Source organism: Pseudomonas sp. 05N431 (assembly GCF_056397005.1).
On sequence record NZ_JBFTMN010000005.1, the window covers coordinates 114,497 to 229,162 of the forward strand.

The 114,666-nt window shown below is 59.9% G+C and carries 100 protein-coding genes, 1 pseudogene and 1 riboswitch (1 of these 102 running past the window's edge); of the genes and pseudogenes, 53 read left to right on the top strand and 48 right to left on the bottom strand.

Translation table 11 applies throughout. The features are described 5' to 3' along the window. From fdhA to glyA, 7 genes are all read right to left on the bottom strand, one after another. Positions 1–205, bottom strand: partial view of a formaldehyde dehydrogenase, glutathione-independent gene (gene fdhA / locus AC1DIG_RS11300; RefSeq protein ID WP_019580688.1) — the beginning only. The gene continues 995 nt to the left of window position 1, outside the view; only the first 205 of its 1,200 coding nucleotides appear in the window; its start codon is at positions 203–205; its stop codon lies off the left edge, out of view. Positions 206–434: 229 nt separating this feature from the next. Continuing rightward, positions 435–1,292, bottom strand: a complete 858-nt coding sequence (gene purU, locus AC1DIG_RS11305) for a formyltetrahydrofolate deformylase (protein ID WP_477767380.1) — start codon at positions 1,290–1,292, stop codon at positions 435–437. A 109-nt stretch (positions 1,293–1,401) separates the two neighbouring features. Further along, on the bottom strand, positions 1,402–2,034 hold the full coding sequence (locus AC1DIG_RS11310; RefSeq protein WP_477767381.1) for a sarcosine oxidase subunit gamma: 633 nt from the start codon (positions 2,032–2,034) through the stop codon (positions 1,402–1,404). A 166-nt stretch (positions 2,035–2,200) separates the two neighbouring features. Further along, complete coding sequence (locus AC1DIG_RS11315) at positions 2,201–5,218, bottom strand: sarcosine oxidase subunit alpha (protein WP_477767382.1); 3,018 nt, start codon at positions 5,216–5,218, stop codon at positions 2,201–2,203. Beyond that, positions 5,215–5,544: a sarcosine oxidase subunit delta gene (locus tag AC1DIG_RS11320; RefSeq protein WP_054594370.1), complete on the bottom strand. Its 330-nt coding sequence runs from the start codon at positions 5,542–5,544 to the stop codon at positions 5,215–5,217. Before AC1DIG_RS11320 ends, AC1DIG_RS11315 begins: the two co-directional genes overlap by 4 nt. Before the next feature lie 156 nt (positions 5,545–5,700). After that, complete coding sequence (locus AC1DIG_RS11325) at positions 5,701–6,951, bottom strand: sarcosine oxidase subunit beta (RefSeq protein WP_019693993.1); 1,251 nt, start codon at positions 6,949–6,951, stop codon at positions 5,701–5,703. 23 nt (positions 6,952–6,974) lie between these two features. Then, positions 6,975–8,228 carry a serine hydroxymethyltransferase gene (gene glyA / locus AC1DIG_RS11330; RefSeq protein WP_123581247.1) on the bottom strand — a complete coding sequence of 418 codons (1,254 nt, stop codon included), beginning with the start codon at positions 8,226–8,228 and terminating at the stop codon, positions 6,975–6,977. Positions 8,229–8,661: 433 nt separating this feature from the next. Between glyA and AC1DIG_RS11335 the strand changes: the two genes are divergently transcribed. Further along, positions 8,662–9,702, top strand: coding sequence for a threonine aldolase family protein (locus tag AC1DIG_RS11335; protein WP_477767383.1), 1,041 nt, complete (start codon positions 8,662–8,664; stop codon positions 9,700–9,702). A gap of 240 nt (positions 9,703–9,942) precedes the next feature. Here the strand turns inward: AC1DIG_RS11335 and gbcB are convergent, their stop codons facing one another. Then, a complete protein-coding gene (gene gbcB, locus AC1DIG_RS11340) occupies positions 9,943–11,043 on the bottom strand; it encodes a glycine-betaine demethylase subunit GbcB (protein ID WP_477767384.1) in 1,101 nt (366 codons plus the stop codon). Positions 11,044–11,326: 283 nt separating this feature from the next. Between gbcB and gbcA the strand changes: the two genes are divergently transcribed. Continuing rightward, positions 11,327–12,622 (top strand): glycine-betaine demethylase subunit GbcA, encoded by a 1,296-nt coding sequence (gene gbcA, locus AC1DIG_RS11345; protein WP_477767385.1) that lies wholly within the window; start codon positions 11,327–11,329, stop codon positions 12,620–12,622. Between the two features lie 62 nt (positions 12,623–12,684). Here gbcA and AC1DIG_RS11350 read toward each other — a convergent pair whose 3' ends face one another. From AC1DIG_RS11350 to AC1DIG_RS11390, 9 genes are all read right to left on the bottom strand, one after another. Next, the gene (locus AC1DIG_RS11350) at positions 12,685–12,963 is read right to left on the bottom strand and encodes a hypothetical protein (RefSeq protein ID WP_477767386.1); all 279 of its coding nucleotides are present in this window, start codon (positions 12,961–12,963) and stop codon (positions 12,685–12,687) included. After that, positions 12,960–13,580 (bottom strand): hypothetical protein, encoded by a 621-nt coding sequence (locus AC1DIG_RS11355; RefSeq protein ID WP_477767387.1) that lies wholly within the window; start codon positions 13,578–13,580, stop codon positions 12,960–12,962. The genes AC1DIG_RS11350 and AC1DIG_RS11355 overlap by 4 nt, the downstream gene beginning before the upstream one ends. 1,232 nt (positions 13,581–14,812) lie before the next feature. Beyond that, on the bottom strand, positions 14,813–15,379 hold the full coding sequence (locus AC1DIG_RS11360; protein ID WP_477767388.1) for an N-acetyltransferase family protein: 567 nt from the start codon (positions 15,377–15,379) through the stop codon (positions 14,813–14,815). 144 nt (positions 15,380–15,523) lie between these two features. After that, positions 15,524–16,294 carry an electron transfer flavoprotein subunit beta gene (gene etfB / locus AC1DIG_RS11365; RefSeq protein ID WP_054594377.1) on the bottom strand — a complete coding sequence of 257 codons (771 nt, stop codon included), beginning with the start codon at positions 16,292–16,294 and terminating at the stop codon, positions 15,524–15,526. A gap of 15 nt (positions 16,295–16,309) precedes the next feature. Beyond that, on the bottom strand, positions 16,310–17,530 hold the full coding sequence (gene etfA, locus AC1DIG_RS11370) for an electron transfer flavoprotein subunit alpha (RefSeq protein ID WP_477767389.1): 1,221 nt from the start codon (positions 17,528–17,530) through the stop codon (positions 16,310–16,312). Further along, positions 17,530–19,479: a dimethylglycine demethylation protein DgcB gene (dgcB, locus tag AC1DIG_RS11375; RefSeq protein WP_477767390.1), complete on the bottom strand. Its 1,950-nt coding sequence runs from the start codon at positions 19,477–19,479 to the stop codon at positions 17,530–17,532. The genes etfA and dgcB overlap by 1 nt, the downstream gene beginning before the upstream one ends. Before the next feature lie 168 nt (positions 19,480–19,647). After that, complete coding sequence (dgcA, locus tag AC1DIG_RS11380) at positions 19,648–21,708, bottom strand: dimethylglycine demethylation protein DgcA (RefSeq protein ID WP_347928196.1); 2,061 nt, start codon at positions 21,706–21,708, stop codon at positions 19,648–19,650. 152 nt (positions 21,709–21,860) lie between these two features. Further along, positions 21,861–22,394 (bottom strand): DUF5943 domain-containing protein, encoded by a 534-nt coding sequence (locus AC1DIG_RS11385; RefSeq protein WP_477767391.1) that lies wholly within the window; start codon positions 22,392–22,394, stop codon positions 21,861–21,863. 162 nt (positions 22,395–22,556) lie between these two features. Next, entirely contained in the window at positions 22,557–23,534 is a 978-nt protein-coding gene (locus AC1DIG_RS11390; protein ID WP_007907542.1) for a dipeptidase, read from the bottom strand. Between the two features lie 236 nt (positions 23,535–23,770). Between AC1DIG_RS11390 and AC1DIG_RS11395 the strand changes: the two genes are divergently transcribed. Next, complete coding sequence (locus tag AC1DIG_RS11395; protein ID WP_019694004.1) at positions 23,771–24,172, top strand: lysozyme inhibitor LprI family protein; 402 nt, start codon at positions 23,771–23,773, stop codon at positions 24,170–24,172. A 45-nt stretch (positions 24,173–24,217) separates the two neighbouring features. Further along, complete coding sequence (locus AC1DIG_RS11400) at positions 24,218–24,634, top strand: DUF3010 family protein (RefSeq protein WP_477767392.1); 417 nt, start codon at positions 24,218–24,220, stop codon at positions 24,632–24,634. A gap of 2 nt (positions 24,635–24,636) precedes the next feature. Here the strand turns inward: AC1DIG_RS11400 and AC1DIG_RS11405 are convergent, their stop codons facing one another. After that, a complete protein-coding gene (locus tag AC1DIG_RS11405) occupies positions 24,637–25,818 on the bottom strand; it encodes an ATP-binding protein (RefSeq protein ID WP_477767393.1) in 1,182 nt (393 codons plus the stop codon). 68 nt (positions 25,819–25,886) lie between these two features. After that, the gene (locus AC1DIG_RS11410; RefSeq protein WP_103322148.1) at positions 25,887–26,846 is read right to left on the bottom strand and encodes a GlxA family transcriptional regulator; all 960 of its coding nucleotides are present in this window, start codon (positions 26,844–26,846) and stop codon (positions 25,887–25,889) included. A gap of 194 nt (positions 26,847–27,040) precedes the next feature. Here AC1DIG_RS11410 and choX point away from each other — a divergent pair, with 194 nt between their 5' ends. From choX to AC1DIG_RS11440, 6 genes are all read left to right on the top strand, one after another. After that, positions 27,041–27,985 carry a choline ABC transporter substrate-binding protein gene (gene choX, locus AC1DIG_RS11415; RefSeq protein WP_123581264.1) on the top strand — a complete coding sequence of 315 codons (945 nt, stop codon included), beginning with the start codon at positions 27,041–27,043 and terminating at the stop codon, positions 27,983–27,985. 86 nt (positions 27,986–28,071) lie between these two features. Then, on the top strand, positions 28,072–28,959 hold the full coding sequence (cdhC, locus tag AC1DIG_RS11420; RefSeq protein WP_019694008.1) for a 3-dehydrocarnitine:acetyl-CoA trimethylamine transferase CdhC: 888 nt from the start codon (positions 28,072–28,074) through the stop codon (positions 28,957–28,959). 141 nt (positions 28,960–29,100) lie between these two features. After that, a complete protein-coding gene (locus AC1DIG_RS11425) occupies positions 29,101–30,066 on the top strand; it encodes an L-carnitine dehydrogenase (protein WP_103320268.1) in 966 nt (321 codons plus the stop codon). A 164-nt stretch (positions 30,067–30,230) separates the two neighbouring features. Beyond that, positions 30,231–30,707, top strand: a complete 477-nt coding sequence (locus tag AC1DIG_RS11430; protein ID WP_477767394.1) for a thioesterase family protein — start codon at positions 30,231–30,233, stop codon at positions 30,705–30,707. Between the two features lie 21 nt (positions 30,708–30,728). Beyond that, positions 30,729–31,892: a gamma-butyrobetaine dioxygenase gene (locus tag AC1DIG_RS11435; protein WP_477767395.1), complete on the top strand. Its 1,164-nt coding sequence runs from the start codon at positions 30,729–30,731 to the stop codon at positions 31,890–31,892. 395 nt (positions 31,893–32,287) lie between these two features. After that, positions 32,288–32,551 carry a hypothetical protein gene (locus AC1DIG_RS11440; RefSeq protein WP_477767396.1) on the top strand — a complete coding sequence of 88 codons (264 nt, stop codon included), beginning with the start codon at positions 32,288–32,290 and terminating at the stop codon, positions 32,549–32,551. A 97-nt stretch (positions 32,552–32,648) separates the two neighbouring features. Here the strand turns inward: AC1DIG_RS11440 and gbdR are convergent, their stop codons facing one another. Both gbdR and AC1DIG_RS11450 read right to left on the bottom strand, forming a co-directional pair. Next, entirely contained in the window at positions 32,649–33,752 is a 1,104-nt protein-coding gene (gene gbdR, locus AC1DIG_RS11445) for a choline metabolism transcriptional regulator GbdR (RefSeq protein WP_477767397.1), read from the bottom strand. A 523-nt stretch (positions 33,753–34,275) separates the two neighbouring features. After that, complete coding sequence (locus AC1DIG_RS11450; RefSeq protein ID WP_427534635.1) at positions 34,276–35,652, bottom strand: L-serine ammonia-lyase; 1,377 nt, start codon at positions 35,650–35,652, stop codon at positions 34,276–34,278. A 433-nt stretch (positions 35,653–36,085) separates the two neighbouring features. Between AC1DIG_RS11450 and AC1DIG_RS11455 the strand changes: the two genes are divergently transcribed. The 3 genes from AC1DIG_RS11455 (at position 36,086) to choV (ending at position 39,123) form a co-directional block, all read left to right on the top strand. Then, positions 36,086–37,036 (top strand): choline ABC transporter substrate-binding protein, encoded by a 951-nt coding sequence (locus tag AC1DIG_RS11455; RefSeq protein ID WP_477767398.1) that lies wholly within the window; start codon positions 36,086–36,088, stop codon positions 37,034–37,036. Between the two features lie 66 nt (positions 37,037–37,102). Continuing rightward, positions 37,103–37,948: a choline ABC transporter permease subunit gene (gene choW / locus AC1DIG_RS11460; protein ID WP_427534632.1), complete on the top strand. Its 846-nt coding sequence runs from the start codon at positions 37,103–37,105 to the stop codon at positions 37,946–37,948. Next, positions 37,945–39,123 carry a choline ABC transporter ATP-binding protein gene (gene choV / locus AC1DIG_RS11465; protein ID WP_477767399.1) on the top strand — a complete coding sequence of 393 codons (1,179 nt, stop codon included), beginning with the start codon at positions 37,945–37,947 and terminating at the stop codon, positions 39,121–39,123. Before choW ends, choV begins: the two co-directional genes overlap by 4 nt. 217 nt (positions 39,124–39,340) lie before the next feature. On the opposite strand, the gene AC1DIG_RS11470 is transcribed toward choV, so the two are convergent. Next, complete coding sequence (locus tag AC1DIG_RS11470) at positions 39,341–41,281, bottom strand: BCCT family transporter (protein WP_259740050.1); 1,941 nt, start codon at positions 41,279–41,281, stop codon at positions 39,341–39,343. Between the two features lie 482 nt (positions 41,282–41,763). On the opposite strand from AC1DIG_RS11470, the gene betI reads away from it, so the two are divergent. The 10 genes from betI to yccS all read left to right on the top strand — a co-directional run bounded on the left by betI (position 41,764) and on the right by yccS (position 56,553). Beyond that, on the top strand, positions 41,764–42,357 hold the full coding sequence (betI, locus tag AC1DIG_RS11475; protein ID WP_477767400.1) for a transcriptional regulator BetI: 594 nt from the start codon (positions 41,764–41,766) through the stop codon (positions 42,355–42,357). A gap of 107 nt (positions 42,358–42,464) precedes the next feature. Beyond that, the gene (gene betB, locus AC1DIG_RS11480) at positions 42,465–43,937 is read left to right on the top strand and encodes a betaine-aldehyde dehydrogenase (protein ID WP_477767401.1); all 1,473 of its coding nucleotides are present in this window, start codon (positions 42,465–42,467) and stop codon (positions 43,935–43,937) included. A 169-nt stretch (positions 43,938–44,106) separates the two neighbouring features. After that, positions 44,107–45,810: a choline dehydrogenase gene (gene betA / locus AC1DIG_RS11485; protein WP_477767402.1), complete on the top strand. Its 1,704-nt coding sequence runs from the start codon at positions 44,107–44,109 to the stop codon at positions 45,808–45,810. Positions 45,811–46,085: 275 nt separating this feature from the next. Beyond that, positions 46,086–46,781: an RraA family protein gene (locus AC1DIG_RS11490; RefSeq protein WP_019694022.1), complete on the top strand. Its 696-nt coding sequence runs from the start codon at positions 46,086–46,088 to the stop codon at positions 46,779–46,781. Positions 46,782–46,897: 116 nt separating this feature from the next. Continuing rightward, the gene (locus AC1DIG_RS11495) at positions 46,898–48,340 is read left to right on the top strand and encodes a TldD/PmbA family protein (RefSeq protein WP_477767403.1); all 1,443 of its coding nucleotides are present in this window, start codon (positions 46,898–46,900) and stop codon (positions 48,338–48,340) included. Beyond that, the gene (locus AC1DIG_RS11500) at positions 48,340–49,677 is read left to right on the top strand and encodes a TldD/PmbA family protein (protein ID WP_477767404.1); all 1,338 of its coding nucleotides are present in this window, start codon (positions 48,340–48,342) and stop codon (positions 49,675–49,677) included. The genes AC1DIG_RS11495 and AC1DIG_RS11500 overlap by 1 nt, the downstream gene beginning before the upstream one ends. 114 nt (positions 49,678–49,791) lie before the next feature. Continuing rightward, positions 49,792–51,219: a multidrug transporter subunit MdtD gene (mdtD, locus tag AC1DIG_RS11505; RefSeq protein WP_477767405.1), complete on the top strand. Its 1,428-nt coding sequence runs from the start codon at positions 49,792–49,794 to the stop codon at positions 51,217–51,219. A gap of 244 nt (positions 51,220–51,463) precedes the next feature. Continuing rightward, complete coding sequence (dbpA, locus tag AC1DIG_RS11510) at positions 51,464–52,801, top strand: ATP-dependent RNA helicase DbpA (RefSeq protein ID WP_427533416.1); 1,338 nt, start codon at positions 51,464–51,466, stop codon at positions 52,799–52,801. Positions 52,802–52,959: 158 nt separating this feature from the next. Continuing rightward, positions 52,960–54,138: a BaiN/RdsA family NAD(P)/FAD-dependent oxidoreductase gene (locus AC1DIG_RS11515; RefSeq protein WP_477767406.1), complete on the top strand. Its 1,179-nt coding sequence runs from the start codon at positions 52,960–52,962 to the stop codon at positions 54,136–54,138. 231 nt (positions 54,139–54,369) lie between these two features. Beyond that, positions 54,370–56,553, top strand: a complete 2,184-nt coding sequence (yccS, locus tag AC1DIG_RS11520; RefSeq protein WP_477767407.1) for a YccS family putative transporter — start codon at positions 54,370–54,372, stop codon at positions 56,551–56,553. A 133-nt stretch (positions 56,554–56,686) separates the two neighbouring features. Here yccS and AC1DIG_RS11525 read toward each other — a convergent pair whose 3' ends face one another. Next, positions 56,687–57,424, bottom strand: a complete 738-nt coding sequence (locus AC1DIG_RS11525; RefSeq protein ID WP_477767408.1) for a substrate-binding periplasmic protein — start codon at positions 57,422–57,424, stop codon at positions 56,687–56,689. A 265-nt stretch (positions 57,425–57,689) separates the two neighbouring features. On the opposite strand from AC1DIG_RS11525, the gene AC1DIG_RS11530 reads away from it, so the two are divergent. Continuing rightward, positions 57,690–58,142, top strand: a complete 453-nt coding sequence (locus AC1DIG_RS11530) for a GNAT family N-acetyltransferase (RefSeq protein ID WP_477767409.1) — start codon at positions 57,690–57,692, stop codon at positions 58,140–58,142. Positions 58,143–58,249: 107 nt separating this feature from the next. Here the strand turns inward: AC1DIG_RS11530 and AC1DIG_RS11535 are convergent, their stop codons facing one another. From AC1DIG_RS11535 to AC1DIG_RS11545, 3 genes are read right to left on the bottom strand one after another with little or no spacing between them, the layout of a single operon-like run. Further along, a complete protein-coding gene (locus tag AC1DIG_RS11535; protein ID WP_477767410.1) occupies positions 58,250–58,546 on the bottom strand; it encodes a winged helix-turn-helix domain-containing protein in 297 nt (98 codons plus the stop codon). Between the two features lie 27 nt (positions 58,547–58,573). Continuing rightward, positions 58,574–59,065, bottom strand: a complete 492-nt coding sequence (locus AC1DIG_RS11540; protein ID WP_019694032.1) for a M48 metallopeptidase family protein — start codon at positions 59,063–59,065, stop codon at positions 58,574–58,576. Positions 59,066–59,107: 42 nt separating this feature from the next. Next, positions 59,108–61,231 carry a putative bifunctional diguanylate cyclase/phosphodiesterase gene (locus AC1DIG_RS11545; protein WP_477767411.1) on the bottom strand — a complete coding sequence of 708 codons (2,124 nt, stop codon included), beginning with the start codon at positions 61,229–61,231 and terminating at the stop codon, positions 59,108–59,110. A 320-nt stretch (positions 61,232–61,551) separates the two neighbouring features. On the opposite strand from AC1DIG_RS11545, the gene AC1DIG_RS11550 reads away from it, so the two are divergent. The 3 genes from AC1DIG_RS11550 (at position 61,552) to AC1DIG_RS11560 (ending at position 64,100) form a co-directional block, all read left to right on the top strand. Continuing rightward, positions 61,552–62,223, top strand: a complete 672-nt coding sequence (locus AC1DIG_RS11550; protein WP_477767412.1) for a polysaccharide lyase family 7 protein — start codon at positions 61,552–61,554, stop codon at positions 62,221–62,223. A 512-nt stretch (positions 62,224–62,735) separates the two neighbouring features. Beyond that, entirely contained in the window at positions 62,736–63,029 is a 294-nt protein-coding gene (locus AC1DIG_RS11555; RefSeq protein ID WP_477767413.1) for a fructose-bisphosphate aldolase, read from the top strand. Between the two features lie 246 nt (positions 63,030–63,275). Then, positions 63,276–64,100, top strand: coding sequence for an aspartyl/asparaginyl beta-hydroxylase domain-containing protein (locus AC1DIG_RS11560; RefSeq protein ID WP_477767414.1), 825 nt, complete (start codon positions 63,276–63,278; stop codon positions 64,098–64,100). Positions 64,101–64,200: 100 nt separating this feature from the next. Here AC1DIG_RS11560 and AC1DIG_RS11565 read toward each other — a convergent pair. Then, positions 64,201–64,563 (bottom strand): annotated as a pseudogene (locus AC1DIG_RS11565) (class II fructose-bisphosphate aldolase); the annotation flags it as partial. 58 nt (positions 64,564–64,621) lie between these two features. Between AC1DIG_RS11565 and AC1DIG_RS11570 the strand changes: the two are divergent. Together AC1DIG_RS11570 and AC1DIG_RS11575 are read left to right on the top strand one after the other, a co-directional pair. Further along, positions 64,622–64,873: a helix-turn-helix domain-containing protein gene (locus AC1DIG_RS11570; protein ID WP_477767415.1), complete on the top strand. Its 252-nt coding sequence runs from the start codon at positions 64,622–64,624 to the stop codon at positions 64,871–64,873. Next, positions 64,870–66,069 carry a type II toxin-antitoxin system HipA family toxin gene (locus AC1DIG_RS11575; RefSeq protein WP_477767416.1) on the top strand — a complete coding sequence of 400 codons (1,200 nt, stop codon included), beginning with the start codon at positions 64,870–64,872 and terminating at the stop codon, positions 66,067–66,069. Before AC1DIG_RS11570 ends, AC1DIG_RS11575 begins: the two co-directional genes overlap by 4 nt. A gap of 81 nt (positions 66,070–66,150) precedes the next feature. Here the strand turns inward: AC1DIG_RS11575 and fba are convergent, their stop codons facing one another. The 6 genes from fba to tkt all read right to left on the bottom strand — a co-directional run bounded on the left by fba (position 66,151) and on the right by tkt (position 72,563). Next, the gene (gene fba / locus AC1DIG_RS11580; protein WP_030130215.1) at positions 66,151–67,215 is read right to left on the bottom strand and encodes a class II fructose-bisphosphate aldolase; all 1,065 of its coding nucleotides are present in this window, start codon (positions 67,213–67,215) and stop codon (positions 66,151–66,153) included. Between the two features lie 261 nt (positions 67,216–67,476). After that, a complete protein-coding gene (locus tag AC1DIG_RS11585) occupies positions 67,477–67,809 on the bottom strand; it encodes an MliC family protein (protein WP_477767417.1) in 333 nt (110 codons plus the stop codon). Between the two features lie 59 nt (positions 67,810–67,868). Further along, entirely contained in the window at positions 67,869–68,090 is a 222-nt protein-coding gene (locus tag AC1DIG_RS11590) for a hypothetical protein (RefSeq protein WP_477767418.1), read from the bottom strand. 34 nt (positions 68,091–68,124) lie between these two features. Continuing rightward, positions 68,125–69,288, bottom strand: a complete 1,164-nt coding sequence (locus tag AC1DIG_RS11595; RefSeq protein ID WP_477767419.1) for a phosphoglycerate kinase — start codon at positions 69,286–69,288, stop codon at positions 68,125–68,127. A gap of 25 nt (positions 69,289–69,313) precedes the next feature. Further along, on the bottom strand, positions 69,314–70,399 hold the full coding sequence (epd, locus tag AC1DIG_RS11600; RefSeq protein WP_477767420.1) for an erythrose-4-phosphate dehydrogenase: 1,086 nt from the start codon (positions 70,397–70,399) through the stop codon (positions 69,314–69,316). 166 nt (positions 70,400–70,565) lie between these two features. Beyond that, positions 70,566–72,563: a transketolase gene (tkt, locus tag AC1DIG_RS11605; protein WP_477767421.1), complete on the bottom strand. Its 1,998-nt coding sequence runs from the start codon at positions 72,561–72,563 to the stop codon at positions 70,566–70,568. 273 nt (positions 72,564–72,836) lie between these two features. On the opposite strand from tkt, the gene AC1DIG_RS11610 reads away from it, so the two are divergent. From AC1DIG_RS11610 to AC1DIG_RS11625, 4 genes are all read left to right on the top strand, one after another. Then, positions 72,837–73,832 (top strand): ArsR/SmtB family transcription factor, encoded by a 996-nt coding sequence (locus AC1DIG_RS11610; protein WP_477767422.1) that lies wholly within the window; start codon positions 72,837–72,839, stop codon positions 73,830–73,832. 18 nt (positions 73,833–73,850) lie between these two features. Further along, a complete protein-coding gene (gene metK / locus AC1DIG_RS11615; protein WP_103316704.1) occupies positions 73,851–75,041 on the top strand; it encodes a methionine adenosyltransferase in 1,191 nt (396 codons plus the stop codon). A gap of 158 nt (positions 75,042–75,199) precedes the next feature. After that, positions 75,200–76,882, top strand: a complete 1,683-nt coding sequence (ligB, locus tag AC1DIG_RS11620) for an NAD-dependent DNA ligase LigB (RefSeq protein WP_477767423.1) — start codon at positions 75,200–75,202, stop codon at positions 76,880–76,882. A 96-nt stretch (positions 76,883–76,978) separates the two neighbouring features. Then, positions 76,979–77,374: a DUF1090 domain-containing protein gene (locus AC1DIG_RS11625; RefSeq protein ID WP_477767424.1), complete on the top strand. Its 396-nt coding sequence runs from the start codon at positions 76,979–76,981 to the stop codon at positions 77,372–77,374. Between the two features lie 119 nt (positions 77,375–77,493). On the opposite strand, the gene AC1DIG_RS11630 is transcribed toward AC1DIG_RS11625, so the two are convergent. Next, positions 77,494–77,943, bottom strand: coding sequence for a c-type cytochrome (locus AC1DIG_RS11630; protein WP_477767425.1), 450 nt, complete (start codon positions 77,941–77,943; stop codon positions 77,494–77,496). Between the two features lie 128 nt (positions 77,944–78,071). Between AC1DIG_RS11630 and mltA the strand changes: the two genes are divergently transcribed. Beyond that, on the top strand, positions 78,072–79,250 hold the full coding sequence (gene mltA, locus AC1DIG_RS11635; protein WP_477767426.1) for a murein transglycosylase A: 1,179 nt from the start codon (positions 78,072–78,074) through the stop codon (positions 79,248–79,250). 124 nt (positions 79,251–79,374) lie between these two features. Here mltA and AC1DIG_RS11640 read toward each other — a convergent pair whose 3' ends face one another. After that, positions 79,375–79,758 (bottom strand): MAPEG family protein, encoded by a 384-nt coding sequence (locus AC1DIG_RS11640; RefSeq protein ID WP_477767427.1) that lies wholly within the window; start codon positions 79,756–79,758, stop codon positions 79,375–79,377. A gap of 34 nt (positions 79,759–79,792) precedes the next feature. Next, complete coding sequence (locus AC1DIG_RS11645) at positions 79,793–80,626, bottom strand: EamA family transporter (protein ID WP_477767428.1); 834 nt, start codon at positions 80,624–80,626, stop codon at positions 79,793–79,795. 198 nt (positions 80,627–80,824) lie between these two features. Here AC1DIG_RS11645 and AC1DIG_RS11650 point away from each other — a divergent pair, with 198 nt between their 5' ends. Then, complete coding sequence (locus AC1DIG_RS11650) at positions 80,825–81,994, top strand: MFS transporter (protein ID WP_477767429.1); 1,170 nt, start codon at positions 80,825–80,827, stop codon at positions 81,992–81,994. A gap of 52 nt (positions 81,995–82,046) precedes the next feature. Here the strand turns inward: AC1DIG_RS11650 and AC1DIG_RS11655 are convergent, their stop codons facing one another. Beyond that, positions 82,047–82,451 carry an acyl-CoA thioesterase gene (locus AC1DIG_RS11655; RefSeq protein WP_477767430.1) on the bottom strand — a complete coding sequence of 135 codons (405 nt, stop codon included), beginning with the start codon at positions 82,449–82,451 and terminating at the stop codon, positions 82,047–82,049. A gap of 198 nt (positions 82,452–82,649) precedes the next feature. Beyond that, positions 82,650–82,752, top strand: a riboswitch (S-adenosyl-L-homocysteine riboswitch). A gap of 23 nt (positions 82,753–82,775) precedes the next feature. Here AC1DIG_RS11655 and ahcY point away from each other — a divergent pair. The 4 genes from ahcY (at position 82,776) to AC1DIG_RS11675 (ending at position 88,268) form a co-directional block, all read left to right on the top strand. Next, complete coding sequence (ahcY, locus tag AC1DIG_RS11660; protein ID WP_103316727.1) at positions 82,776–84,185, top strand: adenosylhomocysteinase; 1,410 nt, start codon at positions 82,776–82,778, stop codon at positions 84,183–84,185. Between the two features lie 160 nt (positions 84,186–84,345). Then, positions 84,346–85,191 carry a methylenetetrahydrofolate reductase [NAD(P)H] gene (metF, locus tag AC1DIG_RS11665; RefSeq protein WP_477767431.1) on the top strand — a complete coding sequence of 282 codons (846 nt, stop codon included), beginning with the start codon at positions 84,346–84,348 and terminating at the stop codon, positions 85,189–85,191. Between the two features lie 184 nt (positions 85,192–85,375). Then, positions 85,376–86,191: a substrate-binding periplasmic protein gene (locus tag AC1DIG_RS11670; RefSeq protein WP_477767432.1), complete on the top strand. Its 816-nt coding sequence runs from the start codon at positions 85,376–85,378 to the stop codon at positions 86,189–86,191. A 226-nt stretch (positions 86,192–86,417) separates the two neighbouring features. Next, positions 86,418–88,268: a DEAD/DEAH box helicase gene (locus AC1DIG_RS11675; protein WP_477767433.1), complete on the top strand. Its 1,851-nt coding sequence runs from the start codon at positions 86,418–86,420 to the stop codon at positions 88,266–88,268. 204 nt (positions 88,269–88,472) lie between these two features. On the opposite strand, the gene AC1DIG_RS11680 is transcribed toward AC1DIG_RS11675, so the two are convergent. Both AC1DIG_RS11680 and AC1DIG_RS11685 read right to left on the bottom strand, forming a co-directional pair. Further along, positions 88,473–89,051, bottom strand: coding sequence for a YceI family protein (locus AC1DIG_RS11680; protein WP_477767434.1), 579 nt, complete (start codon positions 89,049–89,051; stop codon positions 88,473–88,475). A 32-nt stretch (positions 89,052–89,083) separates the two neighbouring features. Beyond that, on the bottom strand, positions 89,084–89,635 hold the full coding sequence (locus tag AC1DIG_RS11685) for a cytochrome b (RefSeq protein WP_477767435.1): 552 nt from the start codon (positions 89,633–89,635) through the stop codon (positions 89,084–89,086). Positions 89,636–89,957: 322 nt separating this feature from the next. Here AC1DIG_RS11685 and AC1DIG_RS11690 point away from each other — a divergent pair, with 322 nt between their 5' ends. Both AC1DIG_RS11690 and AC1DIG_RS11695 read left to right on the top strand, forming a co-directional pair. Then, the gene (locus AC1DIG_RS11690; protein ID WP_477767436.1) at positions 89,958–91,364 is read left to right on the top strand and encodes an adenosylmethionine--8-amino-7-oxononanoate transaminase; all 1,407 of its coding nucleotides are present in this window, start codon (positions 89,958–89,960) and stop codon (positions 91,362–91,364) included. A 144-nt stretch (positions 91,365–91,508) separates the two neighbouring features. Next, the gene (locus AC1DIG_RS11695; RefSeq protein WP_054594441.1) at positions 91,509–92,228 is read left to right on the top strand and encodes a 16S rRNA (uracil(1498)-N(3))-methyltransferase; all 720 of its coding nucleotides are present in this window, start codon (positions 91,509–91,511) and stop codon (positions 92,226–92,228) included. 98 nt (positions 92,229–92,326) lie between these two features. Here the strand turns inward: AC1DIG_RS11695 and trhA are convergent, their stop codons facing one another. The 7 genes from trhA to pilG all read right to left on the bottom strand — a co-directional run bounded on the left by trhA (position 92,327) and on the right by pilG (position 103,190). Continuing rightward, positions 92,327–92,944: a PAQR family membrane homeostasis protein TrhA gene (trhA, locus tag AC1DIG_RS11700; protein WP_477767437.1), complete on the bottom strand. Its 618-nt coding sequence runs from the start codon at positions 92,942–92,944 to the stop codon at positions 92,327–92,329. Positions 92,945–93,142: 198 nt separating this feature from the next. Then, positions 93,143–93,604, bottom strand: coding sequence for a chemotaxis protein CheW (locus tag AC1DIG_RS11705; protein ID WP_477767438.1), 462 nt, complete (start codon positions 93,602–93,604; stop codon positions 93,143–93,145). Continuing rightward, positions 93,597–99,527, bottom strand: a complete 5,931-nt coding sequence (locus tag AC1DIG_RS11710) for a hybrid sensor histidine kinase/response regulator (protein ID WP_477767439.1) — start codon at positions 99,525–99,527, stop codon at positions 93,597–93,599. The genes AC1DIG_RS11705 and AC1DIG_RS11710 overlap by 8 nt, the downstream gene beginning before the upstream one ends. Before the next feature lie 38 nt (positions 99,528–99,565). Next, positions 99,566–101,626 (bottom strand): methyl-accepting chemotaxis protein, encoded by a 2,061-nt coding sequence (locus tag AC1DIG_RS11715; RefSeq protein ID WP_054594449.1) that lies wholly within the window; start codon positions 101,624–101,626, stop codon positions 99,566–99,568. Positions 101,627–101,812: 186 nt separating this feature from the next. Continuing rightward, positions 101,813–102,352 carry a chemotaxis protein CheW gene (locus tag AC1DIG_RS11720; RefSeq protein ID WP_477767440.1) on the bottom strand — a complete coding sequence of 180 codons (540 nt, stop codon included), beginning with the start codon at positions 102,350–102,352 and terminating at the stop codon, positions 101,813–101,815. A 10-nt stretch (positions 102,353–102,362) separates the two neighbouring features. Further along, on the bottom strand, positions 102,363–102,728 hold the full coding sequence (gene pilH / locus AC1DIG_RS11725) for a twitching motility response regulator PilH (RefSeq protein WP_019694067.1): 366 nt from the start codon (positions 102,726–102,728) through the stop codon (positions 102,363–102,365). 57 nt (positions 102,729–102,785) lie between these two features. Beyond that, complete coding sequence (gene pilG, locus AC1DIG_RS11730; protein ID WP_103316754.1) at positions 102,786–103,190, bottom strand: twitching motility response regulator PilG; 405 nt, start codon at positions 103,188–103,190, stop codon at positions 102,786–102,788. Positions 103,191–103,424: 234 nt separating this feature from the next. Between pilG and gshB the strand changes: the two genes are divergently transcribed. The 7 genes from gshB (at position 103,425) to AC1DIG_RS11765 (ending at position 109,457) form a co-directional block, all read left to right on the top strand. Next, complete coding sequence (gene gshB, locus AC1DIG_RS11735) at positions 103,425–104,378, top strand: glutathione synthase (RefSeq protein WP_103316756.1); 954 nt, start codon at positions 103,425–103,427, stop codon at positions 104,376–104,378. A gap of 77 nt (positions 104,379–104,455) precedes the next feature. Beyond that, complete coding sequence (locus AC1DIG_RS11740) at positions 104,456–105,355, top strand: energy transducer TonB (RefSeq protein WP_103316759.1); 900 nt, start codon at positions 104,456–104,458, stop codon at positions 105,353–105,355. A 192-nt stretch (positions 105,356–105,547) separates the two neighbouring features. Then, positions 105,548–106,117, top strand: coding sequence for a YqgE/AlgH family protein (locus AC1DIG_RS11745; RefSeq protein ID WP_477767441.1), 570 nt, complete (start codon positions 105,548–105,550; stop codon positions 106,115–106,117). After that, a complete protein-coding gene (gene ruvX, locus AC1DIG_RS11750) occupies positions 106,117–106,554 on the top strand; it encodes a Holliday junction resolvase RuvX (RefSeq protein ID WP_054594455.1) in 438 nt (145 codons plus the stop codon). The genes AC1DIG_RS11745 and ruvX overlap by 1 nt, the downstream gene beginning before the upstream one ends. Before the next feature lie 97 nt (positions 106,555–106,651). Beyond that, entirely contained in the window at positions 106,652–107,158 is a 507-nt protein-coding gene (pyrR, locus tag AC1DIG_RS11755; RefSeq protein WP_477767442.1) for a bifunctional pyr operon transcriptional regulator/uracil phosphoribosyltransferase PyrR, read from the top strand. 26 nt (positions 107,159–107,184) lie between these two features. Then, positions 107,185–108,189: an aspartate carbamoyltransferase catalytic subunit gene (locus AC1DIG_RS11760; protein WP_019694074.1), complete on the top strand. Its 1,005-nt coding sequence runs from the start codon at positions 107,185–107,187 to the stop codon at positions 108,187–108,189. Further along, positions 108,186–109,457 carry a dihydroorotase gene (locus tag AC1DIG_RS11765; protein ID WP_477767443.1) on the top strand — a complete coding sequence of 424 codons (1,272 nt, stop codon included), beginning with the start codon at positions 108,186–108,188 and terminating at the stop codon, positions 109,455–109,457. The genes AC1DIG_RS11760 and AC1DIG_RS11765 overlap by 4 nt, the downstream gene beginning before the upstream one ends. Before the next feature lie 112 nt (positions 109,458–109,569). Here AC1DIG_RS11765 and AC1DIG_RS11770 read toward each other — a convergent pair whose 3' ends face one another. Next, complete coding sequence (locus AC1DIG_RS11770) at positions 109,570–110,001, bottom strand: NINE protein (RefSeq protein ID WP_477767444.1); 432 nt, start codon at positions 109,999–110,001, stop codon at positions 109,570–109,572. A gap of 251 nt (positions 110,002–110,252) precedes the next feature. Here AC1DIG_RS11770 and AC1DIG_RS11775 point away from each other — a divergent pair, with 251 nt between their 5' ends. Continuing rightward, positions 110,253–110,876, top strand: a complete 624-nt coding sequence (locus AC1DIG_RS11775; RefSeq protein WP_054594458.1) for a C40 family peptidase — start codon at positions 110,253–110,255, stop codon at positions 110,874–110,876. A 138-nt stretch (positions 110,877–111,014) separates the two neighbouring features. Here AC1DIG_RS11775 and AC1DIG_RS11780 read toward each other — a convergent pair whose 3' ends face one another. Beyond that, positions 111,015–112,049 (bottom strand): type IV pilus twitching motility protein PilT, encoded by a 1,035-nt coding sequence (locus AC1DIG_RS11780; protein WP_477767445.1) that lies wholly within the window; start codon positions 112,047–112,049, stop codon positions 111,015–111,017. A 56-nt stretch (positions 112,050–112,105) separates the two neighbouring features. Here AC1DIG_RS11780 and AC1DIG_RS11785 point away from each other — a divergent pair, with 56 nt between their 5' ends. From AC1DIG_RS11785 to AC1DIG_RS11800, 4 genes are read left to right on the top strand one after another with little or no spacing between them, the layout of a single operon-like run. Then, positions 112,106–112,792, top strand: a complete 687-nt coding sequence (locus tag AC1DIG_RS11785) for a YggS family pyridoxal phosphate-dependent enzyme (protein WP_477767446.1) — start codon at positions 112,106–112,108, stop codon at positions 112,790–112,792. Between the two features lie 33 nt (positions 112,793–112,825). Then, positions 112,826–113,644: a pyrroline-5-carboxylate reductase gene (proC, locus tag AC1DIG_RS11790; RefSeq protein ID WP_477767447.1), complete on the top strand. Its 819-nt coding sequence runs from the start codon at positions 112,826–112,828 to the stop codon at positions 113,642–113,644. 10 nt (positions 113,645–113,654) lie between these two features. Next, on the top strand, positions 113,655–114,245 hold the full coding sequence (locus tag AC1DIG_RS11795; protein WP_477767448.1) for a YggT family protein: 591 nt from the start codon (positions 113,655–113,657) through the stop codon (positions 114,243–114,245). A 15-nt stretch (positions 114,246–114,260) separates the two neighbouring features. Continuing rightward, complete coding sequence (locus AC1DIG_RS11800; protein WP_477767449.1) at positions 114,261–114,557, top strand: DUF167 domain-containing protein; 297 nt, start codon at positions 114,261–114,263, stop codon at positions 114,555–114,557. The last annotated feature ends 109 nt before the right edge of the window (positions 114,558–114,666 follow it).

The following is a 114,666-nucleotide window of genomic DNA, read 5'->3' on the forward strand; positions in this document are numbered from 1 at the left end:
CGTGACCCAGTACCAGACCGGTTTGGGCCGTGGTGCGACCACGCACCATGTGCTGGTCGGAACCACAGATATTGGTGGATACCACACGCAGGATGACACCGTGCTCGATCTTCCTGCCGCGCGGGTCCTGCATTTTGGGATAGTCGATTTTCTGTACTTCGACCTTGCCAGCGCCGAGATACACCACACCACGATTACCAGACATGCTTTCACCTCGCTGTTGTTTTTATGTAGCGGTCGCGTCGCCAGGAATCGGCGGCGCGTTAATTGCTCGGGTTATTGCCTGTGTGCTTTTGTGTTGTTTGGGAGGGCCTCTTCGCGAGCAAGCCCGCTCCCACAGGGGATTTGTGTCAGTACACAGATCCCGGTCACACCCCAGATCCAATGTGGGAGCGGGCTTGCTCGCGAATGGGTCGCGAAGCGGCCCCAAAAATCTAAAGAACTACTGTTCTGTTGGCGTTGAGAAACACCCGCCGTTCAATGTGATACCCAACCGCTCGGGCCAACGTCAGCCCTTCGATATCCCGCCCCTTGGCAATCAGGTCTTCGGGATAATGACTGTGATCCACCGCTTCCACGCCTTGGGCAATGATCGGGCCCTCGTCGAGGTCGTTGTTGATGTAGTGCGCCGTGGCGCCTACCAGTTTCACACCCTTGTTGTAGGCCTGGTGATACGGCTTGGCGCCTTTGAAACCGGGCAGCAACGAGTGATGGATATTGATCGCCTTACCGTCGAGCTTGCGGCACAGCTCCGGCGACAGCACTTGCATGTAGCGCGCAAGCACCACCAGCTCTGCACCGGACTCTTCGATCACCTGCCAGACTTGCCGCTCTTGTGCAGGCTTGTCGTTCGGGTCGAGCGGGAAGTGGTAATAGGGAATTCCATGCCAATCGGCCAACGGCTTGAGGTCCGGGTGGTTGGACACCACCGCGACCACATCCATCGCCAGTTGGCCGATGCGCTGGCGATAGAGCAAATCGTTGAGGCAGTGATCGGCCTTGGAGACCATGATCACCACTTTTGGCCGGTGGTGCGGCGGGGTCAGTTCGAACACCATGCCGAACGCGTCGGTCCGTCCGGCTAAACCGGTGCGGAACGCCTGTTCGTCGAAATTGTCGGGCTGACGGAATTCCACACGTATGAAGAAGCGACCCGAAAGCCGATCATCGAAGGAGTGGTGCTCGGTGACGTAGCAACCCTGCTCAAACAGAAAACGGGTCACCGCATCCACCGTGCCCAGGACGCTGGGGCAATCGGCGGTCAAAATCCATGTGTCTGGGGCGCGGCTCATTTCGTGCATCTCCTCTGATCGTTCCCACGCTCCGCGTGGGAATGCCGCCAGTGACGCTCTGCGTCACCGCCGTAGAGCTGGACGCGGAGCGTGGGAACGATCATCAGTGTCAGGCCTGAACGCTCAGGCCGTATTCCGCCGCTGCATCCTGCAACCACAGCCACCAGTAATCCGAGAAGCTGCGGCGAATCAGCAGTTCCCAGGTGTCTTCAGCGGTGTGGCGGATCACCAGTTGCGACTTGGCGAACACGGTGCCCACGGCTTTGCCCACCGGGAAGTTGTTGGGGTGCACGTCGTAGCTGGTGGACTTCATCAGCACTTCGCGGACTTTCGGGCCGCTCAGCTCAAGAAGCTGCTGGCCGCCGCTGACGTTGACGATGGCGATGTGCAGATCGCCCAGCGCTTCACGCAGTTTCTTCTCGGCGGCGAACTCTTCACCGCTCGGCACGATCAGCAGCCACTCGTCCGGGCCCATCCATTGCAGGCTGGTTTCGCCTTTGGCGACCACGGTCAGCGCGACCGGCAGCTCAAGGCTCAGGGCCTTGTGCACGCCAGCGGCGAATGCCGGATTGTGGCCATCGCCACGAATGGTCAGGTGACCCAGGAGTTTTTTCTCACGCACGGTGACACCGGCGTTTTTACGGCCCTTGCCCACCAGGCTTTGCAGGCCCGCGTGGTGCAGCGACGACTCGGCCTTTGCCCCAGTGGTTGGGCGCTGTTGGTAAACGTTGGCTGTGGTCATAAAGCACCTGTCTTGAATTCTGTTGGTTCCGGCCCTGGCGGTGGCAACTCTGCCGCCATCGCGAGCAAGCTCGCTCCCACAAGGGTTACGCGATCTCCTGTGGGAGCGAGCTTGCTCGCGATGCAGTCAACGCGGTGCAGCTGCCACCCCACAGGATTCGAGGCCACTAGATGTTCTGGCGATCGCCTTTCGGATCGAAGAACACCGAAGAAACGATTTCCGCTTCGATCACGCTGCCGTCGGCCAACGGCGCGAACACGCGCTCGCCGAGGCGCTTCAAGCCGCCTTTGACCACACCCATGGCAAACGAATAGCCGAGGGAGTTGTGGGCGTAGCTGGAAGTCACGTGACCGACCATGCTCATCGGGATCGCTTGCTTGGTGTTGAACACCAGTTGCGCACCTTCCGGCAGCCATTTGGTCGGATCGATCGGCTTGAGGCCGACCAACTGTTTGCGTTGATCACGCACACAGTCTTCACGGTTCATGCCACGCCAGCCGATCCACGAGAACGGTTTGGTGCGACCGACGCACCAGCCCATGTTCAGGTCGTCCGGGGTCATCGAGCTGTCAGTGTCCTGGCCGACGATGATGAAACCCTTCTCGGCCCGCAGGACGTGCATGGTTTCAGTGCCGTACGGCGTCAGGTTGTACTTCTTGCCAGCCTCAACGATTTTCTCCAGGACGCCCATCGCATAGTCGGCCTGTACGTTGACTTCGTACGACAGCTCACCGGTAAACGAGATCCGGAACACCCGCGCTGGCACGCCGCCTACCAAACCTTCTTTCCAGGTCATGAACGGGAAGCCGTCCCTGTCCAGATCGATGTCGGTGACTTCGCTGAGCAGCTTGCGGCTGTTCGGCCCGGACAGGGTCATGGTCGCCCAGTGGTCGGTAACCGAGGTGAAGTACACCTTCAGGTCTGGCCATTCGGTCTGGTGATAGATTTCCAGCCATTGCAGCACGCGCGCAGCGCCGCCGGTGGTGGTGGTCATCACGAAGTGGTTGTCGGCGAGGCAGGCGGTGACGCCGTCGTCGAAGACCATCCCGTCTTCTTTACACATCAGGCCGTAACGAGCCTTGCCCACGTCGAGCTTGGTCCAGGCGTTGGTGTAGACGCGGTTGAGGAACTCACGCGCATCCGGGCCTTGAATGTCGATCTTGCCGAGTGTCGAGGCATCCAGCAGGCCAACGCTTTCACGCACGGCCAGGCATTCGCGCTTCACTGCGGCATGCAGGTCTTCACCGTTTTTCGGGAAGTACCAAGGACGTTTCCACTGACCGACGTCTTCAAACTCGGCGCCGTTCTTCACGTGCCAGGCGTGCAGTGCGGTGTAACGCACTGGCTCGAAGATGTGCCCACAGTGACGACCGGCTACCGCACCGAAAGTCACCGGTGTGTAGTTCGGGCGGAACATGGTGGTGCCCATCTGCGGGATTGTCACGTTCAGCGAACGGGCGGCGATGGCCAGACCGTTGACGTTGCCAAGCTTGCCCTGGTCAGTACCGAAGCCCAGTGCGGTGTAACGTTTTACGTGCTCGACCGACTCGAAGCCCTCGCGGGTCGCCAGTTCGATGGCGGCAGCGGTGACGTCGTTCTGCAGGTCGACGAATTGCTTCGGCGCACGTGCGGTAGCCTTTTCGTGCGGCACCTGGAACAGCGCCAGAGTCGGCTCTTCGACACGGCTCAGGGCTTTCGGCAGGACGCCTTCGACCGCTTTGAAGCCGGCTTCGCTGGCTGCGCGCACGCCGCCTTCAAAACCGTCGGCCAAGGAATCGCCGAGGCTGTAGACGCCATTGATGCCGCCAACGCAGACGCGTTTTTGTGGTGCTTCGCCCGGAATGAAACCGAGGATGTCTTCACGCCAGATCGGTTTGCCGCCCAAGTGCGAGGCCAGGTGAACCACCGGGCTGTAGCCGCCGGAACTGGCAACCAGATCGCATTCAAGCCATTCGCCAGGGCTGGTGACGGTGTGCGCCTTGACGTCGATCGCGGCAACACGAGCAGCGGTGACGCGCTTGCTGCCGCGTGCTTCGATGACGGCACTGCCGGTCAGGATACGGATGCCTTTGGCGCGTGCTTCTTCTACCAGCGCACCGCGAGGATTGCTCCGCGCATCGGCGATGGCCACCACTTGCAGGCTGGCGTCGAGCCAGTCCAGCGCCACGCGGTAGGCGTGATCGTTGTTGGTCGACAGCACCAGTTTCTTGCCCGGTGCAACGCCGTAACGGCGCACGTAAGTCGAGACGGCACCGGCCAGCATGTTGCCCGGCACGTCGTTGTTGCCGTAGACCAGCGGACGCTCGTGAGCGCCGGTCGCCAGCACTACGCGCTTGGCGCGAACCCGGTGGATACGCTGACGAACCTGGCCGATCGGTGCGCGGTCGCCGAGGTGATCGGTGAGGCGCTCGTGAATGGTCAGGAAGTTGTGGTCGTGGTAACCGTTGACGGTTGCACGAGGCAACAGCAGCACGTCTGGCAAGCCTTTGAGTTCAGCGATAACGCTGGCCACCCATTCAGTCGCCGGTTTGCCGTCGAGGCTTTCACGGGAATCGAGCAGGCTGCCGCCAAACTCTTCCTGCTCATCGGCCAGAATCACTCGGGCGCCGCTGCGCGCAGCCGCCAGGGCAGCCGCCAGACCGGCCGGGCCACCGCCGACGATCAGCACGTCGCAATGCTGGTTCATGTAGTCGTAGGTGTCCGGATCGTTTTCGGTCGGCGAACGACCCAAACCTGCGGCCTTACGAATGTACTTCTCGTAGGTCATCCAGAACGATTGCGGGTACATGAAGGTTTTGTAGTAGAAACCCGGTGGCATCAGCTTGCCGCCGACCTTGCCGAGAATCCCCATCATGTCGTTGTTCACGCTCGGCCAGCCGTTGGTGCTGGTGGCGACGAGACCCTGGTACAGCGCCTGTTGAGTGGCGCGTACGTTAGGAATTTGCGTAGCTTCGGTGGCACCGATCTGCAGCACCGCGTTCGGCTCTTCAGCGCCTGCGGCGAAGATCCCGCGAGGACGCGAATACTTGAAGCTGCGACCGATGATGTCGACGCCGTTGGCCAGCAATGCAGCGGCCAGCGAGTCGCCTTCAAAGCCTTTGTAGACCTGGCCGTTGAAAGTGAAGCTCAGGACTTTGTTGCGGTCGATCCGTCCACCGTTGGACAGGCGATTGATCTGGCTCATACCTTCGCTCCCAGAGCCTGCGCGGCCGCTTTCGGACTTTCAGTCTTGTCGGTGAACTGCGGCTTGGTGCCGATCTTGTAGGTTTCGAGAATCTCGTAGGTCACGGTGTCACGGGTGACGTTGAAATACTGACGGCAACCGGCAACGTGATCCCACAGCTCGTGGTGCAACCCGCGAGGGTTATCACGGAAGAACATGTAGTCGCCCCACTGCTCGTCGGTGCAGGCGCTCGGGTCCAGTGGACGCGGGATGTGCGCCTGGCCGGATGCATGGAATTCCTCTTCGGAGCGCAGTTCGCCGCAGTGAGGACAGAAGATGTGCAACATAGGGATTTCTCCTATCAAGCGCCGTGAAAACGTAGCGAGCGAAGGCAAGACAAGGCAAAAACAGGAGAGAAAGCGGAGCTTAGTTTACTAAGTGAGCATTTCGAGCCTGCTTTTAACGCCGTATTGCCGAGCGCAGTAGTTTTCATGGGGCCTTTGTTAGTGGGCGACCGCAGCAGCGCCGTGTTCATCGATCAACGCACCGCTGTGGAAGCGGTCGATGGAGAAAGGTGCAGCCAATGGGTGCATTTCACCTTTGGCAAGGCTGGCGGCAAACACGTTGCCCGAGCCTGGAGTCGCTTTAAAACCACCGGTGCCCCAACCGCAGTTGAAGAACATGTTCGGTACCGGCGTTTTCGAGATGATCGGGCAGGCGTCCGGCGTGGTGTCGACGATGCCGCCCCACTGGCGGTTCATGCGTACGCGGGACAAGACCGGGAACATCTCGACGATGGCCTGGATGGTGTGCTCGATCACCGGGTACGAACCGCGCTGGCCGTAGCCGTTGTAACCGTCGATACCGGCACCGATTACCAGGTCGCCCTTGTCGGACTGGCTGATGTAACCGTGTACGGCGTTGGACATGATCACGCTGTCGATAATCGGCTTGATCGGCTCGGACACCAGCGCTTGCAGCGGGTGGGATTCGATCGGCAGACGGAAGCCGGCCAGTTTGGCCATGTGCCCGGAGTTACCCGCCGTGACCACACCGACGCGCTTGGCGCCGATGAAGCCCTTGTTGGTTTCAACGCCGATGCACACGCCGTTTTCCTTGCGGAAACCGATCACTTCGGTCTGCTGGATCAGGTCCACGCCCAAGGCATCGGCCGCACGGGCAAAGCCCCAGGCCACGGCATCGTGACGGGCCACGCCGCCGCGACGCTGGACGGTAGCGCCCATCACCGGGTAGCGAGTGTTTTTCGAGCAGTCGAGGTACGGAATCTCGTCAGCCACTTGCTGAGCGGTGAGCAGTTCGCCATCGACGCCGTTGAGGCGGTTGGCGCTGACCCGACGCTCGGAATCACGAATGTCCTGCAGTGTGTGGCACAGGTTGTAGACGCCACGCTGCGAGAACATCACGTTGTAGTTCAAGTCCTGGGACAGACCTTCCCAGAGTTTCATCGCGTGTTCGTACAGGTGGGCCGACTCGTCCCACAGGTAGTTGGAACGCACGATGGTGGTGTTGCGCGCGGTGTTACCGCCGCCCAGCCAGCCTTTTTCGACGACGGCCACGTTAGTGATGCCGTGTTCCTTGGCCAGGTAATAGGCGGTCGCCAGACCATGCCCGCCGCCGCCGACGATGACGACGTCGTAGACTTTTTTAGGAGTCGGCGTGCGCCACATCCGCTGCCAGTTTTCGTGGTGGCTGAGGGAGTGTTTGAAGAGGCCGAAGCCTGAGTAGCGTTGCATAGTCATTTACTCCAAAACCGCGCTCAGCGATAAACCGGGAAGTCCGCGCACACAGCTGCCACATGCTTGGCAACATTGGCCTCGACATCGGCGTCGCCGAGGTTGTCGAGGATGTCGCAGATCCAGCCGGCCAGTTCAACGCACTGGGTAACTTTAAAGCCGCGCGTGGTGACCGCCGGGGTGCCGATACGCAGGCCCGAGGTGACGAACGGCGATTGTGGATCGTTCGGTACGGCGTTCTTGTTCACGGTGATGTGGGCACGACCCAAAGCGGCGTCGGCTTCCTTACCGGTCAGGCCCTGACGGATCAGGCTCACCAGGAACAGGTGGTTATCAGTACCGCCGGACACTACATCGTAGCCACGTTTGATGAAAACGCCGGCCATTGCCTGAGCGTTATCGATCACTTGTTGCTGGTAAGCCTTGAAACCAGGCTCCAACGCTTCCTTGAAGCACACCGCCTTACCGGCGATCACGTGCATCAGCGGGCCGCCCTGGGCACCGGGGAAGACTGCCGCGTTGAGCTTTTTCTCGATTTCTTCGTTAGCCTTGGCCAGGATCAGGCCGCCACGCGGACCACGCAGGGTCTTGTGGGTGGTGGTGGTTACCACGTCGGCATACGGCAGCGGGTTCGGGTACAGGCCGGCAGCGACCAGACCGGCAACGTGCGCCATGTCGACGAACAGCAGTGCACCCACCTTGTCGGCGATCTGACGGAAACGTGGGAAGTCCAGAGTCTTGGAGTAAGCCGAGAAGCCGGCGACGATCATCTTCGGCTTGCATTCAACGGCCAGACGCTCGACTTCGTCGTAGTCGATCAGGCCGGTTTTGGTGTCGATGCCGTACTGCACGGCGTTGTACAGCTTGCCCGAGGACGACACCTTGGCGCCGTGGGTCAGGTGACCGCCATGGGCCAGGCTCATGCCGAGAATGGTGTCGCCGGCTTGCAGCAGGGCCAGGTAAACGGCGCTGTTGGCCGACGAGCCGGAGTGCGGCTGGACGTTGGCGTAATCGGCGCCGAACAGCAGCTTGGCGCGTTCGATGGCCAGCGCTTCGACCTTGTCGACATGCTCGCAGCCGCCGTAGTAGCGCTTGCCCGGATAGCCTTCGGCGTATTTGTTGGTCAGGCCACTGCCTTGCGCTTCCATGACGCGTTTGCTGGTGTAGTTCTCTGACGCGATCAGCTCGATGTGATCTTCCTGGCGCAGCTCTTCGGCATTCATCGCCGCCAGCAGTGCATCGTCGTAACCCTTGATCTGGTCTTGCTTGCTGAACATCGCGTCTCTCCCAGCGGCGGCTTTGTGCGCCTTTCGTCTCGGTGAGGCACATACCTTGCGGCAGTGCCCTTTGGAAGCGATGGTATGACCGGCGCAGACAGGTCAAATGCCTATGGACGCCACGCAAAGGTGCGTTTACGACATGGGTTCGCACGCAGGGATAATTGGTGGCTGATCGTTTACGCACGCAGGCCCTTTGTAGCAGCTGCCGAAGGCTGCGTTCGGCTGCGAAGCGGTCGCAAACCCGGTATCCACGATTTATCTGAAAGACCGCGTTTTGAGCATTTCACGACCGCTTCGCGGCCGAACGCAGCCTTCGGCAGCTGCTACAGGGGCCGCTCGCTCATCGGGGCTTTTTCCTACAGAATCAGCGGATGTGCGCTTCCTGCAATTCTGGTTAAAGTGCGCACCATCATCGACCACGGAGCCGGCCATGACCGACAAGAGCCAACAATTCGCCAGCGACAACTATTCCGGTATCTGCCCGGAAGCCTGGGCCGCCATGGAACAGGCCAATCAAGGCCACCAACGCGCTTATGGCGACGATGAGTGGACGGCACGCGCCTCGGACGATTTCCGCAAATTGTTCGAAACCGACTGCGAAGTGTTCTTCGCCTTCAACGGCACCGCCGCCAACTCCCTGGCGCTGTCGTCGCTGTGCCAGAGCTACCACAGCGTGATCTGCTCGGAAACCGCCCACGTCGAAACCGACGAATGCGGCGCGCCGGAATTCTTCTCCAACGGATCCAAGCTGCTGATCGCGCGTACTGAAAACGGCAAGCTGACCCCGGAATCGATCCGCGAAATCGCCCTCAAGCGCCAGGACATTCACTACCCGAAACCGCGCGTCGTGACCCTGACCCAGGCGACCGAAGTCGGCAGCATCTACACCCTGGAAGAAATCCGCGCCATCAGCGCCACCTGCAAGGAACTGGGCCTGAACCTGCACATGGATGGTGCGCGTTTCTCCAACGCCTGCGCATTCCTCAACTGCTCGCCCGCCGACCTGACCTGGAAAGCCGGCGTTGACGTGTTGTGCTTCGGCGGGACGAAAAACGGCATGGCGGTGGGTGAGGCGATTCTGTTCTTCAACCAGAAACTCGCTGAAGACTTCGACTACCGCTGCAAGCAGGCCGGGCAACTGGCGTCGAAAATGCGTTTTCTCTCGGCGCCGTGGGTCGGCCTGCTGGAAAACGACGCCTGGCTCAAACACGCCCGCCACGCCAACTACTGCGCACAGTTGCTGGCCGAGCTGGTGAGCGACATTCCAGGCGTTGAACTGATGTTCCCGGTGCAAGCCAACGGCGTGTTCCTGCAACTCTCGGAATCGGCCGTCGCGGCACTGACCGCCAAGAGCTGGCGTTTTTACACCTTCATCGGCAAAGGCGGCGCACGCTTCATGTGCTCGTGGGATACCGAGGTAGAGCGCGTTCGGGAATTGGCGGCGGATATTCGGGAAGTGATGAGCGCCTGACTGGACTGAGGCGCTTGATAGGGTTGTGGAGTGTCAGCTGAATCCACCCCTCACCCTAGCCCTCTCCCCAAGGGGTAGAGGGGACTGACCGGTCTGTACTTTCGAGATACTGCGACCTGAGATGTCGAGTCGAACTCAGGTTTGAAAAGCATGAAGATCTGCTCCCTTTCCCCCCTCTCCCCACTGGGGAGAGGGCTGGGGTGAGGGGTGGCTCTTGAAGTTGCCCCCGCCTAACCTCCATTAGTACTCGATCCGCACATCCCCTTTCGGAATGCTGCAGCACGACAGGATGTAACCCTCGGCTTCGTCTTCTTCGGTGATCCCGCCGTTGTGCTCCATCTCGACCTCCCCGCCCAGCTTCATCACCTTGCACGTTCCGCAGATCCCCATCCCGCAGGCTTTCGGAATCAGCAGGCCAAGCTTGGCGGCGGCGGCGTGGACAGTTTCACCCGGCGCCACGCGGATGCTTTTGCCGGAAGCGGTGAATTCAACCTGATGCAGGTCAGCGGCGTCGATTGCCGGCGCGTCGGCCGCCTGTTCGGCGTGCTCCATGGCGTCGGCGCGAGCCTCCGGCGGCGTGGCACCGAAAGACTCCTCATGGTAGCGCTTCATATCGAAGCCGGCGTTCTCCAGCAGGCGCTTGACCGCATTCATGTACGGCGTCGGGCCGCAGCAGAACACTTCACGCTCAAGGAAGTCCGGGACCATCAGTTCGAGCATCTTGTGGTTCAGGTAACCGCGATACCCGGCCCATGGCTCACCGAAACCATGTTTTTCGCAGATCAGGTGCAGGCTGAAGTTTTCGATCCGCGACGCCATGTGTTCCAGCTCGCGGTGATAGATGATGTCTTTTGGCGAGCGGGCGCTGTGGATGAACGCCATATCGACATTGCCGTTAGTGTCGAAGAACCAGCGGGCCATGGACATGACCGGGGTGATTCCCACACCACCGCTGAGGTACAGCACTTTCGGGTTCGGGAAGTCGATGGCGTTGAACAGCCCGACCGGCCCGTGCACCGCCAGCTCCTGGCCTTCGTGCAGGGTGTCGTGCAACCAGTTGGAAACCTTGCCGCCCGGTACACGCTTGATGGTCACCGAAAAGCTGTAAGGCACCGACGGCGAACTGGAAATGGTGTACGAGCGCATGATCGGCACGCCGTCGATCTCCAGCTCCAGGGTGACGAACTGCCCCGGTTTGAAGAAGAACATGATTGGCTGGTCGGCCATGAAGCAGAAGGTCCGCACGTCCCAGGTTTCCTGGATGACTTTGACGCAACGGACAATGTGCCGGCCATTGGCCCAGGTCTGGGTGGTTACCGGGTTCAGGAAACTATTGGACATGCTGATCTCCACGGCCGACTGTCGGCCTCATGTTGCCGATTCTGCGCAAGGCGTGCAGTGGCCACTTACCTATCTACGACATTCACGTACTTATCGCGACCAGCCCACAACCACCGGGGGTTGCGCGTCGGGAACAGATTGGGCCATGTCGCCCATGGATAAGGTTCTGGCCTGCGTCGGCCCCACACTCGCCTCAACAGATAAACGCTGTTTTCTGCCTTGCGTCGTAACCGTATCAGCCACTATTTCGCCGGCCACATAGATGGCCATGAGGACTTAAACGATGGACGTCACCACTACCTTGAGCTTGGGCGATCCACTGGAACCCGCACGCAAGGCCACCGCGCAGATGCTGCAAGAGCGCGAGCGTACATTTTCGCTGCCACAGCCGTTCTACTCTGATGAGCGGTTGTTTGATATCGACATGCAGGAGATCTTCCAGAAAGAGTGGCTGATCGCCGGCATGACCTGCGAAATCCCGACCAAGGGCAACTACCTGACCCTGCAGATCGGCAAGAACCCGATCATCGTGATTCGCGGCGCAGAAGGCGTGGTCCACGCGTTCCATAACGTCTGCCGCCACCGCGGTTCGCGTCTGTGCACCAGTGAAAAAGGCAAAGTCGCCAAGCTGGTCTGCCACTACCACCAATGGACCTACGAGCTTGACGGTCGCCTGCTGTTCGCCGGCTCCGAGATGGGCGACGACTTCGACATGAAGCAGTACGGCCTGAAACCGGTAAACGTGAAGACCGCTGGCGGCTACATCTTCGTCAGCCTCGCGGAAAACCCGCCAGCCATCGATGACTTCCTGTCGACACTGAACCATTACATGGAACCGTACGACATGGAAAACACCAAGGTGGCGGTGCAAACCACCCTGGTGGAACAGGCCAACTGGAAACTGGTGCTGGAAAACAACCGCGAGTGCTACCACTGCAACGCGTCGCACCCGGCACTGCTGAAAACCCTGCTGGAATGGGACGACGTCACCGACCCGCGCGCCGACCAGGCGTTCAAGGACCACGTAGCCGCTTCTGCCGCTGCCTGGGAAGCCGAGAAGATTCCTTACGCACACGCCAGCTTCGGCCTGCGTAACCGCATCGTGCGCATGCCGTTGCTCAAGGGCACCGTGTCGATGACTCTGGACGGCAAGCAAGCCTGCAAGAAACTCATGGGCCGGATCCAGAACCCGGATCTGGGCTCGATGCGCATCCTGCACCTGCCGCACTCGTGGAACCACTGCATGGGCGATCACATCATTGTGTTCACCGTGTGGCCAATCAGCGCGCAGGAAACCATGGTCACTACCAAATGGCTGGTGCACAAGGACGCTGTCGAAGGCGTGGATTACGACGTCGACCGCATGCGTGAAGTCTGGGATGCGACCAACAACGAAGACCGTCGCCTGGCCGAAGAGAACCAGCGCGGGATCAACTCCACGGCGTACCAGCCAGGCCCGTACTCCAAGACTTACGAGTTCGGCGTGGTGAACTTCGTGGATTGGTACAGCGAGCGCCTGTTGAACAACCTGGGCGCAGAACCTGCGCCTTACCTCAAGGGCGTGCCGGTACACGGCTAAATAAACCGGCCAAACAAAAAACCGCGCGCATCGTTCACGAGGCTCGCGGTTTTTTTACAGGCCTACCAATCCCAAGAATTGATAAGACTTTCAGCAGCGGCATAGATAGCGCTTATATCCGCTGCACTTGGCGCTCGTTGATAACTCGGATCGATGACTCGTTGCAAGTCATCATATAAGCCATCAATCTTTTCCTGGGTTCTATTTTTATCACGCCGGCGAAGGATATCGAGCCGGACTTTATTATCATCCAGGGCCTCAGCCTCCTCCAGCTTGATAGCACTTTCCCATTCAGCCTTATACCCATCAATAGAGGGTAGAGGTCCGAATACTTTACTCAAGAGAACCAGCCACCAATCCAACTCACGATCGAATTAAAGGTGCTGGATATCTTCTCCCAAACATTGTTAAGCCAGTTCAGAATTTGCTTGCCAATCTCAATAAAGAACCCGGTAATCTGGTCCAGAACAGCATTAAACAAATTACCGAACGTGTCCATGAAACCCACGACGGCATCGCCGCTGCCGGGAAATTTATTAACTTGCTCGAGCGCTGCGTCATACATTTTATCGATGCGTTGCTCAGCGGAGGCCTTGTCTCTGTTGCGCAGCTCTTCAAGTTTGTCTTTGTAAGACTTGGTGTCGGTCGAGCCCGAGTCTTTAAAAACCTCCGTAGCCTTGGTCAGCCCCGATTGGGACTGATTGGACTGGTCATCCCCAACTCCTCGTGCCATTGGCTCGAGATTACGCACGGCGGGGTCGTTGGAGCCTTTGCTCACATAGAGGCTGCGCAGGTGGATCTGTTGCAGGTGAGGAGAAGCCATCAACACCCCCTTCGCCTCACCTCTGGCCGTCTTTTTGGCATGAGCGCGCATTTCATTCAGAAGCTCGGTGTACGCTTCCTTGCTCGGAACAGCGGCGACGACCGGTTGGACTTTTGATTTGGCTGCGTCAGACATTTTATAACTCCTTGTAATTTAAGTTTAAACGCACGACTGTGCTCATTGGGAAGAGGGCCGACAAACTCCATCGGCACAACTCATCATTATTCCGAAGCTCACTTAATCAACTATAAAAATCGAGACTTGGACAGCGATCCGGTCGAGCCTGTAAACATTACGGACTCATACCTTAGTTCGTAACAACGAACAGGAGGGGGGAAACACACAAAGAATTTCATTGCGATCCGAACTCCTGTAACACTCCATTTTCGCTCCTTGAAAACAGGGGAAACGTTGAATAACCGAATCCATCGCATTTTGTGCTTGGAATTAAAGTCTTGGGTTTACCCCCTGTCAAACGGAAACATATATTTATAGGAACCTTAACGTATTTGAATTGGATATATGGCAAAAATGTAAATGGCTACGCCTTACTGTGCTGCCATTCCGCCCGCCGCACCAGTTCGAGGTCAATAATCAAAAAAGCACGCTGTACAAATTTCGATCTAACCCCCTCGCCCCCATACCAAACAAGGCCTGCAGCCTTCAGCGAACAAGTTATCCACACCTCCACCCACAGCTAACGGGGACAACTGTGGAAAGGCCGGGAGTTTTCTTCACAGAAACTGAAGAAAATCCGTGACTTATTCAATTGACCGGTTTTCGACAGCCATTGACTGTTTTTTGATCAAAACCCTGTAAGCCACGTTATTAAAGGCCTACAGAGGATCGCAAACACCTTATCCACAGAAGCGCCAACAGACTTTGGGGGCAACTGTGCACATTATTCAGTGTGTTGTGGAAAACCATGTCCAGGCTGCATATTTCGTGGGTTTGAGCAGTCAGTAGAGGACAAAAACCGGCATTTGGTTATTTATTGACCAGAAGCTTGAAAGCCACGATCTGTATGGCTTACAGCGGACAGCGAACATCTTATCCACAGAAGCGCCAACAGAGATTGGGGGCAAGTCGTGAACGACCGATGCCCTTATCCACTGAAAAAAGCTCGAAAAAACGCGGGGTTAGGCTGATCGTTTTTCGTACAAAGGCTTGCAGGGCTTGATCTGCATGGGGTGCAGCGAGGGGTGAACATGTTATCCACAGAAGCGTTAACAGGGATTGTGGGTAAATGCTCATAACAACTGTGGGAGCGAGCTTGCTCGCGAAGGCAGACTGACATTCAACATCGATGTCGCCTGCCCCACCGCTTTCGCGAGCAAGCTCGCTTCCACAGGGATTTGAGTGATGCCTTACGGCCGATACATCAAATAGGCTTCACCCGTGACCCGAATCATCGGGTGGGGTGTGATCTGGCAGGTATCGACGACACGGAAGCCATGTCGCTCGTAAAACCGACGGGCACCGGTGTTCGACGCATAGTCGATCAGGCTCAAGCCGTTGAGCCCCAACTGGTTGGCACGGTCGTAAGCGTAGGCGAGGAATTGTTGGCCCAGGCCCTGATTGCGCCAGCCCTCATGCAGCGCCAGGCTCGATATGTAGAGGGTGTCGGGGATTTCCAGCTTGGCATACGGCGCCAGGACCGGATCGGTGACAGGAGCGGCCAGCGGATCGTGACGCATCACGTAGCTGTGCAGCATGCCAATGACCTTCCCCTCTGCCTGCGCGATCAGGCAGTTTTGATAGGAAAAATCGACGTCTTCGCGGGCATAGCGGCTGGCACCGACATCCAGCAGGTCCTGACCGGGCTCCGCCAGCTGGCTCCAGATGTAATCTGCGGCACCTTCTGATGAAATCTGAAACAGGCGAGCAATCTCCCGCGCATCCGCGCGCAGGGCCGAACGAAATTCAACTGCCATTGTTTCCTCATAAATTCAGGTAACACGGACCCTGTGGGAGCGGGCTTGCTCGCGAAAGCGGTGTGTCAGGCAATATTGATGTCGACTGACACTACGCCTTCGCGAGCAAGCTCGCTCCCACATTGGATTTGCGGTGGCTATGCTTCAGCGAACCACGCCTTCTTCAATCAGCAACTTGAGAATCGCCTCAGCCCCGGCCTCGGCACTCAAGCCCTTGAGCACTTGCCCACCGCCACCGCTGGCCTTGGCCGTTGCGGCTTTCATCCGGTCGGCACCGCTTTTGGCCTTGATCACTTTCAAGCGTTTTGGCCGTGGCTTGGCTGGTTGCAACGTTGCAACCGCGAGCAATTCATCGTTGATAATTTCAACGTCTTCGGCGTGCAATACACCGCGTCGAGCCGGGCCAAAGGCGCTTTGCCGAGGTTTTGGCGCGGCGTTATCCACCGTGGCGAGAAACGGCAGGCGCACTTTCAAGCGTCGACGCTGGCCACGCGGCAAGGCTTGCAGTACCAGGGCCGAATTGCCGTCGATGGACTCGACCTGCGCCAGCCCGACCACCAGCGGCCAGCCCAGGCTTTCCGCCAGCAGGAACGGCAACATGCCCGAGCCTTCACCGGTTTCCGCCTGACTGCCGGTCAGCACCACCTGCGCCCCGGCATCGCGCAAATAAGCGCTCAACGCTGGCAGCGCATCGGCGCCTTGGGGCTGTTCGAGCACAAGCAGCTGTTCCAGGCCCATGCCCAGGTAAGCCCGCAGCGCAGGTTCCTCGACATCACCGGCGTGCAGCACTTGCAGGTTATCCCCAGCCAGTTGCAGACCGAGTTCAACCGCCCGCGCATCCTGCTCGGCGCGGCGTGGCCGGCCCGAAGTCGGGTGGGCGCCGATCGACACCAGGCTGATTACATGAGTACTCATAACCCTTTCCTTCCCTTAAGCCGCATCGCGCTTGGCGTCGTTGCGGTAAGCCTCTACCGCCGCGATCAAGGCCTGAAGAATTTCTGCGCTTTCACCTATCACCGACAGGTCGGCGCGTTTGATCATGTCGCAGCCAGGATCGAGGTTGATCGCCACCACCTTGTCGCAGGCACCGATGCCTTGCAGGTGCTGGATCGCCCCGGAAATCCCCACCGCCACATAGACCCGCGCCGTGACCCAGGTGCCGCTGGCGCCGACCTGACGGTCGCGGGCCATGAAACCATCGTCCACCGCGACCCGCGATGCGCCTTCGGTCGCGCCGAGGGCTGCCGCGGTCCTGTGGAAAAGTCCCCAGTCCTTGACCCCGTTACCGCCCGAGAAGATGAACTCGGCTTCGGCCATGGGAATCGCTGCCGGGTCGACCGCTACCGCGCCCAGGTCCTCGATCCGCGACAGGCTGCGCGCAACCGTTGTGGATAACTCCACCGGCAACGCTTCATGGCGGGTTTCGCTGACCGGCTCGGCACATTCCACCGCCGCCAGAATCAACCGTGCAACAGGGCGCGCCAAGTCTTGCAGACCGGCACCGGCGCGGCCGATGCACTCCTGATCCTTGACCTGCCAGACCCGCGTGGCCGGGCGCTCGCCGAGTGCCGCGGCAAAGCGCCGACCCAGCTCACCGCCACCGGTGCGGCTGTCCGGCAGCAACCAGTGACGAGGGCTGAACTGGTTATCCACAGCCCGCAGGCCCTGCACCCGCTGTTCCGGTGCATAACCCTCGAATTCTTCGCCATCAAGTACCAACAGGCGGTCGACGCCCGCGGTGGCGAAAGCGCTTTCCTTGTGTTCGCCAAAGACCACCGCCAGCACCGCACCGTCCTTGCCGGCCAGTTGATGGGCCAGGCCCAGCAGGTCGCGGTCGTGGCTGCTCAAACGGCCGCCAACCATGTCCGGCACCACGCTGATGTAGAACGCAGGTGTCGCCACCTGATGCAGCGGCAATTGCACTTCAACGGCGGCCGTACGCTTGGTCGCCCCGCCCTGCTGTGCACCACTGCGGTCAATCCGCTTGATGCCATTGGGGCCGATGAAACCAATGCCGTGAGGATTCTTGCGAATGATCCCGTTGGGGCCCATCCAGCTGTGTTCCACCGGTTGCATGGCCGCGTGCAGCGGATGCAGACGGTTGCGGGCGATCCATTCAGCACGCGGATCGCGGCGGATAATGTCGCTCATCAGTGGGCCTCCGCGGGTTGACGTTTAGTCGGTGCCGGTGACTTGCTGGGCGCCGCGTCTTCGAGCAGCGCGTCGGCCACCAGTTCGGCGATGTCCTTGATCAGCGGTCGTGGTTCGACCACGCCTTCGAGCATCGCGGTGCATTGTGGGCAACCCACGGCCACCAGTTCGGCACCGGTTTCGCGAATGTCGTCCATACGCATGTCGGGAATCCGTTGCTTGCCCGGGATGTCGGTGATCGGCGCACCGCCGCCACCGCCGCAGCAGCGCGAGCGGAAGCCGGAACGTTGCATTTCCTTGACCTCGATCCCCAGCGCACGCAGTACCTGGCGCGGCGCCTCGTATTCGCCGTTGTAGCGGCCGAGGTAGCACGGATCGTGATAAGTCACGCTGTCGCCTTTGTGCTGCCCCAGATTGAGTGCGCCAGCGTCGATGATTTCGGCCATGTAGGTGCTGTGGTGCTGCACCAGGTAGTTGCCATCGAAGGCACCGTATTCACTCTTCAGCACGTGGAAGCTATGCGGATCGCAGGTGACGATGCGGTTGAAGCTGTATTTGGCCAGGGTCTGGATGTTGCGTTTGGCCAACAGCTGGAAGGTTGCTTCGTCGCCCAGACGGCGGGCCACGTCACCGCTGTCACGTTCTTCGAGACCGAGCACCGCAAAGTCGACTTTCGCGGCTTTCAGCACTTTGACGAAGGCGCGCAAGGTGCGCTGGTTGCGCATGTCGAATGCACCGTCGCCAACCCAGAACAGCACGTCGGTGGATTTTTTCTCGCTGAGCAGCGTCAGGTTCAGGTCTGCCGCCCAGTTCATCCGCCCGCCTGGAGCGAAACCGCCAGGGTTGTCGGTGGCAATCAGGTTTTCCAGGACTTCGGCGCCCTTGTTCGGGGTCGCGCCTTTTTCCAGGGTCAGATGGCGGCGCATGTCGACGATGGCATCAACGTGCTCGATCATCATCGGGCATTCTTCAACGCAGGCACGGCAAGTGGTGCAAGACCACAGGGTTTCAGCGTCCACCAGACCGTTGACGATCGGTTGATGCGGATTACCCGCGTGTTCACCGATAGCTTTACCTGGATAAGGACTGCCAGCGAACTTGGCGTCAGTGCCGCCGGCCAGGCCGACGACCATGTCCTGAATCAGTTTTTTCGGGTTCAGCGGCTGGCCAGCGGCAAACGCCGGGCACGCCGCTTCGCATTTACCGCACTGCACGCAAGCGTCGAAGCCGAGCAGTTGGTTCCAGGTAAAATCCTTGGGCTTTTCCACGCCCAAGGGGGCTTGCGGATCGTTCAGGTCAAGCGGTTTAAGACCCGTAGAACGACCACCACCAAAACGTTCGGCGCGACGGTGCCAGGCCAGGTGCAAGGCACCGGCGAAGGCGTGCTTCATCGGCCCGCCCCAGGTCATGCCGAAGAACAACTCAGACACGCCCCACAGCACGCCGACACCGAGGATCGCCGCCAACAGCCAACCGCCGAAGTTTTCCGGAAGGATGCCCGCCACCGGGAGGGTCACCAGGAAGAACGACGCCGAGAATGCCAGCAAGCTTTTCGGCAGGCGCATCCACGGACCTTTGGATAAACGCGCCGGCGGGTTGCGCCGACGCAGGTAAACAAAGATCGCCCCGACGAACATCACTGCCGTCATCAACAACAGTGCATAACCGAGGAAACGGTTATGCAGGCCAAAACCGTGAACCAGGATCGCCAGCACGATGGACGCCACCGCGCCACCCGCCGTGGCGACGTGGGTGTTGGCGATGTATTTGTCCCGCGCCACTACGTGGTGCAGGTCGACCATGTAGCGCTTGGGCATGGCCAGCAGGCCGCCGATCAGATCGACCTTGGACGCACGGCCCCGGCGCCACATGGCCACCCGCCGCAACGCGCCCAGGACAGCCAGGCCCAGGGCAGCAAACAGCAGGATGGGAAGAAGGGTGTTTAGCATGGTGGAGCTCCCAAAGACCTCGGGGTCTTGCAGGCCTAACTACCTGGATGCCTTGCTCGATTCCTGTGGGAGCGAGCTTGCTCGCGATTCAGGCGCCGCGGTGCCTCAGGCAAACCGCGTTATCGTTCATCGCGAGCAAGCTCGCTCCCACAGAGTATCCACAAGCTCTTAGAAATCCTTGCAAAGCCGCAGTGCGTCGTAGATCGCCGCGTGCGTGTTGCGCTGGGCCACGCAGTCGCCGATGCGGAACAGCAAGTAGCCGTCACCCGCCTGGCTCAGCGAAGGCTGAGGCTTGATCGCGAACAGGGCTTCGATATCCATCTGGCCTTTGTTGCGCGAGCCTTCCTTCAGTGCGTAGTAGATTTCTTCGTCCGGCCGCACGCCGTTCTCGACCACGACCTGGTCAACCACCCGCTCCTCTTTGGCGCCGGTGTATTCGTTCTCCAGCACCGCCACCAGCTTGTCGCCTTCGCGGTAGACCTTATCGAGCATCATGTCGCCGGTCATGATCACTTCTTTCGGGTACATGCTGCGGTAGTACGTCGGGAACGACGTACCGCCGATGGCCACACCCGGCTTGATGTCGTCGGTAACGATCTCGACCTGGCTGCCCTTGTCCGCGAGGTAGTCGGCAACCGACATCCCGGTGAACTCGCAAATGGTGTCGTAGACCAGCACGTTCTTGCCCGGTGCAACCTTGCCGTCGAGCACGTCCCAACTGCTGACTACCAGGCCTTCAGCCGCGCCCCAGTGTTCGTTCTGCTCAAGGAACGGATGACCGCCGACGGCGAGCACCACGATGTCCGGACGCAGGTCGAGAATGGTCGCCGCGTCAGCGGCTACGCCCAGGCGCAGGTCGACTTTCAAACGCGCCAGTTCCAGCTGGAACCAACGGGTGATACCGGCAATCTGGTCCCGTTGCGGGGCTTTCGAGGCGGTAGTGATCTGTCCGCCGATAAATTCTTTCTTCTCGAACAGGGTCACGTCGTGGCCACGTTCGGCGGCTACACGTGCCGCTTCCATCCCCGCAGGGCCGGCACCGACCACCACGACTTTACGTTTCACACCGGTCGATTTCTCGATGATGTGCGGTACGCCCATGTATTCACGGGAGGTCGCGGCGTTCTGGATGCACAGCACGTCCAGGCCCTGGTACTGACGGTCGATGCAGTAGTTGGCACCCACGCATTGTTTGATCTGGTCGATCTGGCCCATCTTGATCTTGGCGATCAGGTGCGGGTCGGCGATGTGCGCACGGGTCATGCCGACCATGTCGACGTAACCGCCTTCCAGAATACGTGTCGCCTGGTTCGGGTCCTTGATGTTCTGCGCGTGCAGAACCGGGGCCTTGACCACTTCCTTGATACCGGCCGCCAAGTGCAGGAACGGCTCCGGTGGATAACTCATGTTGGGGATAACGTTGGCCAGGGTGTTGTGGGTATCGCACCCCGAGCCCACGACGCCGATGAAGTCGATCATGCCGGTGTCGTCGTAGTACTTGGCGATCTGCTTCATGTCCTCATGGCTCAGGCCATCAGGGTGGAATTCGTCACCGCAGATACGGATGCCGACGCAGAAGTCCGGACCGACTTCCTTGCGCACAGCCTTGATCACTTCCAGGCCGAAACGCATGCGGTTTTCGAAGCTGCCGCCCCATTCGTCGGTACGTTTGTTGACGCGCGGGCTCCAGAACTGGTCGATCATGTGCTGGTGCACCGCCGACAGTTCAACGCCGTCCAGGCCACCGGCCTTGGCACGCGCAGCAGCACTGGCGTAGTTGCCGATCACCCGCCAGATTTCTTCCGGCTCGATGGTTTTGCAGGTCGCGCGGTGCACCGGTTCACGGATGCCCGACGGCGACAGCAGGGTCGGCCAATGCTCGCCGTCCCAACGCGAACGACGGCCCATGTGGGTAATCTGAATCATGATCTTGGCGCCATGCTTGTGCATGGCATCGGCCAGATTCTGGAAGTGCGGAATAATCCGGTCGTCGGCCAGGTTGACCGATTTCCACCAGCCTTGCGGGCTGTCGATGGCCACGCTGGAAGAACCGCCGCAAATCGCCAGGCCGATCCCGCCCTTGGCTTTCTCTTCGTAGTACTTCACGTACCGATCGGTGGTCATGCCGCCATCGGTGGCGTAAACCTCGGCGTGCGCGGTGCTGAGCACGCGGTTGCGGATGGTCAGTTTGCCGATTTGAATCGGCTGGAACATAGCCTCGAAAGCCATGGCAGTCTCCTCAAGTCGTTAAAAAACTACTGCGTTCGGCCATGCTGCGTTGAAGTCAGCCTCGAAATGCTCATTGACTAAAGTCAACTCCGCTTTCTCGCCTGACTTCGCCTTGCCTGGCCTTCACTCGCTACGTTTTTTCAACGACTTGCTTATTGTTGAGGTTTGACGGTGAACAAGCCGTCGTCGTGGCCTTCTTCGGAGCCACCGTAAACCTGTTCGGCGACGGTGCGAATCTTGCTGCCGCGCGCTTGCAGGATCTGGTCCATGGCACCGGCAAACCAGCCAGTGAACATGTAGTCGACCTTGCGTCCGACCTTGCCGTAGACGTAGACGAACGCCGAGTGCTCGAGCTTGACGCTGGCAGTGCCTTTGTCGAGGTCGATGTCCTGGATCTTGAACAGGCCCCAGCCACGTTGCGACAGGCGCTTCATGTAGTGCTCGAACACCGCAACGCCTTCCAGGCCATGACATTCAGCTTCTTTTTCACACCAGTGCCAGGCGGACTTGTAGCCAGCCTTGTAGAGGATCTCGGCATAGGCTTCAGCGCCCAGCACTTCCTCGATGCCCATGTGGTTGTTGACGAAGAAGTGACGCGGCACATACAGCATCGGCAGGGCATCAGAGGTCCAGACACCGGTCTCGCTGTCGACTTCGATTGGCAGTTGTGGGGCGATCTTGGCCATGCGTAAAACTCCAGAATTCGTTGTATTGAGGCGATATGTAGCAGCTGCCGAGGCACGAGGCTGCGTTGGGCTGCGAAGCGGCCCCCCGAGGGCGGTCCTGCGGACCGCAACGCAGCCTCGTGCCTCGGCAGCTGCTACAGGGATAGTTAGTTGGAAATGGTGTTATTCACCCCAAACGTCTTTCAGGACGTTCACCCAGTTTTCGCCCATGATCTTGCGCACTACGCGCTCGGAATGGCCGCGCTTGAGCAGCGTTTCGGTCAGGTTCGGGAACTCGCCCACGGTGCGGATGCCCAGCGGGTTGATGATCTTGCCGAAGCTGGTCAGACGGCGGGCGTAGCCCTTGTCATGGGTCAGGTATTCGAAGAAGTCCTGGCCATGGCCCTGGGTGAAGTCGGTGCCGATGCCGATGGCGTCTTCGCCGACGATGTTCATGGTGTATTCGATGGCTTCGGCGTAATCGTCGATGGTCGAATCGATGCCCTTGGCCAGGAACGGCGCGAACATGGTCACGCCGACGAAACCGCCGTGATCGGCGATGAACTTCAGTTCTTCATCGGATTTGTTGCGCGGGTGCACTTTCAGACCCGACGGCAGGCAATGGGAGTAGCACACCGGCTTCTTGGATTCGAGGATGACTTCTTCGGAAGTCTTCGAGCCGACGTGGGACAGGTCGCACATGACGCCGACGCGGTTCATCTCGGCAACGATTTCACGACCGAAACCCGACAGGCCGCCATCGCGCTCGTAGCAACCGGTACCGACCAGGTTCTGGGTGTTGTAGCACATCTGCACAATACCGACGCCCAGCTGCTTGAAGACCTCGACATAGCCGATCTGGTCTTCGAAGGCGTGAGCGTTCTGGAAGCCAAACAGGATGCCGGTCTTGCCCTGCTCCTTGGCTTTGCGGATGTCGGCGGTGGTGCGCACCGGAATCACCAGGTCGCTGTTCTCACGGATCAGCTTCTGGCTGGCGGCGATGTTATTGACGGTTGCCTGAAAGCCCTCCCACACCGAAACGGTGCAGTTGGCCGCGGTCAAGCCGCCTTTGCGCATGTCTTCAAACAGCTCGCGATTCCACTTGGCAATAATCAGCCCGTCGATAACGATGCTGTCGGCGTGCAATTCGGCTGGGCTCATCAGGCAGTCCCCTATTAGCGATTCATGCGCCGAATCGTCTGCCGGCGCTTTGGGGTCAGCATATGCTTGAGGGACGGGGCAGCCGGGTGCAAAAACGACAGGGGAATTGCCGAAAGCGTCAATACGCGACAAAGGGTCTCACCGCAGGCCCTTTGCCCTCCTGTTCTTTCCCGAATAGTTGGGCCAGAATTCGCCGCATCACTGGATGCATCACTGGAACAAGGGGCGGCAACGCAATGAAATCGATCTTCCTGGCTTTGGCACTGATAGCGACCGGCGTACAGGCGGCAGAAGAAGCCGACAAAAATCCATGCGATGCGGTCGAAAACGACGTCCAGACCCTGGAATGCTCGACCTATAGCAAAAACACCGCCGAACAACTGCTCAAGGACAATTTCCAGGGCTTACTGGATCGGATGAAAACCCAATATGCGAACAACAAGGCGCAGTTGGCAGACATCACCGGCAAACTCCAGACCGCCGAGCAGCTCTGGATGAAATCGCGGGATGCCGATTGCGCGATTGCAGCGTTCCCCGCAGCGGTGGGCAGCAAGACCTACACCATGGACCTGAACGATTGCCTGGCGAGCAAGAGCGACGAACGGTCGGAGTTTCTGGAATCGATCGGCCAGCAGTAAGCGCGGTTCTACAGCCCTGCTACATCATCATCTCAAGGCGTGTTCATGAAATTCTGCGGCATCGAAATCAAAGGCAGCGAGGCGATCTTCGCCGTCGCCTCCCTCGACAATCAGGTGCTGACTCACGTCGCCCTGAACACTAAAAAAATCGCCCTGGACGATGACGACGAGGCCGCCAACGTCAAAGCTTTCGCCGCGCAGGTCGGCACCTTTGTTCGTGACAACGGCATCGAGCGCATCGCAATCAAGAAGCGCAGCAAAAAAGGCGAATTCGCCGGCGGCCCGACCACGTTCAAGATCGAAGGGGTTTTCCAGTTGCTGGACAACTGCGAAGTGACGCTGCTGTCACCGCAGACCATCAATGCGCAGAACAAGAAGTTCGACTTCGCACTGCCGGCGACGCTGAACAAGTATCAGCATGAGGCGTACAAGGCGGCATGCTCGGGGTTGATGAAGAAGTAGGCTTACTGAGCCTTCTGGGCGCGATAGTGCTTGAGCCAGTCGGCAAACGACTTGTCCTCAAGCGCGTAAGCGCCGCGATTCGATTTCCAGACCAGTTCCTTTTCACGCAAGGCATCGATGCACGCCTGGATGGTCTGTGTGCCCGGCACCACCTCACTGCCCATCGCTTCCAGTGCTTTTGCCACCGCAACCAACGTCGCGTCGGTGAAGGGTGCAAAAGGTTCGTTGCTCTGCGAGCGCTCGACCATGACTTCCAGTACTGCACGCTGTGCAACGGTCAGGGCGTTCCAGGCGCTTTCAAACTCAGTCCACACGCCAGCACGCAATAATTCGGCGCTGCTTCGTAGCAATTGGCTCAGATTGCTTGCTTCGCCCAGCTCCAGAGCCACCTCACCAATAATGGTCCGGAGCATTTCAGGACGGCGCCCCACTAATTCGAAAGCCTCGTCGATGTCTTCAGCGACAAACTGGTTGGTCTGCGCCAAATGGGCATTCAAATGAACGGTGTAGGCTTGGGTGAACGCTTTGCTCAATAGAGGGAACGGAGTAATGCTGGAACCGTAGAAAGGCTGGTTTCGGCTCAGTACGAGGTGAGCCAGTTTGTCGCGATTGGAGCCGGTGAACACCAGGCGCAAACCACTGGAGTCCCCTTCACGCCCTTGATTCAGCTGGTCCCGAGCGGCCTTGAGCCCGAACATGGCGTTGACCCCCGCGTCAGTGCTCAACGCATGCTGTGCTTCGTCGATCACCAGCACAACAGTCTTGCCAGCAGCGTTGTGCAGCAGTTCCAGGGCTTGAGTCAGCGTCGCGCCTTCGGGCAATTGTGGCTTGCTGAAATCCCAGGACAGCGTACGCAGAAAACTGAGTTTCTCGACGCCCATCGACTTGGCCAGTTTTCGAATGCCCTTCTCATACGGCACCAATGCCCCTGCAATTGCGGTGGCGATCAGGTCAGCAGGATCTTTTTCCCTGTTAGCCCAAAGATCAACGTAGACCGTCAACCAACCTCGGGATTCACATTCCGGTATCAGGTCTTCGCGCAGGAAGGTGCTTTTCCCTGTACGCCGTGGTGCGGCCAGGAACAGGCCAGAGGTGTAATCCTGGATTCCGCTCCCCATCAAACCATCGGCAATATTTTGAGCCAGGCTGGGGCGACGAAATACAAAACCGGTGTTTTTCGACATGGCTTTATACTCAATTATTGAAACTACTATAATTTATAGTAACGAGTATAAATCACTGTAAATGCCTGTCAAACCACCTCCCGCCCATCTCCCAACCGCCGGCGGTCTTCTCGTGGACATCGGGCAAACCGTGTCCGATAACTGCGGGTGAAATACGACGGCGATTCAAACCCGCAGGCGATGCTCACTTCCAGCACACTCATGTCGGTCTGGCGCAGCAGCTGCCGGGCTTTTTCCAGTCTTAGCCCCAGGTAGAAATTGCTCGGCGTGTCGTTGAGGTGCAAGCGGAACAGGCGCTCAAGCTGACGACGCGTCACCTTGATCGAATCCGCCAGCTCCAGCGTGCTGAGCGGCGGTTCGCTGTGTTGTTCCATCTCGCCAATTACGTGCACCAGTTTCTTGTTGCTGATGCCGTAACGCGTGGCGATTTGCATACGTTGGTGGTCTTTACGCGGACGGATGCGCCCGAGCACGAATTGCTCGCTGACCTGGATCGCCAACTCGGGGCCGTGAGCCTGGGCGATCAAGTCGAGCATCAGGTCGATAGAGGCTGTGCCGCCGGCCGAGGTGATGCGGCGCCGGTCGATTTCGAACAGCTCCTGGGTCACGCTGAGCTGTGGATAAGACTCCTTGAAAGCATCGATGGCTTCCCAGTGCAGGGTTACGCGGTGGCCGTCGAGCAACCCCGCTTCTGCGAGGACAAAACTGCCGGTGTCGATGCCGCCGAGGGTCACGCCGTCGTGATCGAGGCGCCGCAGCCAGTGCTCCAGTGTCGGGTTGACGAACTTCAACGGCTCGAACCCCGCGACCACCAACAAGGTCGCGCCCTTTTTCAGTGGCTCCAGCGCCGCATCGGCGTTGAGCGACATGCCGTTGCTGGCCAATACCGGACCGCCGTCGGCGCTCAGCACATGCCAGCGGTACAACTCGCCACGAAAGCGGTTAGCCACCCGAAGCGGTTCGATCGCCGAGATGAAACCGATCGCCGAGAAACCCGGCATCAACAAAAAGTAGAAATCCTGGGACATGGAGCGCACTCGGATGGCGGGCAGCGTGTGGACGTTGATACGCCACTTGCAAGCGACAGACAAGAGCACAGGTCGCTGCAGTGCAAGAGCTGGTCGCCGCTGTGCGTTTTCTGCAAGGTTCAGCTGCGTAACTTGACATCACCGGCGCACAGAGACGCCGGACCCCACAATAACGACCTGCCGAGGATCCCACCATGAAACGACTGATCAGCAGCTGCGTTCTCGCACTCAGTGGTACCGCTTTCTTGAGTTCCGGCGCGATGGCTGCCGACCCCGCCGCCTGCCAGAACGTGCGCATGGGTGTGGTGAACTGGACCGACGTAATCGCCACCAGCGCCATGACCCAGGTCCTGCTCGATGGCCTCGGCTACAAGACCAAACAAACCAGTGCTTCCCAGCAAATCATCTTCGCCGGCATCCGCGACCAGCGCCTGGATATGTTCCTCGGCTACTGGAACCCGTTGATGACCCAGACCATCACCCCGTTTGTCGCCGGCAAGCAGGTGACCGTCCTGAGTGAACCGAGCCTCAAGGATGCCCGCGCCACCCTGGCCGTACCGACCTACCTCGCTGACAAGGGCCTGAAAACCTTCGCCGACATCGCCAAGTTCGAAAAAGAACTGGGCGGCAAGATCTACGGCATCGAGCCAGGTTCGGGCGCCAACACCCAGATCAAGGAAATGATCGCCAAGAACCAGTTCGGCCTGGGCAAATTCCAGCTGGTTGAATCCAGTGAAGCCGGCATGCTCGCGGCGGTGGATCGCGCCGTACGACGCAACGAAGCCGTGGTGTTCTTTGGCTGGGCGCCGCACCCGATGAACGTCAACGTGAAAATGACCTACCTCACCGGCAGCCAGGACGCCCTTGGCCCGAACGAAGGCTCGGCCACTGTCTGGACCGTGACCGCCCCGAACTATGCCAGCCAATGCCCGAACGTCAGCCGCTTGCTCAGCAACCTGACCTTCACCGCCGAAGACGAGAGCCGGATGATGCAACCGCTGCTCGATCACAAGGACGCTTTCGAATCGGCCAAGCAATGGCTCAAGGATCACCCGCAAGACAAGCAGCGCTGGCTTGAAGGCGTGACCACTTTCGACGGCAAACCGGCTGCCGAGAACCTGCAACTGAGCAGTAAATAAACCCGAATGAATCCCCTCTTCGCAGCCGGTTTCGGCTGCGAGCGGGCCCGCTACGCCCAAAAATCATGTCTGAAGGAAATCGCACCATGAACCACGACGTCATCATCACCTGCGCACTCACCGGTGCTGGCGACACGACCGCCAAAAGCCCACACGTGCCGGTCACCCCGAAACAAATCGCGGCCGCTGCCGTGGAAGCCGCCAAGGCCGGCGCCACCGTGGTCCACTGCCACGTGCGCAACCCTGAAACCGGCAAGTTCAGCCGCGATGTGGCGCTGTACCGTGAAGTGATGGAGCGCATCCGCGAAGCGGACGTCGACATCATCGTCAACCTGACGGCTGGCATGGGCGGCGACCTGGAAATCGGCGCTGGCGAGAACCCGATGGAGTTCGGCCCGAACACCGACCTGGTCGGTCCGTTGACCCGACTGGCTCACGTCGAAGAGCTGCTGCCGGAAATCTGCACACTCGACTGCGGCACCCTGAACTTCGGCGACGGCGACACCATTTACGTCTCCACCCCGGCGCAGTTGCGCGCTGGCGCCAAACGCATTCAAGAGCTGGGCGTGAAGGCCGAGCTGGAAATCTTCGACACCGGTCACCTGTGGTTTGCCAAACAGCTGATCAAGGAAGGCTTGCTCGACGACCCGCTGTTCCAGCTGTGCCTGGGCATCCCATGGGGCGCACCGGCTGACACCACCACCATGAAAGCCATGGTCGACAACCTGCCGGCCAATGCGGTCTGGGCCGGGTTTGGCATCGGTCGCATGCAAATGCCGATGGCGGCTCAAGCGGTGCTGCTGGGCGGCAACGTGCGGGTCGGGCTGGAAGACAACATCTGGCTGGATCGCGGCGTACTGGCGACCAATGGCCAACTGGTCGAACGCGCCAGCGAAATCCTCAGCCGCCTCGGCGCCCGCGTTCTGACCCCAGCCGAAGGCCGGGCGAAGATGGGCCTGACCAAGCGCGGTTAACCCAACTTACACCTCACCTGTGGGAGCGAGCTTGCTCGCGATAGCGTCGGTACATCCAACGCATCGTCCGCGATAGGAATACCGCCATCGCGAGCAAGCTCGCTCCCACATTGGATCACCGAATACTTCTGGGAATTTGCCATGAGCTTTATCACCGAAATCAAAACATTCGCCGCGCTGGGCAGTGGTGTCATCGGCAGCGGCTGGGTATCCCGAGCCCTCGCCCATGGCCTTGATGTGGTGGCCTGGGACCCGGCACCCGGCGCCGAAGCCGCGCTGCGCAAACGTGTCGCCAATGCCTGGGGCGCGCTGGAAAAACAAGGCCTGGCACCCGGTGCATCACAGGATCGCCTGCGCTTTGTGGCGACCATCGAAGAATGCGTACGCGATGCCGACTTCATCCAGGAAAGCGCCCCGGAACGCCTTGAACTGAAACTCGAACTGCACAGCAAAATCAGTGCAGCGGCCAAGCCCAATGCACTGATCGGTTCCAGCACTTCAGGGCTGTTGCCGAGCGAGTTCTACGAGGGCTCGACCCACCCGGAACGTTGCGTGGTCGGCCATCCGTTCAACCCGGTTTACCTGCTGCCCTTGGTGGAAGTGGTCGGCGGCAAGAACACTGCGCCAGAGGCGGTGCAGGCAGCGATGAAAGTCTACGAATCACTGGGCATGCGCCCGCTGCATGTGCGCAAGGAAGTACCGGGCTTTATCGCTGACCGTCTGCTCGAAGCGCTGTGGCGCGAGGCACTGCACCTGGTCAATGACGGCGTGGCGACCACCGGCGAAATCGACGATGCAATCCGGTTTGGCGCCGGGCTGCGCTGGTCGTTCATGGGCACGTTCCTGACCTACACCCTGGCTGGCGGCGATGCCGGTATGCGGCACTTCATGGCGCAATTCGGTCCAGCGCTGCAACTGCCATGGACTTACCTGCCCGCACCGGAACTGACCGACAAACTGATCGACGACGTGGTCGACGGCACCAGCGATCAACTGGGCAAACACAGCATTTCGGCGCTGGAACGCTATCGTGATGACTGCCTGCTGGCGGTGCTGGAGGCGGTGAAAACCACCAAGGCCAAACATGGCATGACCTTCAGCGAATAACCCCAAGCTTGGAGGTCAGCAGGACTGGCCCCATCGCGAGCAAGCTCGCTCCCACAGGGGTCTACCGGGTGGCACAAATAGTAATCACACCCCTGATCAACTGTGGGAGCGAGCTTGCTCGCGATAGCGGCCGTCCAGTCACCATTAATGTCGGAACCTCAATCATGCCAACCCTCACCACCTACACAACCACCATCGCCCCCGACTGGGTCGACTACAACGGCCATCTGCGCGATGCGTTCTACCTGCTGATTTTCAGCTACGCCACCGATGCGCTGATGGATCAACTGGGCATGGACAGCAACAACCGCGAAGCCAGCGGCAACTCGTTGTTCACCCTCGAACTGCACCTCAATTACCTGCACGAAGTGAAGCTCGGCGCCGAGGTCGAGGTGCATACCCAGATCATCGGTCACGACCGTAAACGCCTGCACCTTTATCACAGCCTGCATCTGGTCGGCGACGCGCAGGAACTGGCGGGCAACGAACAAATGCTGTTGCATGTCGACCTGGCGGGTCCGCGTTCGGCACCGTTCAGCGAACCGGTACTGAACAAACTGCTGGCCATGACCGAATTGCAATCGGACCTGCCCACCCCTGCCTACATTGGCCGCGTGATCGCCCTACCGCCTGAAAAATAACAATCAAAACAAGGAGCTCGCATGAACACCGCCGCCGCTGTTGCCGACTTCCGCAGTTACCCGCTAATCAGCGCCTTGACCGCCGTACAAACCCTGGCGGACCAAGTGCAGGTGACCTGGGCCGATGGCCGGGTCAGCCCCTTTCATCATCAATGGTTGCGCGACAACTGTCCGTGCCCGGTTTGCGTGTATGCCGTAACCCGCGAACAGGTGCTGGAAATCGTCGATGTCGCTGAAGATCTGCGCCCTGCCGTGACCCAAGTGGATGCCGAGGGCTGTCTGTCTATCGACTGGCTGGACGGCCATACCAGCCGCTTCGATCCCGGCTGGTTGCGTGCTCACGCCTATGACGATGAATCCCGGGCCAAGCGCAGCGCCGGCAAACCGAAAAGCCAGCTGTGGAACAGCCAACTGAAGCTGCCGGTGTTCGACTATCAGGCGGTAATGGATGATCCCAAGGCCCTGCTGCAATGGCTTCTGGCACTGCGCGATATCGGCCTGACCCAGGTGCGCGGCGTCCCCACCGAACCCGGCTCGCTGACGCACATCGCCAAGCGGATTTCGTTTATCCGCGAGAGCAATTTCGGTGTGCTGTTCAACGTGCAATCCAAGGCCGACGCCGACAGCAACGCTTACACCGCATTCAACCTGCCGCTGCACAGCGACCTGCCGACGCGCGAGTTGCAACCGGGGCTGCAATTTTTGCATTGCCTGGTCAACGACGCGGACGGTGGCGAGAGTATTTTTGTCGACGGTTTTGCCATTGCCGACGCCTTGCGTCAGGAAGACCCCGAGGCCTTCCGGGCGCTGTGCGAAATCCCCGTAGAGTTTCGCAACAAGGACCGCCACAGCGACTACCGCTGTCTGGCACCGATCATCGCCCTCGATACGCTGGGGCACGTGTCGGAAATCCGCATGGCGAATTTCCTGCGGGGGCCGTTCGATGCATCGGTCGAGCAGATGCCCAGGTTGTACCGGGCCTATCGACGGTTTATCGCCATGACCCGCGAAGCGCGTTTTCGGCTTATCACCCGGCTCAATCCTGGTGAAATGTGGTGCTTCGACAACCGCCGAACCCTGCACGCGCGTAACGCTTTCGACCCCGCCAGTGGTGCGCGGCATTTCCAGGGTTGCTACATCGATCGCGATGAATTGTTGTCGCGCATTTTGGTGTTGCAACGCTAGACCGCGTCATCGTTCATCGCGAGCAAGCTCGCTCCCACATTGGTTCTGCGTTGTACGCAAATAATGTGTCCACTGGAGATCAAGTGTGGGAGCGAGCTTGCTCGCGATGGCGGTAGACCGGCCCCCCATAACAACCTGATTCACAGACAAAAAAAACCCCGATCAAGCCGTGACAGGATCGAGGCAGAAGTTACTGTTGAGGAGCTGTTGCGCGAGGGTGACCAAACCTTCGTGAAGCCAGCTGAATCCAGTGTGCCTACTCCCCACTCACGCAAGTTAGTCGAAAACGACCTGTTCATAGGTATAGCGGCCATTGCGACAAATCGTCCTTGCCCCGCCCCATCACCCCTACCAGAATCGAACCACGACACCGTTCCCTGAAGAAGGATTGCGTCATGATGCACGCTGATTTGATTGACCAGGAAGACCTGTTGGGCCAGCTCAAGGCGCTTGGATTTGAAGTTCCGATTGGCGCTACTGCGGAGCAGGCCTGTGAGTGCGCAGTACGCGGTTTGAATGATGTGCGGGCCTCGACCCTGAGAACCATGGTCAAGCAGATGTACACCAGCAGCGCGACGATTCTGCCCGCTGTGCGCCAGGCGATAGACAAGCAACTGCTGCCGGCATTGGCGCAGTACCAGCAAAGCCGCACCGCCTGATAAACCCCATCGCGAGCAAGCTCGCTCCCACACTGGTTCTGTGAACGACACAAAACCAATGTGGGAGCGAGCTTGCTCGCGATGAAGGCGCTGCGGTTTAGAGCCTTACGCTAGCGAAAGTCGATTCGTTACGCGCCTGACTCAGCGCCGACATCGGTCCGGACAACGGTGCCAGCACCAGTGCCTGCGGGATCGGCATCATTGCCACCTGTTGGGTGGTGTTGGAACCGACGCGTTCGTCACGCGGTGGAATGCCGAAGTATTCGCGGTAGCACTTGGAGAAGTGCGGGGTCGACACGAAGCCGCAGACCGAGGCCACTTCGATGATCGACATCGGCGTTTGCTTGAGCAATTGCCGGGCGCGAATCAGCCGCAGCTTGAGGTAGTAACGCGACGGCGAGCAGTGCAGGTATTTCTGGAACAGCCGCTCCAGCTGACGACGTGATACAGCGACGTACACCGCCAGTTCATCGAGGTCGATCGGCTCTTCAAGGTTGGCTTCCATCAGCGCGACAATTTCCTGCAACTTCGGCTGATTGGTGCCGAGCATGTGCTTGAGCGGCACGCGCTGGTGATCCTGTTCGTTGCGGATGCGCTCGTAGACGAACATTTCCGAGATCGCTGCCGACAGTTCGCGACCGTGGTCGCGGCTGATCAGGTGCAACATCATGTCCAGTGGCGCGGTGCCGCCGGAGCTGGTGAACCGGTTACGGTCGAGGGTGAACAGACGCGTGCTCATGGCCACCCGCGGGAAAGCTTCCTGCATCGACGCCAGACATTCCCAGTGCACGCTGCAATCGAAACCGTCCAGCAGACCGGCACACGCCAGGGCCCAGCTACCGGTGCACACCGCACCCAGGCGTTTGGACTGACGGGCCTGGCTTTGCAGCCACGACACGTGTTCACGGGTCACGGTGCGTTGAATGCCGATACCACCACAGACAATCACGGTGTCCAGGGCTGGGGCTTTGTGCATGGAAGCGTCGGGAGTGATTTGCAGACCGTCACTGGCCCAGACCTGGCCGCCGTCAACGGTGAGGGTGCTCCAGCGATACAGCTCGCGACCGGACAATTGGTTGGCCATGCGCAGGGGTTCTACTGCAGAGGCCAGAGAAATCAGCGTGAAATTGTCCAGCAGCAAAAAGCCGATGGATTGAGGCGCACGGTTCTGGGGTTGGGCCCCTGAGTTGAACGACGTCATCGCGGTATCTCCTCACACAAAGCGGGTGATGGCCTCAGGCGGAGGCTCTTGTTATGGCCATCGTTCTCTTGCGTGAGACGGGGCTTTGTTATGACAGAGCAATTGCCATGCCTAAAATTGAATGCGCATTCAATAACTCCTGAAAACGACGTCGCGATGTGTCTATATGTGTCTATAGAGCTCAGTCGACGCGTAAGGGTTATCAGGCTGGCAGATGCCCTACCCCGCGGGGTGTGAGCAAATCGGTAGCACTTTTGGGAAGCGCATCAAAAGTGCCGGGAAAGAGTGTCACCCCAAGCACAGGTGACGAGAGGTCAGAGCCCGGATGACGTCCGACCGTTAGGGGTATTTGTTGCCTGATTGCGACGCGCTAAAAGGTGGCGCGTTTTCGATCCGGTGTTCACTTAGCGCGCAGATTTGACTGGTCTGACGCTATCGCGAGCAAGCTCGCTCCCACATTGGATCTTCAGTGTATCTACGATCCTGTGGGAGCGAGCTTGCTCGCGATGGGGTCTACGCGGTCTCAGCACTCAACCGCGCTGACCGCCAACCCGCCGCGCGATGTCTCTTTGTATTTATCGTGCATGTCGGCGCCGGTATCGCGCATGGTGCGGATCACCCGATCCAGCGAGATGAAGTGCTGACCGTCACCGCGCAAGGCCATTTGCGCAGCATTGATAGCCTTCACCGCGGCAATCGCGTTGCGCTCGATGCACGGCACTTGCACCAGCCCGCCGACCGGGTCACACGTCAGGCCGAGGTTATGCTCCAGACCGATTTCCGCCGCGTTGCAGAGCTGCTCCGGCGTCGCCCCAAGAATCTCCGCCAACCCGGCCGCTGCCATCGCGCAAGCTGAACCGACTTCGCCCTGGCAGCCGACTTCAGCGCCGGAAATCGAGGCGTTCTTTTTACACAGGATCCCGACCGCCGCCGCACCGAGGAAATAGTCGACGACATTAGCGTCCGTCACCGCCTCGCTGAACTTCATGAAGTAGTGCAACACTGCCGGGATGATTCCCGCTGCACCGTTGGTTGGTGCCGTGACCATCCGCCCACCCGCCGCATTTTCTTCGTTGACCGCGAGAGCGAACAGGTTGACCCACTCCATGGCGCTCAAGGTCGAGCCGATCACGTTGGGCTTGTTCAGCTCTTGCAGGCTGCGATGCAATTTAGCGGCACGGCGGCGTACGTTCAGACCGCCCGGCAGGATGCCTTCGTGCTTGAGGCCCTGCTCGACGCAGTCCTGCATGGCGCGCCAGAGTTTCATCAGGCCGCTGCGGATTTCCTCTTCCGAACGCCAGACCTTTTCGTTCGCCATCATCAACTCGGCGACGCGCAAGTTGTGTTTCTTGCACAGGGCAAGCAGCTCCGCCGCGCTGGAAAAATCGTAAGGCAACACGGTGCTGTCCAGATCGACCACGCCGCTAGAAGCCTGCGCCTCATCAACGACAAATCCACCGCCGACTGAATAGTAGGTGTCGCGGTGCAACTCACCGTTTTCGCCTTCAGCCACCAAGGTCATCGCATTGGGATGGAATGGCAGGTTCTCATCGATCAGGCGCATGTCCCGCGCCCAGATGAAGGGCACCGGCAAACGACCGTCGAGCAACAAGGTGTGGGTTTCACGCAGGGTGTCGATGCGAATGCCGATTTGCGACGGATCAATCGCGTCCGGCCATTCGCCCATCAAGCCCATGATCACCGCATTGTCGCTGCCGTGACCGATACCGGTAGCCGACAACGAACCGAACAGCTGGACCTCGATCCGGTGCACCTGCTCCAGCAGCCCCTTCTCGCGCAGCGACTCGACGAATAACGCCGCAGCGCGCATAGGCCCCACAGTGTGCGAGCTAGAGGGGCCAATACCGATTTTGAACAGGTCGAAAACACTGATAGCCATGACTTGCGAGACTCCTCGATGAGCAGATTCCAGGTGTCAAAGCACCCGGTGACGGAGCTGCTACGCTCAAGCTGCGATCCGCCGAGATAACCGCATCATCGGGCTTTTGCGATGTCGTTCGACGTCTCACACCGACGTACCCATGCCCACCAACGCCGCTGGCCGCAGACGGCACGTTTTGGCCGTTTTTTTACAGTTCAGAGGACTAAAAAGCGCTGAAAAAAGCTGTAAACGACCTCACCGACACTGGAAGCGACCATCCCTGTACTGGATACGACGCACCCTGTAGGCGTCAGAATTTCACTGGTCCATGATCAGTCTCGACTCGATTGCACGGCGCTGTGGTAGAGCAGTCTTCATAACGCCGACCAACCGCAACACTCATAAGTGCGGTCAGAACACCGCCCAAAAAAAAACACTCAGGAGTCCACCCATGAAAATAGGTTCCCCGTCGTTGTTGTTGGCCGCGATGCTGAGTCTGCCAGTTCTGGCTCATGCCGCAGAACCGGCGCAGTGCAGCACCGTAAACTTCTCCGATGTCGGTTGGACCGACATCACCGCCACAACCGCGACCACCAGCGTCGTGCTCGACGCGCTGGGCTACAAGACCAAGACCACCATGATTTCCGTTCCGGTGACCTACAAGTCCCTGGCCGACGGCAAGAACATGGACGTCTTCCTCGGCAACTGGATGCCGACCATGGAAAACGACATCAAGGCCTACCGTGATGCCGGCACCGTGGAAACCGTGCGCACCAACCTCAAAGGCGCCAAGTACACCCTGGCGGTGCCGCAAGCGCTTTACGACAAAGGCCTGCATGACTTCGCCGATATAACCAAATTCAAGAAAGAACTCGACGGCAAAATCTATGGCATCGAGCCTGGTAACGATGGCAACCGCCTGATCCAGAGTATGATCGACAAGAACGCCTTCGGCCTCAAAGACGCTGGTTTCAAAGTGGTCGAGTCCAGTGAAGCCGGCATGCTCTCGCAAGTCGATCGCGCTCAGAAGCGCGATACCGCCGTGGTGTTCCTGGGCTGGGCACCGCACCCGATGAACAAGCGCTTCAAGATCCAGTACCTCACCGGTGGCGATGATTATTTCGGCCCGGATTTCGGTGCGGCGACAGTCCTGACCAACACCCGCAAGGGCTACACCCAGGAATGCAGCAACGTTGGCCAGTTGCTGAAAAATCTGGAGTTCACCGTAGACATGGAAAGCTCGCTGATGGGCAACATCCTGGACGACAAGATGAAACCTGAAGCAGCCGCCAAGGCCTGGCTGAAAAAGAACCCACAGGTACTCGATACCTGGCTCGCTGGCGTGACCACCATTGACGGTAAACCTGGCCTGGAAGCCGTGAAAGCCAAGCTTGCAAAGTAATCGTTGACGCCGGGCGAGTTCGCTCGCCCGGGCTGTTTTTTTCCTCGCATGCGGACGTTCACTACCATGCTGATTGATCAGAAAATCCCTTTAGGCCAGTACATCGCTGCCTTCGTTGAATGGTTGACGCAACACGGCGCCAGCACATTCGATGCGATCGCCACGACACTGGAAACGATGATCCACGGCGTGACGTTTGCGCTGACCTGGTTCAACCCGCTGGCACTGATCGGATTGATCGCATTGCTGGCTCACTTCATCCAACGCAAATGGGGCCTGACCGCTTTCGTCATCGCCTCCTTCCTGCTGATCCTCAATCTGGGTTACTGGCAGGAAACCATGGAAACCCTCGCTCAGGTGCTGTTCGCCACCTTTGTCTGCGTGATCATCGGCGTGCCGTTGGGCATCGTCGCCGCGCACAAACCGATGTTCTACACGCTGATGCGTCCGGTGCTCGATCTGATGCAGACCGTACCGACGTTCGTGTACCTCATTCCTACCCTGACCCTGTTCGGTCTGGGTGTGGTCCCGGGTCTGATTTCAACGGTAGTGTTCGCGATTGCCGCGCCTATCCGCCTGACCTACCTGGGTATCCGCGATGTGCCGCAAGAACTGATGGACGCCGGCAAGGCCTTTGGCTGCTCGCGCCGTCAGCTGCTCTCGCGTATTGAACTGCCCCACGCCATGCCAAGCATCGCAGCCGGTATCACCCAGTGCATCATGCTGTCGTTGTCGATGGTGGTGATCGCGGCACTGGTGGGCGCCGACGGCCTGGGCAAACCCGTGGTCAACGCACTGAACACTGCTGATATCGCCCTGGGCTTCGAAGCCGGGTTGGCGATCGTACTGCTGGCGATCATGCTCGACCGTATCTGCAAACAACCCGAAGCTAAAGTAGGGGGTGACGCATGAGCATAATCCGCTTCGATAACGTCGACGTTATCTTCTCCAAAGATCCACGCGAGGCGCTCAAGCTGCTGGATCAGGGCATGACCCGCGACCAGATCCTGAAGAAAACCGGGCAAATCGTTGGCGTTGAAAAAGCCAGCCTGGACATCGAGAAAGGCGAAATCTGCGTGCTGATGGGCCTTTCCGGCTCCGGCAAGTCCAGCCTGTTGCGCTGCATCAACGGTTTGAACACGGTCAGCCGTGGCAAGTTGTTCGTCGAGCATGAAGGCCGCCAGATCGACATCGCGTCCTGCACCCCCGCAGAGCTGAAAATGATGCGCACCAAGCGCATCGCCATGGTGTTCCAGAAGTTCGCCCTGATGCCTTGGCTGACGGTGCGCGAGAACATCAGCTTCGGCCTTGAAATGCAGGGCCGTCCAGAGAAGGAACGTCGCCAGCTGGTCGACGACAAGCTCGAACTGGTGGGCCTGGCCCAATGGCGCAACAAGAAGCCCGACGAACTCTCCGGCGGTATGCAGCAACGTGTGGGCCTGGCCCGTGCGCTGGCGATGGACGCCGACATCCTGCTGATGGACGAACCCTTCTCGGCACTTGACCCGCTGATTCGCCAGGGCCTGCAAGACGAACTGCTGGAACTGCAACGCAAGCTGCACAAGACCATCGTCTTCGTGAGTCACGACCTCGATGAAGCACTGAAACTCGGCAGCCGTATCGCAATCATGAAAGACGGCCGGATCATCCAGTACAGCAAGCCGGAAGAAATCGTCCTCAACCCGGCCGATGACTACGTGCGGACCTTCGTCGCGCACACCAACCCGCTGAACGTACTGTGCGGTCGCAGCCTGATGCGCACGCTGGACAACTGCAAACGCATCAACGGTTCGGTATGCCTGGATCCGGGCGGCGACTCGTGGCTGGACCTGGCCGAAGGCAACACCATCAAAGGTGCACGCCAGAACGGTTCAAGCCTGGACCTGCAGAACTGGGTACCGGGGCAAGCAGTGGAAGGCCTGGGCCGTCGCCCAACGCTGGTGGATTCGAACATCGGCATGCGCGACGCGCTGCAGATTCGTTATCAGACCGGCAACAAGCTGGTGCTGCACGACAACAATCGAGTGGTGGGGATTCTCGGCGACAGCGAGCTGTACCACGCGCTGCTCGGCAAGAACCTGGGGTAAGACAGCAGACACAAAAACGCCGCGAGAGGATCGCGGCGTTTTTGTTTATCGGGATAGCGGGTAAAGGGGCTTCGACGCTGATGCCCCCTTCGCGAGCAAGCCCGCTCCCACAGGTGACCGAGTTCTATCAGAAACATGCGGTCGAATGTGGGAGCGGGCTTGCTCGCGAAGAACACGACGCGGTGCTTCAGAGAGAAACACCGCGACCTATCAAGTCTTAGCTATAGACACGGCCCAGGAGCTGCCGATGGCTTTCAAACTGATCGAGCACATCACGGGTGATCTGATCCTGAGTGAAGCCCATCAAGTCGTACTCCTGGCTGCCGTTGTGCAGGTATACCTCGGCGCGGTAGTAACGCGTGCGCGCTTCATCCGGGTTCGGCGACTCGCTCGGCGCAGCCAGATAGCCGTCCAGGCTCACTTCGTAGACAAACGGGTTGCCCTCTTCCATCTCGATCCGCACGCCCATGCAACGCTTGGCTTTACCCAGCAGCGTTTGAACATCCAGACCCTGAGTGCGCAGTTGCGCCGCCGCATCTTCCAACGCCGGGCTGACATGCTTGTCCATGAAGCGCTGAACGATCGACTGGCTCGGCTGCAGGTCCAGCTGGGTCAAACGCTCGCTGAAACCACGACGACCACGCGCCGCCAGTTCGGCTTGTTCCTGCTCGATCTGCACGTCCTGGCGCATGGCCTTGTGCAAGCCGAACATGAAGAACACCAGCACCACCGAGAACGGCAGACCGGCCAACACGACCATGGTTTGCATGGCTTCGAAGTTACCGGCGAACAGCAGGCCGATGGTCACCAGCGTGATCACTACCGACCAGAAGATCCGCAGCCAGTGCGGGGCATCTTCGTCGACGTTGCCGCCCTTGCAGGACAGGTTCGCCATCATCACCGCGCCAGAGTCGGCCGGGGTCAGGAACAACACGAAACCGACAAAAATCGACACGCCGATCACGATCTTCGACGCCGGGTAGTGCTCAAGCAGTTGATAGATCGCCATGGACGGCTGTTCCAGCGCCGTCTTCCCGAGTTCCACCGCCCCGTGGTTCATCACCAGATCCAGCGCCGAGTTACCGAAGATCGACAACCAGGCCAAGGTGAAGCCCAGCGGAATCAGCAGTACGCCGGCCACCAGTTCACGCACGGTACGACCGCGAGAAATACGCGCGATGAACATGCCTACGAATGGCGCCCAGGAAATCCACCAGGCCCAGTAGAACAGGGTCCACAGGCCCAACCAGCGCTCGGATTTGGCGTTGTCGGCTTCGTACACATACAGGTCGAAAGTTTTCAGCACCACGCCATTCAGGTAGTCGCCGATGTTCTGCACGAAGCCGTTGAGCAGGTGCAGGGTCGGGCCGAACAGCAGGACGAAAATCAGCAGGCCGCTGAACAGCACGATGTTCAGGTTGGACAGACGGCGGATGCCGTTTTCCACGCCCGACACGGCAGCGATGGTCGCCACGGTGCTCATCACGATGATCACGATCAGCAGGTTGGTGTTGCTGTGCTCCATGCCGAACAGGTTCTCAAGACCCGACGACACTTGCAGCGAACCAATCCCCAGGTTGGTCACCAGACCCAGCAGGGTTACGAACATGCCAAAGCCGTCCACCGCATGACCGGCCGCGCCTTTGACCCAGCGCTCGCCCACCAGCGGATACAGCGCCGAACGCAACGCCAGCGGCTGGTTATGACGGTATGCAAAGTACGCCACGGCCAAGCCGACCAAGGCGTAGATCGCCCAGCCATGCAGGCCCCAATGCAGGAACGTCAGTTGCACCGCCTGACGCGCTGCCAGGTTGCTGCCCGCCACGCCTTCCGGCGGATTGAAGTAGTGATCCAACGGTTCGGATGCACCGAAGTACAGCAGCGAGATGCCGATACCGGACGAGAACAGCATCCCGGCCCAGGCGCCATAGCTGAAGTCCGGGGTGTCGTCCTTGCTGCCCAGTTTGAGCTTGCCGTAGGACGAGAACGCCAGACCGACAACGAATACCAGATAGGCGGCGATCACCACCATGTAGTACCAGCCGAAGCTGCGCGACAACCAGGCCTGAGCAATCCCCAGCATTCTCCCGGCTTCTTGCGGCGCGGCGATGAGGATGGCGGTCAGCAGCAGGATCAATGCGGTCGAGGTGTAGAACACCCAACCGTTGACCGTCACCTTATCGGGTGGGGTCTTTATAAGAGAGGCAGAACTCATTGCACAGATGCTCCAGGCAGTGCGAGAGAAAGACACAAGGCAAAGCAGTACCCGACCAATCGATTAGTTGGCAGCCGACCAGCGGGTGATATAAAGACACCCCGAAAAAAGCCCGAAACCGCAGTAGCAGTGTTGAAAACCGACCTCAAAGATCGCGTGCGCGTACATGACACCGCACATGACCCTGAGCGTCTTGCCCATTCAACACGTCCATTGAAATCGGTTCGCAGCATGCCCCGTGTGGGTTTCGAGCATTTTCAGATGTCGTTTTTCCGCCAACCACACGTAGGAAAAACCCGTAGGCAGCGACGATTTGTCGCAGATCTTATTCTTTGTTGATTGAACGTTCAATCAAAACAAAATAGACTGGCTCTCAATCCGGTAGCCGTTTTTCGTCCACCGGGAGGCCTAAGGAGATGTGCAAGATGCCCAAGGTCGGTATGCAACCCATCCGCCGCCAGCAGTTGATCGAAGCCACATTGCAGGCCGTCGATCAGGTCGGGATGGGGGACGCCAGCATTGCGCTGATCGCCCGTTTGGCCGGTGTCTCGAATGGCATCATCAGTCACTATTTTCAGGACAAGAATGGCCTGATCGCCGCCACGATGCGGTATCTGATGAGCGTCCTCAGCGAGAACGTCACCGCGCGCCGCCTGGCGCTGGGAGATAGCAGCCCGCGGGCTCATCTTCAGGTGATTATCGAAGGCAACTTCGACGCCAGCCAGGTCAATGGCCCGGCAATGAAAACCTGGTTGGCCTTCTGGGCAACCAGCATGCACCAACCGTCTTTACACAGGTTGCAGCGGATCAACGATCACCGCCTGTATTCCAACCTGTGCTGCGAGTTCCGCCGGGTGCTGCCGCTTGATCAGGCACGCAGCGCAGCACGCGGACTGGCGGCCCTGATTGATGGTTTGTGGTTGCGCGGCGCGCTGTCGGGGGATGCTTTCGACACCGAGCAGGCGCAACGAATCGCTTACGAATATATGGATATCCAACTGGCTAAGCAGGAGCGCTAGAGCACACATAACCGCTCAGTCCCTGAACGGCTACTGATCAGCGTCGCCCAGGCTTTACGGCACGCCCAGTGGTTAACGCCAACAACTAATGCACTTGCGAGGACACTATGGCCCGTTTCGAACTGCAAAAACTTTACATCGACGGCGGTTACTCCGACGCCAGCGGCGACGCCACCTTCGAAGCCATCAACCCGGCTAACGGTGAAGTTCTCGCCAAAGTGCAACGTGCAACCTTCGCCGACGTTGAGCGCGCTGTCGTCAGCGCCGAAAAAGGCCAGAAAATCTGGGCAGCGATGACCGCCATGGCGCGTTCGCGCATCCTGCGCCGTGCCGTTGAGATCCTGCGCGAGCGCAACGATGAACTGGCCGCCCTGGAAACCCTGGACACCGGCAAGGCGTACTCCGAAACCCGTTACGTCGATATCGTTACCGGCGCTGACGTACTGGAATACTACGCAGGCCTGGTGCCAGCCATCGAAGGCGAGCAAATCCCGCTGCGCACCACGTCGTTCGTTTACACCCGTCGCGAGCCACTGGGCATCGTGGCCGGTATCGGCGCGTGGAACTACCCGATCCAGATCGCCCTGTGGAAATCCGCTCCAGCCCTGGCGGCCGGTAACGCGATGATCTTCAAGCCTAGCGAAGTCACGTCCCTGACCACCCTGAAGCTGGCTGAGATCTACACCGAAGCGGGCCTGCCAGCGGGCGTGTTCAACGTTCTGACCGGTAGCGGCCGTGAAGTCGGCACCTGGCTGACCGAGCACCCACGCATCGAAAAAATCTCCTTCACCGGCGGCACCGACACCGGCAAGAAGGTCATGGCCAGCGCTTCCGGTTCGTCCCTGAAAGACGTGACCATGGAACTGGGCGGCAAATCCCCGCTGATCATTTTTGACGACGCCGACCTCGATCGCGCCGCCGACACCGCGATGATGGCCAACTTCTACAGCTCCGGCCAGGTCTGCACCAACGGCACTCGCGTGTTCGTACCGAGCCACCTGAAAGCCGCTTTCGAAGCCAAGATCGTGGAACGCGTTGCGCGCATCCGCGTCGGCAACCCGGAAGACGAAAACACCAACTTCGGCCCGCTGGTCAGCTTCGCCCATATGGAAAGCGTGCTCGGCTACATCGCCAAAGGTAAGGAAGAAGGCGCGCGCCTGCTGTGCGGCGGCGAGCGTCTGACCCAGGGCGAATTCGCCAAAGGCGCCTTCGTGGCACCGACCGTGTTCACCGACTGCACCGACGAGATGACCATCGTTCGTGAAGAAATCTTTGGCCCGGTGATGAGCATCCTCACTTACGAAACCGAAGAAGAAGTGATCCGCCGCGCCAACGACACCGAGTTCGGCCTGGCTGCCGGCGTCGTCACCCGCGACCTGAACCGCGCTCACCGCGTGATTCATCAACTGGAAGCCGGTATCTGCTGGATCAACGCCTGGGGCGAGTCCGACGCCAAGATGCCGGTCGGCGGCTACAAGCAGTCGGGCGTGGGCCGTGAGAACGGCATCAGCTCGCTGAACAACTTCACCCGCATCAAATCGGTACAGGTCGAGCTGGGCGATTACGCCTCGGTGTTCTAAGCCCCGAGTCTTGTATTGCCCGCGAGGCCGTCTTCGCGGGCAAGCCCGCTCCCACAGGAGTACTCATTCCAATGTGGGAGCGTGGCTTGTCGGATCGCCGCACCGCCGCGATCGAGTGCGCAGCACTCGCCATGGCCTGACCTGACCAACTTCAAAGAGGGTGCATTCAATGTCCCACGAATACGACTACATCATCATCGGGGCCGGCTCTGCCGGTAACACCCTGGCGACCCGTCTGACTGAAGACGCAGGCGTCACCGTCCTGCTGCTCGAAGCTGGCGGCCCGGACTACCGTTTCGACTTCCGCACGCAAATGCCTGCGGCACTGGCGTTCCCGCTGCAAGGCCGTCGCTACAACTGGGCCTACGAGACCGATCCGGAGCCACACATGGACGGCCGCCGGATGGAATGCGGTCGCGGCAAGGGCCTGGGCGGTTCTTCGCTGATCAACGGCATGTGCTACATCCGCGGTAACGCGATGGACTACGACGGCTGGGCGAAAAACCCTGGTCTGGAAGACTGGACCTACCTGGACTGCCTGCCGTATTTCCGCAAAGCGGAAACCCGCGACATCGGCCCGAACGACTACCACGGTGGCGAAGGCCCGGTCAGCGTGACCACGCCTAAAGCCGGTAACAACCCGCTGTTCCACGCGATGGTTGAAGCAGGCGTACAAGCCGGTTACCCGCGTACCGAAGACCTGAACGGCTACCAGCAGGAAGGTTTCGGCCCGATGGACCGTACCGTGACGCCTAAAGGTCGTCGCTCCAGCACCGCACGCGGCTACCTGGACATCGCCAAAAAGCGTTCGACCCTGAACATCGTCACCCACGCCTTGACCGACAAGATTCTGTTCGAAGGCAAGCGTGCGATCGGTGTCCGTTACCTGGTGGGCAGCGCCGAAGAGCCCGTTGAAGCCCGCGCACGCAAAGAAGTGTTGCTGTGCAGCGGCGCGATCGCTTCGCCGCAAATCCTGCAACGCTCCGGCGTCGGCCCGGCCAAGCTGCTCAAGAGCCTCGACATTCCGGTGGTTCACGACCTGCCAGGCGTCGGCGAGAACCTGCAGGACCACTTGGAGCTGTACCTGCAATACGCATGCACCCAGCCGGTTTCGCTGTACCCGTCGCTGCTCTGGTACAACCAGCCGGCCATTGGTGCCGAGTGGATGTTCAACGGCACCGGCATCGGCGCGAGCAACCAGTTCGAGGCCGGCGGTTTTATCCGTACGCGTCCGGACTTCGAATGGCCGAACATTCAGTACCACTTCCTGCCGGTAGCGATTAACTACAACGGCAGCAACGGTGTGAAAGAGCACGGTTTCCAGGCACACATGGGTTCCATGCGTTCGCCTAGTCGTGGCCGCATCCAGGTTAAATCCAAGGATCCGCGCCAGCACCCGAGCATCCTGTTCAACTACATGGCCACCGAGCAAGACTGGCAGGAATTCCGTGACGGCATCCGCCTGACCCGTGAAATCATGCAGCAGCCGGCACTCGACGCGTTCCGTGGTCGTGAGCTGAGCCCAGGCATCGAAGTGCAAACCGACGAGCAACTCGACAAGTTCATCCGTGAACACGCCGAAACCGCATTCCACCCGTCCTGCTCGTGCAAAATGGGCACCGACGAAATGGCTGTGGTCGATGGCCAGGGTCGCGTCCACGGGATGCAGGGCCTGCGTGTGGTCGATGCCTCGATCATGCCGCTGATCACCACCGGTAACCTGAACGCACCAACGATCATGATCGCCGAGAAAATCGCCGACAAGATCCGCGGTCGTCAGCCACTGCCTCGCAGCAAGGCCAAATACTACGTCGCGGGCGACGCCCCCGTGCGTGGCAAGCCGTTGCGTGAAGTGGGCCCTACGGCGCAGTAAGCCGTTACACCGTAGCGCGGCCATCGCGAGCAAGCTCGCTCCCACACTTGATCTGTGTTGAACACTCAATAGTGATTCGACACAAATCCAATGTGGGAGCGAGCTTGCTCGCGATGGCTTTCTACCAAACGACACACCTCTCCTCGCCTTACATCCTTCCCACACCGCTTCACCCTTGATCCCACCCCCCGCGCAGGCCTACTCTAGTCACCGCGCAAACGTTTCACCCCCGCCCCATCGACAAGCCGCCACCTGGCTGGCCACGAGGCTTACTCATGTTTGATGTCGTGTCTTCGAGCAAATGGCCCACCGGCTATCTGATCAATCCCAACGTAGAACCCCTCGATCCGAAGTGGCTGAAGGAATTCAGCAAGATCCCCGCCGCCGCCGTCAGCGACTGCCTGGGTCGCAACGTCGGTGGCCTGGGTTTAAAGGCCTTCCACGGCAATGCGCCGATGCTCGGCAGTGCCCTGACGGTTCGCGTGCGTCCCGGCGACAACCTGATGATTCTCAAAGCCATGCAGATGGCCCGCCCGGGTGACGTGCTGGTGATCGACGGCAGCGCCGACCTGACCCGCGCCGTGTTCGGCGGCATCATGCGTGCCATGGCCCTCAAGGCCGGGATCGTCGGCGTGGTGATCAACGGCGCCCTGCGTGACCTCGACGAGTGGCAAACCGGCGAACTGCCGGCCTACGCCATCGGCGGCGTGCACCGTGGCCCGAGCACCGACGGTGGCGGCGAAATCAACGTGCCGATTTCCTGTGCCGGCATGCTGGTTGCCCCGGGTGACTTGATGATTGGCGACGGAGACGGCGTGGTCGCTGCATCGCGCAGCGAACTGCCGGAACTGCTGGTGCGGTGCCACGACCTGCTGGCCCGGGAAAAGGCTACGCTTGCGGCTATCGAAGCCGGAACGCTGGACCCGGATCGTTTCGATGCCATCCTGCGCGCCAAGGGTTGCCCGGTTTAACCGCCAAAAGCATCGCGAGCAGGCTCGCTCCCACAGGTTATGCGCAATCCTTGTGGGAGCGAGCTTGCTCGCGATGAGGCCCTTGAGGTCGCCGCCACTCACAAGGAGGTCCCCGCATGTTCGATTTCCACCCCCAGCTCAAGCAGCGTTTCGCTGCCTTGCGCACGGGCGCTGAATTTTTTTCGCTGCGCTATGTGCGCGAGTCGGGTCAGTACCTGTCGGTACGCAAAAACGTTGCCGAGCCTCCAAGCCTGAGTCGTGACGAAGGCGCGATGCTGACTGCACGGGTCAATGGCGTCGAGGCCTATGCCGCGACCAACGACCTGTCGCCATCAGGCCTGCAAGCCGCCCTCGACCGCGCCGAACGACAGGCCCGTTCGATTGCCGCCCATGCCCTGCTCGACCTGCGTCAGCAGCCGGTTTCCAGCGATCGCGCCGATTACCTTTCACCGAATCTTGCACAACCCTTCCCGTCCCTCAGCGATTGCTACCAACTGCTCGGCGCCGAATCCGCCGCCGTGCCCAAGGACGAGCGACTGGTGAACTGGCAGGTCAGCATTGGCATCACCCATGTCGAGCAGATTTACCTCAACAGCGCTGGCGCCGAACTGCGTCAGGCGCAACGCTTCGTCTACCCTGGGCTGGATGTCACCGCCTACGACGGTAACGACAGCCAGACCCGCAGCCTGGGCCGCGAGAACTTCGGCCAGCAAGGCGGCGCAGATGTGATCAGCCGCTGCGGCCTGATCGGCGCCGGCCCGCACGTCGCCGACCAGGCACTGCAATTGCTGCTGGCCCCCAACACCCCGCAAGGCAAACGCGACCTGCTGCTGATGCCGGACCAGATGATGCTGCAGATCCACGAGTCCATCGGTCACCCGCTGGAACTGGACCGCATCCTCGGCGACGAGCGCAACTACGCCGGCACCAGCTTCGTCAAAACCAGCGATTTCGGCAGCCTGCAATACGGCTCCAAACTGCTCAACGTGACCTTCGACCCGGACATTCCCGAGCAGCTCGCCAGCTACGGCCATGACGACGACGGCACGGCGGCGAGCAAACAGTTCCTGATCCGCGAAGGCTTGCTGATCCGTCCGCTGGGTGGTGCGCTGTCGCAGTTCCGTGCAGGCCTCGATGGCGTTGCCAACAGCCGCGCCTGCGGCTGGAACCGTCCGCCCATCGACCGCATGGCCAACCTCAACATCGAGCCTGGCGATCAGTCGCTCGAACAGCTGATCAGCGGTATCGAACACGGCGTGCTGATGTCGACTAACCGCTCATGGTCAATTGACGATGCGCGGAATAAATTCCAGTTCGGCTGCGAGTGGGGCCAGTTGATTGAAAACGGTGAACTCAAAGGCGTGGTGAAAAACCCGAACTACCGGGGTATCTCCGCACAGTTCTGGCGCAACCTCAGCGCCGTTGGCGACGCCGGCACCTTCAAGGTGCTGGGCACGCCGAACTGCGGCAAGGGCGAACCGAATCAGGTGATCCGCGTCGGCCATGCCTCGCCGGCCTGCGTGTTCAGCAACATTGATGTGTTTGGAGGAGACGCCTGATGAGTACGGCATTGAGTCAGGTCGAGCAATTCAAAGGACTGGTGGCCTGGTTGCGCAGTGCCCTGCGCGAGCCTGAGCAGTTCACCTTGAGCTACGCTGCCGAATCGTCGGCCTTCGTACGCTTCAACCACGCCAAGGTGCGCCAGGCTGGCCAGGTCCAGCAGGCCAGCGTCGGTTTCAAACTGATCAACGACGGCCGGCATGCGGACCTGAGCATCACCCCCGCGGGTGATCCCGAGGTCGACCTTCAGCGCCTGGCCGAAGGTCTGCAACAGCTGCGCGAAACGCTGCCGTTGTTGCCGCAGGATCCGTATCTGCTACTCAACCATACGGGCTGGCAGAGCAAGAACGTGCAGGATCACCCGTTACCGGATACCGAACGGGTGGTCGCCGAAATCGCCCGCGCCGCTGAAGGTCTCGACTTGGTCGGTTTCTACGCCGCCGGGCCGATTAGCCGAGGGTTCGCCAGTTCGTCCGGTGCTTTTGGCTGGCATCAGGCCAACAGCTTCAATTTCGACTTCAGTCTGTTCCACGCCAACGGCCAAGCGGTGAAAGCCAGCTACGCCGGGCACGACTGGAACAGCGAAGGTTTCGCCAAACGCTTCCAGCAGGCCCGCGAGCAATTGGAGTTTTTGGGACGGCCACTGCGTACGTTGGCGCCGGGTCAGTACCGCGCCTATCTGGCGCCGGCCGCGTTGGAAGAGATCGTCGGCATGCTCTGCTGGGGTGGTTTCTCCGCGCAGTCGATTGCCAGCAAAAGCAGCCCGCTGCAAAAGCTCTATGCGGGTGATAGCACCTTCAGCCCATTGCTCTCGCTGGATGAAAAAGTCAGTGGTTCCCTGAGTCCGGCGTTTTCCGGCGAAGGCTACCCGCGCAGCGATCTCGGCTTGATCGTTGCGGGCAAGGCCGGCGAGCGGCTGGTGGGTTCGCGCAGCGCCGCCGAATACGGCCTGACGGCCAACGGCGCCAGCGGCGGTGAATCGCCAAGCGCTTTGAACATGGCCGCCGGTGCGTTGCCGGAAGCCGAGATTCTCAAGCAGCTCGGCACGGGTCTGTACATCAGTAACCTGTGGTACCTGAACTACTCGGATCAACCGGCCGCACGCCTGACCGGCATGACCCGCTTCGCGACCTTCTGGGTCGAGAACGGCGAGATTCAGGCACCGGTCAGCACCATGCGCTTCGATGACAGCGCCTACAGCCTGCTCGGTTCGCAGCTGGAAGCGCTGACGAGTGAGCGTGAACTGATTCTGTCGCCAAGCACCTACAGCCAGCGGGCCACGGCCTCGGCGGTATTGCCTGGAGCGCTGGTCAGCCGCCTGACGTTGACGCTGTAAAAAAGCATCGCGAGCAAGCTCGCTCCCACATGGACCGCGCAGTTCCTGTGGGAGCGAGCTTGCTCGCGATGAAGCCACCACGGACTACCTGATTTCACTCTCACACGAGGTCCCATGCCCAACCGTCCGGCTCTTGATGCAATCACCGCCCGTTGGGTCCCCTGGGTGGTGGCGATTGCGTTTTTCATGCAGTCCCTCGACGGGACCATCCTCAACACCGCCCTGCCCGCCATGGCCCTCGACCTGGCAGAAGACCCACTGCGCATGCAGGGCGTGGTCATCGCCTACATGCTCACGGTCGCCTTGCTGATCCCGGCATCGGGCTGGGTTGCCGATCGCTTCGGCACCAAGAAAATCTTCTTCGGCGCGATCCTCCTGTTCAGCCTCGGCTCCTTGCTCTGTGCACTCTCCAGCACCTTGACCATGCTGGTCGGCGCCCGGGTGATTCAGGGGCTGGGCGGCGCGTTGATGTTGCCGGTTGGGCGACTGGTGGTGCTGCGTGCTTACCCGCGTTCGGAGCTGGTGCGGATCATGGGCTTCATTACCATTCCCGGCCTGCTCGGGCCGTTGATCGGCCCGACCATGGGCGGCTGGATGGTGCAATACCTGACCTGGCACTGGATCTTCCTGATCAACCTGCCGGTCGGGCTGGTCGGCTGCTACGCGGTCTGGAAATTCATCCCGGACCTGCGCGGCTCTGAGCGCACGCGCTTCGATGGCTTGGGTTTCCTGCTGTTCGGCGCGGCGATGGTGCTGATCACCATTGCCATGGAAGGCCTGGGCGAACTGCACCTGCCGCACTTGCGGGTGATGTTGCTGCTGTTCGGCGGCATGGCGTGCCTGGCGGCTTATTGGCTGCGGGCCGGGCACATCGACAATCCGTTGTTCGCACCGGCGCTGTTCAAGACCCGGACCTTTGCCGTGGGCATTCTCGGCAACCTGTTCGCCCGACTCGGCAGCGGCGCCCTGCCGTTTCTGGTGCCGTTGCTGCTACAGGTCGCTTTGGGCTACTCGCCGTCCCAGGCGGGGATGAGCATGTTGCCGCTGGCGGCAGCGGCGATGTTCGCCAAGTCGATTGCGCGCCCCCTGATCGAGCGTCTGGGTTATCGCATCGTACTGACCGGCAACACCCTGGCACTGGGGATCATGCTGGCGAGCATGGGGCTGGTCAGCGAACAAACGCCTTATTGGTTGCTGCTGGTGCAACTGGCGATACTCGGGGCGATCAACTCGTTGCAGTTCACGGCGATGAACACCGTGACCCTGATCGACCTCGATGACGCCAGCGCCAGCAGTGGCAACAGCCTGCTGTCGGTGGTCGCGCAGTTGTCGCTGAGTCTCGGCGTCGCCTGCGCTGGCGCCCTGCTGGGCGGCTTCACGGCGGAGGTCGGCAATGATGGAGTGGACACGGTGCTGGGCGCGTTCCAGCTGACCTTTGTGACCGTAGGGATCATGGCAATGCTGGCTGCGACGATCTTTTCCCAGCTGTCCCCAAAGGATGGCCGACGGATGGTCAGCCGCGAGCACGATATCGAGCACTAACCTGTAGCAGCTGCCGAGGCACGAGGCTGCGTTGGGCTACGAAGTAGCCCCCCGAGGGCGGTCCTGCGGACACGCAACGCAGCCTCGTGCCTCGGCAGCTGCTACGACTATTGGCTACGACTATTCGTCCAGAATTTGCAGGTGGAGCGCGCGGGACTGGTACACTGCGCGACATTTTGTTTTGCAGGCCAGTCCCGTGACCACCATCGCCACCGCTTTTAATACTTTGCCGCTGTCCGCCGCCATGCTGGCTAACCTCGACTCCCTCGGTTATGCCCAGATGACGCCGATCCAGGCGCAAAGCTTGCCGGTGATCCTCAAGGGGATGGACCTGATCGCCCAGGCCAAGACCGGCAGCGGCAAAACCGCTGCCTTCGGTATCGGCCTGCTGAACCCGATCAATCCGCGCTTCTTCGGTTGCCAGGCACTGGTGATCTGCCCGACGCGTGAGCTGGCTGACCAGGTTGCCAAGGAAATCCGTCGCCTGGCCCGCGCCGAAGACAACATCAAGGTGCTGACCCTCTGTGGTGGCGTGTCGTTCGGTCCGCAGATCGGCTCGCTGGAGCACGGCGCGCACATCATCGTCGGCACTCCGGGGCGTATCCAGCAACACCTGCGCAAGGGTTCGCTGGTGCTCCACGGCCTGAACACGCTGATCCTCGACGAAGCCGATCGCATGCTCGACATGGGATTCTACGACTCCATCGAAGAAATCATCGCCCAGTGCCCTGAGCGTCGTCAGACCCTGCTGTTCTCTGCCACTTACCCGGTGGGCATCAAGCAACTGGCGTCGAAGTTCATGCGCAATCCGCAGCAAGTGAAGGCCGAGGCGTTCCACGACGACACGCAGATCGAACAGCGTTTCTTCGAGATTTCTCCGGAAGAACGCATGGACGCCGTGGTCAAGGTCCTCGCCCATTACCGCCCGCAATCCACCGTCGCTTTCTGCTTCACCAAGCAGCAAGTGCAGGAAACCGTTGACCACCTGACAGCCAAAGGCATCTCCGCCGTTGGCCTGCACGGTGACCTGGAACAGCGTGATCGCGACCAGGTACTGGCAATGTTCGCCAACCGCAGTACTTCAGTACTGGTCGCCACCGATGTCGCCGCCCGTGGTCTGGACATCGATGCGCTGGACATGGTGGTCAACGTCGAACTGGCCCGCGACTCGGAAATCCACATCCACCGCGTTGGCCGTACCGGTCGTGCCGGTGAGAAAGGCATCGCCATCAGCCTGGTCGCGCCGTCCGAAGCCCATCGCGCCCAAGCCATCGAGCAACTGCAGAAGTCGCCGCTGAGCTGGGATCAACTGGACAGCCTGACCTCCCAGGGCGGCGCCCCGCTGTTGCCGGCCATGAGCACGCTGTGCATCGGCGCTGGCCGTAAAGACAAGGTTCGCCCGGGCGACATCCTCGGCGCACTGACCGGCGATGCCGGTGTTCCTGGTGCCCAGGTCGGCAAGATCGCGATCTTCGACTACCAGGCCTATGTCGCCGTGGAACGCGGGATCGCCAAGCAAGCCTTGCAGCGCCTGAACGACGGCAAGATCAAAGGCCGCTCGCTGCGCGTACGGATTTTGTAAAAGATCGTCTGGCTGACAGAGATCAAATGTGGGAGCGGGCTTGCTCGCGAAGAGGGAGTGTCAGTTGGCATCAAATTGCCTGACACACCGCTTTCGCGAGCAAGCCCGCTCCCACATTGCTCCACCGGTGAATTTAAAATTTGTGTGAGGACACCGTTTTGCGCTCTACCGAAGTCGTGATCATTGGCGCTGGCGCCGCTGGGTTGATGTGTGCGCTGACCGCCGCCGGGCGCGGGCGCAAGGTGATGTTGCTCGACCACGCAAACAAGGCCGGCAAGAAAATCCTCATGTCCGGTGGTGGTCGCTGCAATTTCACCAACATGTACACCGAGCCGAGCAATTTTCTCTCGCAAAACGCGCACTTCTGCAAATCCGCACTGGCGCGCTATACCCAGTGGGATTTCATCGGGATGGTGGCCAAGCACGGCGTGCCGTACCACGAGAAAAAGCTCGGCCAGCTGTTCTGTGATAACAAATCCAGCGACATCCTCGGCATGCTCCTCGACGAATGCGATCAGGTCGGCGTCAACCTGCACCTCGATACCTCGATCCAGCAGATCGAAAAAATCGAAAACGGCTACCTGCTGGAAACCACGCTGGGCCAGTTGACCTGCGAATCGCTGGTGATCGCCACAGGCGGCCTGTCGATTCCAACCCTGGGCGCTACCGGTTTCGGTTATCAAGTGGCCAAGCAGTTCGGCCACCAGTTGCTGCCCACCCGCGCCGGCCTGGTGCCGTTCACCATCACCGACCAGCTCAAAGAGCTGTGCACCGAGCTGTCCGGTACGTCGGTGGATTGCCTGGTGAGCTGCAACGATCAGAGCTTTCGCGAGAACATCCTGTTCACCCACCGCGGCCTTAGCGGCCCGGCGATTTTGCAGATTTCCTCGTTCTGGCAATCCGGTGACGCAGTCGAAATCAATCTGATGCCCGACCACGATGTACCGAGCTGGCTGCAACAGCAGCAAGTCGAGCGCCCGAACAGCGAGCTGAAAACCCTGCTCGGCGAGATCTTCACCAAGAAGATGGCCAACCTGTTGGCCGACAACTGGTTCGTCTCCAAGCCGATGAAGCAGTACACCCACGCCGAGCTGGCCGATATCGCCGCCAAACTGGCGAGCTGGACACTGGTCCCGGCCGGTACCGAAGGCTATCGCACGGCCGAAGTCACGCTCGGTGGCGTCGACACCCACGAAGTCTCGTCCAAAACCATGGAATCACTGAAAAGCCCTGGCCTGTACTTCATCGGTGAAGTGCTGGACGTCACCGGGCACCTGGGCGGTTTCAACTTCCAATGGGCCTGGGCCTCGGGTTACGCGGCAGCGCAGTACGTCTAACTAAAGGATGTACACAAATCAAATGTGGGAGCGGGCTTGCTCGCGAAGAGGGAGTGTCAGTTGGCATCAAGTTGCCTGACACACCGCTTTCGCGAGCAAGCCCGCTCCCACATTGGTTATGTGTGGATATCCTTAGGAACAGTTTTTGCTGTCAGATGTGATCGGCGCCATTGCGTCGTCGTCATTACTGGCTCAATTTAGCTGCATTGCCCCGGAAGGCCTCCGCACTTCATGCCATCGACTTCGTTTCGTCAGACTCTGCGTCGCCTTTGGGCGCTGGATAAATTCAGCTACAGCGTGCGGGTGTTCATCGCCCTGACCGGCACCATGGCGCTGTGTTGGTATCAAAATGAAATGGGCCTGCTGATCCCGCTGTTCCTGGGGATTATCGCCAGCGCCCTGGCCGAAACCGACGACAGTTGGCAGGGCCGTCTCAATGCGCTGGCCGTGACGCTGGTGTGCTTCAGCGTTGCCGCGTTCTCGGTCGAACTGCTATTCCCCTACCCATACATCTTCGTAGTCGCCCTGGCATTGGCCAGTTTCGGCCTGACCATGCTCGGAGCCTTGGGTGAACGCTATGGCGCGATTGCCTCGGCGACGTTGATCCTGTCGGTGTACACCATGATTGGTGTGGACCAGCGCGGTGGCGCGGTCACTGATTTCTGGCATGAACCGGTGTTGCTGGTGGCCGGCGCTGCCTGGTATGGCTTGCTCTCGGTGCTGTGGCAGGCGCTGTTTTCCAACCAGCCGGTGCAACAGAGCCTGGCGCGGTTGTTCCGCGAGCTGGGGTTTTACCTGAAGCTCAAATCGTCGCTGTTCGAGCCGATCCGCCAGATGGACGTCGAAGCCCGGCGACTGGAACTGGCGCAGCAAAATGGTCGCGTGGTCGCGGCGCTCAACGCCGCCAAGGAAATCATCCTGCACCGGGTCGGCAACGGTCGGCCAGGCTCGAAAGTCAGTCGCTACCTGAAGCTGTATTTCCTCGCCCAGGACATCCACGAACGCGCCAGCTCTTCGCACTACCCATACAACGCCCTGGCCGAAGCCTTTTTCCACAGCGACGTGCTGTTCCGCTGCCAACGCCTGCTGCGCCAGCAAGGCAAAGCCTGCCGGGCATTGGCCGAGTCGATCCAGATGCGCCAGCCGTTCGTCTACGACGACAGCTTTGCCGAAGCCCTGAGCGACCTGCACGCCTCCCTTGAACACCTGCGCATCCAGAGCAACCCGGCCTGGCGCGGTTTGCTGCGTTCATTGCGCGCACTGGCGGCCAACCTCGGCACCCTGGATCGTTTGCTCAGCGACGCAAGCAACCCCGACAGTCTGGCCGACGCCACCGACAGCAGCCTGCTCGACCGTTCGCCGCGCAACCTCAAGGACGTCTGGACGCGCCTGCGCACGCAACTGACGCCGACCTCGCTGCTGTTCCGGCATGCCCTGCGTTTGCCTCTGGCCCTGACCGTCGGCTATGGCATGGTGCATTTGATCCACCCATCGCAGGGCTATTGGATCATCCTCACCACGCTGTTTGTCTGCCAACCGAACTATGGCGCCACCCGGCGCAAACTCGGTCAGCGGATCCTCGGCACGGCGATCGGCCTGACCCTGGCCTGGGCACTGTTCGATCTGTTCCCCAACCCGTTGGTGCAATCGAGTTTCGCGATTGCCGCCGGCGTGGTGTTCTTTATCAACCGCACCACCCGCTACACGCTGGCGACGGCGGCAATCACCCTGATGGTGCTGTTCTGCTTCAACCAGGTCGGCGACGGCTACGGGCTGTTCCTGCCAAGGCTGCTCGACACCTTGCTCGGCGGTCTGATCGCGGGGCTCGCGGTGCTGCTGTTCCTGCCGGACTGGCAGGGCCGCAGTCTGAACAAAGTGCTGGCCAACACCCTGACCTGCAACAGCATTTACCTGCGCCAGATCATGCAGCAATACGCCGCCGGTAAAACGGATGACCTGGCCTATCGACTGGCTCGGCGCAATGCCCACAACGCCGATGCGGCGCTGTCGACCACCTTGGCCAACATGCTCATGGAGCCGGGGCATTTTCGTAAGGAGGCTGACGTCGGTTTCCGTTTCCTGGTGCTTTCCCACACCTTGCTCAGCTACCTCTCGGGCCTCGGCGCCCACCGCGAAATCCAGCTACCCGCTGACGTTCGGGAGCAGCTGATCAGCGGTGCTGGTGTCAGTCTGGCGACTAGCATTGACGAAATCGCCCAAGGGTTGGCGAGCAAATCACCGATTGCGATTCAGAGCGACGACGAAGAAGCCCTGGCCGCCGGGCTCGAACAAATGCCTGACGAGATCGATGAAGGTCAGCGGCTGGTGCAAACACAACTGGGGTTGATCTGCCGGCAACTGGGACCGTTGCGCACGCTGGCGGCGCATTTGATCAAGGATACGAGCGAGGATTGAGATTTTCAGTGCTTGTCAGGTCCCCATCGCGAGCAAGCTCGCGCCCACAGGGGATCTTCGTCATGTCGCAGATCAGTGTGGGAGCGAGCTTGCTCGCGATGGGGTCATCCACCACACCACACAACCCGGACTCTCACATCCCATGCTGCCTGAGCAATCGCTCATAGCTGCCATCCTCCTTCATCGCTGCAATCTCGCGGTCGAAACCAGCAACAATCTGCTCATGGTCGGGGTTCTTCAGGCTGACCAGAATATGCAGGCTGTTTTCGCTCAGAGGGTTGGGCAGGAACTCCACGGCATTGCGCACCTTGGGTGATTCACGCGCCAGGTAATAACGGGCGACGTATTCATCTTCCAGCGTCAGCTTCACCCGGTCAGCGGCGAGCATGCGTACCGCCATGGGGAAGCTGTGCACCTGAACTTTCTGCAAGGCCGCGTCGCCGTCAAACTCGGGCGAATAGGCATAGCCGCGCACCACGGCAACCGGATAGGTGTGCAGTTGCTGCAAGTTGTTGTATTCGATCGGCGTGTCTTTGCGCTTGAGGAAACGTACCCGGTTGAGCAGATACTCGCTGGAAAACTGCCCGATGTGGGTGCGCTCTTCATTGAACCAGGCATTGACCAGCACGTCGTAACGCCCTTCGCCTACACCCAGCAAAGCCCTGGCCCAAGGTACCTGTTCGAAATCACTGGCATACCCGGCCCGCGCCAACGCGGTACTGACAATGTCAGTCGCCACCCCGCCATTGACCAGCGTGGCATCGGTAAACGGTGGCCAGGCATCGGCCACCAGCCGCAGTTTTTCTGCTGCGGCGATTTGGCTCAGCAACAGCAATCCAATCAAAGCAACAGCTCGATACAATCGCGGCATGCTAAAAAATCCTTAGCGGGCGGGCAGCCCAGCGTGTTTTTAGCCAAAACTCGAAGGCCGGTGTGCCGAATCGCGGCCACAACCCAGGCCCTAACAGTAGCTCATTGAAGCCACAACAAACCGCTAAAAATCAGATTACACAAAGAAGACAACGTCGCGAGAAATGAATGATGGCATTTTGGCCTTTGTCACAGTTTTTTATGCCACAAGACATCCGGCAACGGGACGCTTAGTATCGGAGCGACGTTGTTCAAGGAGTGTGAAGATGACAATTGATTGGGTCTGCAAACACCACAGCGATCTGGGTAAAGAGCAGCTGTATGCCATTTTGCAGTTGCGTGCAGAGGTGTTCGTTGTCGAGCAGAAATGTGCTTATCAGGATATCGATGGTCAGGATCTGGAAGGCGACACTTGCCATTTGATGGCCTGGGACGGAGAGCGGCTGGTGGCCTACCTGCGTTTGCTCGACCCGATTTCACAGGGCGGTGACGTGGTCATCGGGCGGGTGATTACCGCACCAGAAGCCCGTGGCAAGGGCCTGGGTCACGAGTTGCTGAGTCAGGCCTTGATACAGGCTGAGAAATACTGGCCTGAAGTGCCGATCTATCTGTCGGCCCAGGCACATTTGCAGGGGTATTACGCGCGGTATGGGTTTGTCATGGTGGGTGAGGAATACCTGGAAGATGACATTCCGCATATCGGGATGCGTCGTCCTTGAGGGCCCTATCGCGAGCAAGCTCGCTCCCACAGGGATCTTCGTCGTGTCGCAGATCAGTGTGGGAGCGAGCTTGCTCGCGATGGCGTCAGCAGCAATAACGCAAAAGCTCAGGGATATTCCAGCACCGCTTTGATCTGCTGCACATGCTGCTCGATCCAGCGCGGATCAATCGCCCCCCAGCTCATAATCCGATAACGCCCGGCATGATTGCGCGCGCCCTCTTCCTGCTCGAACTCACACACAATATCCAGATCCGCCAACGCAGCGATGGTGTCCTGGGCCGTACGCCGTGGCATACCGGTGACCTCGGTGAGCGCCGGGACATTGCTGGCCAGACCGCTGTCGATCAGGTGCGCCACGTACAGGCGGCGGTAGAAGCTGCTCTTGGTCTTGCTGACGTCCATTCACCCGCTCCATGTTTAAAAGATCGGCTATTGCATATCCCGCCAGGTGAGGTACACCCGCAAGTCGAATTCCAGCTGGTGATAGCCCGGCAGCATATGCTCGCACAGCTTGTAGAACGCCTTGTTGTGATCGGACTCTTTGAAGTGCGCGAGTTCATGCACCACGATCATTTTCAGAAACTGCGGCGCGGCGTCCTTGAATAACGAGGCGATGCGAATTTCTTTCTTGGCCTTGAGCTTGCCACCCTGCACCCGCGAGATCGCCGTGTGCAAGCCAAGGGCGCGGTGAGTCAGGTCGAGGCGGTTGTCGAACAGCACCTTGTCGATGGCCGGCGCATTGCGCAGGTATTCCTGTTTCAACTCCAGTGCGTAGCTGTACAGCGCCTTGTCACTCTGCACCGCGTGCTTATCCGGGTAACGCTGGCTCAGGTAATCGCCCAGCCGATCCTGATCGATCAACTGGCGCACTTGATCTTGCAGGGCAGCGGGATAAGCCTGGAGGTACTTCAGCGCGGTCATGGGTCAACAACAGAGGGACGAAAGACCGCCAGTGTAGCGAATTCAGGCGGTCAGCGCGCTCCAGTCAAACGGCTGCGCAAAGCCACCGGCATCCTCGGCCATCAGCGGCCTGGCCACCAGGAACCCCTGCACATACTGGCAACCGTTGGCCTCAAGCCATCGATACTGTGCAACGGTCTCCACGCCTTCGGCGATCACCAGCATTCCGAATTCCCTGCACAACTCTATGACACTGCGCACCAGCGCTGCATCCCGAGGCGAATCGGGTATCCGGGCAATCAGGTGCCGGTCGAGCTTGAGCGTGTCCAACTGCAGATCGCGTAAATGCGCCAACGAGCACGACCCCGAACCAAAGTCATCCAGTGCCACGCGCACCCCGAGGTGGCGCAACAGACGCAGCTGTTTACGTGACTCATCAACATTTTGTATCAACGCATCTTCGGTGATCTCAACTTCCAGCTGACACGGCTGCAGCTCATGACGCTCCAGCACCTGACGCAACTCCGTCACCAGGTTCTGCATGCCGAACTGGGTGCTGCTCAAACTCACAGCAAGTACCAGATCCTTGGCAAACAGGGTTTCCCAGGCTTTACGCTGCTTGGCACCGCGATGGTATATCCAGCTGCCGAGACGGCTGATCAGCCGCGCCTCTTCCAGCAGCGGTAAAAACAACCCTGGAGGCACATCGCCGACACTCGGATGCTGCCAGCGCAGCAACGCTTCAAACCCGCGTACGCGACCATCGGCAATCGCCACCTGGGGTTGATACACCAGGTTGAAATCCTGGTTTTCGATGGCTGTGCGCACGCTTTCTTCGAGCATCAACCGCGAGCGCGCGCGACCGTTCATTTCGTGGTCGTAGAAACGATATTGCTGACGCCCGGCACGCTTGGCCTCGTACATCGCGATGTCTGAGGCGCGCAACAAGCCGTCAAGGTTGGAACCGCAATCGGGATAGGTCGCAATGCCGATGCTCGCGCCGAGCACCACATCCAACCCTTCAATCTGCTGACAGATCGAGATTCGCTCGATGAGTTTCTCGGCAATCTTCGCCGCTTGCTCGGGAAACTCCAGATCGAGCAACGCCGTGAACTCATCACCGCCCATGCGCGCCAGAATATCGAATGGCCGCAGGCAGGCCTTCAACTGCTCGGACACCCAACGCAGCACCCGGTCACCGGCATCGTGACCGAGGGAATCGTTGACCCGCTTGAAGCCATCGAGGTCCAGGTACAACAAGACCCACGCGCTGTCGGAACGCTCACCGCGCAACAGCAGGTTTTCCGCAGTCTGGTAAAAACCACGGCGATTGAGCAGCCCGGTCAGCGGATCCGTCACGGCCTGGAACTCCAGCTGCTGATGCAGATGGCGCACCACCGACATGTCGAGCACGGTCACCACCATGGCTCGTTGTTCGGGCGGCAATGGCGCACAGGACAGCGCCACCGGCACTTGCTGACCCGGCGCGGTGCGCAGGATTGCATCGTGCACGCGCCAGGTCTCACCCCGTTGATAACCGGCATAAATGTCAGAATCAGCCCACACCGGCACGTGCGGTTTTTGCAGGAAGTCCACAAACTCCGCGCCCTGCAATTCGGTGACTGTCGCATTGAGCAGACGGGACATGGCCGGGTTGGCGAAGCGGATCAGGCCGTCCTCGCCCACCACCAGAATTCCTTCGGCAGCGTTATCCAGCACCGAGGCATTAAAAGCGCGTGCGGCTTCCAGGTCATGGCTCAACCGCTGCAGGGCCCGACGATTGCGCTGGTGCTCGAGCAGGGCCTGGACTTTGGGTTTGAGGATTTGCGGGTCAAACGGTTTGAACAGGTAATCCACCGCGCCACTGGCATAGCCCTTGATCACCGCATCCTGGGACTGTTCGTTGGCGGTCAGGAAAATGATCGGGGTCAGACGGGTACGCTGGCTGCCGCGCATCAAACGCGCCACTTCAAAACCGTCCATCCCTGGCATCTGCACATCGAGCAGCACCAGGTCGATTTCATGTTCGAGTAACAGACTCAAGGCTTCAAAGCCGGAAGCCGCGGTCATCACCTGCCAGTCCTGGCGCTGTAACAACGCACGCATGCTGATCAGGTTTTCAGGGTAATCATCCACGATGAGTAGAACTGAGCTGCCTTCAACTGGCTTGGGTTGCGCGCATTCCATGCTGCTTCTCTTGTAGTGACGTCAGGCGGGTACCGTCGAAAAAACCGGACAAATACTGCGACTCCACTCTAGACCGGGATCTGCGAAAGCAGTAGGTGTCATGGCGCCATCACCGAGTCAAAGCCCCAGACTCCGACTAACGGTCGGCGCCGGAGTCAGCCAGACCGGAAAAGCCGGTCATTCGACAGAGCATTGACGCCAGTTATCCGCCAGACGGGCATTAACAAGCACACCTTCTACGCTTATAAAGACTGCCCTCTAATGCGCGTGCTAGAGCTTCTGGTACGCGCGTGCAGCTAGCATTCGCGGAAGCTTTGACGATGATCGATCTCGCAACCTGGAACCTCAGTGTTCCTGTCGGCAGCCCACCGTACACCGTTGATACCGCCAAACTGGTGGACGGTTTCAAGGATCAATACTTCCACTCCGACACCGGCACGTTGTTCTTCTGGGCACCGGTGACCGGCTCTCGCACGGAAAACGCGATTTACCCGCGCACCGAGCTTCGCGAAACCTACAGCAACGGCACCTTGCGCAATTGGCTCTACCCCGAAGCCGATAACTTGCTGCACGCGACCCTCGCGGTGAATCAGGTGCCGAGTTCGGGCAAGATCGTCATCGGCCAGATCCACGCCTACAACAGCCAAAAACCCTTGGTGAAAGTCGAGTACCAGTACAAGACCAGCTCCTCGACCGGCAACATCGTGGCCAAGGTGCGCATGCACCCGGACGATGGCGAAGGCCGGGTGATCACCATCGCCACCGGCGTGAAGCTGGACCAGAGCTTCTCCTACCTGATCCACCTCAGCCCCGGCGGCGCCTTGGGCATCAGCGCCGCGGGCTACTCATGGGACACCCAGATCAGCGCCACCTGGCGCGATAAACCGCTGTACTTCAAGGCCGGGGTGTACGTGCAGGACAACACCGGGTACACCAGCGAGGGCGGGAAAGTGACGTTCAGCAAGCTGGATATTGATCACAACAAGAGCTGACGACTTGATCTCACCCTTGAGTACGACTCGATCCCCGTAGCAGCTGTCGAGCCTGCGAGGCTGCGTTCGGCCGCAAAGCGGTCGTAATCCGGCAAATGCGGTTTACCTGGAAAAACTCGGTGTCAGGTTTTACGACTGCTCCGCAGCCGAACGCAGCCTCGCAGGCTCGACAGCTGCTACGGGCATGGGAACGATCTGAGCGTCCGCAAATCCCGTAGGATTGCTCCCACTGTGGCGAGGGAGCTTGCTCCCGCTGGGTTGCGAAGCAGCCCCAAACCCTGCCACCTCATTTCCTCAGACACACCGCACCGCCCGGTTTACGACGGCTGCGCCGCCGAGCGGGAGCAAGCTCCCTCGCCACAACGGTCGCCGCACCGTCCTACACCCCGGTTGCTACCACCAAAATCGCCGCTTACAGTCAATCCCGTCAGCTGGCTTCGGTCAGCGGCAGGGTTTCGCAGCCCTAATCAAAAAGAGGAAAGCAATTTTTCAATATCCTCGAGGCCTTACTCATGACTACGCAAACCCCGCCCCGCCGCTTCACCCCCTTCACCCAAATCGCCACCGACTACCCCGTCCTGCTCATCGACAGCCACGCCCCGCTACGCGAACTCCACGCCTGCGTCAGCGAACGCCTGCACGCGGTCCTCAGTTACCTGACCCTCATGGCCTGCACCAGCCTGCCCGACTACGCCGAGCGCGACATCAACACCGTCACCAATGTGGCGCGCTTGATGGTTCAGGACATTACCGATGTGTTTGGGGTGATCGCGCAGCGAGGATTTGACGCGCCAGCGAATCGCTGAGAATCAGGCTTATACGAACAAAAAGGGGGCCGACTGAAAGAATCGGCGCCCTTTCAACTCAAAAAATCCGCCTCACGGTGCTTTTCTGACTGATGCCAAAAAAAACCGCCCCTTTACATCTGAGAAATCTTTACAAACAAGAAACATTTATTACAGAATGAGTCCTTATGATGGCGAATATAATGTCTGTCCTATAGGTATTTTTCACATCCAAATACCCGCACCGCCTCAGGGGAACTGAGTTCCATGAACACTCGAGTCATCCGCAAGAAAGCAGTCTCGGCAGTCACCATTCTCGGTATTGCCGCCATTATTTATAGTTTCCCAGTGGCAACCCTTTGGTTTGTTATTGTGCTCTGTGTTTGCGGCATCTATGACTTCCTGCGCAATGGCATCTTCGACAAAGACATCATCAAAAAGTATTTTATCGGTGGCGGCCGCAATACATGGTTGCTCGCGCCCCTGAATACCTTTTTCGATCTGCTGTCCAAGCCAAGTCGTTATGTTTACAAGTTGCGCGATCTCCCCGAAAGCCATCAGCAAGACATCAACTACGTAATTGAAACCGCGATGGCTCACAAGGAAGAGATCATTGCATTCCTCGATTCGCGCATGGCCCAGAAAAAACGTGGCATGTTGTTCTTCCAATGGTATGGCCGCAAGATCGATACCGAGCTCAACATCCCCGCACTTCAGAAGAAACTTCCTTATATAAAGACCATCGGCGTATCGGTTTTCAATGAAAACCAGTCGACGTCCTTTCACTTCGGGCCATTGCGCATGATGTACCGCGTGCTCTACAACATCATGCCGGCCGCTCATCATGACGGTGTATACATTCAAGTCAGGAAGCAAAAACACTACTGGCACGATGATCCATTGTTCATCTTTGACGACACCCTGTTGCACGCCTCCTTCAACAAGAACGACGCCAAGCGCTACTGCCTGTTTCTCGACATACTGCGCCCGTCCTGGGCCTCTTTTATCCTGAACGGTATCGTCGCGTCGTTTGCAGGAGTAGCGTTTGCCTTGCGCCGATTCTTTTACAAAAACTGGAAACTTATTCAGTAAGCGTAAACAACGGAAAAAGCCTGCTTATTCCATCGCGATCACCCAATAAAAAACCCGCCTCTCGGCGGGTTTTTTATTAATGCAATTAAACGTTCAGGTCTTAGTTAACCTTGGCGTTCAACTCACCCTTCAAATAACGCTGGAACATCGCTTCCAACGAGATCGGCTTGATCTTCGAAGCATTGCCCGCCGTACCAAACTGCTCATAACGTGCGATACACACATCACGCATCGCTGTCACGGTTGCACCAAAGAACTTACGCGGATCAAACTCGCTCGGATTGGTGGCCATCAGGCGACGCATCGCATCGGTGGAGGCCAGGCGCAGGTCGGTGTCGATGTTGACCTTGCGCACGCCGTGCTTGATGCCTTCGACGATTTCTTCAACCGGTACACCGTAGGTTTCTTTGATGTCGCCGCCGTACTGGTTGATGATCGCCAGCCACTCTTGTGGCACCGACGCCATAGATATAATGTTGTGCATACGATACATTTCACGACAAATGTTACGGTATCGGAACATGGACTATATTGTGTTGATCGGTCGCCTTGGCGCCCAGCTACGCGAAAAACGTATAAGCCGTGGGCTGACGCAAGCACAGCTTGCCGACCTCGCGGGACTGACACGATACAAAATCATTGCTGTGGAGAAAGGCACCCTCTCTGTCGGCATGATCGCCTATGCGCGCGTTCTGGGCGCTCTGGATTGTGAGCTTGCTGTCGTTCCAGCCGCTATGCCGACCCTTGAAGAGCTTGGGGATTTATTCGAATGAACATGACCTCTCTCAAAGTCAGCACGCCTGAGGGGCCTAGCGGCAGGCTTTTCAGCAATGCCGAGGGCTTCACTTTCCGTTATCACGAAGATGCGATGCCCGAAACGGCAATCAGCCTGTCGATGCCAGTACGACATGACGAGTTTCGCCGGCGCGAACTGCACCCTGTTTTTCAGATGAACCTGCCGGAAGGCTACGTACTGGAGCAACTGCGCAATCGCTTGGCCAAGACTGTGAATGTCGATCCGATGCTTTTACTGGCGCTTTCCGGCAGCACTTCGCCCATTGGCAGAGTTCACGTGCGTTCTGAAACGGTTGACGCCTTGCTGGAAAAGCAACAATTTCCGGGAGAAAAACTTGAAGAGATTCTGACGTGGGACGGCACGGAAGATATCTTCGCTGGCCTTCTTGATCGTTACATCCTGCGGGCGGGCATCTCAGGTGTTCAGCCCAAGTTGCTGGTTCCGGAACAGCAAGATATCTCGTTACCACGAGTGACATCGAAAACCTCAGACCTGATCATCAAAAGTGGCCGAGACGAATTTCCTGGATTAGCGATCAACGAGTTTCTTTGCATGTCCATTGCAAAGGAGGCAGGTATTACAGTTCCGCCGTTTTACCTTTCCGATAATGGCAAGCTGTTCGTCATGCGTCGTTTTGACCGTGACGCCAAGCTCAACCCGATTGGTTTTGAAGACATGGCGGTGTTGATGGGGCTATCGGCTAACCAGAAGTACAGCAAAAGTTATGCGGCAATCGCCAAGGCCATCCGTGTGTTCTGCCCGGCTAAACATTGGCGATACTCTCTTGATCAACTTTTCGATAGCGTAGCCCTGAGTTGCATTGTCGGAAATGGCGACGCTCATTTGAAAAACTTCGGTTTGCTCTATTCCGAACCTACGCAACGCGATGCACGCCTGGCGCCGGCTTACGACATTGTCAACACCACGGCCTATATTCCGGAAGATGTTTTAGCTTTGGATCTGGCGGGCAACAAGTCAATGTTTGCCTCGCGGCAAGGACTACTGGAGTTTGCACACACCTGTGAGATCGAGCACCCCCAGGAGCGCATTCAGCGATTGCTTGCCGCAGTTGAAGCAGTGCTTGAGCGCTATCCCTTGTATCGGGAACAGGAGCCTCATGTGGTCAGAGCCATTCAGCAGGCAGCAGCGCCATTTACTCTGACTTTTGGGTAGTTCTATTGCGCGCAAGAATCGCTGCCCGCAAAAAACCCGCCTGTCACGGCGGGTTTTTCATATTGGCGAAATGCAGAAGTCTCAGTTGACCTTCGCGTTCAACTCACCCTTCAAATAACGCTGGAACATCGCTTCCAACGAGATCGGCTTGATCTTCGAAGCATTACCCGCCGTACCAAACTGCTCATAACGTGCGATGCACACATCACGCATCGCAGTAACGGTAGCGCCGAAGAATTTACGTGGGTCGAACTCGCTCGGGTTGGTGGCCATCAGGCGACGCATCGCACCGGTGGAGGCCAGGCGCAGGTCGGTGTCGATGTTGACCTTGCGCACGCCGTGCTTGATGCCTTCGACGATTTCTTCAACCGGCACACCGTAGGTTTCTTTGATGTCGCCGCCGTACTGGTTGATGATCGCCAGCCACTCTTGCGGTACCGAAGACGAACCGTGCATCACCAGGTGGGTGTTCGGGATGCGTTTGTGGATTTCTTTGATGCGGTCGATGGCCAGCACGTCGCCGGTAGGTGGCTTGGTGAACTTGTAGGCGCCGTGGCTGGTGCCGATGGCGATGGCCAGGGCGTCGACCTGGGTGCGCTTGACGAAGTCAGCGGCTTCTTCCGGGTCAGTGAGCATTTGGCTGTGATCGAGCACGCCTTCTGCGCCGATACCGTCTTCTTCACCGGCCATGCCGGTTTCCAGCGAACCCAGGCAGCCCAGCTCGCCTTCTACCGATACGCCGCAGGCGTGAGCCATGGCTACGGTTTGTTGGGTTACACGGACGTTGTAGTCGTAGTCGGTCGGGGTCTTGCCGTCTTCGCCGAGGGAGCCGTCCATCATCACCGAGCTGAAGCCCAGCTGGATCGAGCGCTGGCAGACGTCAGGGCTGGTGCCGTGGTCCTGGTGCATGCACACCGGGATGTGCGGGAACTCTTCGATCGCCGCCAGGATCAGGTGACGCAGGAATGGCGCGCCAGCGTATTTACGGGCGCCGGCCGAAGCCTGGACGATCACCGGGGAGTCAGTCTTGTCAGCGGCTTCCATGATGGCGCGCATCTGCTCAAGGTTGTTGACGTTGAAGGCTGGAACGCCGTAGCCGAACTCGGCTGCGTGGTCCAGCATCTGGCGCATGCTGATAAGTGCCATGGTGTGTGTCTCTCCCGGTTGAGGGTCGTTAATCGTGCAAGCCTGCCGTAGCGGCGACTGCTATTCAAGTTAATGCAGATCGGGGGTAAGACCGGCCTGCGAATTCGGTGTTGCCCAAATCTCATGCACTTACACAGAATCCCTGTGGGAGCGAGCTTGCTCGCGATGAGGGCCTTACAGCCAACAGTACGGTGACTGTCAGAGCGCTATCGCGAGCAAGCTCGCTCCCACATTGGATCTCTGTGAATCAAACCAATCGTGTTACTTGGCTTTACAACCGCGGCCGATCAAATCGTTGGTGGCGACCCAGTACACCAGGCCTTCCTCACCTTTGACGTGAAACGCCAGTTTGTCATCGCTGTACAGTGAACCACTGCCTGCCGGCTCCAGCTTCAAGCGGCGCACCTGATCGTCACCACCCAGGCGCACGTCAACAGCGCTGTGGCTGTTGTCAGTGTAGTGCCAGAGCACTTGTGCCTGGCTGTCGCAAACCCAGGTCGTCCACGCATCAGGCGTGGGCGACGACGCGAACGGGTTCATAGTGGCGCAACCGGCAAGTAGTGCCAGCGACCCCACGGCTATCAAGCCTTTCATCCATTTTCCTCGGCAGTCGGCACACGCCAACTGCACTGGGTATCAGTGAGTCAGACCGGTCAAGGGCAACCATGTTCCTTGGCCGGGGTCTGTGTCTCGTATTTATCCAGGCCGTCCGGCCCGGAACGCTTGTTGAGCACCGGGTTGGTTTCCGCTTGCCAGTCGGCCTGATAACAGCCCTTGTCCGGCGCGCCGGCATCCTGTTCCGGCGCGGCTTTCGGGGTACTCCCGCAGCCGGCCAGAACACCCGCCGCGATCAATGTCGCTAACGTCTTGACCATGTAAACACTCCTTTGCCTGGCCAATGGATGACCCTTAGGCCTTTGCCCGGCTTTCCAGGACTTCAACGGCTGGCAGCACTTTGCCTTCGACGAACTCGAGGAACGCGCCGCCGCCGGTAGAAATGTAGGAGATCTGCTCGGCAACGCCATACTTATCGATGGCTGCCAGGGTGTCGCCGCCGCCCGCGATGGAGAACGCCGAGCTGTCTGCGATGGCCTGAGCCAGGACTTTGGTGCCGTTACCGAACTGGTCGAATTCGAATACACCGACCGGGCCGTTCCACAGAATGGTTTTCGACGACTTCAGCAGTTCTGCGAAGTGCGCTGCGGTCTGTGGACCGATGTCGAGGATCATGTCGTCTGCTGCTACGTCGGCGATCAGCTTGACGGACGCGGTAGCGCTTTCAGCGAATTCCTTGGCAACCACCACGTCGACTGGCAACGGCACGCTGACTTTGGCGGCGATGGCGCGGGCGGTGTCCAGCAGGTCTGGCTCGTACAGCGATTTGCCGACCGGGTGACCGGCAGCGGCCAGGAACGTGTTGGCGATACCGCCACCGACGATCAACTGGTCGCAGATCTGGCTCAGGCTGTTCAGCACGTCAAGTTTGGTCGAGACCTTGGAGCCGGCAACGATGGCCGCCATTGGCTGGGCCGGGGCGCCAAGGGCTTTGCCCAGTGCGTCCAGCTCGGCAGCCAGCAACGGGCCAGCCGCAGCGACTTTGGCGAACTTGGCCACGCCGTGGGTCGAACCCTCGGCACGGTGAGCGGTGCCGAAGGCGTCCATCACGAACACGTCGCACAGGGCGGCGTATTGCTTCGCCAGTTCGTCAGCGTTCTTTTTCTCGCCTTTGTTGAAGCGCACGTTCTCGAACAGCACGATGTCGCCGGCCTTGACGTCAACGCCGCCCAGGTAGTCGGAGACCAGCGGCACTTCACGGCCCAAGGCCTTGCTCAGGTAGTCAGCGACTGGCTTGAGGCTGTTCTCGGCCGAGAATTCACCTTCGGTCGGACGGCCCAGGTGCGAGCAGACCATCACTGCCGCGCCTTTTTCCAGGGCCAGCTTGATGGTCGGCAGCGAGGCCAGGATTCGCGCATCGCTGGCGACAACACCGTCCTTGACTGGGACGTTGAGGTCTTCGCGGATCAATACGCGCTTACCTTGCAGATCGAGGTCGGACATCTTCAACACGGTCATGGGTCGCATTTCCTGGGTAGCTGTTTTAGAGAGCAGGTTTTTTAGAAGCAGAGAGCTGGGAAGCAGAGAGCTTGATGGCTGTTTGCAGATAGTGTCCTGCAACATCCAGCATTCGGTTTGCAAACCCCCATTCGTTGTCGAACCAGGCCAGTACGTTCACCAGCCTTGGGCCGGAAACGCGGGTCTGACTGGCATCGACGATCGCCGAATGCGGGTCATGGTTGAAATCACAACTGGCATGAGGCAATTCGGTGTAAGCCAAAAGCCCCTTGAGCGGGCCATAGGTGGCGGCCTCGCGCAGGATCCGGTTGACTTCAGTCGCGTCGGTGTCAGTGACGGTTTGCATCGTGATGTCGAGGCACGACACGTTGACCGTCGGCACGCGTACAGCTTTGGCCTGAATTCGCCCGGCAAGTTCCGGCAACAAGCGTTCGATACCGCGCGCCAGGCCGGTGGACACCGGGATCACCGACTGGAACGCCGAACGGGTGCGGCGCAGGTCTTCGTGATGGTAGGCGTCGATGACCGGCTGATCGTTCATCGCCGAGTGAATCGTGGTGATCGACACGTAGTCCAGACCAAAGGCCTGATCCAGCAGACGCAACAGCGGCACGCCGCAGTTGGTGGTGCAGGACGCGTTGGACACCAGCAGTTCATCGCCAGTCAGACACTCCTGATTGACGCCGTAGACGATGGTGGCGTCGACATCCGCCTCGCTGGCCATCGGCTGGGAAAACAACACACGCGGTGCGCCGGCGTCGAGGAAACGCTGGCCGTCTGCGCGCGTGTGGTAAGCGCCGGAGCACTCCAGCACCAGATCGACGCCCAGCGACGCCCAATCGATGCCTTCGGGGGTGGCACTGCGCAGGACCTTCACGCAGTTGCCATTAATATGCAGACAATCGCCGTCGACCTTCACCTCACCGGGAAAACGCCCGTGGGTGGAGTCGAAGCGTGTCAGGTATTCGATGCTGGCCATGTCGGCCAGATCGTTGATTGCCACAATTTCAAACCCGGCCGCCGCCCCTCGCTCGAACAAAGCACGCAAGACGCAACGACCAATCCGGCCGTAGCCGTTGAGTGCAACTTTGTAAGGACGCGGTTGAGGCATGGGGTTCTCGATTACCGTGGTGAATCCGTCAGTTCAGCGTTGAATGTTCCATTGTCATCGCGAGCAAGCTCGCTCCCACAGGGATATAGACCGTCCATGTGGGAGCGAGCTTGTTCCGGGCGGCGTTCCGACGATAGCGTCAGAACAGACAACGCAACTGTCGGACTTAGTCTTCCAGCAGTTCTTCAGCCTGACCCAGGATGTTTTCCAGGGTGAAGCCGAACTCTTCGAACAAGGCCGGCGCAGGCGCCGACTCGCCGTAGGTGGTCATGCCGATGACGCGACCTTCCAGGCCCACGTACTTGTACCAGTAGTCCGCGTGTGCGGCCTCGATGGCGATACGGGCGCTGACCTGCAACGGCAGAACCGCTTGCTTGTAGCCGGCATCCTGAGCATCGAACACGCTGGTGCATGGCATGGAAACCACGCGCACCTTGCGGCCCTGTTCAGTCAGTTTGTCGTAGGCCTGAACGGCCAGGCCGACTTCCGAACCGGTGGAGATCAGGATCAGCTCAGGCTCGCCTGCGCAATCCTTGAGCACATAACCACCACGGTTGATCAGTTCGATCTGCACCGCGTCACGGGTTTGGTGCTGCAGGTTCTGACGCGAGAAGATCAGTGCCGTAGGACCGTCTTTACGCTCCAGGGCGTTCTTCCAGGCCACTGCCGATTCAACGGCATCGGCTGGACGCCAGGTGTCGAGGTTCGGCGTGCAGCGCAGGCTGGCCAGTTGCTCGATTGGCTGGTGAGTCGGACCGTCTTCGCCCAGACCGATGGAGTCGTGGGTGTAGACGTGGATCACGCGCTGCTTCATCAGGGCGGACATACGCACGGCGTTGCGGGCGTATTCCATGAACATCAGGAAAGTCGCGCCGTAAGGCACCAGGCCGCCGTGCAGGGCAACGCCGTTCATGATGGCAGTCATGCCGAACTCGCGAACGCCGTAGTACATGTAGTTGCCGCTGGCGTCTTCAGCGCTGACACCTTTGCAACCTTTCCACAGGGTCAGGTTGGAACCGGCCAGGTCAGCCGAACCGCCGAACATTTCCGGCAGCAGCGGGCCGAACGCGTTCAGGGCGTTCTGGCTGGCTTTACGGCTGGCGATGGTTTCGCCTTTGGCCGCGACTTCAGCGATGTAGGCCGAAGCTTTTTCAGCGAAGTCTTCCGGCAGCTCACCGCTCAGACGACGGACCAGCTCGTTGGCCAGCTCCGGGAATTCGGCGGAGTAGGCAGCGAAACGCTGATCCCACTCGGCTTCGACCGCGCGGCCGGCTTCCTTGGCGTCCCACTCGGCATAGATATCGGCCGGGATTTCGAACGGGCCGTAGTTCCACTTCAGCGCAGTGCGGGTCAAGGCGATTTCCGCGTCACCCAGTGGGGCACCGTGGCAATCTTCCTTGCCTTGCTTGTTCGGCGAACCGAAGCCGATGGTGGTTTTGCAGCAGATCAGCGTCGGTTGCGCGCTTTTGCGTGCCGTCTCGATCGCGATCTTGATCTCTTCCGGGTCGTGACCGTCAACGTTGCGGATCACTTGCCAGTTGTAGGCTTCGAAACGCTTCGGGGTGTCATCGGTGAACCAGCCTTCGACTTCGCCGTCGATGGAGATGCCGTTGTCATCGTAGAAGGCGATCAGTTTGCCCAGGCCCAGGGTACCGGCCAGGGAGCTGACTTCGTGGGAAATGCCTTCCATCATGCAGCCATCACCCAGGAACACGTAGGTGTGGTGGTCGACAACGTTGTGACCAGGACGGTTGAACTGCGCCGCCAGGACTTTTTCTGCCAGGGCAAAACCCACGGCGTTGGCCAAGCCCTGACCCAGCGGGCCAGTGGTGGTTTCAACACCCGGGGTGTAGCCGAGTTCCGGGTGACCCGGGGTGCGGCTGTGCAATTGGCGGAAGTTTTTCAGGTCATCGATCGACAGATCGTAGCCGGTCAGGTGCAGCAGCGAGTAGATCAACATCGAGCCGTGACCGTTGGACAGGATGAACCGGTCGCGGTCGGCAAACGATGGATTGCTCGGGTTGTGCTTGAGGTAGTCACGCCAAAGCACTTCGGCGATATCCGCCATACCCATAGGGGCACCGGGATGGCCGCTGTTGGCTTTTTGCACGGCATCCATGCTGAGGGCACGAATGGCGTTGGCACGCTCACGACGGCTGGGCATCGCTGTTCTCCTGCTGATACTGAATCGAGAGTGAATAAAACGAAACGGAAAAAAGGCGAGCATTTTCCCTCAGCGGACAGCCTCGGGGCAATGACAGATAGTCATCTGGAGACGTTTTTCCAATGGATAACGGCGGTTTCGGGTGATGAAACCTTTCCGCTGTAGGTTTGTAGAGTTAATCATCCCGTGAGAAGTGCCATCCATCGAGCAATATCAAAACTTTTTGATATTGCCCTTGCGGGGATTTCGACGCATCACTAGACTGCTGGCCTTATGAATTTACGCGTGCCTTCCATTCGCCATGACGATTGCGATGAGCTGGCGGCCTTGTGCAAGGCCGGCGGCGATCCGTTGCGGCTGAACGTTTTGCGCGCCTTGGCCAACGATTCGTTCGGCGTGCTGGAACTGGCGCAAATCTTCGCCACCGGCCAATCGGGCATGAGCCACCACTTGAAGGTGCTGGCCCAGGCTGAGCTGGTAGCGACCCGCCGTGAAGGCAACGCAATTTTTTACCGCCGCGCCCTGCCCCACACCGAATTGTTGGGCGGCAAGCTGCACGCGGCACTGCTCGACGAAGTGGACAACCTGACCCTGCCCAGCGATGTGCAGGCGCGGATCAGTCAGGTCCATGGGCAACGAGCCGCTGCCAGCCAGGACTTTTTCTCACGGGTTGCGGAAAAGTTTCGCGCCCAGCAAGACTTGATCGCCGGCTTGGCGCAGTACCGCGAAAGCGTGCTGGCGCTGCTCGACAAGTTGAGTTTCAGCGAAGGCGCCACCGCGATTGAAGTCGGCCCCGGCGACGGCAGTTTTTTGCCGGAACTGGCGCGCCGCTTCAGTCAGGTCACGGCGCTCGACAACAGCCCGGCGATGCTCGAACTGGCGCGTCAGGTCTGCGAACGTGAAAAGCTGGCTAACGTCAGCCTGCAATTGGCCGATGCATTGGATGGCGTAAGCCTTGAGGCCGATTGCGTTGTACTGAACATGGTCTTGCACCATTTCGCCGCGCCAGCCGATGCGCTCAAGCACATGGCCGGCTTGCTGCAACCAGGCGGTAGCCTGTTAGTGACAGAGTTATGTAGCCACAACCAAAGTTGGGCCAGGGAGGCCTGCGGTGATCTTTGGTTGGGGTTTGAACAGGACGATTTGGCCCGTTGGGCCACCGCTGCGGGACTCGTTCCCGGGGAAAGCCTCTATGTAGGCTTACGTAATGGTTTCCAGATCCAGGTCCGCCATTTTCAGCGACCGGCTGGCGACACTCACCATCGGTAAATTCAGGAAAACATCGAGATGAGCGAATACTCCCTTTTCACCTCCGAGTCCGTGTCTGAAGGGCATCCGGACAAAATCGCCGACCAGATTTCTGATGCGGTGCTGGACGCCATCATTGCTGAAGACAAGTTCGCCCGTGTGGCGTGCGAGACTCTGGTGAAAACGGGCGTGGCGATCATCGCCGGCGAAGTCACCACCTCGGCCTGGGTCGATCTGGAAGACATCGTCCGCAACGTAATCCTCGACATCGGCTACAACAGCTCGAATGTCGGCTTCGACGGCGCGACCTGCGGCGTGATGAACATCATCGGCAAGCAGTCCCCCGACATCAACCAGGGTGTTGATCGTGCCAAGCCTGAAGACCAGGGCGCCGGCGACCAGGGCCTGATGTTCGGCTACGCCAGCAACGAAACCGACGTGCTGATGCCAGCACCGATCACCTTCTCGCACCAACTGGTTCAGCGCCAGGCCGAAGCCCGTAAGTCCGGCCTGCTGCCTTGGCTGCGTCCAGACGCCAAGTCGCAAGTCACTTGCCGCTACGAAAACGGCAAGGTTGTCGGTATCGACGCCGTTGTACTGTCGACCCAGCACAACCCGGAAGTGTCCTACAAAGACCTGCGCGAAGGCGTGATGGAACTGATCGTCAAGCACGTGCTGCCTGCCGAGCTGCTGTCCAAGGACACCCAGTTCCACATCAACCCGACTGGCCAGTTCATCATCGGCGGCCCGGTGGGCGACTGCGGCCTGACCGGTCGCAAGATCATCGTTGACAGCTACGGCGGCATGGCCCGTCACGGCGGCGGCGCGTTCTCCGGTAAAGATCCATCGAAGGTTGACCGTTCGGCTGCCTACGCTGGTCGTTATGTGGCCAAGAACATCGTCGCTGCCGGCTTGGCCGAGCGTTGCGAGATTCAGGTTTCCTACGCCATCGGCGTCGCTCAACCGACTTCGATTTCGTTGAACACCTTCGGCACCGGCAAGATCAGCGACGACAAGATCGTCAAACTGGTCCGCGAAGTGTTCGACCTGCGTCCATACGCAATCACCACCATGCTCGACCTGCTGCACCCGATGTACCAGGACACCGCTGCGTACGGCCACTTCGGTCGCACCCCGGAAACCAAAACCGTGGGCGACGATACGTTCACCACGTTCACCTGGGAAAAAACCGACCGCGCCGACGCCCTGCGCGCTGCTGCCGGCCTGTAAGACTTTCCTGGCTGCACAAAAAGCCCCGCACGGTTCGCCGTGCGGGGCTTTTTCATGGGCGCAGATCCGGCCTGGACACACCCTGAAAACTACCTGTGCTCGCCAGCCTCCCTGCTGATCTAGCCTTCAGGCATCCCCCTCGAGCAAGGATGCTCATGATGCTGCCCACGCTTCGCCTGTTGATCGGTTTCTGGTTGATAGTTGCCTGCCTGAACGCCAACGCCACTACCTGCCCTGACTGGGCCCCTACCCGGGCTCATGCCGAAATCACCGCACTGCAAGAGCAAATCGAGCGCTGGGACGACAGCTATCACCGGCAAGGACATTCACTGGTCGCCGACGAGCTCTACGACCAGTCCCGTGCCCGCCTCGCCGCCTGGCGGGCGTGCTTCGAGCAAACCCCGGCAGCTGAAAATCCGCTACGTACCGCCCGAGGCACGGCGCCCCACCCGATTGCACATACAGGCCTGGAAAAACTCATCGACGGTAAGGCGGTCGAAGCCTGGCTCATGTCGCGCAGGGAAGTGTGGGTCCAGCCCAAAGTCGATGGCGTTGCAGTCACGCTGATTTACCGCGAGGGTCTGCTCCAGCAGGCGATCAGTCGCGGGGACGGTGTCAATGGCCAGGACTGGACCGCCTCGGCGCGCAAGATCGCCACCATCCCTCAGCAACTGCCGCAGCCACTGGACTTGCTGCTGCAAGGCGAACTCTATTGGCGCCTGACGGATCATGTGCAAGCCCAACACGGCAGCCTGAACGCCCGCAGCACCGTGGCCGGGTTGATGGCCCGCAAAGAACTGAGCTCTGTGGACGCCAACGGGATCGGGCTATTCGTCTGGGACTGGCCGCAAGGTCCGGCCAGCTTGCCGGAGCGCCTGGTCGCCCTGAAAGCACTGGGTTTCCCTGAGAGCGAGCTCTACAGCCAGCCCGTCAGCGCATTTGCCGATGCCGAACGTTGGCGCGATCACTGGTATCGCACACCTCTGCCATTTGCCAGCGACGGCATTGTCTTGCGTCAGAGCCAACGTCCTGCGGCAGAGCGCTGGGAAGCAAAAACACCACTCTGGAGCGTGGCCTGGAAGTACCCTTTCGCCCAGGCACTGGCTGAAGTGCGCAAGGTCAACTTCAAGATCGGGCGCACCGGGCGCATCACCCCGGTGCTGGAGCTTGCGCCGGTCAGGCTCGATGACCGACAGATCAAACGTGTGAGCGTCAGTTCGTTGCAACGCTGGCAGGCCATGGATATCCGCCCCGGCGATCAGGTCGCCATCAGCCTTGCCGGGCTGACCATCCCACGGCTCGACAGCGTAGTGTTGCGCAGCACTGAACGGCTAGAGGTGATCGCGCCCCGTGCAGAAGACTTTCATCACCTCAGCTGTTGGCAACCGACACCGGGCTGCGAAAGCCAGTTTCTCGCACGGTTGACCTGGCTCAGTGGCAAGCAAGGCCTGGCGCTGCGCCATATCGGCCCCGGCACCTGGGAAAAACTGATCAGCGCCGGACGCCTGAAAGGGTTACTCGATTGGTTGACCCTCGATGCCCAAGAGCTTGCTAACATTGACGGCTTCGGCGAGCGCAGCAGTGTTCGCTTGCTGAACAGCCTGCAAAGCGCCCGACAACAGCCCTTTTCACGCTGGCTGAAAGCATTGGGCTTGCCGCCCACCGGTGAGGCCACACTTACAGACTCATGGCATTTACTGGCGCAACGAGACACTGAGCAATGGCAGACCGAAGCCGGAATCGGCCCGGGGCGTGCAGCGCAATTGAGCGCATTTTTTCGCGACCCGCAGGTGCTGGCCTTGAGCGAACAATTACACGCTGCCGGGATAGACGGTTTTTAGCTATGCAGAGAGCCGGCAGTTTTGAACCCAACGAGTATCGATGCGCTCCAACAGCCCATCTGCTGCCGACCTGATGATTTTTTAAACGGAGCCTGTATGAAATTTCTTTCACCGCTCGCCATGCTGGCCCTTTGTGGCGTCATGGCGACACCGCTGATGGCTGCCGAAGAAACTCCGCCACTCACTGGCTGCGCCGCCAAGCGCCAGTCCATCAGTAACCAGATCGAACAGGCCAGGGCACACAGCAATGCCGGGCAACAGGCTGGCCTGGAAAAAGCCCTGAGCGAAGCCACCGAGCACTGCAACGACGCCGCCTTGAAGAAAGAGCGCGAGAACAAGGTGCTCGACGCCAAGCACGAAGTCAGTCGCCGTCAGGCCGACCTCGACAAGGCCATGAAAAAGGGCGACGCCGAGAAGATCAACAAACGCAAAGACAAACTCGCCGAGGCCCGTAAGGAATTACAGCGAGCGCTGGATGAGCTGGATAAGTAAGAAGAAAGATTGATGTCGTGCTCCAGGCAGCCTTCGCGAGCAAGCTCGCTCCCACATGGACACCGCATAAACTGTGGGAGCGAGCTTGCTCGCGAAGACGTCAGCCGGGGCAACACCAATCAGTGATCACGAAACTGTTTATGGCACGCACTACAGGCGTCTTCGACTTTTTGCACGGCCGGGCCCAGGTTACTGGCCTTGTACGGCTGAACCTGGCTGGCAATCACCAGTTCACCGGTGGCGGCTTCAAGTGTGCGGGCCATGTCCTGGAAACGTGCCTGCTGCTGCCAGACATCGTCTTTGGCGCTGGTTTTGCCGTCCTCACGAACCTGTGGGAAATGCTTCCACGGCTCATGGGACAAGGCGTCGAGTTTGACCGCGCCTTCAGTAAACCGCGGGGCGTCAAACGGGATGCGTCCACGCAACATGCCGCCCAGGTCTTCGCCAGTCTTGAGCATTTGCTTGAAAATCGCCTTGCGTTGACCCAGCGGCGAGTTCGGATCGACACCGCCACAGGCGGACAGCGTCAGGCAGGCCAGCAATACAACAGAAAGTCTTTTAAGAGTCATGGTGGCTTCAGGTCACGGGAAACGGCGGCCAGTATCCTCGCGTCGTCGGCAAAGACCAATAGCCCTATTAACAATAAGGGTTGCCTGAACGCTGGAAGCGCTCGGACAACCTGCACAGGAAATACCGCATGAACAGCCGTTTCAAGGCCTGGTGCAACACTCTGCTCTGGACCGTACCGATGGTCGCCCTGCTCGCCGGTTGCAACAGTGGCGACACCGCAAAACCACAAACCCACGCCATCGCCACCTATTCCAGCGCGACGTGGGAAGCTTTGCCGGCGGTGTCTGATAACGACTTGCTGGCCGGCTTCGGCTCCTGGCGCAGCGCCTGTACCCGCCTGAAGTCCGACCCGGTCTGGGGCGCGACCTGTGCAGCGGCTGCCAACGTGCCGCAAACCGCAGACGCCATCCGCGGCTTTCTCAAGGAACAGCTGGCGGTCTACGGCCTGCGTTCCTCCAGCGGCAATGCCAATGGCCTGATCACCGGCTATTACGAGCCGGTCTATCCGGGCAGCCTGACGCAGAACCCGGTGGCCAATGTGCCGATTTACGGTGTACCGGACGACATGATCATCGTCTCGCTTGAGAGCATTTACCCCGAACTCAAAGGCAAGCGCCTGCGCGGTCGCCTTGAAGGCCGTGTACTCAAGCCTTACGACGATGCCGCCGCCATTGAAACCAAAGGGGTCAAGGCACCTGTTCTGGCGTGGCTGACCGACCCGATGGACCTGCAGTTTCTGCAAATCCAGGGCTCGGGCCGTATTCAACTGGAAGATGGCCGCCAGCTGCGCATCGGTTATGCCGACCAGAACGGCCACCCGTACCGACCTATCGGCCGCTGGCTGGTGGATCAGGGCGAGCTGAAGAAGGAAGACGTGACCATGGGCGCCATCAGTGCCTGGGCCAAGGCCCACCCGACGCGCATCCCTGAACTGCTCGGCAGTAACCCGAGCTACGTGTTCTTCAGCCGCAATCCTGACAGCAACGAAGGTCCGCGCGGCTCATTGAACGTGCCACTGACCTCGGGTTACAGCGTGGCGGTAGATCGCAAGGTGATTCCGCTGGGCAGTCTGCTCTGGTTATCCACCACCCGCCCTGATGGCAGCTCACTGGTACGCCCCGTCGCCGCACAGGATACCGGTGGCGCGATCACCGGCGAAGTTCGCGCCGACCTGTTCTGGGGCACCGGCGATACCGCCGGGCAACTGGCCGGCGACATGAAACAGCAAGGGCAAATCTGGATGCTCTGGCCAAAAGGTGCAGCACTGCCGCAACTGCCGCAGGTGGCTGATTCGGTTAAACCTTGAGCCCGGTTTCGGTTGATAGATAGCTATCGCGAGCAAGCTCGCTCCCACAGGTGTAGCGTCGCCCTTGTGGGAGCGAGCTTGCTCGCGATGAGGCCAGTAGCAACACCAAAAACCCAGGCCAGATTCAGATCGACACAAAAAAGAAACTGGCAATCAGCCCCATGCCGACAAACCACACCAGCGAACGCAGGATTGCCCAGTCTGCCAGGTAGCAGATGATGTAAAGCAAGCGGCTGGTGATGAACAGCACCGACAGCACGTTGATCGTCACCAGTTCGGCATTGCCGACCAGGTGCGCGACGATGACCGCGGCAGCAAACGCCGGGGTGACTTCAAAGCTGTTCAACTGGGCCCAGTGGGCACGCCTGGCGAACCCGTCGAGGGACTCAAGAAAATCTCGCGGATCATGATTATCCCGAAGCCCGAACTTGCCGCCGATCTTGGCAATGGCGGTGCAAACGTACGGCAAGAAAATCGCGATCAATACACACCACAGGGCAACATTCATTGCAGATTCCTTTTTTGAAATTTGTAACGCTCGCTCAGAACTTCATCACGAGCATGCCGGCCAGTACCAGCCCACAAGCCAGGAGCCTGGGCCTGCCGAAAGGTTCCTTGAGGTAACGCATGCCGAACAGCACCACCAGAATCACACTGATCTCGCGCAACGCCGCCGCCTCGGCAATTGACCCCAACTGCATGGCCCAGAGCACCAAAGCGTAGCTGAACAACACGCAAAACCCGACGCTCAACCCCAGTCGCCACTGTTCACGCCAGAACAGCATAAAAGCCGGACGCTTGCGCAGCAGCGCCAACAGCGGAAACGGCCAGGCGCTGAGCAATGTGACCCAGACCAGGTAATCGAGCGGGTGCGACCAGCGCCGCAACGCCTGCCCATCGATAAAGGTGTAGCCGCCGATGCACAAGCCGATCAGCACCACTACCGGCAACATCGACCACGGCAAACGCTCCCCGCCACCGCCCTGCCAAAGCAGGCACAGCATGCCGAACGGGATCAGCAAAATGCCGAGGATCTGCTGGGTCGTCAGCACTTCGCCAGCAAAGACCAGTGTCAGCGCCAGGACCACCAACGGCGACAAACCGCGCATCAGCGGATAGACCAGCCCGAGATCGCCGACCCGATAGGCCTGGATCAGCAGATACCGATAGAGCAACTCGAAGGCGGCCGAAGCGAGTATCCACGGCCAGATGTCCATCGGCGGCAGCGCGACGAAACCCAGCATCAGCGCGACAAACAGCATCGCTACGCTGTCCATGCAGGCCACGACCAATAACCGCTCGGCACTGAACTTGATCAGGGTATTCCAGGCTGCGTGCAACAACGCCGCCACCAATACCAGAGTCGTCGCAAGCACCCTGCTCTCCTTGTCCGCATCAACCGAATTGATTCGCCATATGTCAGCAGCTGTTTATACTGCAACCGACCACGCCGCACTCAGTTGCGCACATACTTATTCCAATAAATTTCTGCTGCCACCCGATCCTCACGGAGCCGGGAGTTTGCATGCGTATGCCTGATCAGAGCGTCAAGACTACCGACAGAGACCTTGCGCATGCCACTCGCCTTGCTTGCACTGGCTGTTGCCGCCTTCGGCATCGGCACCACTGAATTCGTCATCATGGGCTTGCTGCCCGATGTCGCCCGCGACCTTGCCGTGAGCATTCCCGAGGCCGGCCTGCTGATTACCGGCTACGCCCTGGGCGTGGTGTTCGGCGCACCGATCCTCGCGGTCGGGACTGCCAACATGCCGCGCAAAGCCACGCTGCTGGGCATGACACTGATGTTCATCCTCGGCAACATGCTCTGCGCGTTGGCCCCGAACTACGCCACGTTGATGGCCGCGCGGGTGATAACAGCGTTGTGCCACGGTGCATTCTTCGGCATCGGCTCGGTGGTCGCGACAGGTTTAGTGGCGCCGAACAAACGCGCCCAGGCGATTGCGATGATGTTCACCGGCCTGACCCTGGCCAACGTGCTTGGCGTACCGCTGGGCACCGCGCTCGGGCAGTACGCCGGCTGGCGCTCGACCTTCTGGGCGGTGTCGGTGATCGGCGTGATTGCGGCCATCGCCCAGTGGGTCTGGCTGCCGAAAGAGATCGCCATGGACAAGGCCAACCTGGCCAGCGAATTCAAGGTGCTGGGCAAAACCAATGTGCTGTTGGCGCTGGGCATGAGTGTGCTGGCGTCGACCAGCCTGTTCAGCGTCTTCACCTACATCGCGCCGATTCTGCAGGACATCACCGGTGTGAGCCCGCATGGCGTAACCATCATGCTGTTGCTGTTCGGTGTGGGTTTGACCGCTGGCAGCATGCTCGGTGGACGTTTGGCCGACAGCCGTTTGCTGCCGTCATTGGTCGGCATGGCCCTCGCGGTGGTGCTGGTGCTGGCCGCGTTCAGCCAGACCAGCCACTCGGTGATCCCGGCGGCCATCACCCTGGTACTGTGGGGTGTGTTCGCCTTCGCACTGTGCCCGATCCTGCAATTGCTGATCATCGACCAGGCCTTTGAAGCGCCAAATCTGGGCTCAACCCTGAACCAAAGCGCCTTCAACCTGGGCAACGCAGCCGGCGCGTGGATCGGCGGACTGGTTGTCGCCAGCGGCGCCGACCTTGCAGACCTGCCGTGGACCGGCGCACTGGTCAGCGGATTGACCGTGCTGACGGCGTTGTTCTTTATCTACCTGCAACGCCGCAGTGCAGTGACGGCCAACGTCCCCGGCTAATCGACGCGCTCCGCCCGATCACCATCGCGCGTCCTCACCACAAAGAACAGGGTCATTCGACTGCGGGGTCGTCCTGGAACTGGTCCTTGACGTACTTGATCTCGGTCCGGCCATGGGGCGCAGGCATGCCGTCTTCGCCCAGGTTGACGAAGACCATCTTCTCGACCGTCAGGATGCTTTTGCGGGTGATCTTGTTGCGCACCTCGCAGGTCAGGGTGATCGAGGTACGACCAAACTCGGTAGCGGTGATACCCAGCTCGATGATGTCGCCCTGGCGCGAGGCGCTGACGAAGTTGATTTCGGAAATGTACTTGGTGACCACGCGCTGGTTACCCAGCTGGACGATCGCGTAGATGGCCGCTTCTTCGTCGATCCAGCGCAGCAGACTGCCGCCGAACAACGTGCCATTGGGGTTGAGGTCTTCGGGTTTTACCCATTTGCGGGTGTGGAAATTCATGCTCGCTCCTGACCGTCTTGCCGATTGATGCCGGCCATCATGGCAGACCGGGCAGTCATGCTCCATGAGGCTTCGACTATGGTCGCCATTAACGATCTTCATCTGGCCGACAGAAACCCTTTGGAAGATGAGCGTAGCCCGCTATAATCGCCCCCGTTTCAAAACGGTCATCTTCGATTGATACCGTTTTCCCGCCACCTGTCCGAGGGGCGCTGCAGCAGGTTCGACCTGTCAGGCTCGGATGGGGCGTTGCCCGGCCATGATCGGCTGGACACTAAACGCACAACGGCGCCCATTCGCATACATTACGAATGGAGGCTCTTCATGAGCGCTGTTATCACGCCTGCAGATTTTAACGATTACAAAGTCGCCGACATGTCCCTGGCTGCCTGGGGCCGTCGCGAAACCATCATCGCCGAATCCGAAATGCCAGCCCTGATGGGTCTGCGCCGCAAGTACTCCGTCGAGCAACCGCTCAAGGGCGCGAAGATTCTCGGCTGCATCCACATGACCATTCAGACTGCCGTGCTGATCGAAACCCTGGTTGCCCTGGGTGCCGAAGTACGCTGGTCGTCCTGCAACATTTTCTCGACTCAGGATCAGGCCGCCGCTTCGATCGCCGCTGCCGGCATCCCGGTATTTGCCTGGAAGGGCGAGACTGAAGAAGAGTACGAGTGGTGCCTGGAGCAAACCATCCTCAAGGATGGCCAGCCTTGGGATGCCAACATGATCCTCGACGACGGCGGCGACCTGACCGAGCTGTTGCACAAGAAGTACCCACAAGTACTGGACCGCGTTCACGGCGTCACCGAAGAAACCACCACCGGCGTTCACCGTCTGCTGGACATGCTGGCCAAGGGCGAGCTGAAAATCCCGGCCATCAACGTCAACGACTCGGTCACCAAGAGCAAGAACGACAACAAGTACGGCTGCCGTCACAGCCTGAACGACGCGATCAAGCGCGGTACCGACCACCTGCTGTCCGGCAAGCAAGCGCTGGTCATCGGTTACGGTGACGTGGGCAAGGGCTCGGCCCAGTCCCTGCGTCAGGAAGGCATGATCGTTAAAGTCTCCGAAGTTGACCCGATCTGCGCCATGCAAGCCTGCATGGACGGTTTTGAACTGGTTTCGCCGTTCATCGACGGTATCAACAACGGTACCGAAGCGAGCATCGACAAGGCACTGCTGGGCAAGATCGACCTGATCGTGACCACTACCGGTAACGTCAATGTTTGCGATGCGAACATGCTCAAAGCCCTGAAGAAGCGCGCCGTGGTTTGCAACATCGGTCACTTCGACAACGAAATCGACACCGCTTTCATGCGCAAGAACTGGGCATGGGAAGAAGTGAAGCCACAGGTTCACAAGGTTCACCGTACTGGCGCGGGCGATTTCGACCCACAGAACGACGACTACCTGATCCTGCTGGCCGAAGGCCGTCTGGTTAACCTGGGCAACGCCACTGGCCACCCAAGCCGCATCATGGACGGTTCGTTCGCCAACCAGGTTCTGGCGCAGATCTTCCTGTTCGGCCAGAAGTACGCCGACCTGTCGCCAGCCCAGAAAGCCGAGCGCCTGACCGTTGAAGTACTGCCGAAGAAACTCGACGAAGAAGTGGCCCTGGAAATGGTCCGCGGTTTCGGTGGCGTGGTCACTCAACTGACCAAGCAACAGGCTGAATACATCGGCGTGACCGTCGAAGGCCCGTTCAAGCCGCACGCTTACCGCTACTGATCGGTCCTGCTGCCTGCTCTCCCTGTGGGAGCGGGCTTGCCCGCGAAGGCGATTTATCATTCAGCATTGATGTTGACTGACCCATCGCTTTCGCGGGCAAGCCCGCTCCCACACGGGATGTGCAAGCCCCACAGGCTTATGCGTTTGCAAGGGTATTCCTATGTCCCAAGATCGCCGCTACAGCTTCGAGTTCTTCCCTACGAAGACCGATGCCGGGCATGAAAAGCTCATCGCCACTGCCCGTCAGCTGGCTACCTACAACCCCGATTTTTTCTCCTGCACCTATGGCGCTGGTGGTTCGACCCGTGATCGCACCCTCAACACCGTGTTGCAGCTCGAAAGCGAAGTCAAAGTCCCTGCCGCACCGCATCTGTCTTGCGTTGGCGACAGCAAGGCAGACTTGCGCGGCCTGCTGGCTCAATACAAGGCGGCCGGCATCAAGCGGATCGTTGCTTTGCGCGGTGACCTGCCTTCAGGCATGGGCATGGCCAGCGGCGAATTGCGCCATGCCAATGACCTGGTGAGCTTCATTCGTGAAGAGACCGGCGACCACTTCCACATCGAAGTCGCCGCTTACCCGGAAATGCACCCGCAAGCCCGCAACTTCGAAGACGATCTCGCCAATTTCGTGCGCAAGGCCAACGCCGGCGCCAACAGTGCGATCACCCAGTACTTCTTCAACGCCGACAGCTACTTCTACTTCGTCGAGCGTATACAGGCGATGGGCGTGAACATCCCGATTGTTCCGGGCATCATGCCGATCACCAACTACAGCAAGCTGGCACGATTCTCCGACGCCTGCGGTGCGGAAATCCCGCGCTGGATTCGCAAGCAGCTGGAAGCCTACGGCGACGACACCCAGAGCATTCAGGGTTTCGGCGAGCAGGTGATCACCGAAATGTGTGAACGCTTGCTGCAAGGCGGTGCGCCAGGGCTGCATTTCTATACCCTGAACCAGGCTGAACCTAGCCTGGCGGTATGGAGCAACCTGAAACTGCCGCGTTAAACGTCGTACAGGCAAGATCAAAAAATCGCAGCCTGCGGCAACCTCTACACGGATAATCCGTAGGAACTGCCGCAGGCTGTGATCTTTCGATTCTCGGATCACACTCCCAAGTCCCTTGTGCTAGAGCACCCACTTCCAACACCCGCTTCTGGCTATTGCCCAAATCTCGTCGTAATCTCCAGTGATGCCCGTCATTGCCCAATTGCTGACAGCCGTGCTTTTTGCTTGCCTGAGCTTTGCCGCTCGGGGCGAGAAACTGCGCATTGTCACCGAGCCTTGGGCACCCTACGTCTACGAGGAAAACGGCCAGGCCCTCGGACTGGACTACGAAACCACCGCAATCGTCTTCAAGCGCCTGGGGATTGAGGTTGAGTGGCAGTTCCTGCCATGGAAACGCTGCCTGGCCATGCTTGATCAAGGGCTGGCAGACGGCGTACTGGACATTTTCCATAGCAGCGAACGCGACGCCACCCTGCTCTATCCCGCCGAACCGCTCTCGGAAGTCGAGTTCGTGCTGTTCTATGCCAACGCTCGCCCTCACCCCTTCCACACCCTTGAAGACCTGCGCGGCCTGACCATCGGCACCTCACCCGGCTATCTGTACAGCCAGGACTTCAGGGAGTCGACCCTGTTCACCCACGAGCCTGCGCCAACCCATGAAGCCAACTTTGGCAAGCTGCAACGTGGCCGCATTGACCTGCTGATCACTGACCGCCGGGTTGGCCAAACCCTGCTCGACACCTTGAAACTGCGCGACCAGATCAGCGAAAGTCCCACGGTCATCAGCCACCAAAGCCAGTTTCTGGCCCTGCGTCGCAATGCCGGCATGGACCTGCTGGTGCAACGTTTCGGCGTCGAGCTCAAGCGCTTCAAACGCGAGCCGGCCTACGCCCAATTGAGTGCACGATATGGCGCCGGCCCGGCGCCTGACGCTGTGCAGATCACGCCGCAAGCCAGCAACGGTAAAACCGTTGAGCAGCAGGAAAGCAGCGCTCCGTGATTGCTCTGTTATACTCCGGCCTTCCCGCCAGGCTTACGCCCGGACGCTCGGTCTTGTTTAAGGCATCTCGACACCGCTACAGCGCAGCTTTCCAGCCCGCGCGAGCACTCGAACATGAGCCTTCAAGCCCCAGCAGGACCGGACGCGATTGCGCTTCTCTCAAACGCCATTCGCGCCAGGCAAGACTATCCCATTGGGCCAAGCCCTAACTAAAACAGGATTACTCATGTCCTTTGCTTCCCTCGGTCTCTCCGAGGCTTTAGTCCGCGCCATCGAGGCAGCGGGCTACACCCAGCCTACCCCGGTGCAACAGCGGGCCATTCCCGCCGTGTTGCAAGGTCGCGACTTGATGGTTGCGGCGCAGACAGGTACTGGTAAAACCGGCGGCTTCGCCTTGCCGATTCTGGAGCGCCTGTTCCCTAACGGTCACCCGGACAAATCCCAGCGTCACGGCCCGCGCCAACCACGCGTCCTGGTCCTGACCCCGACTCGCGAACTGGCCGCCCAGGTGCACGAGAGCTTCAAGGTCTACGCCCGTGACCTGAAATTCGTCAGTGCCTGCATTTTCGGCGGCGTTGGCATGAACCCACAGGTTCAGGCCATGTCCCGTGGTGTCGACGTGCTGGTAGCTTGCCCGGGCCGCTTGCTCGACCTGGCCGGCCAAGGCAGCGTCGACCTGTCCCACGTGGAAATCCTGGTACTGGACGAAGCGGACCGGATGCTCGACATGGGCTTTGTCCATGACGTGAAGAAAGTCCTCGCCCGCCTGCCGGCCAAACGTCAGAACCTGCTGTTCTCGGCAACCTTCTCCAAGGACATCACTGACCTTGCCGGCAAGTTGCTGCACAACCCGGAACGCATCGAAGTCACGCCACCGAACACCACGGTCGAGCGCATCGAGCAACGGGTGTTCCGTCTGGCCGCCAGCCACAAGCGCTCGCTGCTGGCACACCTGATTACTGCCGGCGCCTGGGAACAGGTTCTGGTCTTCACCCGCACCAAGCATGGCGCCAACCGCCTGGCCGAGTACCTGGACAAACACGGCCTGAGCGCCGTCGCGATCCACGGTAACAAGAGCCAGAATGCTCGCACCAAAGCCCTGGCCGACTTCAAGGCCGGTGACGTGCGCATCCTGGTGGCCACCGATATCGCCGCTCGCGGCCTGGATATCGATCAGTTGCCACACGTGGTCAACTTCGAGCTGCCAAACGTCGACGAAGACTATGTGCACCGTATCGGCCGTACTGGCCGTGCCGGCCGTTCGGGCGAAGCGATCTCGCTGGTTGCCCCGGACGAAGAAAAACTGCTGAAAAGCATCGAGCGCATGACCAAGCAGAAAATCGCCGATGGCGACCTGATGGGCTTTGATTCCAGCGCTGTAGAAGCCGAGAAACCGGAAGTTCGCGAGCGTCCGGACGTGCGTAACCCGCGCAACCCACGTGGCCCGCGCGGCGACGGTCCAAACGGCAGCGGCGGCGGTCGTAAAGACAAGGGCAAGGACAAGGGCGGCAAGGAAAAACCGGCTGCCGGCCGTGGCGAACGCCCGGCTCAAAAGCCGCGTGAAGGCACCCCGGCCCGCGAACAGCAGCGCCCGGCACCTCGCGCCGCCGCTGACCGTGCACCGGACGAGTTCCTTGACGACGATATCGATAACTTCGGTAACCGCGTCGACTACGTTCCGCAGCAAAAGGCCCCTCAAGGCCGTGGCCGCCGTCCAGGTGCTCCGGCACAAGGCGCTGGTGCAGGTGCTCCACGCAGCGGCCAGCCACAAGGTCGCCAGAACGGTCCGCGCAACAGCAGCGGCGCCAGCACTGGCACCCCGCCTGCCAAGCGCAGCGGTCCACGCAGCGGCGCTCCACGTGACGGCCAGGCCCGTCGCGAAGAGTCGCGCAACCGCCGCCCGGCCCGTGACGACCAGGCGCGTCAGGAACCCGCAGTACAAAACCCGCGCGGTACCCAGCCGAAGATCATGCACAAGGAGTCCAAAGCCGATCGCTTCCCGACACCTGAGCAACTCGATCAACTGCCAAGCCGTCCACGTGGCGAAAAACCGGCGCTGCTGACGCGCAACCGCTGACAGGATCGTAGGGAATCCAAAAATGTGGGAGCGAGCTTGCTCGCGATGAGTGCCTGACATTCAGCATTGATGTTGACCGGCAGTCCGCTATCGCGAGCAAGCTCGCTCCCACACTGGACCTATGTCGCTGGATAGCATTTTGTCCGGCACAAAAAAACGCCCCTGATCTCGCGATCAGGGGCGTTTTTGTGTCAGCGGCGAAAGTTACTTCGCTTGAACACCTTCAAACGAGATGTCCAGGTCCAGGGTCTGGGAGGTAGGACCTGGGCCTTTGATGCCGAACTCGCTCAACTGCAGGGTAGTCGTGCCGTTGAAGCCGGCACGGTAGCCACCCCATGGATCCTTGCCTTCGCCGTTGAAGGTTGCCTTGAACACGACTGGCTTGGTCACGCCGTGCAGGGTCAGGTCGCCGGTCACGTCAGCGGTTTTTTCGCCAGTGGATTTGACACTGGTGGAAACGAACTTGGCTTCTGGGAATTTCGCTGCGTCCAGGAAGTCCGGGGTACGGATGTGCTTGTCACGTTCAGCGTGGTTGGTGTCAACGCTGGCGGTTTTCAGTACAACGTCGATTTTACTGGCTTCTGGAGCCTTGGCGTCGAAGTTGAACTTACCGTCCCAGTCCTTGAAAGTACCGTGGATGAAGCTGTAACCCAGGTGGCTGATCTTGAAGTCGATGAAGGCGTGATTGCCTTCTTTATCGATCTTGTATTCTGCAGCCATCGCTTGCCCTGCCGACAACAGCGCAGTACCGATTGCCAGAGCGGCGAGAGTCTTTTTCAGCATGTTTTCTATTCCTTGGGAGTCTAGGTTGAACATCAGGCTTTGCGTCCCAGCATTCGCGTCAGGGTCGCATCACGGTCGATAAAGTGGTGCTTCAGTGCTGCCAATGCATGGAGACCGGAAAAAATCACCAGCGCCCAGGCCAGATACAGATGAATCGCACCGGCGGTGTCTGCCTGGTCCGGTAGACCGGAAATCAGCGCAGGAATTTCAAACAGACCAAACACCGGAATCCCGACACCGTCTGCGGTGGAAATCAGGTAGCCGGCAATCATCACAGCGAACAGGCTGAGATAGAGAAAGGAATGACCGAGCTTGGCGCCGAGGCGTGTCATGCGGCTATAGCTTTGCAGCGTCGGCGGCGGTGGGCTGATAAAGCGCCACAACACCCGCAGCAACATGATCGCGAACAGCGTCAGGCCGATGCTTTTGTGCAAATCCGGCGCTTCTTTGCGCCAGTTGCTGTAGTAGTCGAGACCGACCATCCACAAGCCCAGAGCAAACAGACCGAAGACTGCCAGTGCCACGCCCCAGTGCAGAAAAATGCTGACCCAGCCGTAGCGGGAGGAAGAGTTACGTAGCTGCATTGCCCAAATCCTGTAAGAACTGCGACCAAGACTATCGAGTTATCTATCGATTTAAAGCCGAAAATTTCGCTTTGAAATATCGAGAAATACGATCAAGAGTCTGAAAGGGGTGGGTTAAGGAAAGATTAACCCCCAACGTGCGACCCAAACATCAGACGCTCTAGCGTGCCCTGTCAGCGTATGTGCACGTCAATACAACCACGTAACACACCTGCGTTTCCATGCGCAAACGCCACAATAGGTTGTCCGCTCGCCCGGCATTGCATAGGCTTGCGCGATTGTATGTCCGCGCACGTCACGGACCGCCTCGAGGAGAGTGAAAATGGGCCTGAATAATCAGTGGATGCAGCGCGATCTCGCGGTTCTGTGGCATCCCTGCACCCAGATGAAAGACCACGAACAGCTGCCGCTGATCCCGATCAAGCGCGGCGAAGGCGTATGGCTCGAAGACTTCGAAGGCAAACGCTACCTCGACGCGGTCAGTTCCTGGTGGGTCAACGTGTTCGGCCACGCCAACCCGCGGATCAACCAGCGGATCAAGGACCAGGTCGATCAACTGGAACACGTGATCCTCGCCGGTTTCAGCCATCAACCAGTGATCGAGTTGTCCGAACGCCTGGTGAAGATGACGCCGGAAGGCCTGACTCGGTGCTTCTACGCCGATAACGGTTCGTCCTGCATCGAAGTTGCGCTGAAAATGAGCTTTCACTACTGGCTCAACCGCGGCCAGCCGAACAAGAAGCGCTTCGTCACCCTGACCAACAGCTACCACGGCGAAACCATGGCCGCGATGTCGGTCGGTGACGTGCCGCTGTTTACTGAAACCTATAAAGCGCTGCTGCTGGACACCATCAAGGTGCCGAGCCCGGACTGCTACCTGCGTCCCGAGGGCATGAGCTGGGAAGAACACTCGCGCAACATGTTCGCGGCGATGGAGCAGACCCTCGCCGAAAACCACGAAACCGTCGCCGCAGTGATCGTCGAGCCGCTGATCCAGGGCGCTGGCGGGATGCGCATGTATCACCCGGTGTACCTGAAACTGCTGCGCGAAGCCTGTGACCGTTACGGCGTGCACCTGATCCACGATGAAATCGCCGTCGGCTTCGGTCGCACCGGAACGATGTTCGCCTGCGAACAGGCCGGCATCCGTCCGGACTTCCTGTGCCTGTCCAAAGCCCTGACCGGCGGTTATCTGCCGCTGGCAGCGTGCGTCACCACGGATGAGGTCTATAGCGCCTTCTACGACGACTATCCGACCCTGCGCGCCTTCCTGCATTCCCACAGCTACACCGGCAACCCGCTGGCCTGTGCAGCGGCATTGGCGACGCTGGATATCTTCGAAGAAGACAACGTCATCGAGAAAAACAAGGCCCTCGCCCAGCGCATGGCCAGCTCGACCGCGCACCTGGCTGACCACCCGCATGTTTCGGAAGTACGTCAGACCGGCATGGTGCTGGCCATCGAGATGGTTCAGGACAAGGCGAGCAAAACCGCTTATCCCTGGCAGGAGCGCCGCGGGCTGAAAGTGTTCCAGCACGCACTGGAACGTGGCGCGCTGTTGCGGCCGTTGGGCAGCGTGGTGTATTTCCTGCCGCCCTACGTGATCACCCCCGAGCAGATCGACTTCCTTGCCGAGGTGGCCAGCGAAGGGATCGATATCGCCACCAGCAACAAGGTCAGCGTGGCGGTGCCGAAGGACTTCCACCCGGGCTTCCGCGATCCGGGCTAGCCTAAGCCCTCGTCGATACTCGTTCCCACGCTCTGCGTGGGAATGCCTCACCGGACGCTCTGCGTCCGCTTTTGGGACGCGGAGCGTCCTTGGCTGCATTCCCACGCGGAGCGTGGGAACGATCGAATTCAGTAGAGAACCCAGATGAGACTGTCCCGCTTCTTTATCGACGCCCCCTTGAGCCTCGGCGAGCATGAATTGCCAGAGGCCCAGGCGCACTACATCAGTCGCGTGCTGCGCATGGCCGAGGGCGATGCGTTGCAAGTGTTCGACGGTTCAGGCCAGGAATTTCGCGGCACGCTGGCGGAAGTCGGCAAGAAACGCGTGCGCGTGGCGTTGACGGAAAGCTTCGCCGGGCAAATCGAGTCGCCGTTGCAGATTCATCTGGGCCAGGGTTTGTCTCGCGGCGAGCGGATGGACTGGGCGATTCAGAAAGCCACTGAACTGGGCGTAACTGAAATCACCCCGATTTTCAGTGACCGCTGCGAAGTCCGGCTCAAGGACGAACGCGCCGATAAACGCTTGCAGCACTGGCGTCAGGTCGCTATCAGCGCGTGCGAACAATGCGGTCGTTCGCGAGTACCGGTGATCCACCCGCCCCTGTTGCTGGCCGACTGGCTCAAACAATCCGAGGCCGAGCTGAAACTGGTGCTGCACCCGGTGGCCGAGCCGCTGGTCAGCCATGCGAAACCTTCGACGCTGGCGTTCCTGATCGGCCCGGAAGGCGGGTTGTCGGACGTGGAAGTCGATCAGGCTCAAAGTGCCGGCTTCCATTCCGCCCGCCTCGGCCCACGAGTGCTGCGCACCGAGACCGCGCCCGTAGTTGCGTTGGCCGTGGCCCAGCAACTTTGGGGTGACTTCTAGAGCCCCATCGTCGGAACGCCGCCCGGAGCAGGCTCGCTCCCACAAGGACGCCGCTGTACCTGTGGGAGCGAGCTTGCTCGCGATGGCCGCGCCTCGATCTAGAGGACGTAAAACAGAATCGCCACAAAGTGCAGCAAACTGCCGGCGATGACGAACAGGTGCCAGATGCCGTGGGCGTGGCGCAGTCGGCTGTCGAGGGCGAAGAAGATGATGCCGACGGTATAGAACACCCCGCCCGCCGCCAGCCAGGTAAAACCGACGGTGCCCAACGCCGCCAGCAGCGGCTTGACCGCCACCAGCACGATCCAGCCCATCACTGCATAGATCACAATCGACAGAATCCGCGCCTCGGAGCGCGGTTTGATCTCTTGCAGCATGCCGATCACTGCCAGTCCCCAGACAATCCCGAACAACGTCCAGCCCCACGGCCCACGCAGGGTCACCAGACAAAATGGCGTGTAACTGCCGGCGATCAGCAGGTAGATCGACAGGTGATCGACCTTCTGCATGATCACCTTCGCCCGCCCGCGCACGCTGTGATAAACCGTCGAAACGCTGTACAGCACCAGCAAGGTAAACCCGTAAATCGCCACGCTGACAATCTTCCAGGGGCTGCCATCCAGACTGGCAATCACCAACAACCAGACCGCCCCTACACACGCCGCAACCGCCCCGAACAAATGGCTCCAGGCGTTGAATCTTTCTCCGTGATACATGTGTCTCCAACCTTAAAAAATCACTGCTACATCGCACAAGGCTCGGGCTTGTAGCCTGAAAGCGCAATGTTTCTAAAAGATGATAGATGAATCGTTCCCACGCTCCCGCGTGGGAATGCATCCCGTGACGCTCTGCGTCACATCTGAAGCGGACGCAGAGCGTCCATGGCGGCATTCCCACGCAGAGCGCGGGAACGATCAAGAAGGAACCAACCCCGCCCCCACCAACAACTCTTCCAGCGCCAGCAGATCCGGGACTTTCGCCACCTGTTCGGCGACCTGTACCGCGGCGTGTTCCAGTGAGCAAAGCGGCACGTCGACATAGCTCAACTGGCTGTCGAGTTTGTAGGAGCGAGGAATGCCTTGCACCAGCAAGGCGAGGAATTTGAGATGCGGGCGCCCGCCGAGGGCATTGAGGACGACGATGCGCGCGCGGTCGCCGATCACGGTTTTGTTGCCGCAAGCCGATTCGAAGCTCAACAGCGGGATTTTCCGGTCACGCCAGGTCACCAGGCCCAGGTACCAGGGCGGTGAGTCGAGATCAAAGGCACCCGGCTGATAGTCGATCAACTCGGCGACGGCGACATTGGGCAGGATCAGGTTGCGATCGGCCAAGGGCAGCAGCAGCCCGGTGAGGTTGCTGGTGCGGTGTTCAAGCATGGGTTTTGCTCCATAAAGCGATGCTTTCGAGCAATACCGATTCCTGGTACGGCTTGCCGAGGTAGTCGTTGACGCCGATAGCCATCGCCCGGTCGCGGTGTTTCTGACCGGTGCGTGAGGTGATCATGATGATCGGCAGGTGCTGCAACCGTGGATCGTTGCGCACCTGCATGGCCACTTCAAAACCATCCATGCGCGGCATTTCGATGTCCAGCAGCATCAGATCGGGCATGTGCTCTTCGAGCAAGAGCATGGCATCGACGCCATCCTTGGCGGTCAGCACGTTCATGCCGTGACGTTCGAGCAGGCGGCTGGTGACCTTGCGCACGGTGACCGAGTCGTCGACCACCAGGACCAGCATCGAACGCTGCGGCTCGGCCTCCGTGGTTGGCTCCTGAATGACACGCTGCGGTGACGCCTGCGTCTGCATGGCGCGGATATGCGTCAGCAGGTCGAGAATCAGCACCACCCGGCCATCGCCGAGAATGGTCGCACCGGACAATCCCTGCACCGCCGCGAACTGCGGGCCGAGGCTTTTCACCACGATTTCCCGGGTACCGGTCGTCGCATCGACCTGCACCGCGATGCGTCGCTCGTTGCACTGCACCAGCAACACCGGCAACGGCAGGCTCTGGCCCAGCAGTTTCGGGCGGACGCTGGTCTTCAGCAGCTCGCCGAGGTAGCACAGTTCATAGCGTTGCCCGGCGTATTCATATAGCGGCGGATCGAGCTGGTAATACCCCTCCAGCTCAAAGGGCAGCACGCACACGATGCCTTCGATGGTGTTCAACGGAATCGCGTATTGATCCTCGGCACACTGCACCATCAGCGCACGGTTGACCGACACGGTGAACGGCAGACGAATGCGGAAGTGCACGCCCTGCCCAGGCACAGAGTCGATGACCATCGAGCCACCGAGTTGCCGCACTTCTTCGTGAACTACGTCCATGCCGACGCCACGCCCGGAGATCTGGGTGATTTTCTCGGCAGTGGAAAACCCTGGCTGCAGAATGAACTGCAACACGTCGCGATCGCTCATGTCGCTGTCGGGGGCGAGCAAACCGCGCTTGATCGCCTTGCGCCGCACGGCATCCAGCGGCACGCCGGCACCGTCGTCGCGGATGTCGAAAATGATGTCGCCACCCTCACGGGACAGGTCCAGGGTGATTCGGCCTTGCTCGGGCTTACCGGCCGCACGGCGTACTTCGGCGGATTCCAGACCGTGGTCGACAGCATTGCGCAGCATGTGCTCAAGCGGCGCCGCCATGCGTTCCAGCACATTGCGGTCCATCTCGCCTTCGGCGTTGCCGACAATGAACTCGACGTCCTTGCCCAACTCGCTGGAAACCTGACGAACGATACGCTTCAAGCGCGGCAGCATCCGTTCGAACGGCACCATGCGCGTGCGCATCAAGCCTTCTTGCAGCTCAGTGTTGATCCGGCCTTGTTGTTGCAGCAGGTTCTCTGCGTCGTGGTTGCAGCGCTCGAGGGTTTCCTTGAGGTCGAGCAAGTCGGAAGCCGACTCGAACAACGCCCGCGACAACTGCTGCAACTGCGAGTGCCGATCCATTTCCAGCGGATCGAACTCTTCGTAGCCCAGGCGCTCGGCCTCAACCTGCTGCCGGCTGAGAATCCGCCCTTGGGTTTCGGTATCGAGCCGGCGCAACTGATCGCGCATGCGCTCGATGGTGGTTTCCATCTCGCTCAGGGCGACTTGCGCATCGTTGACTTGCTGTTCGATGCGACCACGGAAGATCGAGGTTTCCCCGGCCAGGTTGACCAGATCGTCCAGCAGCTCGGCCGACACCTTGACCATATCGGCGCCAGCATCCGGTTGCAGCGCTGCGGCCTCAGGCTTGGCCACTGGCGTAACTTCAACCAGCGGAGCCGGCGTCGGGGCCTTGTCAGCCGTCGGGTGAGTGAAGGCCTTGATCGCGTCGATCAGGCTGTCAGCCGGCAGCACCGGCTGACCGGCGCGGGTCGCATCGAGCATCTGCGCCAACCGGTCATGGCTGCGTTGCAACAGATCGAACAGCGCCGGTATGGCGTGCAGCAAGCCGGTCGACAACCCTTCGTAAAGAAATTCCAGCTCATGGGCCAGGTCGCCAATCGGGGCGATTTCGACCATTCGCGCGCCGCCCTTGAGGGTGTGCAGGTCGCGCAGCAGGGTTTCCATTTCCTGACGGTTCTGTGGGTCCGCCTGCCAGCGCGACAGCGCCGCGCCCGAACTGTCGATGATGTCGAAGCCTTCCTCGAGGAAGATCTCCAGCAGTTCCGGATCGTGGCTCGCCGCATCATTCGCAGCCGCCACTTCGACCACATCGGCCGTGCTGCCAGTGCTTTGCCGAAATTGCTGAATCGCCTCGATCAACGTACCCGGATCGCTCAGTGGCTGATGGTTTTGCAACTGCTCGAGCAACACCGCGAGGCGGTCATGGCTCTGTTGCAGTAACACCCCGAGCGCTGGTGAATGACTGAAGCGCCGGTCGACCAGTCCTTCATAAAGGCTTTCAAGTTCGTGGGCCAGATCGCCGACCGGCCCAACCTCGGCCATTCGCGCGCCGCCCTTGAGGGTGTGCAAGTCGCGCTGCAACGACGACAGCGGCGCAGCGCTCTCTGGATCATTGAGCCAACGCTGCAAGGCCTGTCCGGCGCTTTCGAGGATATCCACCGCTTCTTCGAGAAAGATCGAAACGATTTCATCGTCAATCGTCAGTGCCTGCGCCTGTGCCAGCTCGCTGGTGGCGCTGCCCAGTTCGGTAATGCTCAGCGTGCGGCTGCCATCGCTGCGAATCAGGCCCATGGCCGACGGATCAAGGCCTTCATTGAGCAAATCACGCAAGGCCCGCACCCGCGCCGGTTGCGAGCCGACTTCCTGGCCGGCGGCCAGTTCGTCGAGCATATTGATCAGTGCTTCGTGAGCGCTTTGGGCTTCGTGGAAGAACCGCTCGTTGACCGCCAGGCTGCTTTCTTCCACTGCGCCATAGAGGTCGAGCAAGGCTTCGCACAGCTCGTCCACCGGATGCAGATCGGCCAGGTGCGCGTTCTCGCCCAGGGTCGTCAATTCATCCAGCAGTGCACTGAGTTCCTGCCGCTCGCCGGGGTGTTGCTGCCAGCGCTGCAACAGGGTTTCGGCGTCCAGCAGGATGTCCATGCCCTGGGCCAGGAATTTGTTGATCAGTTGCGGATCACGCTTGATTCGCAGCCCCGTGTTCGGTGCATTGAGGATGGCGTCCAGACGCTCGGCAAGCAGCGCCTGAGTGCGCCCGATCAAGTCTTCGGCCCCCCTGATCGGTGTCAGCGGATCACTGTTCAATTGCTTCAGCCCGCGCCGCAACAGATCGCCAGCTTCGAGCAGCAGTTCGACTTCGTCCAGATCCAGCGCAATCTGGTGCGCCTTGTACTCGCGCGCCAGGTGATCGAGCGGCGCCGCCAGTTCGGCAATCGGCAACACACCCGCCATCGAAGCGCTGCCCTTGAGGGTATGCAAGGCGCGCTGCAACTCATCACTGGCCTGCAACGGCACATGCTCGGCGGCCTGTTCGAGAAAACGGTCGAGGCTCTGGAGGTGGGTTTCAGCTTCGTTGCGGAAGATCTCCAGCAACTGCGGATCAAGCATCGCGTTATCCCGCGGCGCAGTGTCCGGCAGGGTTTCATCCCCCTTCGCCAGGGCATGGGCGCGAGCGGCCAGGCGGTCGACATCGTCGCGCTGACGCTGGGTGTTGGCGGCGAACTCAGCGATCAGTTCAGGGAGCAGTTGCAGCACTTCATCCAACAGTTGATAAACCGGTGGCCCCGGTTCGACACTGTGCTCCAGCACCCGGTTGAGCAGATTCTCCAGCGCCCACGCCAACTCGCCCAACACCAGTGCGCGGACCATTCGCCCGCTGCCCTTCAAGGTGTGGAAGGCGCGACGCAACTCGCTCAGGACCGAGGCGCTTTCGGGGCTGGCGACCCAGCGCGGCAAGTATTCGCGCAGGATATCCAGGACTTCATCGGTCTCCTCGAGAAAGACTTCGCGCAGCTCGGCATCCACTGGCTCTTCATCGGTCGGCGGCGGCAGCAGACTGCCCGGCGTGATCAGCGCGGGCGGATTGACGGCACGGGCCGGGCTGGCCAACACCTCTGCCAGCGACTGGGCGATCTGCGGGTTATCCAGTGCCGGCAGATCCGGCATCACGAACGCCAAGCCTGGGCTCAGCACCTCTTCGGGCAGCGGCGCAGGCATCTCGCCGGGGAAATACCCCAGAGCTGCCAGGCTTTGCTCGGCGACATCAAGGATTTTTTCGCCAGGCGCCTCGGGGTCTTCACTCAAACGCTCCAGGTAATACTCGATGCTGGTAATGGCGTCGGCCAGGCTGTCGAGTTGCGGCCAATCGGGACGCGTCCGGTCTGCCAGCAGATGCTCGCGAATGAAACCGTTGCAGGCTTCCAGCAGGCTCGCCGCGCGACTCAACGGAATCATCGCCAACGCGCCACGCACCTGGGTCAGTAGGGCCGGAAGCGGCTGCAAGACCTGACGATCCCAATCGCTGTCGATGTAGTCGACGATCATGTCCTTGGCCTGTTGCAGGCAGATTCGCGCTTCCTTGATAACGATCTGGTGGATCTGCGTCAGATCGGTGGTCGGCAACCGGCTCTCTTCGCGGTTTTCCTCAACGGTGCCGACCATTCCCGCCAGGGTCGCCTCGACATAAAGCAGAGCTCCGGCGACATCCATCAGGATCGCGTCGTTCGGCTCGCGCTGGCCTTGGGCAAGGCTCAGGACCACCGCCAGTTGATCGATGATTACCTTGCGCGGTTGACCGAAGCCGAGCACCGCCAGGGTATCGGCGATTTGCCGCAGTGGCGCCAGCAGGCTGTCGAGGTCCGAGACATGTTGTCGGTCGCTGCGCACGAACAGGTCGAGGCGCTCCTTGACCCGCACCAGTTCTTCGCAGAGCGCAGCCAGCACCGAGCGCATCGCGTCGCGATCCGGGCCAGCCAGACGGGCGCGTTCTTCATCGACCATTGCGCTGTCCGGCAACGCGTCGTCCAGGGCATAACGCTCTTTCATGGCTTGCATCTGCGCAGTGGGGTGTTGTGCCTTGGCAATGTAGAACAGCAGGCTTTTGAGCAATTCAGGCGGTGCCGGCTGATTGATTTCCGAGATGCCGTGTTCGAGCAGGCGCTTGAGTTCCTTGTCAGCGTCCTTGAACAGGCTGCGCAGCGCCGGACTATTGGCGACACTGCCGCTGAGCATGCCTTCGACCAGCGCCGAAGCGATCTGCCACAGCGGCCCCAATGGCGCGCCGTCGCACAGCATTTCGAGGCGTGCAAAGACCTTGGCCAGATAGCCGAGATTGGTGGTGTCGTCCTGTTCGCGAAGCAATCCAACCAGCCCCATCTGCAACATCTGCCGTAATTTGCGCAGCACATTCGGCAGCTCGGCCGGCTCAAGCATCGCCAGCGTATCGTCGTCCAATGCAGGAAGCGCTTGCCACTGCGGGCTGAACAGGCTGGTTTCCGACAACAGGCTTTCGCCACGGGCGCTGCGCAGGTCGTTGATCAGTGGCAAGACCACCAACGGCAAGTCACGGCGGGCACTGTGAACGCGGTCCAGGTAAATCGGCAGTTGGCCGAGGGCTTGTTGCAGCAGGCGAATGGCTTCATCGCGGTGGCTGACGCGGTTGTGCTGCAACGCTGCCGCGAGCTGCTCCATCTCTTCGGCGAGCAACGCGGCGCCGTAGAATTCAACCATCTGCAAACTGCCGTGAACCTGATGAATCCCCGCCAGGCACTCCGCGATCGCGTGCGCCGTCAGTGGTTCTTCGACCCGGTTGTCGAGGGCCATGCTTTCAAGGGCAATAAACGCCTGCTTCAACGTTTCGGCAATTTCGCCCTTGACCCACTCGAGGGCCACATAGTCGTGCCGATCACCCATAACCACTCCCATCAAAATGCTGTTCCAGCAGGCATCGTTCAAGCCTTGTCGGCGCTGCGCTCAGGCACCGCCGGCAAGGTGAAACCAGACACCGAACGCCGCAGCTGGCTGGCCATCTTCGCCAGGTTGCCGATGCTCTCGGCAGTGGCCGTGGAGCCCGACGAGGTCTGCGTGGTGATCTGCTGGATCACGTTCATCGTCAAGGATATCTGACCCGCCGAAGACGTCTGTTGCTGCGCCGCGTTGGAAATACTCTGGATCAACGCTGCGAGCGTTTTCGATACGCCTTCGATTTCTTCCAGGGCCACCCCCGCATCCTGCGCCAGTCGCGCGCCACGCACCACTTCGGTGGTGGTCTGCTCCATGGAAATCACCGCTTCATTGGTGTCAGTCTGGATCGCCCGCACCAGAGTTTCAATTTGTCGGGTGGCCGCCGACGAGCGCTCCGCCAGCCGCTGGACTTCATCGGCAACCACCGCAAAACCACGTCCGGCGTCACCGGCCATGGAGGCCTGGATGGCGGCGTTCAGCGCGAGAATGTTGGTCTGGTCGGCAATGTCGTCGATCAGGCTGACGATGTCGCCGATTTCCTGGGACGACTCGCCCAGACGCTTGATCCGCTTGGCCGTGTCCTGAATCTGCTCACGGATATTGTCCATGCCGTGAATGGTGTTGTGCACCACCTCGTTGCCCTTGTTGGCGATCTCCACCGAGCGCTCGGCAACGGCGGACGACTCGGCGGCATTGGCCGAGACCTGATCGATGGACTGGGCCATTTCGTTGATCGCTGTCGAAGCTTCGGAAATCTGCTGGGCCTGATGCTCCGAGGCCTGGGCCAGGTGCATCGCGGTCGCCTGGGTTTCCTGCACTGCGGCAGCGACCTGGCCGGCGGTCAGGTTGATGGTCGCGACCAGATCGCGCAGCTGATCGACCGAGTAATTGATCGAGTCGGCGATGGTCCCGGTGAAGTCTTCGGTGACCGATGCCGTGACCGTCAGGTCGCCATCGGCGAGGTCTTCGATCTCGTCGAGCAAGCGCATGATCGCGTTCTGGTTACGTTCGTTCTTCTCGGCGGTTTCCCGCAACTGGCGATTGGTTTCACGAACCATCACCAGGCCGATCAGGATGATTGACATCAGCGCCAGCAAGCCCAGCACGTAACCGCCGATGGTGTCGGTCGAACGCCCGCCCACCATGTTTTCGAAGCCGTTGGCCAGGTGCGAGGCTTCATCGAGCAAGGTCTGCGACAAGTTGAAGATGTTGCCCGCCGACTCGCGGACCTTGAACAGTTCAGGCGAGGTTTCGAGGATCTCGTCGACCGAGCCCGAAACGAACTCGAACAGCTCGGAAATCTCGGTCAGCCGGGCACGCGCGTCATGGTCTTCGACCTCGCTGATCTTCAGGGACGGATTGCCCTGGAGCATGCCGTTGAGCACCTGACCGAAGCGCGCCGCATCACGGCCAAAGGCGTCGGCCGCCTGTTGGGCATTTTCGTCGCCGACGAGCACCGTGTTGACCGCGCCCAGGATCCGTTCGGCCAGCAACGACTGGCGCTGAGCCATGGCGACCTGAGCAGCAGGTGCGCCGCGCTGGAGCAGGATTTCGACGACTTTTTCGTACTCGACCTGCAACTGCGGCACGGTCTCGGCCAGGGTCGCGGCGACCTGATGCAGCGACAACACAGTCTGTTCGCTGGAAAGGATCGCGTCGGTATTTTTCAGCAGGCGCTCCCAGTCCAGTTGCACCGCGCGCATTTCGGCGTGCACTGCGTGGGGTGCTGGTGGCAGACCGGTGGTCGGGTCACCTTTTTTCAAGTAACCCCAGCGTTGGGCGAAGTCGTTACGCGAATCACTCAGCAGCTTGAACGCCGCCGCTTTGCCGGCCGCCGCTTCAGTGGCGTTTTTGGCAATGCGCTGGGACAGCACGCGCAGCTCTCCGGCGTGACCGATGTACTGCTTGTCGTAGGAGGCCTGGGTATTGAGGTAAGCGAAGTTGGCGAACAGCAACACGATGAACACGATCAGCGCCATGAACAGCACAATGATCTGTGCACGACTGCGCGACCCTTCCGTAGCCTTGCCTGTATTTGCTTTTATCATCGATCCTCGCCTAAAAGATCGCGATCCGTAGCAGCTGGCGAAGCCTGCGTCCGGCCGCGAAGCGGTCGTAAATCCTGCCAACCTTTTCAACCTGACACTCTGCGGTGCCTGGTTTTGCGAGTGCTCCGCACTCGAACGCAGCCTTCGGCAGCTGCTACAGGGATAGTGCCAACCCGTCCGTCGTGTTTACAGGGCTACATCCATGAACCGTGGGGACTGCACCAGGGAAAACGGGCTGAAGACCTGCCACCGTTGCTCGCGTTCGAACTGTCCCTTTATGAAAAGTCCCGCCGCACCACCCTGAGCGTCCAGTGATGCCGGCTCGAAACTGGCCTGATTGAAGTGCTGCATGCCGAGCACCTCATCGACCATCAACCCGACGAACAGCTCTTTATACTCAACGACCAGTACGCGCCGCTGTTTGCGCAGCGCAGACAACTCAATCCCGAGGAAACTGCACAGGTCCATGACCGGCAACAGTCGTCCGCGCAGGTTACCCACGCCCCTGACCCACGACTTGACCCCCGGCAACTGAGTCAGACGCGGCTCGTGCAACACCTCGCTGACCTCGCCCATCGGCGCCACGTACCAGCGCTCGCCGAGGCGAAAGCCGATCCCGCTCCAGCCGTGATTGCGGGTTTGCTGCGAAGGCAGGTCCGCCGCCAGCAGGCGGCAGCGCTGATCGATCTGCAGCAGCAGCTCGAAGGCGGTCAGCGACTCGGCCATGGGTCGGCCGTCAGCCTGCCAGCACGTTGTTCAGGGTCTTGATCAGGGTGTCTTCTTCCACCGGCTTGGTGAGGTAGTCCCTGGCGCCCTGGCGGGTGCCCCAGACCTTGTCGGTTTCCTGATCCTTGGTGGTGATGATGATCACCGGGATGTGCCCGGTTTCCGGGTCTTTGGTCAGCTGGCGGGTGGCCTGGAAACCGTTGAGGCCGGGCATGACGATGTCCATCAGCACCGCGTCGGGTTTTTCCTGGCGGGCCAGTGCCACACCGTCTGCGCCGTTTTCGGCTTTCAACACTTCGTGACCGTGCTTTTCCAGCATGCCGGTCAGTTTGTACATTTCGGTCGGCGAATCATCGACGATCAGAATACGTGCCATGGTCTTCCCCATTCTTGTAGACGCCGGGCCCGCTGGCCGAGCGTCACTGTGCGTGTCTTACTGCGGCGAAACAACGGCAAAGCCCGGTACATGGGCCTGGATCGCACTCAGCAGTTCTTCCTTGCTGAAAGGCTTGGTCAAAAACTGGTCGGAGCCGACGATGCGCCCCTTGGCCTTGTCGAACAACCCGTCCTTGGACGACAGCATAATCACTGGCGTGGACTTGAACGCGCTGTTGTTCTTGATCAACGCGCAGGTCTGATAGCCATCCAGACGCGGCATCATGATGTCGACAAAGATGATGCCGGGATGATTGTCGGCAATCTTGGCCAGGGCATCGAAACCATCGATGGCCGTGATGACCTCACAGCCTACGTTTTTCAACAACGTTTCGGCGGTACGGCGAATCGTTTTCGAATCGTCGATCACCATGACCTTCAAGGCGCTGGAATGCTGTTCCATATCTGCTCTACCGTCGCCTTTGCGAATCAAATTGTCGTTTGCGGCTTACCGAGGGCCCGAAACCCTTGATGCTCAAGGGCCAGAACGATATGGCAGCCTTTTTAGCACAGTCTCCAAATCCAATCTATCGAGCAACCTTCGAGGTGGTTTTTCCTTGACCGGGAACACACTGGGCGCCACTCTGACGCCACTTTTTCATGTCGCTTCGACCACCCAAATTTCGAGGAAAAACCCATGAGCGTTCGCGTCGGGATTGTCATGGACCCTATCGCCAGCATTTCCTATAAAAAGGATAGCTCGCTGGCCATGCTGTTGGCCGCCCAGGCGCGCGGCTGGACGCTGTTCTATATGGAACAGCGCGATCTGTACCAGGCCGAAGGTGAAGCCCGGGCGCGGATGCGTCCTTTGAAAGTCTTCGCCAATCCGGAAAAATGGTTCGAACTGGAAGCCGAAACCGACGCGCTGCTGAGCGATCTGGACGTGATCCTGATGCGCAAGGATCCGCCGTTCGACATGGAGTTCGTTTACTCCACCTACTTGCTGGAGCAAGCCGAGCGCGCGGGCGTGCTGGTGGTCAACAAGCCGCAGAGCCTGCGCGACTGCAATGAAAAACTGTTCGCCACACTGTTCCCGCAGTGCACGCCGCCGACCGTGGTCAGCCGCCGTCCCGATGTACTGCGCGATTTCGCCGATCATCATGGTGATGTGATTCTCAAGCCGCTGGACGGCATGGGGGGTGCGTCGATCTTCCGTCACACCAAGGGCCATCCGAACCTGTCGGTGATCCTCGAAACCCTGACTCAGCACGGCAAACAGCAGATCATGGCGCAGGGTTACCTGCCGGCGATCAAGGACGGCGACAAGCGCATCCTGATGATCGATGGCGAACCGGTGGATTACTGCCTGGCGCGGATTCCGGCCGCTGGCGAAACCCGAGGCAACCTGGCCGCCGGCGGTCGTGGCGAAGCACGCCCGCTGACCGACAAGGACCGCTGGATCGCCGCACAGGTCGGCCCGACCCTGCGTGAAAAGGGCTTGCTGTTCGTCGGCCTCGACGTAATCGGCGAGCACCTGACCGAAATCAACGTCACCAGTCCGACCTGTATTCGCGAGATCGACAACGCTTTTGGCACGAACATCGGCGAAATGCTGATGGCTGCCATCGATCAGAAGCTTAAAGCGCGTTGATATAGAACACCCAAGTTACGACCAACATTGCGTTATCATGCCCGGCCTGTGAAAAACGCGATGTTGGTTTTCTTGTTATGACACTTCCGTCCGATCTGCCTCCCGAACTCGCCCACCGTGGCGTGCGCCCGGCCGATCGCCTCGGTTTTACCCTGTTTCTTGCGGCGCTGATTCACCTGGCCTTGCTGTTGGGCATCGGGTTCACCTTTGTCGAACCCAAGCAGATCAGCAGAACCCTGGAAATCACCCTCGCCACCTTCAAAAGCGAAAAGAAGCCGGCAAAAGCCGATTTCCTCGCCCAGGAAAACCAGCAAGGCAGCGGCACCCTGGATAAAAAAGCGATCCCCAAGACCACCGAGATCGCACCATTCCAGGACAACAAGGTACAAAAAATCTCGCCCCCGCCATCGGTCAAACCCCAGGTAGAGGAAGCCGCGCCGAAAGCCGCCGTGACCACTATCGCACCCGCGCCAAAGAAAGCCGTGGCCAAGAAACAAGAGGTCAAGGCCGAGCCGACGCCCAAGGCCGTGACACCGACATTCGACAGCTCACAGCTGTCCAGCGACATCGCCAGCCTGGAAGCGGAGCTGGCCAACGAACAACAGTTGTATGCCAAGCGCCCGCGCATCCACCGCCTGAGCGCCGCCTCGACCATGCGCGACAAGGGCGCCTGGTATAAGGACGAATGGCGCAAGAAGGTCGAGCGTATCGGTAATTTGAACTACCCCGAAGAAGCCCGGCGCAAGCAGATCTATGGCAACTTACGACTGATGGTCTCGATCAACCACGACGGCTCGCTGTATGAAGTGCTGGTGCTGGAATCCTCCGGCCAGCCGCTGCTGGATCAAGCCGCGCAGCGCATCGTCCGCCTGGCTGCACCGTTTGCGCCGTTTACCGGCGATCTGTCGGATATCGACCGGCTGGAAATCATTCGCACATGGAAATTTGCGCGCGGAGACAAGCTTTCCAGTAACTGATCACCACAGAACCCCTGTGGGAGCGAGCTTGCTCGCGATGGCGGCATTGCAGCCGGCATTAACGCTGAATGTGAAATTGTCATCGCGAGCAAGCTCGCTCCCACATTTGATCTGGGTTGCCCGCTGGAATAAGGGTATTTCCTGCGCATCCCCAGCTTGTCAGTTTGCCCCTCCAACGCCACACTAGCGCCTATGAAGAACGTCAGCCCGAGCTACCTCAAGCATCACTTCCTGATCGCCATGCCTCACATGGCCGACCCGAACTTTGCGCACACCTTGACCTACATCGTCGAGCACACGGCCAATGGTGCCATGGGGTTGATCATCAACCGCCCACAAGACCTGAGCCTGGCGGATATTCTCGAGCAATTGCGCCCTGACATCGAACCACCGCCGCTGTGCCAGCACGTGCCGATTTTCACTGGCGGCCCGGTGCAGACCGATCGCGGCTTTGTCCTGCACCCGGTCGGCTCGACATATCAGGCAACGGTCGAACTGGATGGCCTGGCGCTGTCCACCTCCCAGGACGTGCTGTTTGCCATTGCGGACGGCGTTGGCCCGAGCAAAAGCCTGATCGCCCTCGGTTACGCTGGCTGGGAAGCCGGGCAGCTGGAGACCGAGCTGGCCGACAATGCCTGGCTGACCTGCCCGTTCGATGCCGACATCCTGTTCAACACCAGCAGTGAATTGCGCCTGGAAGCGGCTGCCAAGCGCCTGGGCATCAACCTCAGCCTGCTGACCAGCCAGGCGGGACACGCCTGATGGCCTTGCGTCTGATTCTGGGTTTTGACTACGGCACCAAACAGATCGGCGTTGCGGTCGGCCAGGTGATTACCGGCCAGGCCCGTGAGCTCTGCACCTTGAAAGCGCAAAACGGCATTCCTGACTGGAATCAGGTCGAAGCCCTGATCAAGGAATGGAAACCCGACGCTGTGGTGGTCGGCCTGCCGCTGAACATGGACGGCACGCCCAGTGACATGTGCTTGCGGGCCGAAAAGTTCGCCCGCCGCCTGAATGGCCGCTACAACCTGCCCTTCTATACCCACGATGAACGTCTGACCACCTTTGAGGCCAAAGGTGAACGGCGGGCACAGGGCGGGCAGAAAGGCAGTTACCGCGACAACCCGGTTGACGCCATCGCCGCCGCCCTGCTGCTGCAAGGCTGGCTCGACGAAAACACTGCACTGTTCGAATCCTGAAAACGCCGAATCCTGAAGAGGCGCCGCAGTGCCTCTCTTCGCTACAACCCGAGCCACACTGTACACGCAGCGCGCTCGGGCCCATGAAGGAGCAACCATGAGCCTGCCCAATCCCGCCGAACTGATCAGCCAAATGGCGGTCCGTCTCAAGGCCCATCTTGAACACCGTGACATCAGCGAACCGCGTTTCATCGGCATTCGCACCGGTGGTGTGTGGGTCGCCCAGGCCTTGCTTGAAGAGCTTGGCAGCGACGCGCCACTGGGCACGCTGGACGTTTCCTTCTACCGCGACGACTTCAGCCAGAGCGGCCTGCACCCGCAGGTGCGCCCTTCGGCACTGCCGTTCGAAATCGAAGGCCAGCACCTGGTGCTGATCGACGACGTACTGATGAGCGGTCGGACCATCCGCGCCGCCATGAACGAACTCTTTGATTACGGCCGCCCGGCCAGCATCACTCTCGTGTGCTTGCTCGACCTCGATGCCGGGGAGCTGCCGATCCGGCCGAACGTGGTCGGCGCCACCCTGACACTGGCGGCCCACGAACGGGTCAAGCTGACCGGCCCCGACCCGCTGCAACTCGAACTGCAAGACCTCGCCCTTTAATTCGCCCTTTTAAAGAGTCCATTGCGATGACGCCTTTAGACACCAAGCGCCCGCTGCAGCTCAATGATCAGGGCCAGCTGCGCCACTTCCTCTCGCTCGATGGCCTGCGCCGCGAGCTGCTGACGGAAATCCTCGACACCGCCGACTCGTTCCTTGAAGTCGGCGCCCGGGCGGTCAAGAAAGTCCCGCTGCTGCGCGGCAAGACCGTGTGCAACGTGTTTTTCGAAAACTCCACCCGCACCCGTACCACCTTCGAACTGGCGGCCCAGCGGCTGTCGGCGGACGTAATCACCCTGAACGTGTCGACGTCGTCGGCGAGCAAGGGCGAAACCCTGCTCGACACCCTACGCAACCTTGAAGCCATGGCCGCCGACATGTTCGTGGTGCGCCACGGTGACTCTGGCGCTGCGCACTTCATCGCCGAACATGTGTGCCCACAGGTGGCGATCATCAACGGTGGTGACGGCCGTCACGCCCACCCGACCCAGGGTATGCTCGACATGCTGACCATCCGTCGGCACAAAGGCAGCTTTGAAAACCTTTCGGTGGCCATCGTCGGCGACATCCTGCACTCGCGGGTTGCGCGCTCGAACATGCTCGCGCTGAAAACCCTCGGCTGCCCGGACATCCGCGTGATCGCGCCGAAAACCCTGCTGCCGATCGGTATCGAGCAGTACGGCGTGAAGGTCTACACCGACATGACCGAGGGCCTGAAGGACGTCGACGTGGTGATCATGCTGCGTCTGCAGCGTGAGCGCATGACCGGCGGCCTGCTGCCGAGCGAGGGCGAGTTCTATCGCCTGTTCGGCCTGACCACTGCGCGCCTGGCCGGCGCCAAACCGGATGCCATCGTCATGCACCCGGGCCCAATCAACCGGGGTGTCGAGATCGAATCGGCGGTGGCCGACGGTCCGCACTCGGTGATTCTCAACCAGGTGACCTACGGGATCGCCATTCGTATGGCCGTGTTGTCCATGGCCATGAGCGGGCAGACTGCCCAGCGCCAATTCGAGCAGGAGAAGGCCCAGTGAAGCTCAGCATTCTCGGCGCACGCGTCATCGATCCAAGCAGCGGCCTGGATCAAGTCACCGATATTCACATCGAAGCCTGCAAGATCGTCGCGATTGGCGCCGCGCCAGCCGGCTTCGTCGCTGTCGAGACCATCGAGGCCAAAGGTCTGGTGGTTGCTCCCGGCCTGGTCGACCTGAACGTCGCCCTGCGCGAACCGGGTTACAGCCGCAAAGGCACGATTGCCAGTGAAACCCGCGCCGCTGCGGCTGGCGGTGTCACCAGCCTGTGCTGCCCGCCACGGACCAAACCGGTGCTGGACACCTCCGCCGTGGCCGAACTGATCCTCGACCGCGCCCGCGAAGCCGGGAATGCCAAGGTGTTCCCGATTGGCGCCCTGAGCAAAGGCCTGGAAGGCGAACAGCTGGCGGAACTGATTGCCCTGCGCGATGCCGGCTGCATCGCATTCGGCAATGGCCTGGAGAGTTTCCGCAACACCCGGACCCTGTGCCGGGCGCTGGAATACGCGGCGACGTTCGACCTGACGGTGATCTTCCATTCGCAGGATCATGACCTGGCCGAAGGTGGCCTGGCTCACGAAGGCCCGACCGCGAGTTTCCTCGGCTTGCCGGGGATTCCCGAAACCGCTGAAACCGTGGCCCTGGCCCGTGATCTGTTGCTGGTCGAACAAACCGGCGTGCGTGCGCACTTCAGTCAGCTCACCAGCGCCCGTGGCGTGGCATTGATCGCTCAGGCTCAGGCCCGCGGCATGAAGGTGACGGCCGATGTGGCGCTGTATCAGTTGATCCTCACCGACGAGGCGCTGATCGACTTCAACAGCCTGTACCACGTCCAGCCGCCGCTGCGCACCCGCGCTGACCGCGACGGCCTGCGCGCTGCCGTGAAGTCGGGTGTGGTTCAAGCCATCTCCAGCCATCACCAGCCGCACGAGCGCGACGCCAAGCTGGCACCGTTCGGCGCGACCGAGCCGGGCATCAGCAGCGTTGAACTGCTACTGCCGCTGGCCCTGACGCTGGTGGAAGACGGCTTGCTCGACCTGCCGACGCTGCTGGCACGCCTGAGTGCCGGTCCGGCCGATGCCCTGCGTCTGCCGGTAGGCAAGCTGGCGGTGGGCGCTCCGGCGGATCTGGTGGTGTTCGACCCAACCGCCTCCACCGTAGCCGGTGAGCACTGGCTGTCAAAGGGCGAAAACTGCCCGTTCCTCGGCCATAGCCTGCCGGGCGTGGTGCGCTACACCCTGGTGGACGGACGGATCACCCACCAGGCGTAAAACCGAGTCGCCTCCATCGCGAGCAAGCTCGCTCCCACATTAGTTCGGCGTTTTGCCGAGGATTTGTGAAACACCACAAATCCAGTGTGGGAGCGAGCTTGCTCGCGATGGCTTACTGGAAGGTGCCTCTGTTCTGCGCGTTACGCACGGATATCTGGTCATTCAATGTCCAGAAGTCATACAGCACGCCCAGGAAGAACAACCCGCCGGTCACCAGGTACAGCAGGCCCGTCAGCCACTTGCCTTGGTACATGCGGTGCAGACCGAACACACCCAGGAAGGTCAGCAGGATCCAGGCAATGTTGTACTCGATAGGGCCGGCGGTAAAACGCAGGTCCGCTTCACGGTCCATGGCCGGGATCAGGAACAGATCGATCAGCCAGCCAATGCCCAGCAACCCGAAGGTGAAAAACCAGATCGTACCGGTCACCGGCTTGCCGTAATAGAAGCGGTGAGAGCCGGTAAAACCGAAAATCCACAGCAGGTAACCGATCACCTTGCTGTGGGTGTCCTGGTGTGAAACATCCTGACGATAGGTGTTCATGGGTTCCCTCATTTGCCTCGATAGATAAATATTCTTGAATTCTTTGTGACTTTTTTACAGGCGCCCGACGTGTGGCAGATGCTACCTTGTCTCCCGTCAAAGCCTTGTAACACCTGACTTCTGTCCGACAATTGAGTCCATTTGCCGCTTCTTTGCTGCAGTTGACCCCCGGGTTGAATCGACCAACGGCCTCGGAAAGGACAAAAAAGCTGTTATAAAGTTGCGCGCTTACCTACATAGAGCCTTGCCTAATGCGTCCATTTTTCAAGACATGGCTAACCATTTGCCTATTAATGCCTCTGGCCGCCCACGCCACCAATCGTGAGCAACGTCTTCCGAACGTTAATGGTTACACCCCAAAATCTCATGTTTCTGCTGTCACCAGCAAAAACAAACACGCGGTAAAAGGTCTGACTCATCTGAGCAAGGCCGACAGCAAACCGGTCCCGCCGATGGGGGCCAAACAAAGCAGCAATGTACTGAGCCGTGCGGTAAACGTGCTTGGCACTCCTTATCGTTGGGGCGGCAGTAGCCCAAGTAAAGGCTTCGATTGCAGCGGGCTGGTGAAATACGCCTTCAATGGTGTGGGTGCAGCTGATCTGCCACGCACCTCGAATGCCATGGCTGCCGGTCACGGACAGAAAGTCGATCGCAAGGACTTGAAGCCGGGCGACCTGATTTTCTTCAATATCAAGAGCCGCAAGGTCAACCACGTCGCCATTTACCTGGGCAACGACCGCTTCATCCACGCCCCGCGTCGTGGCAAGTCGGTGACCATCGACACCCTGAAGAAACCGTACTGGGAAAGCCATTACGTGGTTGCCAAGCGGGTTGAAACGAAAGAATCGAAAACCCTGCGCCTCGCTCAGCGCTGATCCAGCCTGATGATCGTTCCCACGCTCCTGCGTGGGAATGCAGCCCGTGACGCTCCGCGTCACAGCCTCAACAACGGACGCAGAGCGTCCATTGCGGCATTCCCACGCAGAGCGTGGGAGCGATCCATTCACCCCCCCTCAGAAATTATCCGGTGACCGCGCCCTCTCCCGCGCATGCTCGCGAGTGATCAGGCCTTTGTTCACCAGATCCTTCAAGCTCATATCCAGCGTCTGCATCCCCTGCGATGCCCCGGTCTGAATCGACGAGTACATCTGCGCAATCTTGTCTTCGCGGATCAGGTTACGGATCGCCGAGGTGCCAAGCATGATTTCGTGGGCCGCCACCCGGCCACCACCGATTTTCTTGATGAGGCTCTGGGATATCACTGCCTGCAATGACTCCGAGAGCATCGAACGCACCATCGATTTCTCGTCACCCGGAAACACGTCCACCACCCGATCAATGGTTTTCGCCGCCGAGTTGGTGTGCAGGGTGCCGAAGACCAGATGCCCGGTCTCGGCCGCCGTCAGCGCCAGGCGGATGGTTTCCAGATCACGCATCTCCCCCACCAGGATCACATCCGGGTCCTCGCGCAATGCCGAACGCAACGCCGTAGCGAAACTGCGTGTATCGCGGTGCACTTCACGCTGATTGATCAGGCATTTGCGTGACTCATGGAGGAATTCGATAGGGTCTTCGATGGTGAGGATATGGTGATGCCGGTGGCTGTTCAGGTAATCGATCATCGCCGCCTGGGTGGTCGATTTACCGGAACCTGTCGGCCCGGTGACCAGTACCAGCCCGCGCGAGACCTCGGCAATACGGCGAAACACATCCCCCATGCCCAGATCTTCCATGCTCTGGATTTTCGAGGGGATGGTCCGGAACACCGCACCCGGGCCGCGATACTGATTGAACGCATTGACTCGAAAGCGCGCCACACCCGGCGCGTCGAAGGAAAAGTCGGTCTCCAGCGCCTGCTCGAACTCCACCCGCTGCTTGTCGTTCATGATCGCGTAGATCAGCTCGCGCACCTGCTTGTCATCCAGCGCCGGCAGGTTGATCCGCCGCACATCGCCATCCACCCGGATCATCGGCGGCAGCCCCGCAGACAGGTGCAAGTCGGAAGCCCCTTGTTTGGCGCTGAACGCCAGCAGTTCAGTGATATCCATAGCACTCCCCAATTCCAGTAGAATGCCGCAAACCTCAGACTGCCGGCGTCCCTTGAATGTCCACGATAGCAGACAACATAGCCTTGGTAGCTGCGCGTATCCGCGCAGCGGAGCAAGCCGCGCAACGTGCCGAGCACAGCGTCCGCCTGCTGGCCGTGAGCAAGACCAAGCCCAGCGATGCCGTGCGTGAAGCCTACGCCGCCGGCGTGCACGACTTTGGCGAGAACTATCTGCAGGAGGCTCTGGGCAAACAGCTCGAATTGGCCGACCTGCCCTTGATCTGGCACTTCATCGGCCCCATTCAATCGAACAAGACGCGTGCTATCGCCGAGAACTTCGCCTGGGTGCATTCCGTGGATCGCTTGAAAATCGCACAACGCCTGTCCGAACAGCGTCCTGCCGAGCTGCCGCCCTTGAACATCTGCATTCAGGTCAATGTCAGCGGTGAAGCCAGTAAATCCGGTTGCACCCCGGCCGACCTGCCGGCACTGGCCAGTGCCATCAGCGCGTTGCCGCGGTTGAAACTGCGCGGTTTGATGGCTATTCCCGAGCCGACTGAAGATCGCGCCGCTCAGGACGCAGCCTTTGCGACCGTACAAAAGCTGCAAGCCAGCCTGAATCTGCCACTCGACACACTTTCCATGGGCATGAGCCACGACCTGGAGTCGGCCATCGCCATGGGCGCCACCTGGGTGCGTATCGGTACAGCCCTCTTTGGTGCCCGCGACTACGGTCAGCCGTAACGTGGCTGACTTACCCCTCTATAAGGACCTGACATGAGCAAGACACGAATTGCCTTTATCGGTGCCGGAAACATGGCCGCCAGCCTGATCGGCGGCCTGCGTGCCAAAGGTCTGGACGCTGCGCAGATCCGCGCCAGCGACCCGGGCGCTGAAACCCGCGCACGGGTCACCGCCGAACACGGCATCGAAACGTTCGCCGACAACGCAGAAGCGGTTCAAGGCGCAGACGTGGTCGTACTGGCGGTCAAGCCCCAGGCGATGAAAGCCGTGTGTGAAGCGCTGCGTCCAAGCCTGACGCCGAATCAACTGGTGGTGTCGATTGCCGCCGGGATCACCTGCGCCAGCATGAACAACTGGCTCGGCGCTCAGCCGATCGTGCGCTGCATGCCCAACACCCCGGCGCTGCTGCGTCAGGGCGTCAGCGGTTTGTACGCCACGACCCAAGTGACTGCCGAACAGCGTCAGCAGGCCCAGGACCTACTGTCAGCCGTTGGCATCGCCCTGTGGCTGAACGAAGAGCAGCAACTGGACGCAGTCACCGCCGTTTCCGGCTCAGGCCCTGCGTACTTCTTCCTGCTGATCGAAGCCATGACCGCTGCGGGCGAGAAACTTGGCCTGCCACGGGACATCGCCGCCCAACTGACCCTGCAAACCGCGCTGGGCGCCGCGCACATGGCCGTCGCCAGTGACGTCGACGCCGCTGAGCTACGCCGTCGCGTGACCTCGCCAGCAGGCACCACCGAAGCCGCGATCAAGACCTTCCAGGCCGGTGGCTTCGAAGCACTGGTCGAAAAAGCACTGGGTGCTGCCGCACACCGCTCGGCCGAGATGGCCGAACAATTGGGTCAATAAGGAGCCATACATGATTGGATTGAACACTGCAGCGGTGTACGTGCTGCAAACCCTTGGCAGCCTGTACCTGCTGATTGTGTTGCTGCGCTTTGTGCTGCAACTGGTGCGCGCCAACTTCTACAACCCGCTCTGCCAATTCGCCGTCCGCGCCACTCAACCGCTGCTCAAGCCTCTGCGCCGGATCATTCCGAGCCTGTTCGGCCTGGACATGTCGTCGCTGGTGCTGGCCATCGTGGTGCAACTGGCGTTGATGGCCCTGACCCTGCTACTGACCTACGGCACCACCGGTAACCCGCTGCAACTGCTGATCTGGTCGATCATCGGCGTGACCGCGCTGTTCCTGAAGATCTTCTTCTTTGCCCTGATCATCAGCGTGATCCTCTCCTGGGTCGCCCCGGGCAGTCATAACCCGGGCGCCGAGCTGGTCAACCAGATCTGCGAGCCGGCCCTGGCACCGTTCCGCCGGATCCTGCCAAGCATGGGCGGCCTGGATATCTCGCCGATCCTGGCGTTCATGGTGCTCAAGCTGCTGGACATGCTGGTGATCAACAACCTCGCCGCCATGACCATGATGCCGGAAATCCTGCGTCTGCTGATCTGACCCAGGCCTTTGTGAATGAGTTGGTTTCGCTGGGACGGGGACGACCTGATCCTCGAATGTCACCTGCAACCGGCGGCCCGCAGCGATGATTTCTGCGGGCTGCATGGTGATCGGCTGAAGATCCGTCTGACCGCCCCGCCGGTCGAAGGCAAGGCCAATGCCTACCTGATGGCGTTTCTGGCCAAGGCGTTTGGCGTGTCCAAGAGCCAGGTGAGCCTGATCAGCGGCGAGCTGAACCGGCAGAAGCGGGTTCGGATCAGCTCGCCAAAGAAGCTTCCAGAGTTGCCGGGGTTGGTGCGCCCGGCAGGCTGACCGCGTTATCGTTTATCGCGAGCAAGCTCGCTCCCACAGGGGATTGCATTCCAATGTGGGAGCGAGCTTGCTCGCGATGGCGGCACCTCGGTGGAACTGAATGAAATCA

Excerpts from the sequence above, each read along its gene's own strand:
- purU (WP_477767380.1), bottom strand. The coding sequence starts at position 1,292 with ATGAGCCGCGCCCCAGACACATGGATTTTGACCGCCGATTGCCCCAGC.
- AC1DIG_RS11310 (WP_477767381.1), bottom strand. The coding sequence starts at position 2,034 with ATGACCACAGCCAACGTTTACCAACAGCGCCCAACCACTGGGGCAAAG.
- AC1DIG_RS11315 (WP_477767382.1), bottom strand. The coding sequence starts at position 5,218 with ATGAGCCAGATCAATCGCCTGTCCAACGGTGGACGGATCGACCGCAAC.
- AC1DIG_RS11320 (WP_054594370.1), bottom strand. The coding sequence starts at position 5,544 with ATGTTGCACATCTTCTGTCCTCACTGCGGCGAACTGCGCTCCGAAGAG.
- AC1DIG_RS11325 (WP_019693993.1), bottom strand. The coding sequence starts at position 6,951 with ATGCAACGCTACTCAGGCTTCGGCCTCTTCAAACACTCCCTCAGCCAC.
- glyA (WP_123581247.1), bottom strand. The coding sequence starts at position 8,228 with ATGTTCAGCAAGCAAGACCAGATCAAGGGTTACGACGATGCACTGCTG.
- AC1DIG_RS11335 (WP_477767383.1), top strand. The coding sequence starts at position 8,662 with ATGACCGACAAGAGCCAACAATTCGCCAGCGACAACTATTCCGGTATC.
- gbcB (WP_477767384.1), bottom strand. The coding sequence starts at position 11,043 with ATGTCCAATAGTTTCCTGAACCCGGTAACCACCCAGACCTGGGCCAAT.
- gbcA (WP_477767385.1), top strand. The coding sequence starts at position 11,327 with ATGGACGTCACCACTACCTTGAGCTTGGGCGATCCACTGGAACCCGCA.
- AC1DIG_RS11355 (WP_477767387.1), bottom strand. The coding sequence starts at position 13,580 with ATGTCTGACGCAGCCAAATCAAAAGTCCAACCGGTCGTCGCCGCTGTT.
- AC1DIG_RS11360 (WP_477767388.1), bottom strand. The coding sequence starts at position 15,379 with ATGGCAGTTGAATTTCGTTCGGCCCTGCGCGCGGATGCGCGGGAGATT.
- etfB (WP_054594377.1), bottom strand. The coding sequence starts at position 16,294 with ATGAGTACTCATGTAATCAGCCTGGTGTCGATCGGCGCCCACCCGACT.
- etfA (WP_477767389.1), bottom strand. The coding sequence starts at position 17,530 with ATGAGCGACATTATCCGCCGCGATCCGCGTGCTGAATGGATCGCCCGC.
- dgcB (WP_477767390.1), bottom strand. The coding sequence starts at position 19,479 with ATGCTAAACACCCTTCTTCCCATCCTGCTGTTTGCTGCCCTGGGCCTG.
- dgcA (WP_347928196.1), bottom strand. The coding sequence starts at position 21,708 with ATGGCTTTCGAGGCTATGTTCCAGCCGATTCAAATCGGCAAACTGACC.
- AC1DIG_RS11385 (WP_477767391.1), bottom strand. The coding sequence starts at position 22,394 with ATGGCCAAGATCGCCCCACAACTGCCAATCGAAGTCGACAGCGAGACC.
- AC1DIG_RS11390 (WP_007907542.1), bottom strand. The coding sequence starts at position 23,534 with ATGAGCCCAGCCGAATTGCACGCCGACAGCATCGTTATCGACGGGCTG.
- AC1DIG_RS11395 (WP_019694004.1), top strand. The coding sequence starts at position 23,771 with ATGAAATCGATCTTCCTGGCTTTGGCACTGATAGCGACCGGCGTACAG.
- AC1DIG_RS11400 (WP_477767392.1), top strand. The coding sequence starts at position 24,218 with ATGAAATTCTGCGGCATCGAAATCAAAGGCAGCGAGGCGATCTTCGCC.
- AC1DIG_RS11405 (WP_477767393.1), bottom strand. The coding sequence starts at position 25,818 with ATGTCGAAAAACACCGGTTTTGTATTTCGTCGCCCCAGCCTGGCTCAA.
- AC1DIG_RS11410 (WP_103322148.1), bottom strand. The coding sequence starts at position 26,846 with ATGTCCCAGGATTTCTACTTTTTGTTGATGCCGGGTTTCTCGGCGATC.
- choX (WP_123581264.1), top strand. The coding sequence starts at position 27,041 with ATGAAACGACTGATCAGCAGCTGCGTTCTCGCACTCAGTGGTACCGCT.
- cdhC (WP_019694008.1), top strand. The coding sequence starts at position 28,072 with ATGAACCACGACGTCATCATCACCTGCGCACTCACCGGTGCTGGCGAC.
- AC1DIG_RS11425 (WP_103320268.1), top strand. The coding sequence starts at position 29,101 with ATGAGCTTTATCACCGAAATCAAAACATTCGCCGCGCTGGGCAGTGGT.
- AC1DIG_RS11430 (WP_477767394.1), top strand. The coding sequence starts at position 30,231 with ATGCCAACCCTCACCACCTACACAACCACCATCGCCCCCGACTGGGTC.
- AC1DIG_RS11435 (WP_477767395.1), top strand. The coding sequence starts at position 30,729 with ATGAACACCGCCGCCGCTGTTGCCGACTTCCGCAGTTACCCGCTAATC.
- AC1DIG_RS11440 (WP_477767396.1), top strand. The coding sequence starts at position 32,288 with ATGATGCACGCTGATTTGATTGACCAGGAAGACCTGTTGGGCCAGCTC.
- gbdR (WP_477767397.1), bottom strand. The coding sequence starts at position 33,752 with ATGACGTCGTTCAACTCAGGGGCCCAACCCCAGAACCGTGCGCCTCAA.
- AC1DIG_RS11450 (WP_427534635.1), bottom strand. The coding sequence starts at position 35,652 with ATGGCTATCAGTGTTTTCGACCTGTTCAAAATCGGTATTGGCCCCTCT.
- AC1DIG_RS11455 (WP_477767398.1), top strand. The coding sequence starts at position 36,086 with ATGAAAATAGGTTCCCCGTCGTTGTTGTTGGCCGCGATGCTGAGTCTG.
- choW (WP_427534632.1), top strand. The coding sequence starts at position 37,103 with ATGCTGATTGATCAGAAAATCCCTTTAGGCCAGTACATCGCTGCCTTC.
- choV (WP_477767399.1), top strand. The coding sequence starts at position 37,945 with ATGAGCATAATCCGCTTCGATAACGTCGACGTTATCTTCTCCAAAGAT.
- betI (WP_477767400.1), top strand. The coding sequence starts at position 41,764 with ATGCCCAAGGTCGGTATGCAACCCATCCGCCGCCAGCAGTTGATCGAA.
- betB (WP_477767401.1), top strand. The coding sequence starts at position 42,465 with ATGGCCCGTTTCGAACTGCAAAAACTTTACATCGACGGCGGTTACTCC.
- betA (WP_477767402.1), top strand. The coding sequence starts at position 44,107 with ATGTCCCACGAATACGACTACATCATCATCGGGGCCGGCTCTGCCGGT.
- AC1DIG_RS11490 (WP_019694022.1), top strand. The coding sequence starts at position 46,086 with ATGTTTGATGTCGTGTCTTCGAGCAAATGGCCCACCGGCTATCTGATC.
- AC1DIG_RS11495 (WP_477767403.1), top strand. The coding sequence starts at position 46,898 with ATGTTCGATTTCCACCCCCAGCTCAAGCAGCGTTTCGCTGCCTTGCGC.
- AC1DIG_RS11500 (WP_477767404.1), top strand. The coding sequence starts at position 48,340 with ATGAGTACGGCATTGAGTCAGGTCGAGCAATTCAAAGGACTGGTGGCC.
- mdtD (WP_477767405.1), top strand. The coding sequence starts at position 49,792 with ATGCCCAACCGTCCGGCTCTTGATGCAATCACCGCCCGTTGGGTCCCC.
- dbpA (WP_427533416.1), top strand. The coding sequence starts at position 51,464 with ATGCTGGCTAACCTCGACTCCCTCGGTTATGCCCAGATGACGCCGATC.
- yccS (WP_477767407.1), top strand. The coding sequence starts at position 54,370 with ATGCCATCGACTTCGTTTCGTCAGACTCTGCGTCGCCTTTGGGCGCTG.
- AC1DIG_RS11525 (WP_477767408.1), bottom strand. The coding sequence starts at position 57,424 with ATGCCGCGATTGTATCGAGCTGTTGCTTTGATTGGATTGCTGTTGCTG.
- AC1DIG_RS11530 (WP_477767409.1), top strand. The coding sequence starts at position 57,690 with ATGACAATTGATTGGGTCTGCAAACACCACAGCGATCTGGGTAAAGAG.
- AC1DIG_RS11535 (WP_477767410.1), bottom strand. The coding sequence starts at position 58,546 with ATGGACGTCAGCAAGACCAAGAGCAGCTTCTACCGCCGCCTGTACGTG.
- AC1DIG_RS11540 (WP_019694032.1), bottom strand. The coding sequence starts at position 59,065 with ATGACCGCGCTGAAGTACCTCCAGGCTTATCCCGCTGCCCTGCAAGAT.
- AC1DIG_RS11545 (WP_477767411.1), bottom strand. The coding sequence starts at position 61,231 with ATGGAATGCGCGCAACCCAAGCCAGTTGAAGGCAGCTCAGTTCTACTC.
- AC1DIG_RS11550 (WP_477767412.1), top strand. The coding sequence starts at position 61,552 with ATGATCGATCTCGCAACCTGGAACCTCAGTGTTCCTGTCGGCAGCCCA.
- AC1DIG_RS11555 (WP_477767413.1), top strand. The coding sequence starts at position 62,736 with ATGACTACGCAAACCCCGCCCCGCCGCTTCACCCCCTTCACCCAAATC.
- AC1DIG_RS11560 (WP_477767414.1), top strand. The coding sequence starts at position 63,276 with ATGAACACTCGAGTCATCCGCAAGAAAGCAGTCTCGGCAGTCACCATT.
- AC1DIG_RS11570 (WP_477767415.1), top strand. The coding sequence starts at position 64,622 with ATGGACTATATTGTGTTGATCGGTCGCCTTGGCGCCCAGCTACGCGAA.
- AC1DIG_RS11575 (WP_477767416.1), top strand. The coding sequence starts at position 64,870 with ATGAACATGACCTCTCTCAAAGTCAGCACGCCTGAGGGGCCTAGCGGC.
- fba (WP_030130215.1), bottom strand. The coding sequence starts at position 67,215 with ATGGCACTTATCAGCATGCGCCAGATGCTGGACCACGCAGCCGAGTTC.
- AC1DIG_RS11585 (WP_477767417.1), bottom strand. The coding sequence starts at position 67,809 with ATGAAAGGCTTGATAGCCGTGGGGTCGCTGGCACTACTTGCCGGTTGC.
- AC1DIG_RS11590 (WP_477767418.1), bottom strand. The coding sequence starts at position 68,090 with ATGGTCAAGACGTTAGCGACATTGATCGCGGCGGGTGTTCTGGCCGGC.
- AC1DIG_RS11595 (WP_477767419.1), bottom strand. The coding sequence starts at position 69,288 with ATGACCGTGTTGAAGATGTCCGACCTCGATCTGCAAGGTAAGCGCGTA.
- epd (WP_477767420.1), bottom strand. The coding sequence starts at position 70,399 with ATGCCTCAACCGCGTCCTTACAAAGTTGCACTCAACGGCTACGGCCGG.
- tkt (WP_477767421.1), bottom strand. The coding sequence starts at position 72,563 with ATGCCCAGCCGTCGTGAGCGTGCCAACGCCATTCGTGCCCTCAGCATG.
- AC1DIG_RS11610 (WP_477767422.1), top strand. The coding sequence starts at position 72,837 with ATGAATTTACGCGTGCCTTCCATTCGCCATGACGATTGCGATGAGCTG.
- metK (WP_103316704.1), top strand. The coding sequence starts at position 73,851 with ATGAGCGAATACTCCCTTTTCACCTCCGAGTCCGTGTCTGAAGGGCAT.
- ligB (WP_477767423.1), top strand. The coding sequence starts at position 75,200 with ATGCTGCCCACGCTTCGCCTGTTGATCGGTTTCTGGTTGATAGTTGCC.
- AC1DIG_RS11625 (WP_477767424.1), top strand. The coding sequence starts at position 76,979 with ATGAAATTTCTTTCACCGCTCGCCATGCTGGCCCTTTGTGGCGTCATG.
- AC1DIG_RS11630 (WP_477767425.1), bottom strand. The coding sequence starts at position 77,943 with ATGACTCTTAAAAGACTTTCTGTTGTATTGCTGGCCTGCCTGACGCTG.
- mltA (WP_477767426.1), top strand. The coding sequence starts at position 78,072 with ATGAACAGCCGTTTCAAGGCCTGGTGCAACACTCTGCTCTGGACCGTA.
- AC1DIG_RS11640 (WP_477767427.1), bottom strand. The coding sequence starts at position 79,758 with ATGAATGTTGCCCTGTGGTGTGTATTGATCGCGATTTTCTTGCCGTAC.
- AC1DIG_RS11650 (WP_477767429.1), top strand. The coding sequence starts at position 80,825 with ATGCCACTCGCCTTGCTTGCACTGGCTGTTGCCGCCTTCGGCATCGGC.
- AC1DIG_RS11655 (WP_477767430.1), bottom strand. The coding sequence starts at position 82,451 with ATGAATTTCCACACCCGCAAATGGGTAAAACCCGAAGACCTCAACCCC.
- ahcY (WP_103316727.1), top strand. The coding sequence starts at position 82,776 with ATGAGCGCTGTTATCACGCCTGCAGATTTTAACGATTACAAAGTCGCC.
- metF (WP_477767431.1), top strand. The coding sequence starts at position 84,346 with ATGTCCCAAGATCGCCGCTACAGCTTCGAGTTCTTCCCTACGAAGACC.
- AC1DIG_RS11670 (WP_477767432.1), top strand. The coding sequence starts at position 85,376 with ATGCCCGTCATTGCCCAATTGCTGACAGCCGTGCTTTTTGCTTGCCTG.
- AC1DIG_RS11675 (WP_477767433.1), top strand. The coding sequence starts at position 86,418 with ATGTCCTTTGCTTCCCTCGGTCTCTCCGAGGCTTTAGTCCGCGCCATC.
- AC1DIG_RS11680 (WP_477767434.1), bottom strand. The coding sequence starts at position 89,051 with ATGCTGAAAAAGACTCTCGCCGCTCTGGCAATCGGTACTGCGCTGTTG.
- AC1DIG_RS11685 (WP_477767435.1), bottom strand. The coding sequence starts at position 89,635 with ATGCAGCTACGTAACTCTTCCTCCCGCTACGGCTGGGTCAGCATTTTT.
- AC1DIG_RS11690 (WP_477767436.1), top strand. The coding sequence starts at position 89,958 with ATGGGCCTGAATAATCAGTGGATGCAGCGCGATCTCGCGGTTCTGTGG.
- AC1DIG_RS11695 (WP_054594441.1), top strand. The coding sequence starts at position 91,509 with ATGAGACTGTCCCGCTTCTTTATCGACGCCCCCTTGAGCCTCGGCGAG.
- trhA (WP_477767437.1), bottom strand. The coding sequence starts at position 92,944 with ATGTATCACGGAGAAAGATTCAACGCCTGGAGCCATTTGTTCGGGGCG.
- AC1DIG_RS11705 (WP_477767438.1), bottom strand. The coding sequence starts at position 93,604 with ATGCTTGAACACCGCACCAGCAACCTCACCGGGCTGCTGCTGCCCTTG.
- AC1DIG_RS11710 (WP_477767439.1), bottom strand. The coding sequence starts at position 99,527 with ATGGGTGATCGGCACGACTATGTGGCCCTCGAGTGGGTCAAGGGCGAA.
- AC1DIG_RS11715 (WP_054594449.1), bottom strand. The coding sequence starts at position 101,626 with ATGATAAAAGCAAATACAGGCAAGGCTACGGAAGGGTCGCGCAGTCGT.
- AC1DIG_RS11720 (WP_477767440.1), bottom strand. The coding sequence starts at position 102,352 with ATGGCCGAGTCGCTGACCGCCTTCGAGCTGCTGCTGCAGATCGATCAG.
- pilH (WP_019694067.1), bottom strand. The coding sequence starts at position 102,728 with ATGGCACGTATTCTGATCGTCGATGATTCGCCGACCGAAATGTACAAA.
- pilG (WP_103316754.1), bottom strand. The coding sequence starts at position 103,190 with ATGGAACAGCATTCCAGCGCCTTGAAGGTCATGGTGATCGACGATTCG.
- gshB (WP_103316756.1), top strand. The coding sequence starts at position 103,425 with ATGAGCGTTCGCGTCGGGATTGTCATGGACCCTATCGCCAGCATTTCC.
- AC1DIG_RS11740 (WP_103316759.1), top strand. The coding sequence starts at position 104,456 with ATGACACTTCCGTCCGATCTGCCTCCCGAACTCGCCCACCGTGGCGTG.
- AC1DIG_RS11745 (WP_477767441.1), top strand. The coding sequence starts at position 105,548 with ATGAAGAACGTCAGCCCGAGCTACCTCAAGCATCACTTCCTGATCGCC.
- ruvX (WP_054594455.1), top strand. The coding sequence starts at position 106,117 with ATGGCCTTGCGTCTGATTCTGGGTTTTGACTACGGCACCAAACAGATC.
- pyrR (WP_477767442.1), top strand. The coding sequence starts at position 106,652 with ATGAGCCTGCCCAATCCCGCCGAACTGATCAGCCAAATGGCGGTCCGT.
- AC1DIG_RS11760 (WP_019694074.1), top strand. The coding sequence starts at position 107,185 with ATGACGCCTTTAGACACCAAGCGCCCGCTGCAGCTCAATGATCAGGGC.
- AC1DIG_RS11770 (WP_477767444.1), bottom strand. The coding sequence starts at position 110,001 with ATGAACACCTATCGTCAGGATGTTTCACACCAGGACACCCACAGCAAG.
- AC1DIG_RS11775 (WP_054594458.1), top strand. The coding sequence starts at position 110,253 with ATGCGTCCATTTTTCAAGACATGGCTAACCATTTGCCTATTAATGCCT.
- AC1DIG_RS11780 (WP_477767445.1), bottom strand. The coding sequence starts at position 112,049 with ATGGATATCACTGAACTGCTGGCGTTCAGCGCCAAACAAGGGGCTTCC.
- AC1DIG_RS11785 (WP_477767446.1), top strand. The coding sequence starts at position 112,106 with ATGTCCACGATAGCAGACAACATAGCCTTGGTAGCTGCGCGTATCCGC.
- proC (WP_477767447.1), top strand. The coding sequence starts at position 112,826 with ATGAGCAAGACACGAATTGCCTTTATCGGTGCCGGAAACATGGCCGCC.
- AC1DIG_RS11795 (WP_477767448.1), top strand. The coding sequence starts at position 113,655 with ATGATTGGATTGAACACTGCAGCGGTGTACGTGCTGCAAACCCTTGGC.
- AC1DIG_RS11800 (WP_477767449.1), top strand. The coding sequence starts at position 114,261 with ATGAGTTGGTTTCGCTGGGACGGGGACGACCTGATCCTCGAATGTCAC.